Raw genomic sequence first — 112740 nt, 5'->3', positions numbered from 1 at the left:
CGCCGCCGTTGAGGGTCTTGCTGATCGAGCGGCCGGAGTAGATCTCGATGACGTTGCTGCTGTTGCTCGGGTCCTGGTCGGTGACCTTCAGCGCGTCCCAGACCTGGTCGTAGCTGAGCTTGGTCTGGCTCGAGATGATCGTGTGCAGCGCGGACTTCAGCGCCGCGCCGGTCTTGCCCTCGGCGCCGGCGTAGTAGTCACCCGGATCCGGCCCCGGGTCCGTGCCGCCGCCGCCGGTGAAGGCGGTCGCGTTCTTCAGGCCGGGGTGCGAGAAGTACGCCGTCAGCGTGCCGGTGACAGTGATCTGCTTGCCGAGCAGGCTCGGGTTGCTCTGCAGTCCGTACGACGCGCGGAACGCGGTCGGGATCTGCACGTAGAGCATCGCCGACGTACTGGTCTGGGACGCCGAGTCGGCGAGTGCCAGCGCGTAGTCGTTCGGGAAGTTGCTGCGGACAACCGTGGTGGTCGCGGTCGGCTGGCCGACGACGTACCCGGTGACGGATGCGGTCGAACCGTCTTGGCGGCCGATCGCCGTGGCGACCGTGATCGAGGTGGCGGCGTTCGACGGCGTAATGCCGAAGCCGAGCAGTGCGAGAACGGCGGTGACGAGCAGCGCCGGACGGAAGAGTCGGGACACGGCTACTCCCAGGGGCGGTTGGGGACCGGACGCAGGTCAGTCTGCCCCGGTTGCCGGGCCACCTAACAAACTGCAGGTGAAGAGTTGAACCGGTGGGGCGGTGAACGAGTGAGTGCCGTTCACCACCCCACCTGGGTGAATGGGCCCCCATCAGGCCGAAGCGCACAGCCGCAGCCCGCTCTGCCCACACACCAGCGAGGCGCTACTGGCGGGCAGCACCTCACCGTCGAGGTCGGCGTGGTGCGGACGCCGTTTACGGACCGTACTCATTCCAGCACGCGTTGTCCATGCCTCGCGGACGCCATCTCACTCTCCAGACCGGTAGCATCCAGCGGGTGACCTTGCGGCTCTTCAACTCGCTCGGACGCCGCGTGGAGGACTTCACGCCGGCCACGGACGGTGTCGTGCGGCTGTACAGCTGTGGGCCGACGGTCTACAGCTACGCGCACATCGGCAACCTGCGCGCGTACACGTTCGCGGACACCCTGCGCCGGGCTCTGCTCTGGAAAGGCCTGCGGGTCGAGCACGTCATCAACATCACCGACGTCGGCCACGCGGTCGCGGAGGCCGAGCTCGGCGAGGACAAGCTCGAGGTCGCGGCCGCCCGGGAACGCCGTTCGGTCGAGGAGATCGCGGCGATGTACACCGAGGCGTTCTTCACGGACCTGGCCTCGCTGAACATCCTGCCCGCTCACCACTATCCGCGCGCCACGCAGTACGTCGAGCAGATGATCGCGTTCGCCGAGCGCCTGGTCGAGCGCGGCTTCACGTACGAGATCGAGTCCGGGCTGTACTTCGACACGTCGAAGGACCCGACGTACGGGCAGCTCGGACTGATCGACGTGAGCGGTCAGCTCGAGGGCGCCCGCGTCGAGGAGGTCCCCGGGCGGCAGGCCAAGACCGACTTCGCGCTGTGGCGGGCGGAGGCTCCGGGGCAGCTGCGGGCGATGCGCTGGAACTCGCCGTGGGGTTGGGGAGCACCGGGCTGGCACCTGGAGTGCTCGGTGATGAGCATGCTGCTGCTCGGTGAGCACTTCGACATCCACACCGGCGGGGTGGACCACCGGCAGTTGCACCACGTCAACGAGATCGCGCAGAGCGAGGCGTACCTCGGTGACGGGCAGCCGTGGGTCAAGTTCTGGCTGCACAACGAGTTCCTGCAGCTCGGGTCGGCGAAGATCTCGAAGTCTTCGGGGCACATCTTGACCGTCAGCGATCTGGCGAAGCAGGGGTTCCATCCGCTCGCGTACCGGCTCTTCCTGCTCGGCGGTCACTACCGTGCGCAGCTGGAGTTCACCCTGGCCGGACTCGACAGCGCCCAGTCCACGCTGCGCCGGCTGGTCCGCCGTACGTCGGCACTCGGCGAGCTGCCGCTGGTGACCACCGCGGACGAGGCCCGCGCGGCGGCCGGTGACGATGCCGCGGCTGTCGCGGTGATCGACCAGATCGACGACGCGATCAGCGCCGACCTCAACACACCGCGCGTCCTCGCGTTGCTGCAGGACTCGCTGCGTGATCAGACGCTGTCCGAAGCGGGGCAGCGAGCCGTTGTCGCCGCGTGTGCCGCCGTACTCGGGCTGCCGTTCGGTCAGCTCACACCGGCGGACCTCGAGCAGGCATCTGATCTACCAGAGGTGGATGAGGCCGCAGTCGAGCAGCTGGTCGCGGACCGCGAGGCGGCTCGGGTCGCGCGCGATTGGGCCCGCGCCGACGCGCTTCGTGCGGAGCTGACCGAGCTGGGCATTCAGGTCACCGACACCGCCGACGGCCCGACCTGGACCCGCCTCGGCTGATTTCGTCAGGCCGGTACGACGACATTGTCCGACCGCTGCGCGCGCTTGAGGCCGTAGAGCAGCAGGCCGATCGAGATCGCTCCGACGACGGCGTACGTGATGCGGCCGCCGATACCGTCCCAGGTGGAGTGCAGAGCGACGGCCAGCGCGTACATGCCGAGGAAGCCGGCGAACCGTTTGCCCGTCGGCTCGAGAACGAACCGCCACAGACCCCAGCAGGTCAGGCCAGATCGGGCTGGTGGGGTGGGTTTGCGAATGGCACAGCCCAGGCCGCGTGACCGGCCGGGGAGAGCAGGCCGCGGATGAACAGGGTCTGCTCGGCCGCGCCGACGTTCCCGTCGGACTGCAGCAGCGCGACGAACGCGTAGCCCATCGTCTCCAGGACGGCGAACCCGGTGCCGACCGCGACCCCGATGACGATCCCGCGCCCGATCGACGTCCGGTACCGGTGCCCGAAGAACACCACGAGGATCGCCGGTACGACGAGCTTGGCCGCCTCCTCGATCAGCCCCACCCCGACCATCGGCAACGTCCCGAGCCGCCGCATCGCGTCGTACTCGAGCAGGCCCGCGACGACCACCCCGACCACCCCGCCGAACAGCAGGCAACCGCCCAGCGTCGGCCCGTCGATCAGCCAGCGCCCGGACCGCCCGGCGGCGAACGTCACGAAGGTCAGCGGGACGACGAGCGCGCCGAGCAGGATCATCGTCGGGAAGAGATTCGGGTTCCCGGTGTCGGTCAGCACGGCCAGGACGGCGAGGTACAGCGCGCCGCCGATCACGAAGGTTCCGAGCCATCCCCACCTGCGTACCGCCTTCGCGCTCATGCCTCAGATGGTGCCAGGTTCATGGCGTGGTTGCGCCATGTCGCAGGGACGGCAGTGATGGACAGGGCGGATTCCTGTGACGTGATTGCAAACTCGGTCGGAAGAAGAGGTGTGCCTGCCCCAAACCTCTCGAAGGAGAATGCCGCCTATGTCCTCCCCCCGACGTGCCGCCGCGCTCACCACCGCGGCGGTACTTGCTCTCGGCGCGGCGACGGTGATCCCGTCCGCCGCGGCCCCTCCGACCGGATCCACCGTGATCAAGTCGTCCTCGGTCACGCTGATCACCGGTGACGTCGTCGAACTGACCGACGCCGGTGCCGGCAAGAAGGCCGCCACCGTCCGCCCGGCGGCCGGCCGCGAAGGCGTCTCGTTCCACACGATCGAGGCCGACGGCGGACTCCGCGTGCTGCCGAGCGACGCCGTACCGTTCGTCGCGAACGGCGTCCTGGACGTGGACCTGTTCGACGTCGACGAGCTGATCGCCGACGGGTACGGCGAGGCCGCGAGCCTCCCGCTGATCGTGAAGGACACCCCCGGCGCCCGGACCGCGCAGAACCTCGCCGGTACGACGACGACGCGACAGCTCCCGTCGATCGGCGGTCGCGCCCTGACCGCGGCGAATGACCAGCTGCCAGAGCTGTGGAGATCGCTGAATCCGGGTGCCGGCGCCCGCTCGCTGAACAGCGGCGTGACCAAGATCTGGCTGGACGGCAAGGTCCGTCCGGTGCTCGACAAGAGCGTCCCGCAGATCGGCGCGCCGGACGCCTGGAAGGCCGGGCACGAAGGCTCCGGCGTGCAGGTCGCCGTACTGGACACCGGTGTCGACGCGACGCACCCGGACCTGGACGGCAAGGTCAAACAGAGCCAGGACTTCTCCGGCAGCCCGACCGGCACCGAGGACCACTTCGGCCACGGTACGCATGTCGCCGCGACCATCGCCGGGACCGGCGCGGGTGCCGGCGGCACCCGGAAGGGCGTCGCGCCGAAGGCCGACCTGCTGGTCGGCAAGGTGCTCGGCGACGACGGGTACGGCTACGACTCCTGGATCATCGCCGGCATGGAGTGGGCCGCGTCCGAGGGCGCGAAGGTCGTGAACATGAGCCTCGGCGGCGAGGCCACCGACGGCACCGACCCGCTCAGCCAGGCGGTCAACGACATCACCGCGCAGACCGGCACCCTGTTCGTGGTTGCGGCCGGCAACGAGGGCCAGGACGAGACCGTCGGTACGCCGGGCGCCGCGGCGTCCGCGCTGACGGTCGGCGCCGTGGACCGCGAGGACAAGCTCGCCGACTTCTCCAGTCGCGGACCGCGGCTCGGTGACGCGGGCCTGAAGCCGGAGATCACCGCCCCAGGCGTCGGCATCATCGCCGCCCGCGCGACCGGCACCGACATGGGTGACCCGGTGGACGAGCTCTACACCGCCGCCTCCGGTACGTCGATGGCGACGCCGCACGTCGCCGGTGCGGCGGCCCTGCTCGCGCAGCAGCACCCGGACTGGAAGGCCGACCAGCTGAAGAACGCGCTGGTCAGCACCGCGAAGACCCAGGCTCAGCAGACCGTCTATCAGCAGGGTGCCGGCCGGGTCGACCTCACCCGCGCCGTCGCGCAGAAGGTGACCGCCAGCGGCGTCGCGGACTTCGGCGTCCAGACCGCGGAGGCGGGCACCCGGACCATCACCTACCGGAACGACTCCGGCAGCCCGGTCACGCTGAACCTGTCCGTCCAGGTGACGAACCTCGACGACAAGCAGCCGGAGACCGACGGCTTCGGCCTGCCGGCGACCGTGACGGTCCCGGCCAACGGCACCGCCGACGTACCGCTGACACTGGACCCGGCCAAGCTCGGCCGCGGCCAGTACAGCGGCTGGATCGTTGCCACCGGCCCCGACGGCGTCATCACCCACACCGCGGTCGGCGCGCTCCGGTCCGGCCCGAAGCACAAGGTCACGCTGCGTGCGGTCGGGCTGGACGGTCAGCCCACCGGCGTCCCGGTGATCTCGCTGTTCGGCGACAACTCGCGTTCCGACGTACTGGCGTGGATCCCGAACGGTGCGACGTACACCGCCGAGGTCGAGGAGGGCACCTACCTGCTGCACTCGCTGGTCGAGAACAACGATCCGCAGAACGAGCAGGTCAGCCTGTTCACCGACCCGAACATCGTGGTCAGCAAGGACAGCGAGATCGTCATCGACGCGCGGAAGGCGGTCCCGATCAAGATCGAGACGCCGAAGCCGTCGGAGCAGCAGGCGGTGCTGAGCTACTACGTGCACCGGGAGTACGGCAACGGCCGGTCCATCAGCCACGGCGTCATGCACTTCAGCACGGTCCAGCAGGTCAACGTGACACCGACCAAGCCGGTCAAGGACGGCAGCTTCGAGTTCTCGTCCCGCTGGCAGCTGGTTGCCCCGCTGGTGCAGGCGTCGATCCCCGGTGTGTCCGGTCCGCTCGACATCAACCTGCTGCACCGATCCCCGTCGTACGAAGGCAAGAAGCGCTTCCGGCTCGTGACCTCGCTGGAGGACGCGAAGGGCGCCCTGGTGGTGCTCGACTCCGACGACGAGGACGAGCAGATCAAGGCGGCCGCGGCAGCCGGCGCAGCGGCGGTCATCCTGGTCCGGCCGGCCGACTGGGGTGCGTGGACGGTCTGGCGACCGGTCGGTGACCGGGAGCCGATCCCGGCGATGGTGACCACGTTCAAGGACGGCCAGAAGCTCGTGGACCGGGTACGGCGCGGCAAGGCGACGATCGACCTCACGCTCACCACGTCCAGCCCGTACCTGTACGACGTACAGCAGGTCTCGACCGGGTTCATCCCGGCGCAGATCGTCTACAGGGTGACGGCGGCGAACAGCGCGCGCATCACCACGCGGTACGCCGACAACGGCGGGTTCAACTGGGCCAAGGAGCAGCGGTTCGGGTGGCGTCCGTGGCAGGAGTACTCGTGGAACGACTCCCAGCGGTTCGTCGAGACGCCGAAGGTCCGCGAGGAGTGGGTGACGTCGGGCGACTCGCTTTGGCAGCACCGGGTGTCCCACCTGTACACGTGGGACACCATGAACCCGCTGGGCAGCGGTATGACGTCCGTACCGCGCAGCTACCGGAGCGGTTCGTCGGACGAGACCTGGTTCGGTCCGGTCGTACGGCCCGCGGCTGCGCCCGGCATCCAGTCCACGCGGACCGGTGACCGGCTCTCGCTTCGCATCCCGTCCTTCGTGGACGCGGGCGGGCATTACACGATCGGTGAGGCCACGAAGGACTCGGCGACGCTGTCCCGCAACGGTCAGGTCGTGGCCGAGCTTCCGGACGCGTGGGAGGACGTGATCACCTCCAGCGACAACGCGGCGTACAAGCTCGACCTGTCCACCGAGCGCATCGACGAGGAAGGCGAGTGGAACTGGGGGACGCGTACTGAGACCTCCTGGGAGTTCCGCTCGGCGAAGCAGGCGGACGACAAGGCAACGCCGCTCGCCCTGCAGCAGGTCGCCTACACGGTTCCGGTCGACCTGACCGGCCGGGTGAGCGCCCGCACGCACGTGGTCGGCTTCGAGTCACCCCGTGCGTCGTCCCTGCAGGCCTGGTCGTCCTTCGACGAGGGCAAGACCTGGCAGCGCCTCGTAGTCATCGGTGCCCTCGGCCACTTCCTGGCCGTCGTCCCGAACGCCCACGACACGGTCTCCCTCAAGGTCGCAGCCACCGGCCCGAACGGCTCAAAGATCACCCAGACGGTGATCCGCGCGTACGGCGTCAAGTAACTCGCTTACGTCCGAAGAACTGGCGATACGTACCGCCAGTTCTTCGGACGTAACGGGTGTGGTTGATCAGAGCCAGTCGCGTTTCGCGGCTTGGAAGGCTAGGCCGGTGCGGGTGTCTACGCCGGCTAAGGCCATCAGGCGGTCCAGGCGGCGTTGGACGGTGCGGCGGCTGATGCCCAGCTGGTTGGCGATCGACTTGTCCGGTACGCCGCCTACGAGCAGGGAGAGCAGGAGCCGCTCGGAGTCGTCGAGGCCCTCGGGCTCCGCCGGCTCGTCGGATTGCAGGCGTACTGGCGTCGCCAGCTCCCAGTAGCTCTCGAAGAGCGCCAGCAGCGCGTCCAGGAGCTGGCCGCGGCTGATGATCGCGGCCGACGGCTCACCGATGCTCTGCTCGTCGTCACGGACCAGCGGGCAGATGGCCGTCGACCGGTCCACGATCGCGATCCGGACCGGCAGCGTCGGCACCACCCGCGCCTCCTCGCCCCAGCTGACGCCTTCGGCGATCGAGTCCAGCTCTCCGGGTGTCTCGATCAGTGCGCGCTCGTAAATGGCGCGGTACCGGACGCCGCGGGACAAGGCGCCGTACTCCTCGGTGTTCTCGGCGCCCTGCATCGCCAGCGGGTTCGCGCGGCAGAACCAGAGGATCTCCTCGCGGGCCGCGTTCTGCAGGTCGCGCAGGCGCTCTCTGAGCGTGGCGGCGCCGACGATCACCTCGACCAGGTGGTGCGCGTCCCGCCGGCTCACGCTGGCCCGGAACTCTTCGCTGAGCGCGCTCACCGTCTTGCGAGCCGCCTCGAGCGACTCCTGGCGGCGCAGCAGCGTCGTACCGAAGGCGACGTCCGGCGGCAACGGCCGGAACACCGGATCGTCGGCCGGCTGCGCCGTGACGAGGCCCTTGGCCTGCAACCGCTGCAGCACTTCGTCGGCCTCCGGCTGCGGCAACCTGGCGACCTCGGCAAGGTCACCGGACTTGGCGGCCGACAGGCCGACGAGCAGCCGGTAGGCGTGCTCTTCCCGCTCGTCCAGCAACGGACCATCCGGCATCGGCCCCACCTCCCGGGCACCACCTAACCAGGAATTTCGATCGGGAAGCGAGCGCTTTCCCATTGGCACTGTTGAGCCGTGTCTCGTTTGTGTCATCACGGCTGTGCTGAGGGACCGTCACTTTCCGGTCAGAAGCCCGCGGAACTCGCCAGCCGCCCAGTACCACCGCCCTGGAGAAGAGACGCCATGATGAGCTTGACCGACTACGCCGGCATCGCCGGCCTGATCGCCGCGGCCGCCGTCGCGATCTGGATGCTCCGCAACCACCGCACCGTGGCCCCCACGGCCAGACATCGCGGCGCGCCTACCCTGCGGCTACCGCGACCGACCCATCCGGAGCGTTCTTCTTCGCGTAGTAGTAGGTAAGCCCGCCGTAGGCGTACATCGACAACCCGAGCACGGCCATCAGCACGATCACGATCCATTGCCACGGGCCGTCCTGGTAGAGGGCCAGGAACCATGACTTGGTGTCGTGATTGCCGGTGAGCTTGAAGATCGCCGGTACGACGGCCTGCGGGAACAACGGGATCGCCCCGAACCCGAGGCAGAACCCGGCCAACGTACGCCGCCACTTGGGGAGTGCATCGAAACCCGCGGTCTTCTTGGCCTGCTCCGCGGGCGATCGCCCATGCCTGAGCAACGTGAGGAGCTCAGGACCCCGTGCGTCGAGACGCCGGGCCGCCACGCGACCGAAGTACCACCAGGCGAGCACACCGGACAGTACGCCGACCGGCACGCCCCACCAGCCGGTGTAGAGCGCCAGGATCAGTGCCGGGGCACAGGTCGCCGCGACCAGCACGAGCATCACGTAGACGATGCCCATGGTCTCGCCTTCGTTCTCACCCGAGTTGAGCGGGTTCCCGGACCGCTTGTGCGCATCAGTCGTCGGTACGGCGGCGTACACCGAGCAGGCGACCACCAGACCCGCTGCACCACCGAGCAGCGCGGGCAGCGCGCTCAGCACCAGCGGCCAGGCCCTGGTGTCGCCGGACCACCAGGTGAGCAGCAGGGTGATCAGCAGCGTCGACGGACCGAAGACCAGCAGGAACGCACGCTGGCGCGCCCGCACGTCCGCCCGGCTGGAGCCAGGTGTCATCAGGGTGGTCCAGAACGCCGTACCGTCCGCGCCGTACAGGTTGGCGGTCATCGAGCCCGCCATCACCACAGCGGCCGGACCGGCCCACGGCAGCATCGACTTCATCCCGATCGCCAACGGCATCATGCAGAAGAACAACCCGTAGGCTACGGCGAACACAGCGCGGTGGCCGTACAGCAGGTCGCGTGTCCATGACCGGAGCTCCTTGGCTCCCGCAGCACCCGCCCCGGTCCTCGCAGACAGTTGCCGCCTGACCGTCCCACCGGTCCGACTACCCGTGGTGCGCCGTACCAACAAGGCACTCCAGGCCAGGAGCATCACGACAGCGAGCACCACAAGCCCTGCCAACGCAGCAAGAACTTCGAGCCATTCGCCGCGGCCAGCAGCCTCTACCGCGACCAGACCCCATCCCGACGGGGCGATCCGCGCACCGGTCGCGAATGCACCCTGTACGTCGGTGGACACGAACGCGACGATCAACGCCCACCCCTGTGCGGTGAACGCCAGGATGAACGCGTTGACCAGCGCTGCGATCACGGCACCGGCCCGCACCTGCAGCAGTACGCCGTACACCGCTACTGCGAGCCGGGACGCGAGGAGGAAGCAGAGCAGCTGCAGCAACAGTGCGGGCACCGCAACAAGGGCAGCGGCGACACCTCCGCTCACGACGACCAGGCTGAGCAACGCGATCAGGCTGATGACAGGTGCCACACCGGCCAGCGCGGCCACCAGCAGTCCGGCCGAGAGCGTGCGCGGCGGTAGCGGCAGCATCGTGAAGTACTCGGGCTTCAGCGTCTCGTCGCCACCACCCGCGAACAGCGGCCCGACCACCCAGCCCAGCATCCAGACCGCGAGTACGACGGCCAGTACGTCGTGATCGCCCCGCCCCGCGAGCCAGAGCGTGCCGCCCGCGAGCGCCAGCCCGACGAATCCGCCCGTGACGATCCACGACCGCCGGAACTGGTCGTCCAGCCCGTGCCGGAACGCGGCCAGCCGCATCCGGACCAGCGTGCGCGACGTCGCGTACGTCAGTGCGAGAGCCACGTCAGCCCCTCGGCGCCACGGGTCGACGCACCGACCAGCGACACGAACGCGTCCTCCAGACTGCCGCCGGCCTGCACCTCCGCAACGGTGCCCGCGGCAACGACCTTCCCGTCCGCGACCACCGCGACCCGGTCACACAACTGCTCGACCAGCGCCATCACGTGGCTCGACATCACCACCGACCCGCCGCCCGCGATGAACCGGTGCAGGATGGTCCGGATGGTGGCCGCCGACACCGGGTCGACAGCCTCGAACGGCTCGTCCAGGACCAGCAGCCGGGGCGCGTGCAGCAGCGCCACCGCGAGCCCGAGCTTCTTCCGCATACCGGTCGAGTAGCCGATCACCTGTTTGTCGTCCTCGTGGTCGAGCTCCAGCACCTCGAGCAGCTCGGCGGCCCGCCGCGCGACCTCGTCCTCGGGCAGCCCGCGCAACAGACCGAGGTACGTCAGCACCTCGCGCCCGGTCAGCCGCTCCGGCATCCCGAGCCCGTCCGGCAGTACCCCCACCAGCGCCTTGGCCCGCGTCGGGTCCCGCCAGACATCCACCCCGAAGATCCGCGCCGTACCCCCGTCCGGCCGCAACAGCCCGACCGCCATCGACAACGACGTCGTCTTCCCGGCCCCGTTCGGCCCCAGCACCCCGAAGAACGACCTGGCCGGCACCGTCAGGCTGAGATCGTCCACCGCCCGCTGCTCCCCGAACACCTTGGTGAGCCCCACCAACTCCAGCGCTTCCTCCATGCGAGGAACCCTGCCACCGAGCGCCGTGCGACCGCGTCACCCTGACGGTGGACCGCCCCCGTCAGCTGATCGGCTGAGCGGTCCAGGGGCGGCTCAGGTGCGGCTCGGGCAATTTCTGTCCGGCAGGATCATCCGAAAGGACGAAAAGTTCCGGGCAACGCAAAAGTCCCGGTCGATTCGACCGGGACTTCGTTGTGCGCGAGGGGGGAGTTGAACCCCCACGCCCTTTCGGGCACACGGACCTGAACCGTGCGCGTCTGCCTATTCCGCCACCCGCGCGCAGCCGCCTGATACATCTCTTGGCGACGAGAAGGAACAGTAGCACGGGTTCTGCCGGTGCTTCACATTGCGGGTTCGGTCGAACCTCCCGATACGATCGATCGTCGTACCCGGTGTGTCCGCCTGACCGGTGGACATCTGTTGGCGTACCGACCGTGGAGGAGGAGGCGTGCGACCGCTACAGCGCTTCGAGCGACGCCTGGAAGGCATTGTGAGCGGTGTCTTCGCGCGCGCTTTCAAGGGTGACGTCGAGCCGATCGAACTGGCCGCCGCCCTCAAGCGTGAGATCGACAACACCGCGCGGATCCTGTCCCGGGACCGCCGGCTGGTGCCGAACAGCTTCACCATCGAGCTGGGTCCGGACGACTTCGAGCGGCTGAACGCCTACGGCCGGACCCTGAACCACGAGCTCGCCAACGAACTGCGGGACCACGCCGACATCCAGCGGTACACGTTCTCCGGGCCCATCGACATCGAGCTGGTCCAGCAGGATGATCTCCCGACCGGTAAGTTCCGGGTGGTCAGCGCCACGGTCGGGACGCCCCAGCGGCGCCCGTCCTACGAGCCCCAGCCCTACCAGCAGGAGCCCTACGTGCCGCCGAACGAGCCGGTCGTGCAGACCCCGCCGCCGCCACCGCAGCAGTTCCAGCAGCCCCCGCCGCCGCAGCAGCAGGTACCGCGCCGCGGGCACCCGCAGGTGATGCTCGAGGTGAACGGCCGCCGGCGCCCGGTGAACCCGCCCGGCGTGGTGCTCGGCCGCGGCACCGACGCGGACATCCAGATCAACGACCCCGGTGTCTCCCGGCGGCACGCCGAGATCCGGCTGATGCCGGAGGGCCCGGGCGGTATCCGGGTCGTGATGGTCGACCTCGGCTCCACCAACGGCACGCTGGTGAACGGCCGCCGGACCACCGAGGCCGAGCTGGTGGACGGCTCGACGGTCCGGATCGGCAACACCACCATGACGCTGCGTCTCGCGGACGAGCCGATGGCCCAGCCGCCGAGCAGCGGGTGGTGACTGACCTTCCATGTCGGAACTGACCCTGACCCTGATCAAACTGGGGTTCCTGGCCCTGTTGTGGATGTTCGTCCTCGCGGTGCTGTCCGTGATCAGGTCCGACCTGTTCGGCGCGAAGGTGGACAGCCGCGCCGCGGCTGCCACCGTCCCGCAGAACTCCCGTACGCCGAAAGCCGCGAAGCCGGTGAAGAAGCGCAAGGGCCTGCCCGGGTCGGTGACGATCGCGGACGGTCCGCAGGCCGGGGTCGGTGCGTCGCTCGGCGATGAGCCGGTGATCATCGGCCGCGGGTCGGACTGCCAGATCCGGCTCGACGACGACTACTCCTCCACCCGGCACGCCCGGTTGTTCCTGTCCGAGGGCCAGTGGTGGGTCGAGGATCTCGGCTCCACCAACGGCACGTACCTGGACGGCCAGCGGGTCACCCGCCCGGTCCCGGCCGAAATCGGCGGTTCGATCCGGATCGGCCGGACGACGCTGAACATCGCGAAGTAGGCCTGCCTCGATGACCCTGTCGCTCGACTACGCAACCCTCTCCGACGTCGGACGGGTACGCCGCAACAACGAGGACTCGGCGTACGCCGGTCCGCACCTGCTGCTGCTCGCCGACGGAATGGGCGGGGCGGCAGCCGGTGAGGTGGCCAGCGCGGCGGCGGTCCAGGTGATCCGGCGGCTGGACACCGCCGAGATCAGCGGCGAGGACATGATCGAGGCGCTGGCCGGAGCGGTGCACCGAGCCAACGAGCGCCTGTCCGAGCTGGTCGAGGAGGACCCCGAGCGCGAGGGCATGGGGTCGACGGTCACCGCGCTGATGTTCGACGGCAAGCAGCTCGGCCTCGCGCACCTGGGCGACTCCCGCGCGTACCGGCTGCGGGACGGCCAGCTGTACCAGCTGAGCCACGACCACACCTTCGTACAGTCGCTGGTCGACGAGGGCCGGATCTCCCAGGAAGAGGCCTTCACCCACCCGCACCGCAACCTGATCCTGCGCGTCCTCGACGGCCGCCCCGACTCCGACCCGGACCTGGAGATGCTCGACGTCCAGGCCGGCGACCGGCTGATGCTGTGCAGCGACGGCCTGCCCGACTACGTGAGCGACGAGGTGATCGCGGCCTCGATGGCCTCCGGTACGCCGGACTCGGTCGTCGTCGACCTGATCACGCACGCGCTCGAGGCGGGCTCCAACGACAACGTCACCGTCCTCGTCGCAGACGTCGTCGAGACCGAGCCCGCGAGTGGCATCCAGCCGCAGCTCGTCGGAGCCGCCGCCGAGCTGGCCCAGGGCAGCACCGGGCGCGGCGAGCCGACGGTCGCGATCCGCACCAGCGGTGGTGAGGGTCACGGCGGCGGTGGTCACGGCGGTGCGGTCGACCCCGAAGAGCTGCGGTACGCGCCGCGCCCGCCGAAGCGCTTCGCGTGGCTGCGGCGGATCGCCGTACTGGTCGTCGTTCTCGGCCTGATCGGCGGAGGCGGCTGGTTCGCGTACAGCTGGACCCAGAAGCAGTACTACGTCGGCACCGACGGCGACTACGTGGCGATCTTCAAGGGCATCGAGGCGGATCTCCCGGGTCTGTCGTTGTCGAAGGTGTACGAGCGCCAGACGCTGCAGGTCGACAAGCTGCCGACGTACAGCCGGGAGCAGGTCGAGAGCAACATCCAGGCCGACGACCTGGCCGGTGCCCGCTCGATCGTCGCCGAACTGCAGCACACCGCTGCCGAGTGCGCCGCCAAGCCGACCCCGACCCCCAAGCCGTCCACGCCAGTGCCGTCGTCCAAGCCGCCCGCATCCAAGCCACCGGTCACGACCGCGCCCGTTTCGACGCCGCCCCCGTCGACGGCCCCGACCGGTTCGGCGTCGCCGAGTACGCCGGTCGACCCCGACGACTGCGACGGGGTCCGATGAGCATCGCGTCCACGTCCGTCATCCAGATCATCCCGCGGACCCGGCGTGGGGTGGAGTTGCTGCTGCTCGTGATCGCGATCGCGGTCTCGGTCGCCGCCTACGTGAACATCGGCGTCACCGTGCAGAACGCCGTACCGGCCAGCACCGGGTACTACGCGGCCGGGATCGGGCTGCTCGCCCTGATCGCACACCTCGCGCTCCGCTACCGGGCGCCGTACGCCGACCCGGTGCTGCTGCCCTGCGCGGTGCTGCTGAACGGTCTGGGCGTCGCGATGATCCACCGGATCGACCTCGGCCTGGCCATCGTCGCCGAGGCGAGGGGAAAGGTCCCGAAGGGGCCCGCGGCGCCGCAGCAGATCACCTGGACCGCGGTCGGCGTGGTGCTGTTCCTGGTCGTCATCCTCGTGATCAGAGATCACCGCCGGCTGCAGGCGCTCACCTACACCGCCGGCCTGGCCGGTCTGCTGCTGCTCGTGCTGCCGTTGATCCCCGGCCTCGGCGTGAACCTGAACGGTGCCCGGATCTGGATCCGGCTGGCGGGGATGTCCTTCCAGCCGGGTGAGTTCGCGAAGATCTGCCTGGTCGTGTTCTTCGCCGGCTACCTGGTGGTGAAACGCGACGTCCTGACGCTGGCCGGGCACCGCTTCCTCGGACTCGACCTGCCGCGGGCCCGCGACCTCGGCCCGATCGGGATCGCCTGGGTGGTCAGCCTGGGCGTCCTGGTGTTCGAGAGCGACCTCGGGTCGTCGCTGCTGTTCTTCGGCCTGTTCCTGTTCCTGCTGTACGTGTCCACCGAGCGGGCCGGGTGGCTGATCATCGGTGGCCTGCTGTTCGCCGGCGGCGCGTTCTTCGCGTACACGACCTTCGGGCACGTGCACCGCCGCGTCACCGACTGGCTGGATCCGTGGGCGATCGACGGCGGCCAGGTGAAGCTCGGGCTGATGGGCCAGTCCTGGGGCGGCATCCTCGGCCGCGGTCTCGGCCAGGGGCACCCGGAGGCCACGCTCTACGCACAGAGCGACATGATCATCTCGTCGTTCGCCGAGGAGCTCGGGCTGACCGGGCTGATCGCGATCCTGCTGGTCTACACCCTCATCATCGAGCGCGGCCTGCGGACCGCGCTCGGCTGCCGGGACATCTTCGGCAAGCTGATCGCGACCGGCCTGGCGATGTCGTTCGCGCTGCAGGTGTTCGTGATCGTCGGCGGCGTCACCGGCCTGATCCCGCTGACCGGTCTGGCCACCCCGTTCATGGCGCTCGGCGGTACGTCGCTGGTCGCGAACTGGGCGATCATCGCGCTGCTGCTGCGGATCAGCGACCAGGCCCGGCGGCCGCAGACCCCGGCCGCTCCGGTTTCCGACGACACGATCGCGATGGCGGTGCAGAAGGCATGAACTCAGCGATCCGGCGACTGGCCGTGGCGGCGATCGTCCTGATGCTCGCGCTGATGGCGAACTCGACGTACCTGCAGGCCTTCCGGGCGAACGAGATCAACGGCCGCAACGACAACAACCGGGTCCGCGACTCGCAGTTCTCGGTGAACCGCGGCCCGATCCTGATCGGCAGTACGCCGGTCGCGCAGAGCAAGGAGTCCGACGACCGGTTCAAGTACCAGCGGACCTACGCCAACGGCATGGTGTACGCACCCGTGACCGGGTTCTACTCGTACCTGTTCGGCCGCGGCGGTATCGAGCTGACGATGAACGCCGAGCTGAACGGCTCGGACCCGTCGATGGCGTTCCGCCGAATCATCGACGTGATCAGCAACCGGCCGCAGCAGGGCGGCAGCGTGACCCTGACGCTGAACGCCGCGGCGCAGCAGGCGGCGTACAACGGCCTGGCCGGGAAGACCGGTGCGGTCGTCGCGATCGAGCCGAAGACCGGGCGGATCCTGGCGATGGCCAGCCGGCCGTCGTACGACCCGAACCAGCTCGCGTCGCACGACACCGAGAAGGTCGGCGCGGCCTGGAAGAGCCTGAACGCCGACAAGAACAAGCCGCTGTCGAACCGCGCCGTGCAGGAGCTGTACCCGCCCGGGTCGACGTTCAAGCTGGTCACCGCGGCGGCCGCGCTGTCCAGCGGCAAGTACACGCCGGAGACCAAGGTGGCCTCGCCGGCCGAGCTGCCGCTCCCGCAGACCACCGTCCCGCTGGTGAACGAGGACGGCAAGAACTGCGGCGGCAGCAACAACGCGACCCTGACGATCGCGTTGCGCTACTCGTGCAACACCGCGTTCGGCACCGTCGGCATGGCGCTCGGCGCGGACGCGCTGAACGAGCAGGCCGCGAAGTTCGGCTTCGGCGCCAAGCCGCTGACCGAGCTGCCCGCCGTGGCCACCAGCCAGTTCCCCGGCGACCCGAACGAGCCGCAGACCGCGCAGTCCGCGATCGGCCAGTTCGACGTCCGCGCCACCCCGCTGCAGATGGCGATGGTGGCGGCCGGGATCGCGAACAAGGGCGAGGTGATGAAGCCGTACCTGGTCCAGAACGTGAAGACCCCGGACCTGAAGACGGTGTCGGAGACCAAGCCGGAGTCGCTGCACCAGGCGGTCACCCCGCAGGTCGCCGCGCAGCTGACCGCGATGATGGTCGACGTCGTCAACAACGGCACCGGCAGGCCGGGCCGGATCTCCGGCGTCCAGGTGGCCGGCAAGACGGGTACGGCGCAGACCTCGAGGGAACGGCCGCCGTTCGCGTGGTTCACCGCGTTCGCGCCGGCCGACGACCCGAAGGTGGCCGTGGCGGTGCTCATCGAGGACGCGAACATCCCGCGCAACGACATCGCGGGCGGAACCTTGGCGGCGCCGATCGCCAAGAAGGTGATGGAGGCGGTGCTGGGCCAATGAACGGCCGATGAGCACCATACGGAATGATGCGATGACAGAGCGTCTTTCCAACGGGGATCCGCGTGTGGCTGCCGCTACCGTGGGCAAGTTGAGTGTGTTTCCGGACAGGTTGGAAGGCTGAGGTCATGACATCGCAGGCACGTCTCGTCGGCGGCCGGTACGAAGAAGGCGAACCGCTCGGCCGCGGCGGCATGGCCGAGGTGCGCAGAGGCGTGGACAACCGGCTCGGCCGGTCGGTCGCGATCAAACGGCTGCGGGTCGACCTGGCCAGTGACGCGACCTTCCAGGCACGGTTCCGGCGCGAGGCCCAGTCGGCCGCGTCGCTGAACCACCCGACGATCGTCTCCGTGTACGACACCGGCGAGGAGCCGGACCCGAACGGCTCCGGCGTCACCATTCCGTACATCGTGATGGAGCTGGTGACCGGTAAGACGCTGCGGGACCTGATCCGGGAGGGTCGCAAGATCATGCCCGAGCGGGCGCTGGAGATCACCTCCGGCGTCCTCGAGGCGCTCGACTACAGCCACCGGGCCGGCATCGTGCACCGCGATATCAAGCCCGGAAACGTGATGCTGACCCCGCAGGGCCAGGTCAAGGTGATGGACTTCGGCATCGCCCGCGCGGTCGCCGACACGTCCTCCACGATGACCCAGACCGCGGCGGTGATCGGCACCGCGCAGTACCTGTCCCCGGAACAGGCCCGCGGCGAGACCGTGGATGCCCGTTCCGACCTGTACTCGACCGGATGCCTGCTGTACGAACTGCTCACCGGACGCCCGCCGTTCGTCGGCGAATCGCCGGTGTCGGTGGCGTACCAGCACGTCCGGGAGCAGCCGCTGCCGCCGTCCTCGTTCGACCCGGACATCCCGCCGGAGGTCGACGCGGTCGTCCTGAAGGCGCTGGCGAAGAGCCGCGAGGAGCGGTACCAGAGCGCGTCCGAGATGCGCGCCGACATCCACCGGGTGCTGGCCGGCCAGCAGGTGACCGCTCCGATGGCGGCGGTCGCGGAGACCCGGTCGATGGCGCCGACCGCGGTGGCGCCGACGGCCGCGACCCAGCAGTACCACCAGACCTCGGCGAACGACCTGCTGCCACCCGGCGGCGACGACCTGGACGAGGCGCAGGACGCACGGTCCCGCCGCAACCGCGGCCTGGCCTACTTCCTGCTCGGCCTCGCGATCGTCGCGGTCGCGGTCGGCGCGTACGCGCTGTTCTCGAACATGAACGACGACAACAAGGCCGGCGGCGGTACGACGGCCACACCGCCGGCCAAGGTCGCCGTACCGGACGTCAGCGGCAAGTCCGTCGCCGACGCGACGGCGTTGCTGTCCGCGCAGGGCCTGAAGTTCGCGCAGGGACCGTCGGAGGCCAGCGACACGGTCGGCCGCGGTTCCGCCATCCGGCAGACCCCGGCGCCGGGCACCGAGGCCGAGCAGGGCTCGACCGTCACCGTGGTGTTCTCGTCCGGCCGGAGCGCGTTCCCGGTGCCGAACGTGATCGGTATGACGGAGTCGAAGGCGAAGCAGGCGCTCAAGGAGTCCAGCGGCAAGTTCAAGGTCAACGACGACGTCAAGGAAGCGGACAGCGATCAGAAGAAGGGCACCGTGATCGCGATCAGCCCGGACCCGAACGGCTCGTACGCGTCCGGGACCGAGTTCACCCTGACCGTGTCCAACGGCGTCGTGAACGTCGACGTACCGAACGTCGTCACGCAGACCCAGGACGACGCGACGAAGACGCTGAAGGACCTCGGCTTCCGGGTCGGGTACGCCTCGGCCGACAATCCGGACGCGCCGGACCAGACCGTTCTCCAGCAGAGCGTGAAGGGCGGCACCAAGGCGCCGAAGGGCACGCTGATCACGCTGACGATCAACAACCACCAGGAGCAGCCGACCCCGCCGCCGTCCTCGACGACGCCGTCGGAAACCCCGTCGAGCGACCCGACGACACCGCCGATCACGATCCCAGGCGGCTGAGACGACGGAACCCCCGGAGCACTCGCTCCGGGGGTTCTTCCGTTCTACGGATCAGCTGACGACCGGCGCCAGGCCGACCGAGCGGGCGACCGCGTCCGGGTCGCCGCAGATCTCGAGCCAGTTCGCGAGCATCCGGTGGCCGCCCTCGGTCAGCACCGACTCCGGGTGGAACTGCACGCCCTCGACCGGGAAGTCCCGGTGCCGGGCCGCCATGATCACGCCGGCCTCGGTCCGTGCGGTCACCTGGAGCTCGTCGGGCACGGTGTCCTGCGCGATCGCCAGCGAGTGGTACCGGGTCGCGGTGAACGGCGACGGCAGCCCGGACAGGACGCCGGCGCCCTCGTGGAACACCTGGCTGGTCTTCCCGTGCAGCAGCTCGTCCGCACGGCCCACAACCCCGCCGTACGCGACGCCGATCGCCTGCAGGCCGAGGCACACTCCGAAGATCGGGACCTCGCGGCCCTTCTCCTTCACGATGTCGACGCAGGCACCGGCCTCTTCCGGCGTACCAGGGCCGGGGGAGAGCAGAACGCCGTCGTACTCGGCGGCCTCGTCAGGGGTGACCTCGTCGTTGCGCAGGACGGTGGTGTCGGCCTGCAGTTGCTGCAGGTACTGCACCAGGTTGTAGACGAAGGAGTCGTAGTTGTCGACGACAAGGATCCGCGGCATGCGGTCCATTATCGCCCGCTGGCGGTCGGGCTTGTCGAGGGAGTCCGCGGGAAGCCCGGAACCGTCGCGCTCTGCAGGTCCAGGGTGCCCTCGTACGCCGGCATCGCGATCGACGACTCGTTCTTCACGTCGTACCCGAGCTGGAACTTCACCACGTAGTCCTGCAGGTTCTCGATGTACTGCGAGTCGTCGAGCGCCTTCTGCAGCTTCCGCCGGTCCCCGATCGCGGTGATCTTGTACGGCGGGAGGTACGGAACGCCGTGCAGTACGACGGAGTTGCCGACGCACTTGATCCCGGTCGTCGAGATGACGCGGTGGTTCTGGATCGAGATCGCGTCCGCGCCGCCGGCCCAGAGCGCGTTCACCACTGCCTGGATGTCCTGCTGGTGGATCACCAGCCAGTCGGCGTCGACATCCGGGTTGTCCTTGACGACCTGGGACGGCGCGTCCTTCAGCGTCACGGTTAGCCCCGGCCCGGTGACCGGCGTGGTGCCGACCGCGTCGGACAGGTCCTTGAGCTGCTTGGACAGCACCGGGTCGATCGACCCCTGCTGCGCCTGGAGCTTCTCGATGTCCTGGGTGAGCGCCGCGTGCTGCCGGACCAGGCTGGCGCTGCGCCGGCTCTGTTCCTCGACGAGGCCCGCGAGCGTAGTGTTACGGCTGGGCCTGAGGTCGGTGCCCCGGGCGTTGGTGGCGCTGGTCGCGAACAGCAGTCCGGCGCACAGCAACGCCAGCGGCGCACCCGCGCGCCACAGCGAAATCCGCCTCAACCTACGCACCCGTGATCTCCATATTGCTCTCTGCACTACGCTAACCCGGACCGGACCCGAAACATGGTCCTGCTGCGGTCAGCTTATGCGTCCTTACAAGGAGTTCAGTCGTGCCCGAGTCGAGCAGTCGCAACAAGAAGAAGACCGAGAAGGTCAAGGCCGAGAAGACCCCGAAGAAGCCACGTACCAGCAGTCGCGTGTGGGTCGCGCCGCTGATGCTGGCCTGCTGGCTCCTCGGACTCGCCTGGCTGGTCGTCTTCTACGTGGCCGGCCAGGACATCCCGGTGATGAAGGACCTCAACAACTGGAACCTACTGATCGGCATGGGCCTGATCGCAGTCGGCTTCGTCGTCTCCACCCAGTGGGTCTGACCAAGTTATCCACATCCGTATCCCCAGTTGTGCACACCGATTCGGCGAAGTTATCCCCAGCTCGAGGTGCACTTCTCCACTGAAAGCGACGGAAACTCGTTCAAATCTGTGGATAACTCAGGTTTGAGGGGGCCAGTTTCCACACCGTTCATGTCGGGAGTGGGCGGTTGTCCACGACCTTCTTCATGACGATGGTGGATGTGAGGCGCTGGACGCCGGGGAGTCGCGCCAGCCGTTCGTCGCGCAACTTCTGGAAGGCGGCGATGTCCGCGGTGACGACTCTGACGAAGTAGTCCGGCTCTCCGAACAGCCGTTCCGCCTGCACCACCTCGGCGATCTCGGCCAGGCCGGCTTCGAAGCCGGCGACCGACTCCTCTCGGTCCATCGTCACCGAGAGCAGCACCTCGAACCCGTGCCCGACCGCCGCCCCGTCGACCACCGCGCGGTATCCGCGAATCACCCCGGCCCGCTCGAGCTCCCGCAACCGCCGATGACACGGCGCCGCACTCAGCCCGACCCGCTGCGCGAGCTCAGTGACCGTCAGCCGGCCGTCTTCCTGGAGCACAGCAAGAATCTTGCGATCAATGGCATCCACGGCAAAGATCCTATCCGTATCCACCGCCGTTGAGCATGAGGTTGCAAGAATCCGTCCCGGTTTCAGCAGTAATCTTGCGCCATGCTCGACTTCCTGCCCATCACCGCCGCCTGCTTCGGCATCCCGCAGTACCTCCCGCAGATCTTCAAGCTCCGCCGAACGGGCGACACGGCAGGCGTCTCGTGGTCCTGGGCGACACTGACGAGCATCAACAACGCGGCCTGGTTCGCCTACTTCATGGCTTCCGGCTACTGGACCGCGAGCCTCCCGTCGACGGCCGCAGCCGTACTGGCCGGCACTGTCTCGGTCCTGCTGGTACGCCGCGGTGCGCTGAACCGCCGCGCTATTGGGTGGATCGCCGGGTGGGCCGTTCTGCTGATGGTGGCTGCCGTGGTCGGCGGGCGGGTCGGGTTGGGCTCGCTGCTCGCCGCGGCCTCCATCATCCAGGTGACGCCGTCGTTGTGGACGGCGTACCGGACCGATCGGCCCACAGGGATCTCGGTCGGTACCTGGCGGCTGGTGTTCGGGGAGCTGGCCTGCTGGTTCGTGTTCGGTCTGTGGAAGGGCGACGTACGCCTGGTGACGCTCGGGGCCACCGGGGTGCTCGCGAGTCTGCTGATGCTGGCCCGGGCGCGGCAGGCAGGCGTACTTTCGAAATGCCGACTAGCGGCCTGAGAGACGGGGAGGGTCTCACATGTTCGTTCAGGTCATTCAGGGGAAGGTCACCGACGCCGAGCAGGCGCATGCGGCGATGGATCGGTGGATGGAGGAACTGGCGCCCGAGGCGTCCGGCTGGCTGGGGACCACGGCCGGGGTCACGTCGGACGGCAAGTTCATCGCGCTGGCTCGTTTCGACTCCGCCGACGCTGCACGGCGGAACAGCGACAGCCCGGCGCAGGACAAGTGGTGGCACGAGTTCTCGTCGCTGCTCAGCGACGGGGCCACCTTCCACGACACGGAGGACGTGGTGATCGACACGCACGGCGACCCGGACGCCGCCGGTTTCGTCCAGGTGATGCAGGGCGCCGGCAGCGACCCGGAGCGCGCGCGTGAGCTGATGGGTCAGCACCGGGACGAATGGGCCGCGTTCCGGCCCGATGTCCTCGGAAGTGAGGTCGCCATGTACGGCGGCGGCGAGTACACGATGGCGATGTACTTCACCTCCGAGGCCGAGGCCCGCGAAGGCGAGCGGAAAGAGGTGCCGCCGGAACTGCAGGCGGAGATGGACGAGATGAACAGTCTCGCCTCCGGCCCGCCGGCGTTCTACGACCTCGAGCACCCCTGGCTGTACTCACCGAGGTAGTCAGCCACCCGAGGCGGCCGCGACGGAACCCCGTCGCGGCCGTCTCCACTTCTACGTAGAGCTATACGTAGACATCCGCGCACACATGTGCGTATAGTTCTACGTAGGAGGAGACAAGCGATGCCGAACAAGACGATCTACGTGTCCGACGACGACCTGCCGCTGTACAAGCGGGCCCAGGAGCTGGCCGGGAACCTGTCCTCGGCGATCTCGATCGCACTGCGCAAGTACGTCGAGATGGAGGAAGGCCGGTTCGAGGGGTACGACGAGATCACCGTGCGGGTGGGCCGGGGCACCGGCCGCAAGCAACGATTCTCCGGCGTACTGCTCGCGGAAGGCGGCCGGTCGAGCAGTTCCGGGTACGAGGCCTTCAAGGTCTACCGCAGCCGGACCGGGAAGTTCGTCCTGCACGCAGACCGCCGCAGCCAGTTCAAGCAGAACGCCGACGACGAGCGCTATCTGACCGGGTGGCGTTCCTGGGTCGGCAACTGGAGCTCGGACCAGTCCTGGAGCATGGCGCAGGGCGAGGCCACGCTGCACGTCGTGGACACGGTCGAGGAACTCCGCGCCCTGATCCCGGACGACCTCTATCAACTCGTCGAGGAGGCCGCTGATCAGCCCGCGGTCGAGGACCTCGACATCTAACTGAACCACGCACCACCACCGCGCGCGCCGGCAGCCGGCCGCTCGGCCGGTGAGGCACGCCCAAATCCTCCTCCAGCAGACCCGTCAACCACCCCGGGTCAGGTTCACCCTGCCCGAAAACCCCAAGGATCCCTCATGTCAGCAGCGATCGACGTCCGCGGACTGCGCAAGTCCTACGGCGAGAAACTCGTTCTCGACGGCATCGACCTGAACGTTGCCGAAGGCACCATCTTCTCCCTGCTCGGCCCCAACGGCGCCGGCAAGACCACCGCGGTACACATCCTGTCCACGCTGGTCGCCGCCGACGCCGGCGAGATCCGGGTGGCCGGCCACGACCTGCACCAGTCGCCCGAGGCAGTGCGTGCCGCGATCGGCGTCACCGGTCAGTTCTCCGCGGTCGACGGCCTGATGACCGGCCGCGAGAACCTGATCCTGATGGCCGATCTGCACCACCTCGGCAAGCAGGAGGCCCGCCGCCGGGCGGACGAACTGCTCGAGCAGTTCGACCTGGCGGAGGCCGGCAAGAAGCTCGCATCGACGTACTCGGGCGGCATGAAGCGCCGGCTCGACCTGGCCATGACGCTGGTCGGACGGCCCCGGATCATCTTCCTGGACGAACCGACCACCGGCCTCGACCCGCGCAGCCGGCACAGCATGTGGACGCTGATCCGCGAACTGGTCGCCGGAGGCGTCACGGTCCTGCTCACCACGCAGTACCTGGAGGAGGCCGATCAGCTCGCCGACCGGATCGCCGTCCTCGACCACGGGCGCCTGGTCGCCCAGGGTACGGCGGAAGAACTCAAGCGGCTCGCTCCGGGCGGGCACATCCGGCTGCGGTTCACCTCGCCGGAGGAGTTCACGCTCGCGGGCCAGGTGCTGCCGACCGCCGTACCGAACCACGAAGCACTGGTCCTGCAGGTGCCGAACGACGGCAGCGTGCACGCGCTACGCGACCTGCTGGCCCGCATCGACGACGCCTCGCTCGAGGTCGACGAACTGACTGTCCACACTCCCGACCTCGACGACGTGTTCTTCGCCGTCACCGGTCAGCCCAAGTCCGAAGAGGTGTCCGCATGAGTACCACCACCACGACCACCACGACGATCCGCCCGATGGCCGACATCGGCACCATGCTGCGCCGCAACCTGCGGCACGCCCAGCGGTACCCCGGCCTGTCGCTCGGCGCCCTCGGGATGCCGGTGATCATGATCCTGCTGTTCGGTCTGGTCTTCGGCGACACCTTCTCGGCCGGGCTCGGCGGCGGCGCGGGAGGGTTCGACTACATCGACTTCCTGACCCCGGGCATCCTGCTGATGTCGATCGCGTCCGGGACGATGTCGCCCGCGGTCGCGGTCTGTATGGACATGTCGGAGGGCATCGTCTCCAGGTTCCGGACGATGGCGATCTTCCGGCCGGCCGTGCTCACCGGACACGTGCTGGGCAACGTGATCGTGACGATCGTCAGCCTGGCCCTGGTGGTCGGCTTCGCGGTCCTGATCGGGTTCCGCCCGAACGCGTCGGTGGGGGACTGGCTGCTGGCGGCCGTCCTGCTGATCGGACTGACCATCGGCCTGACCTGGTTCGCTATCGCGCTGGGGCTGACCAGTAAGACGCCGGAGGGCGCGAGCAACGTCGTCCTGCCGATCAGCCTGCTGCTGCCGTTCCTGAGCAACACGTTCATCCCGCTGGAGGCGATGCCGAGCGGCATCCGCTGGTTCGCCGAGTACCAGCCGTTCACCCCGATCATCGACAGCCTGCGCCATCTCCTGCTGGGTACGCCGATGGACAGCAGCAGCGGCTGGCTCGCCGGTGGCTGGTGTCTCGCGATCGCGGTGATCGGATATTTCTGGGCCCAGTCCAGCTACAACAAGGGGACCGTGGCCTAGCACAACGCTACTGCCCAGGGTCATCTTTGAGCGCCCATCAACCATCTGGGCGGCTCGAAGATGGTTGGCAGGTTCTCAAAGATGGCCAGGGCTGGGTCGGCGTGGTTGGCGAAGGGACTGCGCGGAGCCGTCAGCGTGGCGCTGGCCTGGAGTGGGGGGTTGGCGCGGGCGGTGGGGGCTTTGAACAGGTTATTTACTGTTCAAAGCCCCCGTAGGGGGTGCACGGTCCCACGTGGTGGTCAATGACCACGGTTCGTCCTGCGGTCTCCCCAAACCGGTTTGGGGAGACTCTCGACGCCGACCGGGGAGTGCTACTGCCCAAATCGGGACAGTTGGACTCCCCACAACGCCTCCACCCTCATTTCCGAGCGGACCATCAACCCACTCAGGACTTCTGGCGGGAACTCCGAGGGCGGGACACTAGGCGGGTGCGCCCAGGACGTTCGCGCGGGTGCGGACGTGGGCGGGGACCAGCAGGTCGCAGTCGGGGTTGTTCTGCGGGGCGCCGGCGACGACTTGGAGGGGGACCACGCCTGTCCAGTAGGGCAGGTCGAGGTCCTCCTCGTCGTCGTTGGCAGGTCCGGAGCGGGTCTTCACCGAGGCCTCGGTGAGGGAGAGCGCCAGGACCGACGTCTTCGCCAGCTCCTTGCGGTTCGGCGGGCGTACGGCGGCCGACCGGCCGGGGACGAGGTGGTCGACGATCCGGTTGAGAGCGTGCAGCTTCTCGTCCGGATCGGTGATCAGCCGTGGTACGCCGAAGATGACCGCGGACCGGTAGTTGACCGAGTGGTGGAACGCGGACCGGGCCAGTACCAGGCCGTCGGTGTGCGTGACGGTCACGCACACGGTCTGCTGCGGGGCCGCGACCACGCTCCTGGCCGCGACCGAGCCGTGCAGGTACAGCTCCCCGTCCGGTCCACGGTCCAGATCCACGCCGTACGCCGTCGGCAGGACGAGCGGATCGCCGTCGACCACGACGCCGAGGTGGCAGAACATGCCGTCGAGCAGTACGTCGTACAGCACCTGCCGCTCGGTGGCGGCACGTTCCTTCGAGCGACGCAACGAGGTCCGGGCGGTCGGCTGCAACGGCGTAGTGGTCATGTAACTAGGTTCACCCGCGAGTGGACTGGCGGCACGGGCCATTCCGGCTCGAATCAGCTAGTCCACTGCGACCAGCGGCGCGGTCTGAGTCACGTGGCGGCGGCGGGTCGGCATGCCCACCATCGGGTTTTCCACACTCCAGGCGGCGCCCTTGCAGATGAACTCCTTGTAGACGGCGGCCACCCGGCCCGTCAGCGCCGCGTTGACCGCGCGGTCGTCCGTGGTGACGTACTGGACCAGCCCGTCCTTGCGCCCCAGCGAGATGCACTGGTTGAAGTAGAACAGCGGCGCGTGCGGGAGCTTGCCGCCGGTCAACCGGGCCGCGATGGAGTCTGCGGCCTGCCACGCCATCGGCTGACCCGAGGCGCAGGACATCCGCAGCGGCTTGTTCTTCGAGCCCATCGCGTACGCCGCGTCGCCGATGGCGTAGACGTCCGGGTGCGAGACGGACCGCATGGTGCCGTCGACAACGATCCGCCCGGTGTCGGTGGCCTCCAGCGCGGTCGCCTGCACGATCGGGTTCACGGCGAACCCGGCCGTCCACACCGTGACCGCGGCCGGGATCGTGCTGCCGTCGGCAGTCGTCAGCTGGTCCGCGTCGACGCGCGTCACCGCGGCGTTCTCGTGCACGGTGATGCCGAGCCGGTCGACCACCTTCCGAAGGTGCCGGCGTCCCTTGGGCGACAGCCAGTCGCCCAGCTCACCGCGGACGGCGAACGCGACGTGGAGATCCGGCCGCGACTCGGCGAGCTCGGTCACGAACTCGACGCCGGTGAGGCCTCCGCCGACAACCGTCACGGTCTGTCCGGCGGTCAACGACGCCAGGCGCTCACGCAGCCGAAGCGCACCAGGGCGACTTGCGATCTCGTAGGCGTGCTCCGCGACACCCGGAACGCCCTGCGGGTTCCAGCGGCTGCCGAGCGCGTACACGAGGGTGTCGTACTCCAGCCCCTCCGAATCCAGCTCAGCCGAGTCGAGCGCGACCGTCTTGCGGTCGACGTCCACCCCGGTGACCTTCGCGAACTTCAGGTCGATCCCGGTCCCGGCGTAGATCTGCTCGAACGGACGCAGTTTCAGGTCCCGCCCGGTGGCCACCTCGTGCATCCGGACCCGCTCGACGAAGTCGGTCTCGGCGTTCACGACCGTGATGCTGACCTCGTCGCGGTGCAGCCGGGCGGCGAGACGGCCGGCGGCGACGGCTCCGGAGTACCCGGCGCCGAGAACTACGATGCGGTGCTTCATATTCGTACTCCTGTCTGATGCGGTGTCCACCCTTGAACCGGGTAGGCCGGCGTTTCATGACAGGTCGGCGATGTGAAGCAGGTCACAGAATGGTTGTCAGCGGCTCCCCGTGATCGGAGGCGGCGAACAGCTCGGTCGCGCGGGCCAGCTTGTCCGGGTTCGCCTGGGTGCGTACGGCGGTCACGCCGTCGGCGCCGACCTCGAGGCACATGACACCGATGACCTCGCCGTTCGCGACCACCACGAGCGCGGGTTCGCTGTTGGCCGGCCAGGCGTAGATGTCCGCCGTACCGCCGACGTACACGCGCTTCGCCTCGGACGGTTTGAACAGGCCGCGCAGGAAGCGGGCGACCGCGAGCGCGCCCTCGACCGCGGTGGTCCGGGCCGGGACCTTGCCGCCGCCGTCGCCGACCGAGACGGCGTCGGCGGTCAGCAGCCGCACGATCGAATCGGTCTGCCCGCTGATCGCCGCGGCGAGGAACTCGTCCACGATCCGCCGCGCCGTGGCCTCGTCGACCTCGGTCCGCGCGCGGCCGTCTGCGAGGTGCTGCTTGGCCCGCCGGAAGATCTGCTGGCTGGAGGATTCGCTGATCTCGAGGATCTCGGCGATCTCCCGGTGCGGGTAGTCGAACGCCTCCCGCAGGACGTAGACCGCCCGCTCGTTCGGCGACAGGCGCTCCATCAGCGTGAGTACGGCGTACGACACCGACTCGCGCTGCTCCGCGGTGTCCGCCGGGCCGAGCATGGGGTCGCCGTCGAGCAGCGGCTCGGGCAGCCACTGGCCGACGTACGTCTCGCGCCGCGCGCGGGCGGAGGCGAGCTGGTTGAGGCAGAGGTTGGTGAGCACCTTCGTCAGCCACGCCTCGGGGACCTCGATCCGGGCGATATCCGTGGCCTGCCAGCGCAGGAACGTCTCCTGGACGGCGTCCTCGGCCTCGCTCGCCGAGCCGAGCAGACGGTACGCGATGGCCTCGAGCCGGCCCCTGGATCCCTCGAACCGGGACACGTCCTCCGCGGTCATCGTCATACTGCGATCCTAATAAGGTGCAGACTTCGCTGCCGCTGACGATCGACCGGGACGCCGGACTGCCGTTGCACCTGCAGCTCGCGGAACAGTTCCGGGCGGCCGTGCTGGACGGTCGGCTCCAGGCCGGTCATCGGCTGCCGTCGACGCGCGACCTCGCGCGGGAGCTCGGCGTCTCGCGGTCCGTGACGCAGGCGGCGTACGACCAACTGCATGCCGAGGGCTGGATCGAAGGGCGGACCGGCGCCGGCACCTTCGTCACCGACGTCGTCCCGTTGCAGCCCGCCGTACGACGACGTACACAGCATCGGCCCGATGCCGACGCGAAGCTCCTGACGCTGCGTCCCGGCATCCCGTACATCTCCCCGACGCCCGACCCGGGCTGGCGGCGGGCATGGCGTGAGGTTTCCACCCAGTCACCGCCGGGCGGGTACGACGACGCGGCCGGGCTTCCCGCGCTGCGGGCGGCCCTCGCGGACCACGTCGCCCGGGTCCGCGGAATCGCCTGCGGCCCGGAGAACGTCCTCGTCACGAACGGCACTGTCCACGGGTTGCGGCTGCTGCTCACGGTCACGCGGCAACCCGGCGACCGGATCGCCATCGAGGACCCCGGCTACCTGAACGCGGTCGTCGCCGCCCGCGATCACCGGCTCGAGATCGTCGACGTCCCGGTCGACGAGGACGGGCTGCGGGTCGACGCGCTGACGGACGCATCCGCTGTTTATGTCACCCCGTCGCACCAGTACCCGCTCGGCGGCCGGCTGCCCGTTGCCCGCCGCAACGAGCTGGTCCGCTGGGCACGCCGCACCGGGAGCCTGCTGATCGAGGACGACTACGACAGCGAATTCCGGTACGACGTCGCGCCGCTGCCCGCGCTCGCCCAGCTGGACCTGGAGCGGGTCGTCCACCTCGGGACACTGTCGAAGACGCTGAGTCCCGCGCTCCGCCTCGGCTGGCTGGTCGCATCCGAGGCGATGGTCGATCGGCTCGCCACGTTCCGGGAGAACTCGGGCGACTGGCCCGGCTGGCCGATGCAGGCCGCGATGCTCGCCATGCTCCGCGACGGTACCTCGACCAGGCCGTCCGCCGCGGACGCCGGCTGTACGCGGACCGGCGTACCCACACCTGCGCGGTGCTGTCGCCGTACGGCCAGGTCGTCGGCCAGGACGCAGGGCTGCACATCACGCTGCTCCTGCCCGACGACGCCGACGACCTACGGATCGCGGCCGCGGCCCGTGAGGCCGGCGTCGTGGTCGCGCCGCTGTCCGAGTACCGCCGGAGCGTGCCGGGACCGCCAGGGCTCGTGATCGGCTACGCGACACCGTCGACGTCCGACCTGCACCGAGCCCTGACGATCCTGACCGAAATCCTCAGTCGCCGTTGAGCGGCTCGTAGGGACTGGTGGCCCACCGGAAGTACGCACGCGGCGGGAACGTGCCACTACGGCGGCCGAGGCCGTTGATCACCGTGGCCGTGCCGTTGGTGTGACCGACGGCGTACTGATACGCGGTCCGGGTGTCGAAGTCGATTCCGACCAGGAACGTGCCGTACTGGCCGCACTTGGTCGCGACGAGCTTCTCGAACCCTTGCCACGTACGGGTCCGGACCGGCCTCACGACCGGCTTCATCGGCGAGCCGACCGGGATACGAATCGTGTAGAGGGCGCCGCCGCGGGTGTTGGCCAGGAAGGTGTCGTACGTCGCGGTCTTGCTGATCAACGCCATCGACTTCACCGCGGCGAACCCCGGCGCCGACCCGGTCGCCTTGAACCGGTGCGGGATGTCGACGTCGAAGCTCCACCGCCGCAGCGTCCCGTCGCCGGCCAGTCCGTACGCCGTGTTGCGTGCGGTCGCACCCTTCGCCGCGAACTGCGACACCTCCAGCGCCTTGTACGTCGACCACCCGGAACCGACGGGCTGGGAGCCGCGCGGCAGGCCCGGATCGATCTCGGCCTCGTTGGTGAGCGAGTAGTACCAGTTGTAGGCCTTGTCGCCCGAGATCGCCCAGCCGGCGACGTCCAGACCGTACCCGTTCGGCACCTGGGTCGAGGTCGACGCCAACCGGACCGGGCCGAGACCGGTCGTCGGGTCGCCCTCAGGGCCGAAGGAACTCAGCGCGACGTCACAGGTTGCCGACTCTCGCTGTGCGGTCGTGCCGGTCGCGTTCGCCGGATCGACACCTGCACTGGCGAGCACCAACACCGCAGCCGGCAGCACTGCCCAGCGCTTCATTGTCAGTCGCCGTTCAGCGGATCGAGGTAGAAGACGACGCCCCAGCGGTAGTAGGGGGCATCCGGCATGGGCTTGTTGACCTTGCCGAGGGCGTTGATCACCGTGGCCGTGCCGTTCGCGTGGCCGACGGCGTACAAGTAGCCGCTCTTGGTGTCCTTGTCGATGCCGAGCAGCAGCGTTCCGTAGTTGCCGCACTTGTCCGCGACCAGCGCCTCGAAACCCTGCCAGGTGCTCGTCCGCACCCGTGTCACGATCGGCTTCAGCGGCGACGTGATCGGGATCCGGATCGTGTAGAGGGCACCGCCGCGGGTGTTCGCGAGGAAGGTGTCGTACGTCGGCGTCTTGCTGATCAGCGCCATCGACTTCACCGACGAGAACCCGGGCGCCGACTGGGCGGCCCTGCCGAACCCGCCGTTCCAGCGGAACAGCGTGCCGTCGCTGCGCAGCCCGTACGCCATGAAGTGCGAGACATGGGTTTTGGGGTCCTCGAAGTGGGCGACCTCGAACGCGGTGAAGTTCGACCAGCCGCCGCCGATCCGCTTGACGATGTCCTCGCCGACATTGCGGTTGTAGAAATAGCGGTACAGCGCATCGCCCTGCACGACGTAGCCGGACCGGTCGAAGCCGGCGACGTTGGGTTCGACCTCCCACACGGAACTCAACCGGACCTTGCCGGGTGGGAAGACAGGCTCGTCGACCGCTACGGGCCCCTTCATCGTCGGCGGCGTGCCGGCGGTCACGCCGGTCGAGGTCTGGGCGCCGGCGGCGTCGACCGCCCCGAGCCCCACGGTGCAGGCCTCGGTCGCGGCCTGCGGTGCGGCGTGAGCTGCCGGTACGAAGGCCGCCGCGGTCAGCGCGACCGTCCCGGCCAAACAGGCAAAGGTGTTGCGTCGTTTCATCATCTCTCCCGGATCTCGGTCTTCCACAGACCTTGATGCAGGAGGGACCGGACAAGTTATGGATTCCCGGGGCGCGGTTGCTCGACGACCGGGCGGTCGCCGTCCCAGGTCAGCCGGGACAGCCACATCGTGCGGCCCTTCGGGTCGGTGCCGACCTGTGCAGGGTCCCACGCGTGGTAGACGAACCAGTCGCCGAGGACCATGTTGTGTCCGGGCCCAGCGGCGTCCGGGCTCGACTTCAGGATCGGGTCGCCGGTCTTCACGCACGGGCCGATCGGCGACTCGCACAGCGCGTGGCCGACGGCGTACGTCGCCTTGTCGAACGCGTTGCCGGAGTAGAACAGATGGAACTTCCCGTTCCGTTCGACCATGTACGGCGCCTCGACCAGGTTGCCCTCCCAGGGCAGATCCTGCTTGATCAGTCGATGCACCGGACCGGTCAGCGTCAGACCGTCAGCGGAGAGTTCGGAGACGTAGATCCAGGTGTCGACGTCGATCGCGTTGCCGTCGTTCTTCCAGTACAGCCAGCGCCGGCCGGTCGAGTCCTGGAACGGTGACGCGTCGATCGAGCCGCCCTCGCCGGCCTGGCTGACCAGCGGCTTCATCGATTTGTCGACATATGGACCAGTGGGGGTGGACGCCACCGCGACGCCGACCGCCTGCCGATCGGCGACGACGTCGCGGGACGTGTAGTACATGACGTACCGGTCGGGTGCGTGCACGGCGACCTCCGGCGCCCACACCCTGCCGGGCGCCGTCCAGCCCGGTAACGACGGCAACGCGTCGCCGACCGCCTCCCACGACACGAGGTCGCGGGAGGTCAGCGTCTGCACATTGCCCAGCGGCCCGTTCGTCGCGAAGGCGTAGTACTCGTTGCCTACCGCAATGATCTGCGGATCGGCGAAGCTGCCGTCGTAGACCTTCATTCACTTGCTTTCGTAGAACTTCAGGTAGTCGAAGGTGGCGACCGGCGGCGGGTTCGCACCGGTGAACTCACCGTGTGCATAGAGACCGATGCGAGCCGCGGACGGCAGCACCCAGGACGCGCCCCAGGTCCAGTTCTTCCCGTCCACCGACGTACCGGCCTGGTAGACATGCTCACCGGCGGCGTTCTGGTGGTACGCGAGCCGCATCCACAGTGTCGGCGCCGACCGCCCGATCGCCGCCGCGCCGTACGACGTCGCGCCGTCCGACGGCCGTGCCACGAGCTCCCGCCCGTACTCCGTCTGGCGGGTCTTCCAGATCGCCACGCTGCCGAGCCGGGCGAAGTCGCTGTCGTTCAGGTACGCGATCATGCCGGCCTGCTGGTAGTTGCGGACGTCGCCTTGCCCGGTGTCGAGGTGCAGCTTGGTCTCGGCGATCCAGCTCTTCCCGGCCGGTGCCGTGTGGAACAGCAGCCCGGCGTTGTTCGACGAGCCGGTCATGTCGGCGTTCTCCAACGGCCACGACAGCTTGCCGTCGGCAACTGTCGCCTTGGCGTCCTGACGAACCCACGACCAGTCCGCACCGAGCGGCCCGTTGAAGTCGTCACCGCTCAAGAGGTCCCCGGTCCGCGGTACGTCGGCCAACCTCGTCACCGGCCGCGCTACCGGGCGCACCGTGAGGTTGTCCACCTCGGCCGATCCGAACCACCCCACCGGCGCCGACCCGAGCTTCAACCCGGGCACAGTCACCTGCGCCTCTGCGTAGACGTCTCCGAGGCCCGCGTCGTTCAGTCGTGCCGTCACGGACGATCCGGACACCTGGACGGACAGCTTGTTCCACTGCGTGCGGTCGAAGTCGGCGGGCAGATTCGCGGACGCCGTACGTCGGCCGACTGTCAGCGTCACGCGATTGTTCGCGACCGTCGCCACCACCTGATTGCCGAGAACCGTGGTGAAGGACGTGCCCAGCCGAACATCCGCTTCTACGCGAAGGGAACCGGCGGGGGCGGCCGCGCGGGTTCGGGCTGCGCCGTTGATGGTGGCTGTGGGGCCGCCGAGAGAATCACCTGGTTGCTTGGTGGCGCCCTGGAGACCAGCGGCCGGGTCCGTGGAGTCGATGCCGAGCGACGATCCGGTGGTCGGTGCGGGGACCGGGCCCTCGGACGGGCCGGCGCCGGCGCGGGTCCGGGGCCAGCCGTTGATCCAGTCGATCTTGTCGATCAGCATCGGCCGCCGGTTGATCCCGAACGGGTTCGTCAGCCACGGCGTCCCGCGATCGATCGCGTGGTAGACGATGTGGTCCTGACCGGCCGCGTCGGTGATGAACGCGTGATGACCGGGACCGATCCACTTGTTGCCGTTCTGCGTGATGACCGTCGTGCCGCCGACCCGGGAGCCGGTCAGCGCGGCACCGTCGGCATCCAGGAACGGACCGCGGGGAGAGCGCGAGCGGCCGGCGAACACCGAGTATCCGGTGGTCGGGCCGGCGCAGCAGTTCATCGACGAGCCCATGAAGTAGTACCAGCCGTCGCGATACACGACGTACGAGCCCTCGTAGCGGTCGCCGATCGTGACCTGGGTCGGCTCACCGACCGCGTGCATACCGTCGGCGCTCAGTTCGGTGACGGAGATGCCGCCGTAGAAGCCGCCGTAGTACAGGTACCGCTTGCCGTCCGCGGCGGTCAGCATCGCCGGGTCGATGGTGCCGAAGTAGCCGCCGTTGCCGTCCGGTTTCGGGGCGACGACCGGGCCGCCGGTAGCGGTCCACGGTCCCGCTGGGGTCGGGGCTGTGGCCACACCGATCGCGGGATCGCCACCGGGGTTGGCCGCGGTGTCGGTGACGGTGAAATACATGACGTATTGACCGTCGAAGTACCGGATGTCCGGCGCCCAGAAGAAGGATCCCGGCGCGGCCCAGGCCGGCTTGGTCTCGTCGTTGAACACCGTGCCGAGGTACTCCCAGGAGCTGAAGTCCTTGGTCCGGGCCATGTGCATCAGGCCGAACGGACCGTTGGCCACCAACGGGTCGGAGGTGGCGTACGCGTACCAGTAGCCGTCACGGCCCTGGATGATCGACGGGTCGGCGAAGGTGTCGGCGAAGCTGGAACTGATGGCATTGGTCGTTGTCACCACAGGTGCGGCGGTCGCGGCCGACGTACCGGCCGCGACGGCGACCACCGTCAGGACTGCGGCAAGGAGTCGTTTCGAAGGCACGGGCGGGTCCCCTCTCGATCAACTGCTGAGCTGGATCAGGTGCCACGATGCGGGCGGCAGCGTGGCACGACAGACACCGTCGACGACCTCGGTGGCGTCGACGGTCCGGGGCTGGACCCGGTCCGGATCGTCCGCCGTGTTCACGGCCGAGCGGTCCTCGTCGTACAGGGCAAGGTGCCGGGCCACGTGCCCGGTCACCGGGATTTCCAGGTCGATCTTGTCGGTCTCGCTCCGGTTCACCACGAAGATCGCGGTCTCCCCGGTGTTCTCGTCGTACGTCGCTGTGCTCCACAGGGCCGGGATGCGGCCGAAGGCGGCGGTGTCGAGCTCGGGGCCTCCGGTGATCGCGGTCCGCAGTACGGTCGGACCGGCGTACCGCGCGGTCAGGGCGAACGGGTAGAAGATCGTCTGCCGCCACGCGTGCCCGCCGGGCTCGGTGCGGATCGGGCCGATCACGTTCACCAGTTGCGCGAGGCAAGCGATCTTCACCCGGTCGGCGTGCCGCAGGAGCGTGATCAGCAGGCTGCCGACCACCACCGCGTCGTCGACCGTGTAGGTGTCCTCGATCAGCGGACCGACCTCACGGATCGGCAGGCCGAGCTCGCCCGGGAAGTTCTGCTGGTACCAGACGTTCCACTCGTCGAAGGACAGCGTCAGTTCCTTGTCGCTGCGCTTGAGCGCCTTCACGTGGTCGGCGGTCGCGATCACCGCGGAGATCATCCGGTCCATCTCCTCGGCGGCCGCCAGGAAACTCGCCTGGTCGCCGTCGCGCGGCTCGTAGTACGCGTGCAGGCTGATGTGGTCGACCAGGTCGTAGGTGCGCTCGAGGACGGTGCGCTCCCAGTCGCCGAACGTCGGCATCCCGGCGTTGCTCGATCCGCAGGCGACCAGTTCGAGGCCGGGATCCACGCGGCGCATCGCGTTCGCGGTCTCCTCGGCGAGCCGCGCGTACTCCTCGGCGGTCTTGTGGCCGATCTGCCAGGGGCCGTCCATCTCGTTGCCCAGGCACCAGATCCGGATGTCGTGCGGCTCCGGGCTGCCGTTCGCGACCCGGCGGTCGCCGAGCGAAGTGCCGGCCGGCAGGTTGCAGTACTCCAGCAGGTCGACGGCCTCGCGGATCCCGCGGGTACCGAGATTGACCGCCCAGATGGGCTGTACGCCGGCCTTGCGCGACCAGGCGACGAACTCGTCGGTGCCGAACTGGTTCGGCTCGATCGCCCGCCAGGCCAGGTCGAGCCGCCGCGGCCGCTCGTCCTTCGGGCCGACGCCGTCCTCCCAGTCGTAGTTCGAGACGAAGTTGCCGCCGGGGTAGCGGATCGCGGTCACGCCCAGCTCCCGCACCAGCGCGAGCACATCCTGCCGGAACCCGTCCGCGTCGGCGGTGGGATGTCCCGGCTCGTAGATCCCGGTGTAGACGCAGCGCCCCATGTGCTCGACGAACGAGCCGAACAGCCGGCGGTCCAGCCCACCGACCACGAACGCCGGATCCACCACCAGTCGCGCCACGATCCCTCCCGGGGACGGTTTACAACGTTTAACGTGGATGTCTACAACGATTGACAATCGGTGTAAAGGGCTGAGCAATGGCACACTCGGGCGACGGGACGGCGACAGGAGGTTCTCCGATGGCGACCAGGCTCAGTGACGTGGCCGCGCGGGCCGGTGTGTCGGTGAAGACCGTCTCGAACGTGATCAACGACTATCCGCACATCACCGCGCGCACCCGGGCCAAGGTCGAGGCCGCGATCGCCGCCCTGGACTACAAGCCGAACGTCAGCGCCCGGTCGCTGCGCAAGGGCCGCTCGGACTTCATCGCCCTGGCCATCCCGGAGATGGGTTCGCCGTACTTCGCCGAGCTCGGAGCGGCGATCAGCCGGGCCGCCAAGCGGCGCGGCATCACCGTGCTGATCGACCAGACCGAGGGCGAGTCCGCCGCCGAGCGGTTCGTCCTGGACGGCATGCGCGGCCAGTTGATCGACGGCATCATCTTCTCCCCGCTCGCCACCGCCCCGGCCAAGCTCACCTCGGCGGACACCGGGAAGCCGCTGGTCCTGCTCGGTGAACGACCGGCCGGCGGTCAGTTCGATCGCGTCGCAGTCGACTCGGTGCAGGCGTCGTACGACGCCACCACGCATTTGATCTCACTGGGCCGGCACCGGATCGCGGCGATCGGCGTCGGCGGGACAGGTACCGGCGCGGTCCGGCGGAAGGGGTACCGGAAGGCGCTCAAGGCGGCCGGTATGGCGCACGATCCTGTGCTCGAGCTCGCCGGGACCGGGTACCACCGGCTCGACGGAGCCGCGTCGATGCGAGAGTTGCTCGCGCTGCCGGAGCCGCCGGACGCGGTGTTCTGCTTCAACGATCTACTCGCCCTGGGCGCGCTCCGGACGCTGGCCGACGCGGGCCTGCGGGTGCCGGACGATGTCGCCGTGGTGGGTTTCGACGACATCGAGGACGGTCGCTACCACTCGCCGTCGCTGACCACGGTCTCACCGGACAAGGAGTGGCTGGCCGACAACGCGGTCGCCCTCCTCCTCGACCGCATCGCCGGAAACGGCGGCTCCACCCACCGCGACCTCACCGTCCCGTACACCCTGGAAATCCGCGAGTCGACCGGCGGCTAGCGCTCCGGGAAGCCGGCTAGTTGCTTCGCGAGACCGTTCTGGGTCTTGCTGACGCGGCCGACCAGGGTGAGTACGGCGTTGCGCACCGGGCGGATGGCGCGCGGTACGTTCGCGAGCCGGGTCAGGCGGTGGGCCAGGCCGATCACCCGAACGGCTTCCTCCCGGCTGTTCTCGGCGTACGCGTCGAGGCCGGTGTCGTCGCCGGCCAGCGCGGTCGACAGCGCGTCCGCCAGCGTGACCGCGTCGCGCAGCCCGAGGTTCATGCCCTGCCCACCGGCCGGGCTGTGCGTGTGGGCGGCGTCGCCGGCGAGCAGCACGCGGCCCGCGCGGTACTTGTCAGCCACCCGCTCGTGGATCCGGAACCGCGAACCCCACACGACCTCGGTGACCTTCGGGTGCGCCTCTCGCGGCCCGCGATCGGCCAGCAACCGCTGCGCGTAGGCAATATCGGGGTGCTCCGGTGCGTCGGGCATCTCCGCGACCAGCCGAAAGCTCCCGTCCGGCAACGGCGCCACCACGAGCAGTCCGGCCGAGGCGAAGTACAGCGCGACCTCGTCGACCGGTAGGCCGCCGTCCACCCGGACGTCGACCAGGCTGCACGAGATCTGCAGCGTGTTCCCCGGCATCCGGAGGCCTGCCAGTTCGCGGATCGTGCTGTTCATGCCGTCGGCGGCCACGACGTACTGCGTCTTGATCACGTCGCCGCTGTCGAGCGTGACCTCGGCGCCGTCAGCGGTCTGGGTCAGGCCGGTCGCGGCGTACGGACGGAGTACCGAGCCGCCGAGCTCCTCGAGGCGTTCGAGCAGCACCTGCTCGGTGACCGGCTGGGGGATCATCGTCACGAACGGGTACTCGGTCGGAAGGTCCGCGAAGCCGACCGGGATCAGCCGCCGGTCGCCGGCGCGGATCGCGAAGTCCTCGAGCTCCAGGCCGAGGTCGACGAGCCGCTTCGTGACGCCGAGTTGCTCCAGCACCTCCAGCGTCCGCGGGTGGATTACACAGGCCCGCGACGTGTTCGCCCCGGCGGCCTGCTGGTCGACAACCACCACGTCGTGCCCCTGCAGCCGCAGCCCGACCGCCACCGCGAGCCCGACCGGACCCGCACCCACCACCACAACCTCTGCCTGCTCCGGAATCATCGTCGCTCCTCTTGTCAACGCCTGTTGACTTTTACGCTAGAGCGGTCGACTCGAAAAGTCAACAAGTGTTGGCATATGCTCTGGGTATGGCGGAGAAGAAGTCCGATCGGACCCGGGCGGCGATCCTCGCGGCGGCGCGGGAGCGGTTCGGCGCGGACGGGTACGAGCGGGCGACGATCCGGGCGATCGCGGCGGACGCGGCGATCGACCCGGCGATGGTGATGCGGTACTACGGCAGCAAGGAGAAGCTGTTCGCGGCGGCAGCGGAGTTCGACGTACGGCTGCCGGATCTGAGCGGCGTACCGCGCGAGCAGGCGGGAGAGGTCCTGGTCCGGCACCTGGTCGAGCGGTGGGAGGAGGACGACACACTCCGCGTACTGCTCCGGACGGCCGTGACCAACGAGAGCGCCGCCGAGCGCATGCGCCAGGTGTTCATCGGGCAGCTCACGCCCGCGTTCGAGCGCGCCGCGGTGGACCAGCCGGCCGTACGGGCGGGGCTGATCGCCACGCAGGCGCTCGGGTTCGCGCTGTGCCGCTACATCCTCGTGTTCGAGCCGATCGCGACCCTGTCCACAGACCGCGCGGTCGCGTGGCTGGGTCCGACCATCACGCGTTACTTGACCGCGCCGGATCCCAGCCACGTGTGAACAGCCGGCAGCGTCTCAGCCAGCGACGGCAGTTGCGGGTGCCACTTGAGCTCCCACTCGAGTGAGAGCGGGTAGTCGGTGCCGTCGAGCACTGTCAGCAGCTCGTCGATCGGGAAGTCGCCGGCGTCGATCGCGACCGGGCGGTAGTCCTGCTGCGAGTCGGCCTGCTTGAACTGGACCAACTCGAGCCACGGCCGCAGCAGGGCGTACGCCTCGGGCAGCGTCTCGCCGTGCGACCAGGTGTGCGACGTGTCCCAGAGCGCCTTCACGTTGTGGCCGGGGACGTCGGTGTCGAGCAGCGCACAGAACGCGGCGACCTGCCGGGCGGTCGAGTGCGAGTCGTGGGTCTCCAGCAGGATCGGGACGTCCTTCGGTGCGGTCGTCACGCGATCGAGCGCGCGGATCTCACCGGCACTCGGGCCGTCCGGCGTACCGTCGGCGGGATCGTCGCCGGGAAAGACACGGACGCCGCGGGCGCCGAGGTCCGCGGCGAGTTCGAGGTGCCCCTCGAGCGGCTGCTCCTCGACCGCACAGAGCTTCACGTAGCTGCTCACCGCGAAGATCTCCAGGCCGGCGTCCTCGATCCGGGTCCGCAGCTCACGGCGCTGCGTGGCCGACAGACCGGTGTTCGTGAACTCGTCCGGCGCGGCCCGCAGCTCCAGACCGGTGAAGTTGTTGCCCTGGGCAAGTTCCAGGACGTCGTCGAGTGCAGCTCCGGGACAACCGAGGGTGGCGAAACCTAAGCGCATAAGACCTATCTGATCAGACCCAGCGGCCACGGCGGGGTTGGGTCCGCGGGCTGGTCGGCTGTTCGGGCTCGGTCGGCTGCTGCTCGTACGAGTACGGCTGCTGCTGGTACTCGGTCTGCTCCGGCTCCGGCGAGTACTGCGACCCGTACGACTCAGTGGCGTAGTTAGGGCTGTAGGTCTCGTAGGACTCGGTGCTGGTGTACTCCGAGCCACCGTTGCTGCTGTACGCGTCGTACTCGTAGTTGCTCGAGCTGTAGGACTCGGAGTTGTACGAGGACGAGTAGTCCGAGGTGTACGACGTCTCCTGGCTCGAGTAGCTGTCACCGGAGGAGTACGTCGGCTCCGGGCCGTACGACGGCACCGGCGGGAGCGGCTTCGACGGGGTCAGGAAGTCGTCCTGCTCCTGGTGGCTCGGGGCCGGCGCCGGCTCGTAGTACCCGGACGAGGCGGACACGTGCGACGACGGCTGCGTGTGCTCGGACTGCCCGTAGACGTTGTGGTCCGAGTACGACGAGTACGTCTCTTCCTGGGAGGTGTGCGTCGAGTGGCTCGGCACCGCCGGCTGGATCGCCGACGGGCTGTCGACCGCGACCCGAGCGGCCCGGCGGCCGGCGCGCGCAACAGGCGCGGGCTCAGGCTCGGGTGCGGTCTGCGCCTCCACAGGGGAGGCCGTCGAGGTGAGGTAGTCGGACTCGTACGAGTACGGCTCGGAGTAGCGCGCCGCCCACGGCTCCTCGGCGGGCTGCGGCTGCGGTTCCGGCTCGGGCTGGTAGGCGTACGGGTCGGGCTGAACCACAGTCATCGGGGCGGCCTCGTCACGCCAACTGCTCGTCGTACCGAGCACGTCCGCGGTGAGCGAGCTCCGGTAGTCCTCCCAGCTCTGCTGCGGCGCCTCGTACGTCGTCTCCTCGGCCGGCTTCTCGTCCCGCCAGGACTCGATCGGGCTGAACTGCTCGGTCGCGGGACCGGCCTCGTCGTCCTGCCAGCTCTGGGCGACCGGGGCGAACGGGCTCCACTTCGGCGGCTCGTCACCCGACGGACCGCCGGCGAACGCGGCCGGGGCGGCGGCGCCGTCACCCGGGAAGCTCTGCGGCGCGAACGGGCTCTGTACGGGCGCCTGCTCGGCAGCCGGAGCGTACGGCGCCGGAGCCTGCGGGGCCGGCGCGTAAGGCGCGGGAGCTTGGGGAGCCGGCGCGTAGGCGGCCGGGGCTTGCGGTGCCGGCGCCGGGGCGAACGGGCTGCCCAGCTGCGGGCCGCCGGCCATCTCCAGTTGCGGCTCGCGGACCAGACCCAGTGCGGGCCCGGTGGCGATCGGCTCGGAGATCGCGGGCTGCTCGTCGGTGTCGTCGTTCGCGTACGACGGCACCTGCGTGACCTCGTACGACGGGACGGCGCTGAGCTTCGGGCCCTGGTCCCACCACGGCACCCACTGGCGCGTGGTCTGCATGTGGTTGATCTTGCGGATCACCATCGTCGCGGCGACCGCGGAGACCACTGTCAGCACGAGGGACGCCGTACCGGCCAGGGCGATACCGCGCAGCGAGCCGACCGTGGCTTCCATCCACATCAGGAACCGGCGAACCACCACGTCGAACGCGAGAGCGCCGATCCAGGCGACCCACCACACGGAGGTGAGGGTCGGCGTCCTGAACCGGCGCAGGTCGTCGCTGTACACGGGGGTCTTCGGGTCGCTGGCGAGCCAGACGTCGTCGACGATCTGTTTCGGGTACCAGAGGTTCGGACCGGGGCAGAACCAGCTCGCCAGCACCCAGCCGTGGCTGCGGCGGTGGTCGGCCTGGCAGAACACCTCGGAGTTGACCCGGGCGCGCCAGAGCCAGATGACGAAGACGACCGCGGCGGCGACCGAGATGATCACGTTCGGGATCGCGGTGACCTTGGCGATCGCGTCGGCGCGGTTCAGATCCGCGTCGTCGACGTTCGGCATCCCGCCGAGATAGCGGTGCACAACGGAGTACGTGTTCCAGTCGGACCAAGTGGACAACAGGTGTGTGATCGTCGACGCCCCGAGCAGTCCGATGGCGATCTTCCCGACCGTCCCGACCTGCTGGAACTCCTCAGCCGCGTGCGGCTGCCACTCTTCCTGTTCCTCGACAGCAGTCATCAATGCCTGCGGGTGGCTCACGTCTCGCGTCCCTCGCGTTGCTGGAACTCCGTCGTCTGTTCGGCGTCTCTGCCTGGCCCTGCCCCCGCGTGACCGAGCCACATTGATACCACGAAGTAGGTATGCCAGGGCAGTCGACCCCAGCACGGAGGGTGTCGACTTAACGTGTTCTTTTCGTACGCCCATCACCAGTGGTAACGAGGGAGACGACGGCGCGTGACGGTTTGGTTTACCGAGCAGGCGGTTGGAAGCCGCTCTGCGATGTCCCGACCGCCCACCACGGCACCCACGGACGCATGCTCTGGAGCTCGTCGATCCGCTGGATCAGGATGACTGCGAGCACGGCCGCGCCGGTGGTGAACAGCGCCGAGACGGAGGACAGTATGACGTTCGTCCGGAGGTCTCCCAGTTGCGACGCGCCGACGAGAACGCCTCTTTGCACGATGTTCCCGGTGACCAGGCCGGCCACCCAGGTCAGCCACCAGGCCCAGACCAGGTGTGTGCCCGGAACGTCCTTGAGGACCGGGGTCAGCGGATCGGTCCGCGGGTCGCTGGCCGCGACGATGTCGTCGACGACCTGCTTCGGGTACCAGAGGTTCACCACCGGAACCAGCCAGCACCCGAACACCCAGCCGCGGGTGAACCGGTGCTCGCCGCGGCAGAACATCTCCGCGTTCCACCGGACCCGCCACAACCAGACGATGAACACCACGGCCGCCCCGAGCAGCGCCAGCGCGGCGACGATCCCGAGCGACCCGGAGATCAGGTCCGCCTCGGCCAGTTTGTCCGGGTCCTCGCCGTACACCTTGCGGGTCCGGTACAGGTTCCAGTCCGACCACGCGGTCGACCACGTGGTGACGGTGACCAGTCCGATCAGCACAGAGGCCGCGATCCCCATCGCCCGCTCGGAACTGAACCATCGGTTCAGCGGCACCTCGCTCGGCATGGATCAGGCATAGCACAACAGGGCGTGACCGAGCGAGAACATCACGTTGCGGCTGCTCCGTGGCGCATTCTTGCCAGAAAGTGTCGGTGCGGGCGGGGAGGATGAACGTATGGACTGGTCCGTGGTCGACTCGCCGATCGGCGACCTCACGCTCGCGGTCGACGAGACCGGGCTCTGCCGGCTGCACTTCGGGGCGACCGACCGGCCGCTCGGCAGTCATCCGCTGCTGACCGAGACCGCCGAGCAACTGAAGGCCTACTTCGCCGGCGAGCTCCAGGACTTCACGCTGCCGCTCTCGGTCCGCAACGGCTCCGATTTCGAGCGCGCGGTCTGGACCCAGCTCACCCGGATCCCGTACGGCGAGATGCAGACGTACGGCGATGTCGCGAAGATCGTCGGTGACGCCGGCGCCGCCCGCGCGGTCGGCACGGCGTGCAACCGGAACCCGATCGCGATCGTCGTGCCCTGCCACCGCGTGGTGGGCGCCGGCGGCAGGATGGTCGGCTTCGGCGGCGGGATCCCGACCAAGCGCCATCTGCTCGAACTCGAGGCCCGGGTGAGGTTCGAGACCTTGTGGACCTGACCGTCCGGGCAGACCTGACGAAGATCTGACACTCGGCAGGGCCGGATCGGGGCGCGGTGACCAGCCTGGGGCACTAACGTTTGAAGCGAGTGATTCAGAGTTGTTAAGGCGTCCTCCCACCTGCCTTGGAAGACACATAAATGAACAAAGCCCGCACCACCGACCACCACCACCCCGACCTCAGTGCGTTGATGAACAAGAGCGCCGAGGAATGGTCTGCCCCCGAGATCCAGGACGCCGCCCGCGCGGCGCTCAAGATGCACGCTCCGGACCGCGAGCCGTTGACCTGGACCAAACGGCTCAAGGTCGTCCCCTGGCTGCACCGCAACGACGCGGTCTGCCTGAGCTGCGGCGGCACCTATCCGTGCATCACGCACCGGTACGCCACCCAGTTGCTGTCCGCAGGCCGCTACACGATCGCGAAGTCCGACGACCCGGAGCCTCAGGTCAACTGACGTCGTTCGCGCAAGGCGACGTCCGGACAGACGAAGGTCCCGAACCCCAGCCGGGGTTCGGGACCTTCGCCGTTGCGGTGGTGTCAGGAGTCGCTGGGCTTGGACTCTCCCGAGCCCGTCGACTTCCTGGTCGTGGTCCTCTTGGTGGCTCCGTTCGAGGCGGCCTTCACCTCGTCCTTGGCCGCTTCCGGCTTGGCCTCCGCCTTCGGCGCCTCGGCCTTCGAACCCTCGGCCCTCGAACCCTCGGCCTTGGAACCGTCGGTCTTGGGTCCGTCGGGCATCGGGTCGTCCGCCTTCGCGGTCTCGGTCTTCGCGGTGTCGGCCTCCGGCTTGGCGTCGGTCTTGCCGTTGGACGACGGGGTGTCGGTCGGGCGCGACGACGTACCCGCCGGGGCGGAGCTGTAGTCGCGACCGCTGGTCGGCGTGGACTGCCAGGCCGGCTCCGGCGGCGTCAGCAGCTTCTTCACCGCTGCCGCGGCCAGCGCGCCGAGGCCCAGGAACAGCACCACGTTGCGGAGCTTGTGGCTCTTCTTCGGCACGTCGAGCTCACCCTTCAGCGCGGCCTTGGTGGCCTTGCCCCGGCGGGCGGTCTCCTCGACGACCGGTTCGGCGGCGGCTGCCAGGGTCGCCAGCGCGGCGGTCACCTTCGGCAGTACGTCGTCGTTCAGTCGCTCGCGGGCCTTCTCGGCCGCGTGCTCGGTGGCCGGACCGACCTTGGCGAGCGCGTCGTCGAGCACCGGACCGGCCTTCTCCACCGCCTGGTGAGCCAGGTGCGCGCCCCGCTCGACAGCCTTCTCGGCGTACGGCGACACCTTCTCCCGTGCGGTGCCCACAGCCGGCCCGAGGTGGTCGCGGACCTGGCCGACGGCCGGTCCGAACCTCTCCGACGCCGACTCGGCGAGTGGCCTGACCCGGTCCTTGGCGACCTCGACCCGGCCCTTGGACTTCCTCAAACCCACGGTTCCCTCCTCGGTGCCGCCCGCCCCGCGGACAGCTCTCCCGCCCATCGGCGACATGGGCTCTTTTCGGTGACGACTCTGGACAAACCCGGCTTCATCTGCATCGTACGTCGTTCCCAGCCGATTACCCGGTGCCCCCACCGCACTCTCCGTACACATCCGCGTCGATGCCGGGGTTCTTGGAGTGACATGACAGGATCGAGCTTGTCAGTGTTGTATTCCGACTAGGAGTGACTCCCGTGGCCGAAGAGCTGTACGCGACCCTGCAGACGAACAAGGGCGACGTCGTCATCAGGTTGTTCCCGAACCACGCGCCGAAAACGGTGGAAAACTTCGTCGGCCTGGCCGAGGGCACCAAGGAGTGGACCGACACCGAGACCGGGCAGCCGGTCAAGCGGCCGTTCTACGACGGCCTCGGCTTCCACCGGGTGATCGACGGGTTCATGATCCAGGGCGGTTGCCCGCTCGGCACCGGCACCGGCACGCCCGGGTACCAGTTCGACGACGAGATCCACCCGGAGCTCCAGTTCGACCGTCCGTACCTGCTCGCGATGGCGAACGCCGGCATCCAGTTCGGCCACGGCACCAACGGTTCGCAGTTCTTCGTGACCGTGGTCCCGACGCCGCACCTGAACCGCAAGCACACGATCTTCGGTGAGGTCGTCGACGACGACTCGAAGAAGGTCGTGGACGCGATCGCCACCGCGGACACCGCGCCCGGCGACCGGCCGCTCGAGCCGATCGTGATCAACAAGGTCGTCGTCGAGCGCAAGAACGCCTGATTTTTCGGGGCGGGGCCGGGTCGCACCCGGTCCCGCTCTTCCAGGGAGGGACCCAACCCGCGTGACCGAGACCGTCTGCTACCGGCACCCGGATCGGCCGGCCGGGGTGCGCTGCCAGCGCTGCGACCGGCCGATCTGCCCGGACTGTATGAACAGCGCCGCCGTCGGCTTCCAATGCCCGAACTGCTTCAACGAGGGCGTCCGCTCGATCCCGAAGACCCGGACCTCACTCGGCGGCATCCAGCGCGCCGGCAGCCAGCAGGTCGTCACCTACACGCTGCTGGCGCTGAACGTGTTCGTTTTCATCGCGGTCCGCGCCGGTAGTCCCCAGCTCCTCAGCGACCTGGTGATGGTCCCGGTGCTGACCGAGAGCGAGCCGTGGCGACTGCTCACGTCGGCGTTCACGCACGTGCAGTTCTTCCACATCTTCTCGAACCTGTTCATGCTCTGGCAGCTCGGTCCGCCACTGGAACAGATGCTCGGCCGGCTCCGCTTCACGGTCCTCTACCTGCTGTCCGCCCTGGGCGGCAGCGTCGCGGTCTGGTTCCTGTCGTCCCCCGGCGGAGCAACTCTCGGCGCCTCCGGTGCCGTCCTCGGCCTGGTCGGCGCCCTCCTGGTGATCAGCCGCGCCCGCGGCTTGGACATCACCTGGATCATCATGTACGTCGCCGTCACCGCCTTCCTCTCCTTCGCCATCCCCAACGTCTCCTGGCAAGGCCACCTCGGCGGCTTCGTAGTCGGCGCCGCAGTCGCCTGGATCTACCTAAAACTCTCCAACAACCGCCGAAACACCGCCCGAACCTGAACCACCCCGCCTGCTGACACCGGCGCGGGTGAACTGGGAACACCCCCCGGGGACTGAGCACAAGGTATTGCCTGTCGTCAGTTCCCAGGGGGTGTTCCCAGTTCACGGCGGGGTAAATCGTTCGTCTTGTGGGGCGTTGGGGATGAGGATGTGGGCGATGACTACTACCTCGCCCCGCGCCGTTCGCTTTGTTGAGATGACCAGTGGCGCGATGAGCGCGTTGCTCGCCGACGATCGGGCTGCGGCGCAGGCCGAGCTTGGGTTTGTGCTCGGCGATGAGTTTCTGACTGACCGGGCCAAGTGGCTGTGGCAGTACCGGCTCGATCAGCTGGCTCGGGATCCCAGTGCCTTCGGGTGGCTCGTCAAGCTTGTGGTAGCCGACGGGATCGTGGTCGGGTACGCCGGTTTCCACGGTCCGCCCGATGAGAACGGCATGGTGGAGATCGGCTACACGGTCGACCCGCCGTTCCGGCGTCAGGGTTTCGCGAAGGCGATCGTCGCCGCGCTCCTGGAGCGTGCGGCGGCCCAACCCGACGTACGGACCGTGCGGGCCACGATCAGCCCCACCAACGAGGCGTCGCTGGCCACCATCGCCGGCTTCGGCTTCGTCGCGAACGGCGAGCAGTGGGACGACGAGGACGGCCTGGAGCTGATCTTCGACCGCCCCAGCCGCTGACCTCGTACGTCGGTCGCTAGCGGCAAGCGGCCTAGGCCACAAAATCTGCTCAGTTGGATAAAAGCTGGTGACAACCGGGGTGGCGGACTCGTCTAATCAAGTGACGTCCCGACGGGGGACCGACTGGTTAGGACAGCGTCATGAGCCCACGCGCAGTGGACAAACGAGCCCGCCCCGGCAACGAACATCAGGTCGTACGGCCTGCCGCACCGGAATCGCCGAGCGCGGTCACCGCGCTGCAGACCACCAACCGCATCTCCCAGCAGAAGCAGCAGCAGGCCAAGGCCTCCTGACACGGCCGGTCACCGCAGGATGAGGCAGCTGTCGCCGAACTCGTGCCACAGGTAGCGGTGCTCGACGGCAGCGTCGTAGGCGCGTTGGACCTGGGCGGGGCCGGCTACGGACTCGAGGAGGAGCAGGTGCGAGGCCTCGGGTGCGTGCCAGCCGGTGATCAGGCCGTCGACGACGTACGGCGGGCGGTCCGGACCGAGGATGAGGTCGGTCCACCCGTGCGCTGGGGCGACTGTGCCGTCAGGAGTCGTGGCTGATTCGATGGCGCGTACGGCCGTGGTGCCGACTGCGATCACCCGGCCGCCGTTGGCCTTGACCCAGTTGACGAGGCGAGCCGTGTGTGCCGGTACGTCGTACCGCTCGGGCTGGGGTGGCTCGTGGCTCTCCAGCGAGGACACGCCGCAGTGCAGCAGGATCGGTGCGATCAGGACGCCCTGTGACGCCAGGTGGCTCACCAGTTCGAAGCTGAACGGTCTGGCAGCGCTCGGCATCTCCGCACTGCCCGGGTCGCGGGCGAAGACGGTCTGGTACGACGCCAACGGCCAGCGCTTGCCGACGTAGTTGTAGGTGATCGGCCGACCGTACTGCTGCAGGTACCCGAGTACGTCAGCCACCGGTGGCTGAGCGATCCACAGGCGATTCGAACTCTGGTACGGCGCCAGCAACGTCAGCGCGCCGCCAGGCAGCTCCACCCGGACGCCCGCCGTACCGTGGAACATCGGTGCGCCGCCGTCGCGTAGCTCGACGACCCAGGTGCCGTCGTCAAGCGGTGTGGAGAAGTGCACGGTGTACGACGCACTGTCGACTGCAGCGGGCAACGTGGTGGACGTGTTCACCAGGAGCAGGTCGCCGGGCCGCAGGTGGTCACCGATGCGGTCGAAGCGGGTGTGGGTGACGGTCGACCCTTCCGCGACCAGCAGCTTCACGTGGTCCCGCGAGACGCCGCGGGCTTCCGGCGGTTCGCCGGCGTTCAGCGCCTCCGGCAGGTCGAATCTGGTGTGTGGGTGCACCATCATGAGGCCACCGCAGGTGCGAACTCGGACGCTCGGTACCTGCCGCTCTCCGGCCGACTGTCCAGCAACTGCAGGAACGCCGGTACGACGGTTGCGGGCTCAGGCCGGTCAGAGATGTCCTCACCGGGGAAGGCGGCCTGGTGCATCGCAGTACGCAGATCACCCGGGTCAACGGCGTACACCGCCAGTGCTGGGTGCTCAGCGGCCAGGATCCGAGTCACGTGGTCCAGCGCGGCCTTGGCGGAACCATAGCCACCCCAGGTCTCGTACGCCTCCACTGCGGCGTCTGAGCTGATGTTGATCAGCACACCGGACGCTGTGGTGAGTGCGGGAAGCAGGGCCTGTGTGAGTGCGATCGGTGCGAGTACGTCGACCTCGTACACGCGACGGAGCTCGTCGAGGTCTGCTGTGGCCAGTGCTTGCAGCGGGCTCTGCCCGAGGTAGCTGGCGTTGTTGATCAGCAGATCGAGCCGGCCGAGCTCGGTGATCGCCTCCACCAGGTCGGCGCGGTGGTCAGGGTCGGTGACGTCGCCGGCCAGCGGTACGACGTCGGTGCGGTCAGCCAGTGCGTCGGCGGCGTCCTTGAGCGCTTCGGCGCCACGTGCATCGATCACGAGCGCCCAGCCGCGATCGGCCAGCCCGTGCGCGAGCGCGAGCCCGAGCCCGGCGGACGCGCCGGTGATGAGAGCGACAGGACGGTCGGACGGTTCAGGAGTCATGCCGCTACCGTCATACCTCAACCAAACTTGAAGTCAAGCGTTGCCAACGGCATCGAAGAGTGCCTGGGTGAACCCGCTGCGTGCCTACGCTGCAGGAGTCGGAACTTCACGGGAGGAACAACATGGCGGACACGCAGGAGAGCGGCGAACACAAGGACGGCGGCTGGAGCCGGTTCGACGCCCAGAACTTCAAGGCGGCGCTGGACGGCGTCTCCAAGGGCGACGGCAAGGCGAGTGCCGAGAGCAAGGGCGAGAAGCCGAAGACCGGCGCGCTGCGGGACATCGGCAGCGCACTGGAGGGCAACGACCGCTAGCGACTGCCGGGGTCAGGACTCGGGGAGCAGGATGCCGGGGTTCATGACGTTGTCCGGGTCGAGGGCTTGTTTGACGGCGCGGAGGCTCTCGACGGCCAGGTGGCCGATCTCGGTGGCGTAGGCGTCGCGGTGGTCGGTGCCGACGCCGTGGTGGTGGGAGATCGTGCCGCCGGCATCGGCGATCGCCTGGTTGGCGGCGCGTTTCGCGGTCCGCCACTGCTCGATCGGATCGTCGGACTGCGCACAGATCACCGTGAAGTAGAGCGATGCGCCGGTCTCGTACACATGGGAGATGTGGCAGAGCACCAGCGGCGGTGTGGCGCCCAACGCGCCGACGAGCGCTTCGGTGACGGCTGTCTTCAGGGCCGGGATGCGCGACCAGAACGCGGCCGTCTCGAGCGTCTCGACGAGCGCGCCCTCGTCGAGCAGGGGATCGCGGAGGTACGGCGCCCGGTAGCGGCCGACCCGCCACGTCTCACCGGGGTCCGCGCCGAGGTTCTTCCCGCCGGCAGCCGTCAGCACGTCCGCGGTCGCCTGGTTGTACGGGCCGTCGAAACCGACGATCGCGAGCACGCCGCCCGATCCGCCGCCGAGCACATCCGGGTCGGCGAGGTTCACCGCGGTCTCGACCTCGTCCGACAACCGGAGCACCGTCGGCAGCGGCCCGTCCTGCGCGAGTCGTCGGACGGCGGCCAGCCCGGCGTCGAAGTTCTCGAACCGCCAGCCTTCGAAGTGCCGCTCGGTCGGTCGCGGGCGGATCCGTACGACGACCGAGGTGATGATCCCGAACGCGCCCTCGGACCCGAGCACGAGCTGGCGCAGATCCGGGCCGGCCGCGGACATCGGGGCGCGTCCGAGCTCGATCGTGCCGCGCGGAGTCGCCAGCGTCAGGCCCACCACCATCTGGTCGAACCGGCCGTACCCCGCCGACGACTGCCCGCTCGACCGCGCCGCCGCGTACCCGCCGATCGATGCGCCCTCGTAGGACTGCGGGAAGTGCCCCAGGGTGTAGCCGCGTTCGGCGAGCAGGGCCTCGGCCGCCGGACCGCGGACGCCGGCCTGCAGCGTGGCCGTTCGCGAGACCTCATCCAGCTCGACCATTTGGTCCAGCCTGCGTAGGTCGAGCGTCACGAACCGGCGCGACGGTGCGAGGCCGCCGACAACCGACGTACCGCCGGAGTACGGCACGACGGCAAGCCCAGCGGCAGCGCAGCCGGTCAGCAACTCCTGCACTTCGTCGTGTGAGGCGGGGTAGACGACGGCATCCGGTAGGTCGGAGGTGTCGCCGGCGCGGAAGCGGAGGAGGTCGGTCGTCGAGTATCCACGGGTGTGTGACCAGCGCGAGTCCAGGTCAGAGGCCACGTGCTCGGTTCCTACGACCTCGCCAAGGAACGACAGTTGGGCCTCGGTGAGCCCAGGTCGGTCGGCCGGCGCGACGGGCTCGGCGGCGGGTCGCCGTACGCCTAGGTGTTGAAGGGCGTCGCGGGCTGCCGACGGCAGATCTACCGGGTGGGCGGGGTCGCCCCAGCGGCCGGGCGTGAGTTGCACCACCGGGAGGTCGGATTCGTTGGTCACTGGCTCCCCTTGGGTGGTCCGGCGAGGTAGCGTCGATGGGAGGTGGAACCCCCTGGCTCCCACCTCCCATCGACAGTTCCGGGATAGTGAAGTCGCTGATACACTCTGACGTGTGATGTCTCAGCGTAGCAGCGAATCGGAACAGGAAACCAGCACGCGTCCCACGCCGGCGAACGCGATCGGCGAGGAGCGGATCCTGGACGCGGCGTACGAGCTGCTGCTCGCGATCGGGATGCGCCGGATGACGATGGCCGACATCGCCCGGCACGCCGAGGTCTCCCGCGCGACCCTCTACCGGCGCTGGCCGAACGTGCAGGCCGTGGTCGCCGCGTTGATGACCCGGGAGTGGACGATCGCGCTGGTGTCCGCGTTCCAGCCGGATGCCGTGGACGGCCGGGCCCGCCTGGTCGAGGGTGTCGTCGAGGTGGTCGCGAAGACCCGCGTGCACCCGTTGATGCGGAAGATCATCGAGCTCGACCCCGAGTTCCTCACGCCGTACCTTCTGGAGCGCCGCGGCAGCAGCACCGTCGCGCACCTCGCGCTGGTCGAGGAAGGCATCCGCCAGGGCCAGGCCGACGGCTCGATCCGCGAAGGCGACCCGGTGTGGCTGGCGCGGCAGATCATCCTGGTCTCGCTCGCGTCGGCGGTGTCGGGCCCGGTGATGGCGGAGAAGGACGAGTACCCGAAGCTCGACGAGGAGCTGCGGGTGATGCTCACCAGGTACCTGACGCCATGATCAGCGTGGGCAACGCGAGTCTGAACGCGGTACGGCGTTCACGTGAGCTCGATTCGCTGAGTGCGGTCGACGTGCTCGTCATCGGCGGCGGGGTCACCGGTGCCGGCGTCGCGCTGGACGCGGCCGCTCGCGGACTGAGCGTTGCCCTGGTGGAGAAGCACGATCTGGCCTTCGGGACCAGCCGGTGGAGCTCCAAGCTCGTGCACGGCGGCCTGCGCTACCTGGCGTCCGGGCACGTCGGGATCGCGTACGAGAGCGCCGTCGAGCGCGGCATCCTGATGAAGACCACCGCGCCGCACCTGGTGCACCCGATCCCGCAGATCGCGCCGTGGTTGCCACAGGCAAAGTTCGTGCAGGCGGCGCTGCTGCGGTCGGCCTTCCTCGGTGGCGACGTACTGCGCACGTTCGCGCGGACCAGCGACGACTACCTGCCGCACTCCCGCCGGGTGAGCTCGGCCGAGATCCTGCGCTACGCGCCGACGCTCAAGCCCGAGGGGATGCGCGGCGGTTTCCTGACCTGGGACGGGCAGCTGTACGACGACGCGCGCCTGGTCGTCGCGATCGCCCGGACCGCGGCGCAGTACGGCGCTCGCATCCTGACCCATGTCGCCGCCACGGACGTCACCGGCCGCGGGGCGGTCCTGGTCGACCAGCTGACCGGGGACCGGCGGTCGGTGGACGCGCGGGTAGTGATCAACGCGGCTGGGATCTGGGCGGATCAGGTTGCCTCCGGCATCAAGCTCCGGCCGAGCCGCGGCACCCACCTGGTGCTGCCGCAGTCCGTGTTCGGCGGCCTCTCCGCCGTACTGACCGTTCCTGTGCCGGGGGAGGTGCGGCGTGTGGTGATGGCGATCCCGGCACCCGACGACCGGGTGTACGTCGGTCTCACCGACGAGGAAGCGCCTGGCCCGGTGAGCGACGTACCGCACGCGACCGAGGCGGAGATCGACTTCCTGCTGAACACGATCAGCGCCGCGGTGCAGCAGCCGGTGACGCGCGCGGACCTGCTCGGTACGTACGCCGGGCTTCGGCCGCTCCTGGACACGGGCCATAAGAACGGCGAGGACAAGACCGCCGATATCTCCCGGCGGCACGCGGTGATCACCAGCCCGGACGGCGTGGTGACGATCGTCGGCGGCAAGCTCACGACGTACCGCCGGATGGCGCAGGACGCCCTCGACAAGGCGCTTGCGCAGTCGACGCTCGAGGTACGGCGGTCCTGCGAGACGCACCGGATCCCGCTCGTGGGTGCGGCCGATCGCGTCCACCTGGCCGCGGTCCGAGCGCCGGCGCGGTTCGTCCAGCGGTACGGCGTGGAGGCACCGCAGGTGATCGCCGGCCCGCCCGAGCTGCAGGATCCGATCGCGCCGGGGCTGCGGACGACGTACGCCGAGGTGCGGTTCGCCGTCCGGCACGAGGGGGCGCTGACCGAGGACGACGTCCTGGATCGGCGGACGCGGATCGGACTGTCGGCGGCGGATCGGGCGCTCGCGCTACCAGCCGTCCGGGAGGCCTTCGCCGCCGTGTGACTCCGGGCTTGGGGTTAACTTGGCTGCGGGGAGGTAGAAGGTGACGCAGCCGTACCAAGGACCAGGGCCGTATCAGGGGCCGGGTCCGTACCAGCCGATGCCGTATCAGCCGATGCCGGTGGTGCCGCAGTACCGGCCGTTGCGGGCGCTCGCGATCGTCAGCATCTCGCTGATGGGGGTGACCGCGCTCGGTGCCGTGATCCAGTGCGTGCTGCTCTGGCAGTCGTACAGCGAGGTCAAGCGGTTCGTGTACGGCCTGCTCTCCGACGAGGAGATCCAGCGCGGCGTCGAGTCGATCGCCGGCTCCGGCCCGCTGCTCAACCTGATCACCTACCTGCTGATCGGGACCGGGATCGCGTACCTGATCTGGCTGTGGCGTGCCCGCGACAACGTCGACTTCCTGTATTCGCCGTTCGCTCCGAACCCGACCGTCCCGACCCACGGCGCGCACCGCCGGGCGCCCGGATGGGTCGTCGGCGCCTGGCTCTGCCCGATCGTGCAGTTCTGGTACCCGCTGCAGATCGTCGAGGACGTCGCCCGTGCCAGCGAGCCGCCCGATCAACCGGGGATCGCCCGCTCCGGCCGGTTCCGTGCCTTGCTGTACACGTGGTGGGTGGCCTGGTGCGGTTTCTGGGTCATCATCGTCGGCGGCGGATCGGCCGCGGTGATCGGGTTCGTGATCTGGATCGTCCGGCTGGTCGAGGTGGCGGACACGGACGCGGAAGGGTACGTCGACATCTACGACCTGCAGGACTACATGGTCCGGGTCGCGCTGGCCGTCGACATCGGGTTCACGGTCGCGACCGTCCTGCTCGTCGTCGCGGCGGTCACGGCGTCACTCCTGATGCTCCAGGTCGGCACCTGGCAGCAGTCGCGGCTCGCTCCGCCGCCGCTGGTCCAGGACTTCGTGCCGCCGCCGCCCCAGACACCGCAGTACGCCCCGCGCCCGCAGCACCCCGGCCCGGGCTTCCCGACCTACGGCCCCTGAAGCAGTACGACGCTCGCATCGTCGTACTGCTTCCGGTTGGTGGTGGTCACGGCGTCGTGTTCCCGCACCAGGTCGATCAGTCGTCGCGGCCCTGCGGTCGTGAGTACGTCGAGCAACTCCTCCCACGAGTGCCCGTAGCGTTCGGCGAAGCGGGACGCACCGTCGGAGAGGATCGCGATCACGTCGATGTCGGCGCGGTCCGTGCTGCCGACGACGGCCTCGTACGCTGCTTTCGGGTCGGTGCTCGCGACCCAGAACCCGCCCGGCTGGTTGCGCGACCTGCGGGTGGCCTCGCGGCTTCGATCCGGGAGCTCAGCGATCCGGTCGTCGCTGTGGACGGTGATCTGCCCGGCGGGCGAGCGCATCACGACCGGCGAGTCGGCCAGCACGAGATGCTCCACACGATCCGGGTGCAGCCGAATCATCGAAACCGTGGACGACGGACTGTCGGGATTGCTGAGGTCGCAGGTGTCCGCATGGCTCGCGCGCACCGCGGCGATCGTCTCCGCGAGCAGATCCGTCATCGGCTCGGCCGACTGCGCGAGGAGCGGCGGTGCGAGCTCGACAGCGAGCCGCTTCACCAGCCAGGCGACATCGTGCAGACAGCCGGAGTCGACGCCCGGCGGCGCGCTGGCGCCGTCCAGTACGACGGCGAAGTCAGGTCCGGTCAGGACAAGGTCCTCGTTGAAGGCGGTGGGCGGCCGCCGATCCGGCGCTACCTCACTGATCGCTCGGGTTTCCACAGGGATAGTCTGCCCAGCTGTCGGCGAGTGACTGCTCGAGGGCGATCTTGGGGGACCAGCCGAGCGCGTTCCCGATCAGCGTGGTGTCGGCCTGCTGCCACGGCGCGCCGAGTGCGGTCTCCTGCTCGGTGTCGTCGACGATCGTCGCCGGCTGACCGCTGAGCTCGAACAACTGCCCGGCGATATCTCGCGCGAGAGTCGCCCGGCCGGTTCCGATGTTCAGCACCGGCGGCAGCTTCCCGTCCGCGAGCGCGACCGCGAGCACCGCCTCGGCCACGTCCCGTACGTCGACGAAATCGCGCCAGACGTCCAGTGACCCGACCTCGATCAGCTGCCGGGACCGCAGATCCCGGATCACCCGCCCGGTCAGCGTGCTGTCCGGCGCCCCCGGCCCGATCACATCGAAGATCCGCAGGACGACGGCGTCCGCACCGGCCCGCTGCGCCCGGAGGACGAGCTCCGATCCGGCGAGCTTCGTGATCCCGTACGGGCCGAGCGGCCGCGGCGCGCTCTCCTCGGACAAGCTGGTGCCGTGCGGAGCCCCGCCGTACTCCGCCGCGGACCCGAGGTGCACGAACCGGGCATGCCCGGCGTGATCGCGGACCGAGGCGAGCAGGGCCTCGACGGCGATCACGTTCGCCCGGACCAGGTCGGCCGGCTCGCCGAACGTGGCGCCGACGGCGTTGACGATCACGGTCGGCTTGTACATCCCGATCTGGGTGTCCAGCGCGTACGGGTGCATCGCGGCCAGGTCGCAGCGCCGGTACGGCTCGCTCCGGGTCCGGCTCAGCCCGCGGTACTCGATACCCCGGTCGGCGAGCAGCGCGCAGATCCTGGCGCCGAGGAAGCCTCCCGCGCCGAACACCATCACCCGCTCAGTTCCGGTCACCCCTCCATCGTGCGGCCGTTAGTTGTCGGTCCGCCGTACGTTCTCCGTCGTCAGCATCACAGTGTCGGTACGGCGTGACACTGTGGGGCCATGGCAGATCGAGTGGGCGGGCGTCCGGCGGCGCAGACCGAGTCGACGATCCGGGACTGGGACGACGCGGACCCGTCCGGGCAGACGTACCGGCGGGTGCTGTTCGTGGACTCCGACCTGACCGAGGTGGAGAACCGTGGCGGGGTGTTCGAGGAGTGCACGTTCCGCGGGGTCCGGTTCAACGCGTCGACGCACACCGACGCCGCGTTCGTGAACTGCACGTTCGTCCGGTGTTCGCTGTTCGACACGACGTTCACCCGGTGCAAGCTGGTCGGCAGCCTGTTCGACGACTGCGCCCACAGCCTGATGAAGGTGACTGGCGGTGACTGGTCTTTCAGCGGCTTGCCCGGAGCGGATCTGAAGGGCGCCGAGTTCACCGGGGTGAAGATGCGGGAGGCGGATCTGACCGGTCTGCGGGCCCAGAAGGCCGTGCTCCGCGACCTCGACCTGTCCGGCGCGTCCTTGCAGAAAGCCGACTTCACCGGCGCTGACCTGCGCGGATCCGATCTGTCGACGCTCGATCCGCTGACCGTCACGCTCAAGGACGCCCGCATCGACGTTACCCAGGCGATGGTCGTGGCCGCCGCTCTCGGGCTCGAGGTCCGTCCCTGAGCTTGTGGATATCCCCAGGTAGTCACGCGGTCATCCACGGTTCCATCCACAGCCTGTGGATAACTATCCGGATAACTGTGTATTCGTACTGTGATATCTCGCCGGGCGTCCGGCCTGGGCCAGGGTTCCACGCCGGTGCCGCCCCGGATGTCGCGGCCGCCGTACGACGAGCATCGCGGCGTGCTCGACCACTGCCGGGCTGACGACCAGGAAGCCCGGCCGGGCGACCAGGCGTCGGGTCAGCGTCTGGAGGCCGGCGGCCAGGCCGACTCCGCAGAACGCGCCGAGCGAGTTCGCGATCAGGTCGTGCAACTGGCACGACCTGCCGAGTTGCGGCAGCAGCGCCTGCACCGCCTCGACCGCGGCCGACATGCCGATCCCGGCCGCGATGCCGTCACCCGGGCGCCCGCTGGCCAGCGTGAGCATGCCTGCGGCCGGTACGAACAGCACGACGTTGAGCAGACCCTGGAGCGACGTCAGCCCGCCGGTCGTGGTCAGATGCGTCCCGCACTCGCCGATCTGGCCGAGGCGGTGCGTCGTCGGGCTGAGCGTCGCCGCGATCACCAGCGCGAACGCGGCCGGCAGGCAGAACGCGGCCAGCCGGGGGACCAGGTCACCCGGACGGCGAAACGAAGAGAGGGCAACCGGCAGGGTCATGCCGGTCAGCACGAGCCAGGTGTCCAGCAGGTGTGGGATTCCGCGATAAGTCTCGAGCACGTGTCCGGACCCTCCCGTGGTCGACCTGACTCGAACTCTTCTGGACTTCGTGTTCCTGAATCGACGATCATCCGCGTGCTCCCACTACCGCCAGCCTTGTCCGGACATCTGCACGCAGCCGTAAACCTGCCGTGACAGTCTGTGACAGTCCGTGCACAAACTGACACGGAAGAAAGGTGCTCAGGGCAACGATCGTGTGCGTGCATCAACCGATCGGTGGAGGCGGACAGGGCCGAGCGGGCGATGTGTGAACCCGGGGCCGGGCGGGAGAGTCGTCGTATGACAACCCCGGTGAACCTCGGACATCCCCGCAGTACGGCCGCGTTGCGGAGTGTGCAACTACTACTGGCCGGCTACCTCGCGATCAGCGTGCTGACGCTGGCCGCCGTCATCGCCCTGCGCCACCAGGCGACCTTGGTCAACGACGCGGTCTGGGTTCGCGGGACGATCGTGGTCGCCAGTGCCCTGCTGACCGTACTGTTCGCGCGCAGCGCGGCGAGAGGTTCCCGGAAGGGCTTCCTCCGGCTGCGGATCGTCTCGGCGGTGATGCTGGTCGCGATTGTGGTGATCATCGCGGTGCCGGGCACGTTCCCGCTGTGGATGAAGGGTGAGCAGGCCATCTGCGGACTCCTGCTGCTCGGCGTCGCGCTGCTGGTCAACGGCAAGCACCTTCGCTCGGTGTTCACTGGTTGACATGGGCGAGCAGGTTTGGCCGCTGCGGGTGACGGTGGTGCCGTATGTGCTGCTTGCGTGCCTCGCGGCCGTCACCATCCCGATCAAGCGCGACCAGCCCGAGTCACTGGCCGTCGACCTGGGGCTGTGCGCGCTGATCGCGCTGTGGACGCTCGGCATGTTCACGCTCCGCCCGGCCCGGCGGACCGACATCCGCGCGATGGCGATCTTCGTCATCGGCTTCGTGATCCTGCTCGCGATCCTGGTGGTGCGGGATCCGTGGTTCGGCTTCCTCACCCCGGCCGGCTACTTCTACACGTTCGTCCTGCTGCCGTGGCCCGGCGAACTGCTCGGCATCGGCGCGGTCGCGGTCATCGCCGGTACCGCGCAGTCGTACGACATGCCGAAGACGAACCTGCTCGGACTGCTCGGCTACACGGCCGTGGTCGGGGTGAACGTGGTCGGGATGTGTCTCGCCGCCTGGCTCGGCCACCGCGGCGAGGAGCTCAGCCGGCAGCGCAAGGAAGCCGTCGACGCCCTCACCGAGACCAACCGCCGGCTCGAGGCCACGCTCGCCGAGAACGCGATCCTGCACGAGCAGTTGCTGACTCAGGCCCGGGACGCCGGCGTGATCGACGAGCGGCAGCGGATGGCCCGCGAGATCCACGACACCCTCGCGCAGGGGCTGACCGGGATCGTCACGCAACTCCAGGCCGCGGAGAACGCCGCCGACTGGCGCCGGCACGTGACGACCGCGGTCGGGCTCGCCCGCGAGAGTCTGACCGAGGCACGCCGCTCGGTGCACGCGCTCCGTCCGCAACCGCTGCAGTCGGCGACGTTGAGCGAGGCGATCGCGGACGTCGTACGGCGGTGGTCGGCGGTGCACGGGATCGACGCAGAGCTGACCACTACCGGCACGCCGCGGGTGCTGACGCCCGAAGCGGAGTCGACTCTGCTTCGGGCAACTCAAGAGGCGTTGGCGAACGTGGCGAAGTACGCGCAGGCGACCCGCGTGGGGGTCACGCTGTCCTACATGGAGAAGCAGGTCGCGCTGGACGTCCGGGACGACGGAGCCGGCTTCGCCCCGGCCCTGATCAGGTCGTCGGAGGCGGGTGGCTTCGGCCTGGTCGCGATGCGGCAGCGGGTCGAGGCGCTCGACGGGACGCTGGAGATCGAGTCCGAACCAGGTCTCGGTACGGCGATCTCGGCGACCCTGCCGATGACGGGAGTGGGCGCATGATTCGGCTGCTGATCGCCGACGACCACCCGATCGTGCGCGACGGCCTGAGCGGGATGTTCGCGGCCGATCCCGGGTTCGAGGTCGTCGGCGAGGCGGGTGACGGCGCCGAGGCGATCCGGCTGGCCGAGGCGCTGCGGCCGGACGTGATCCTGATGGACCTGCAGATGCCCGGCGTGAACGGCCTCGCCGCGATCAGCCAGCTGGCCGAGCGCGGCGTACGGTCGAGGGTGCTCGTGCTGACGACGTACGACACCGACGGGTACGTCGTACCCGCGATCGAGGCCGGCGCTACCGGGTACCTGCTCAAGGACGCGCCGCGCGACGAGCTCCTTCGCGCGGTCCGGGCCGCCGCCGACGGCCAATCGGTGCTCGCGCCGTCGGTCGCCAACACGCTGATGAACCACGTCCGCACCCCGCCGGATGCCGACCTGCTCAGCCCACGGGAACTCGAGGTTCTCCAACTGGTTGCTGCTGGCAACACCAACCGGGTGACGGCCCGCCACCTGTTCATCAGCGAGGCCACGGTCAAGACGCACCTGCTCAACATCTACGCCAAACTCGACGTCTCCGACCGCGCCGCCGCCGTGGCCGAAGGCTTCAAGCGGCACCTGCTCTAGACGCGGTAGTCGCTGTCGCGGCGGTCGGTGATGAACATGTAGCCGGGCGCGTGGGTGATCGCGTACGGCGGCCGGGAGGCCATCAGTGCGGCCTGGGGAGTCACGCCGCAGGCCCAGAACATCGGTACGTCCCCGGCGGCCGCGTCGACCGGATCGCCGAAGTCCGGCCGCGCGAGGTCGATGATCCCCAACCCGCTCGGGTCGCCGATGTGCACCGGCCCGCCGTGCACGGCGGGCATCGCTCGAGTGATCCGTACGGCGTCGTCGACCCGGTCGGCCGGAATCTGCCGCATCGACACCACCAGCGGACCGTGCAACCGCCCGGCGGGCTCGCACTCGCGGTCGGTCACGTACATCGCGACGTTCCGCCCCTGGTCGACGTGCCGCAGCGGGATCCCCTCGGCCGCCAGCGCGGTCTCGAACGTGAAGCTGCACCCGAGCGAGAACGCGACCAGGTCGTCCCGCCACAGCTCGGTCGCATCCGCCACCTCGGCCACCAACTCGCCGTCCTGCCAGATCCGGTACTGCGGCAGGTCGGTCCGGAGGTCAGCGCCCCGGGCGAGCCGTGTCGTCGGGTCGCCCGGATCACTCACATCGAGGACCGGGCAGGCCTGCGGGTTGCGCGTGCAGAAGAGCAACACGTCGTACGCCCAGTCGGCGGGGACCGCGATCAGGTTGGTCTGTGTGTACCCGCCGGCCCAGCCGGTGGTCGGCCCGCTGTAGTCGTCCCGGAACAGTGACCGGGCCTGGGCCGGACTGAGCATTGCGGTCGTCGTCATGAGACCCCCTCTCAGGTGATCTCACGATAGAGATTGTTGAACAATACGACAAGAGGTCAGATGACGATCTCGTGGACCCATTCGGCCGGGGCCTGGGTGTGCAGGCGCCAGTAGTGGTTCGCGATGTCGTCCGGGTCCCATCCGCTGCCGGGGGAGACGCCGCCGCTGACGGTGACACTCGCGGCGTGGACACCCGCTGCGCCGTACTGCTGATCGAGGAGGGTGACGGCCGCCCGGACGCCGGCCTTTCCGAGGGACAGGCTCGCGTAGTCGGGTTTCGGCAGCGGCATACCGCCGGTGATCAGGAACGACCCGCTGCCGCACTCGGCCATCGCGGGCGCGAGATGCGCCGCGGTGGTGATCGCCCCGACGACGTTCACCGCCAACGCGTCGAGATGCTGCTGCGCGCTGAGTTCGCCGATCCGGTCCGGCTGGATCAGAGCGGCGTTGTAGACAACCGCGTCAGGTACACCGAACGCCTCGACGACCCGATCGAGAGCTGCGCGGAGGCCGGCTTCGTCCGTCACATCGGCCGTGACCGGCAGTACGCCGGTGCTCCCGAACTCCTCGGCCGCGGCCTTCACCGTCGCCTCCGAGCGCGCGATCAGGCCGGCGCTCATCCCCTCCCGGACGAACCGCCGCGCCACCGCGAGCCCGATCCCCGGACCTACTCCCACCACCACGACTCCAGACATGGCGGGAATCGTAAACCTTGCCCTCTGGGTCAAGGTCAAACGGGACGGTGCCGGGCGACGGCAGCGGCGGACCGGTCGTCGCCGTCGGCGCGGAGACCGTCGATCACGCCGTCGACATCCGCGGCCGGGCGGTTCTGGCTGAGCTTGAACTTGGCTTCGATCCGCTTGATCGCGATCTCCACGCCGACGATCGCCCGCAGTTGCCCCGCGACGAACTTCGCCGGCGCGTCGTCCACCGACCACGGCTCCGCCCGGCCGCTCTCATGATGGTCCGAGAGGCGCCGTACGACGTTCTCGACCCAGGCGGGATCGTCGTACACGGTCATCGTTCCGTGCACGTGGGCCGTGACGTAGTTCCAGGTCGGGACGACGCGGCCGTGGTCGCGTTTCGAGGCGTACCAGGTCGGGGAGACGTACGCGTCCGGTCCGCGCAGGATCACCAGCGCATCGCCGATCACGGGGAGACGCCAGTGCTCGTTGTTCCGCGCCAGGTGCCCGAGCAGGACGTTCCGCTCGCGGTCGTGGACGAACGGCAGCATCGTCGCCGTCAGCCCGTCGGGTGTCATCGTGACCAGATCCGCCGCGCCGTGCTGGGCGAGCAACTCCAGGACGGCCTCGTCGTCAGGGGCGAAGTGCGCAGGAACGTACATGCTTTCAGTCTCCGCACCGACGCGAGCCCTCGACAGGTCCAATTCGTGCGGCTTTCGTCAGCCCACTTTCAGCGCGGCGGCCTGGTCGTAGTCGTCGTGCCAGTCACCGGTGGGCGGCAGGATGACGCGCTCCACACCGGCTGCCTCGTACGCGGCGAGTTGTTCGAGCGGATCGCCGTCGAGCTGCGGCGCGACCACGGTCGCCTTCAACTGCTTGCCGTCGGCAAGTTCGTTGATCCGCTCCAGGTTCGTCCGCACCTCGGACGGCGTCATCGCGATCGTCGCCCAGCCATCGGCGTACGCGGCCGCTCGCCGATGCGCCCGGACACCGTTCCCGGCCACGAAGATCGGCGGCACCGGCGACCCGGGCGCGATGGTCACGTCGAGGTCCGTCCCGAGCGTCGTGGGTTTGCCGGCAATGAGATCCGGGAGTACGGCGAGCGCCTCGTCCGTCAGCCGCCCGCGGTCCGCGAACTCGACACCGGCCGCCCGCCAGCCGACGTCACCGTGCGCGGGGTTGCCGGTCCCGACACCGAGCACGAGCCGGTTGTTCGACAGCAGTTGCAACGTACTGATCTGCTTCGCCGCCCACGCGACCGGCCGCAACGCCAGCAACAGCACGTTGTACCCGACCGTGATCCGCTCGGTCACCGCGGCCGCGGTCGCCAGTACGACGGAACTGTCCAGCATCGGCGCACTCGCGACCAGATGATCCGTCGACCACACCGAATCCAGCCCGACCTCCTCGGCGTACCGCGCACTCGCCCGTACATCGCCGAGAATCGTCTGCGCCGGATCCGGCGACGACGTCGGCAGAATGACCCCGATCTCAACCGTCATACCCCGCCCAACCTCTACCCCAGCAGACGTATTCCACCGACCCGAACCTCGCAGCCGCACGTCAGTGGCGCGGCAAGACCGTCGAGACGACCGAGGGAAGCTGCAGGTCGTCGATGCCGATACCGAGATCTCGCAGCAGCATGACGAGTTCGGAGTGCTGTTGCTGGGCTCGATCCTGCTCGCCCAGGGCCGCATGGACCGCTGCGAGCCGGACAAGGTCATGGGCGAGCTCGAGTCGCACGCCCTCGCGCCGATGTCGCGACAGGGCTCGTTCGAGCAACGGGGCGGCCTCGGTGGCTCGCCCGCGGGCGAGCAGCACGTCGGCGCGCAGGCGCAGCTCCGCGTCCGTCGGCTCAGGGTCCGGTGCGCTCGGGCCGCACGGCGCCGAACTGTCGTCGAGGATCCGCTCGGCGCGGTCGACGTCATCGGCTCGCAGCGCGATCGCCGCTCGGGTCTGGGCGAGGTCGAGAAGGACGTTGCGGTCCTCCAAACTCTTGGCGAGCTGTTCGGCCTCGTCCAGCGCCCGCTCGGCCGCTGCAACGTCGCCGGTCAGCGCGAGGCAGCCGGCGTAGGTGATGAGCCAGATACTCAGTCGCCGGGACGGCCCACGCACCCGTTCGGCCTGCACGTTCTCAGCGACCAGCTCCGCGCCCCGGGCGGGATGTCCGGTGCGCGCCAGCATCATGCCGAGGTGTCCGTGTGCCAGGGCCAGGATCGTGGTGTCGTGGTGCGCCGTCGCGAGGGACGCGGCTTCTTCGAACCGGGCCGCCGCGTCCTCGAAGCGACCGAGCTCGCGCAGTGCACAGCCGAACTGCACCAGAGCGCTCAGCTCCATCGAACCGGCCTCGAGCTCGCGCGCGACGGCGAGCTGCGACTGCGCCAGATCAACCAGCTCGGAGAACCGTCCGGCCTCGGCGGCGGTGTGGAACAACGACCGCAGGACGCCCCAGCGCAGCACCGGGTCCGAACAGTCGGCAGCCCGCCGCAGCAGACCCGCACGGACGTGCTCCTCGCCTCGGACCACCAGGTAGCCGTCCGAACGCAGTGCGAGCGCGGCCGCCAGATCGACCTCCCCGGCGCGGCTCAGCGCGTGGACGAGGTCACGGATGCTGTCGATCTCGGCGTCGAACCAGGCCGCGGGCCGGTCTGCGGCGACAGTCACCCGACGAGGCGGGAGACCCGCCGGGACTGTCGCACCGTCCGGACCGGTCACCGGGCGCATGCCGTGGCCGAGGCCGTCGTCGGCCTGCGAAGCCAGTCCCAACCAGGCCATGGCGACGGCACGACGGCAGCTCGTGCCGGCGCTCGCGTCCTCCTCGCGGACAGCGCGCTCGCCGGCGAATGTCGCAACCAGTGGGTGCAGGGTGAACCGGAGCTGTCCCGCGGTATCACGACCGACCGGCTCGACGAGATGGACGTCGACGAGCTCGTCGAGCGCCCGCGAACCCAGGGCGACGTCGTCCTCCAGCAGCACGCCGGCGAACCACGCCGGCCAGGTCGTCACCGAGGCGGCGGCGACCCGTCGGAGCAGTCGCTGAGCGGGTTCGGACAGGTGCCCGTCGTACGACAGCGCGATGCTGGCCCGAACGTCGACGTCCCCGATCGCGAGCTCGTCCAGACGGATGTGCTCCTCGCTCAGATGGTCGACCACCTCGGACAGATCGACGACGCCGGACGCGAGTCGGGCCGCGACGACCATCAAGGCGAGGGGCAGGCGCCCGCACAGCTGCACGGCGGACCGGGCGAGCCCAGGCTCCAGCTCGGCGACGTCCCGACCTGCGTGCAGCAGATCGACAGCGACCTCGGTCGACAGGGTCGGCACGTTTCGGCGGAGCACGTCAGCCATGCCGGCGAGCCGGTGACGTGAGGTGACGATCGCGGCCGAACGAGGCGACGGTGGGAGCAGGTCGCGAACCTGCCGTTCGTCGAGGGCGTCGTCCAGCACCACCAGCACGCGACGGTTGGCGATCGCGCTGCGATAGAGCGCCAGCCGCTCCTCACGTCGGCCGTGGGCGGGTGGAGCGGTGGCACCGAGGGCGCGCAGGAATCGGTCGATGATCTCGTCGGGGTCACGCGGGTCGCGCGAGGTGCCGTCCAGCTCGGCGTACAAGGTCCCGTCGGGATACCCGTTCTGGACGCGGTCGGCAAGAGCGACAGCCAGTGAGGTCTTGCCGATACCGCCCGCTCCGACGAGGAGCACCGTGCCCGGACTGGGTTCAGGCGTCCGCAGGACCTCGGTCAGCTGGGCCAGGAGCTCGTCACGTCCGACCAGAGAGATGGGACGGGGCAGCTGGCGGGGCACGTGACGAGGAGACGCCGACGGTGGGTCGACCTCCCTCAGGAGGCTGGAGTGAGTTTCCTGGAGATCCTGCCCTGGCTCGACACCGAACTCGGCGACGAGCCGGCGTCGCAGGTCCTGGTAGGCGCCGAGAGCTTCGGTACGCCGGCCGCTGCGGGCCAGAGCGCGCAACCGAAGGTCGTGCAGACCTTCGTGGAGTGGATCGGCGGCCAGCAGGGCGTGCACCGTCTCGAGCACGCCGGCGTGGTCGTGCGTGGCGAGCTGCGCCTGGGCGAGTGCTTCGCCGGCCGCGACCCGCTCGCGGTGAAGGGACTCGCGGGTCGCCACGGCCCAGTCACCGGACAGGTCGGCGAGCGCGTCCCCGCGCCAGAGTGCCAACGCTGCGTCCAGCTCGATCCGGGCGTCGTCGTACTGCTCGTTATGCAGGTGCTCCCGCCCGCGGAGAACAGACAGCCGGAACTCGTGCAGGTCGAGTCCGTGGTCGGTGAGAGCGAGCTGATAGCCCAGCGGACGGGTCACGATGAGTGCACCGGTCGCGTCCAGCTTGCGGCGCAGTCGGGCGATGATGTTGTGCAGCTGCTGCCGGGCGGACTGCGGAGGTGACGACCACACCGTGTCGATCAGCCGCTCGGACGACGTCACCCGGTCGGCGTTGATGAGCAGCATCGACAGGACGAGCCGCTCCCGGCCACCGAGAGCGACGGGTTCGGCCGCCACCTCGACCGGCCCGAGAACACGAAAGTGCACGCCACATTCTCGGTCACGGTCGGGGGCGTTGAGGTCAGCAGGTACTGGTCAGCTGATGAGGACCAGGTGCCAGTGCGGGTTGTGCGAGCTGACGTAGGTGCAGCGCCAGGACCAGCCCTCGTACGGGCTGGACGGGTTGCTGGTGATGTTGTGGCCGGACTGGTTGCAGGCGGTGCTGGTGCTGAACCAGCCGCCGCTCACCGTGCTGGCCGACGCACTGCCGGCGGTCACGAAGGACATCGCCATGACACCGGTGGCGAGTGCACCGGTCAGCGCAGCAGTCTTGCGGAACGTGGACATCGTGGCTCCTTCCTGAGGTCCGCCACGAGCGACGGACCAGAACGGGATGACGCGCACAGGCTCGCCGAACGCGCTCACCATCGACTAACCGTTCGCTCACAACGGACTACTGTCCGCTCACCAAGCTCGCAGGTGCACTACCTGTCGTTAGGTACGTATCAGGGGATGAAGACGCCGTTGAACCACTGCCCGCGGGCGTCGTCGGAGTAGGCGTCGACGTTGAAGTTGTAGTTGCCGTGCTTGCCTTCCCACAGGTACCCGGGCAGACCCGAGGAGGCGTTGGCGTCGCAGATGATGTCATCGGTGCAGAGCGTCAGCACCGGGACGTTCCCGAAGAAGTTGTCGGCGCCGGACAGCGGCGCGCCGACGACCGGGGCGACCAGCGGGTGCGCCGCGGCGCCGGCCGAGCCGGGACCCGCGGCCCGCTTCGGGTCGGCGATCAGGACCGCGTTGACGTTGTCGAAGGTCTGCCAGTTCTCCGTGACCCAGGTGTGCACCACGGCGGCGCCGAGCGAGAACCCGACCGCCTTGACGTGCTGGCCCGGGCACGCGTTGCGGTGGTCCCGGATCAGCCGGTTCAGCTCGTTGACGCCCTGCCGGGCGTTGATGCCGATGGGCTGGGCCGGGTAGCCGACGCGCTGGCTGATGTTGCCCGACCAGTACGGCGCGTTGGAGTCGTTGTCGCCGGTGCCGCCGACCACGATCGTGTACGTGCCTCCACAGTCGTCCGCCGTCGCCGCCGGTGCTGCCACGACATAGACGCCGCCGGCGGCCGCGACCAGACCGGCCACCAGTGCCGCGAGTTTCTTCATCGAATCCTCCTGAACGATGGTTGCTGAGCGTGATCTACTAAACACGCCGGGTCAAAACCTAACAGCGGTTCATCGCCTCCGAACGGCATCAGCAGATCCGGCCAGTCCCTGGCCGGATGCGTCCACCGAGTGAGGTTTTCTCACCTGACCCGGGCATCGGGCAGGAGCTAAGGTCCCGGGATGAGTCGACGGGTCGCGGCGTACGCGGTGTGTGTCCAGGACGAGCGGGTGCTGCTCGCGCGGTACGTCTCGCCGTACGGCGACGGGAGTTGGTGGACGCTGCCGGGTGGTGGGGTCGAGCCGTGTGAGGATCCGTTCGACACGGTGACGCGGGAGGTGGCCGAGGAGACCGGGTACGAGTCGGTCGTCGAGCAGTTGCTGGGCGTCGACTCGCGCATCATCCCGGCCGCCGTACGTCGTCGTCCCGGCGCCGACGACCATCAGAACATCGGCATCTTCTACGCCGTCCGCATCACCGCCGGCACCACCCGCCCCGAACCGAACGGCGAAACCGCCGAATCCGTCTGGACCCCCACCACCAAAATCCCAACCCTCCGCCGCGCCGCCCTGGTCGACATCGGAGTCGCCCTAGCCCACTCCCGCCCCCTCACCGGCCACGTCCCACCAGTCCAAGCCGGCGGCCTGATCGAGCACTAACGTCCAGCCCGTGAACCCGAAGACGGAACTGTCCCGAGTCCTGCAGGCGAGCCGCACCACGTTGATTTCCAACCTGGCCGACCTGTCGGACTACGACGTACGACGCCCGTTGACCCCTACTGGCACGAGGACGAATCGCGGGAGTACGTCGTTGGCGTGTATCGGCAGGCGTGTGCGCATTCCGATGTGACCGTTGGCTCGCTCGAGTTGAGTAGTCCGGGGTACGTCGCGCACTGGGCTGACGGGGATCGCGAGACCACGTTGGGTGTGCTGCTGATCAGGATGGTTGCCGAGACCTCGCAGCACGCCGGTCATGCCGACATCCTCCGCGAACAACTCGACGGGCGGATCGGCGGGAACACAACGGTCGCGGCGGACGCGGCGTTCTGGGACAACAGGCGAGCTCAGGTCCAGGCGGCCGCGGACCACTTCCGCTGACGGCTCAGCGCAGGTCGCCGTCGCCGCCGAGGACACCGCGGGACGCGCGGTCGGCGAGCTTGGCGATGTTGTGCTCGGCAACGTCCTCGAGCCGGATCTCGAGCCTGGTGCACAGCTCGGACAGGTACCAGAGCACGTCACCCAACTCGGCCGTCAGCGCCTGCCGGTCCGCGTCGGTGACCACACCGTCCCGATCCCGAAAGATCTTCTTCACCTTGCCCGCGACCTCACCCGCCTCGTTCACCAGCCCCAAGGTCGGATACACGATCGGGTGATCGGTCGCGACCAGCCCTCCGGTCCGCGCCGCCGCCACCTGATAACCACTGAAATCGAGTTCGCTCACACCAAGCAGTCTGCAAGACTCGCTCCCCATGTACGACCTCCCGGTCCACAACACCGACGGCTCAGTACTCCTCACCTTCGACCCCGTCCCCGAAGAGAACCTCGGCGCCCTGGATCCCGCCGTACCGCTGACCGCCTCCCTCGTTGTGCTCTGGTGGGACCAGAAGTGCTTGATGGTCTTCAACCGGTTCCGTCAGGCCTGGGAGCTACCCGGCGGCATGATCGACCCGGGCGAGTCGGCGCGCGAGGCCGCCGTACGGGAGTTGTTTGAAGAGAGTGGCCAGCGCGCGGACTCGCTCGACTTCGCCGGGGTGACCAAGATCCGGGTCGCGCCCGACGACCGGCTGGAGTTCCTCGCCGTCTACCGCGGATCCGTCGACACGCCCCAGCCGTTCGCGCCGAACGACGAGATGTCCGAGGCTGTCTGGTGGAGCCCAGGCGAGCCGTTGACCGATCTCCACCCGATCGACGCGGCGCTCGCGACGCTTTGCCCACTGGAACGGTGAGATCAATGGGAGAACTCGTCACCGAGACCTTCGAGTACGACGGCGGACGGCAGGTATCCGTCTACGTGCCGGCGGATCGCCCGGAGGCCATCGTGTTCGCGGGTGACGGCCAGCTGATCACCCAGTGGGGCAGGGATCTCGAGCAGACCGACGTACCGCCGACGATGGTGGTCGGTGCGCACCGTACGGACGACTCCGACGAGATGGTGCGGATCGAGGAGTACTCGCCGTCGTTCAACGCGGAACGGTTCGCGGCGCACGAGAAGTTCTTCGTCGAGGACGTCCGCGAATGGGTACGCTCCCGCTTCGGTGTCGCGCTGCCCGCCGAACGGACCGCGGTGTGCGGAGTATCGGCGAGCGCAGAACTCGCCCTGGCCATGGGCGTTCGGCACCCTGACCTGTACGGCGCGATCTTCGCCGCCTCACCTGGCGGCGGCTACCGGCCGCCGGAGGTCATGCCGAGCCCGGTCCCGCGCGCGTACCTGGTCGCCGGCACGCTCGAGCCGTGGTTCATGGAGAACGCCGCCCGCTGGGCCGACGCCCTCCGCGACGCCGACGCCGACGTGGTCATCACCGAACGCGAGGGAGACCACGGCGACCCCTTCTGGCAGGCCGAGTTCCCCCTGATGGCGTCCTGGGCCTTCAGGAACTAGAGCTATTCACCCGTAGCGCCGTCGATGCGCTCACGGAGAAGATCCGCGTGCCCGTTGTGGCGCGCGGGGTGGGCGAGACGGTTGCTCGCCCACCCGCGGGCGTTCAGGGGGTTTCGGCGGGGCGGTTGTGGCGTTCGCGGCCCGGGAAGCGGTGGATCTCCTGGGGCCAGTTGAGTACGACGGCCAGGCGGCCGGCCCAGTAGCGCGCCGTCTCGTCGTCCGGTACGTCGATGACGCAGAAGCCACCGAGGTGCTCCTTGGTCTCGACGTACGGGCCGTCGCTGAAGATCGGCTCCCCGTCCTTCGCCTCGACGCTGCCGATCGCGGTGGACGCGTCGATCCCACCGTTGCTGAAGAGGAAGACCCCGGCCTCCTCCATCTCCGCGATCACCGCGTGCCCAGCGACGCTCTTCGTCCGCAGATCCTCTTCCGTCTGCTCCGGCACCCACTCGTCGTTGAACGTGATCAGGTATTCAGCCACTGTCGTCTCCTCTCCGCGCGACGACCCGAACGGCCGCCACACCAACTCCACGAACGCCGACGCCCCAATCCGACACCATTCCACAACCAATCTCTGCGGCATGCTTGGAGAGCGGCGGAAGTTTTCCCGGGGCCGTGTCGATCCGCGGGCCGCCCGTTCGACCTGGGGGTGCGAGGGCCGAGAGGCGGCCCCGTCGGACAAGGAGTACGTGATGGCGCAGTACATGCTGATCATGCGGGGCACCGACGAGACGAACGCGGCGATGATGGCCGACATCGACGAGATGATGACCACGACCCGCCAGTTCATCGAGGCGATGGACAAGGCCGGGGTGTACGTCGCGGCGGAAGGGCTGGACGATCCGGCCCAGGGCGTCGTGGTGCACTTCACCGGCGAGGCGCCGATCGTCACGGACGGGCCGTACGGCGAGACCAAGGAACTGTTCGGGGGCTACTTCCTGGTCGATGTCGCCTCGAAACAGGAAGCCGTCGAGTGGGCCAAGCGGGTCCCGGCGGTGCCCGGATCGAAGGTCGAGGTCCGGCGGGTGCCGGGCGAGGACGAGGTCCCGCAGGACAGCGCGAAGTTCGTCAAGGCAGACGCGTACCACGAGAGCGACGGCCAGAACTGATGGACGCGGCCGGCGTCGAAGCCGTCTGGCGAATCGAGTCGGCGCGGATCGTTGCCGCGCTGACCCGGTTCACCGGCGATTTCGGATTGGCCGAGGACGCGGCTCAGGAGGCGGTGGCCGAGGCACTGGTGTCGTGGCCGGTGTCCGAACCGGCCAGCCCCGCCGGCTGGCTGATGGCCACGGCCCGGCGGCGGGCGATCGACGCGATCCGCCGCCGTACCGCCCTGAAGGACCGGTACGCGCTACTGGCCACCGACCAGGTCGTCGACGACGAGATCGACCCGGACAGGATCGACGACGACGTACTGGCGCTGATGTTCATCAGCTGCCACCCGGTACTGTCCCGCGAGGCCCAGGTGGCGCTGACGCTGCGCGTGGTCGGCGGCCTGTCCAGCGAGGAGATCGCCCGAGCGTTCCTGGTCTCCGTACCGACCGTGCAGGCGCGCATCACCCGGGGCAAGAAGACGATCGCGGCAGCCGGCGTACCGTTCGAACTGCCGACGGCCGATGCGCGCCGGGAGCGATTGAGCGGTGTACTCAGCGTCCTCTACGTGATCTTCACCGAGGGGTCGACGGCTACTACGGGCGAGCGGCTCGTGCGGCCGGACGTCGCGTACGAGGCGATCCGCCTGGCCCGCACGCTGGCCGCGCTGGTGCCGGACGAGCCGGAGGTGCACGGCCTACTGGCGCTCTTCGAACTGACGGCCGCACGCTTCCCGGCTAGGACCGGCCCGGACGGTACGCCGATCCTCCTGGAGGACCAGGACCGTCGACGCTGGGACTTGTCGGCGATCCGCCGCGGACTCGCCGCACTCCTCAAGGCATCGCCCCACGGCCTCGGCCCGTACGGCCTCCAAGCCGCGATCGCCGCCGCCCACGCATCAGCCCCGTCGGTCGAGGACACCGACTGGGATCGGATCGTCGTACTCTACGAAGCCCTCGGCCGGATCGCCCCCTCCCCAGTGGTCGAACTCAACCGAGCCGTCGCGGTCGCCATGGCCTCAGGCCCAGCCGAGGCGCTAGCGATCGTCGACGAACTGATCGCCCTGGACCAACTCCCCGGCTCCCACCTGCTCCCAACCGTCCGAGGCGAACTCCTAACCCGCCTAGGCCGCCTCACCGAAGCCCGTACCGAACTAGAACTAGCCGCCCACCTCTGCACCAACCACCCCGAACGCAAAATCCTCCTCCGCAAAGCCGCCGCCCTGGACTAGCGTCACCTAATGCCTGAAAAGCACTCACGCCCCGTCCCCGGCGGCCGAGCCTTCTACCTCACCGAACGCCTCTGGAACCTGTCCAAAGATCTGCCGATCGAACCCGTCCCGATCGATTCAATCCAAGAGTTCGACGAAGACTGCTGGTTCGGAGGCGCCCCCGTCACCTGCCGAATGGTCGCCCGCCACGCCGCCCTCATTCAAGAAGCCGACCTCAACTACCCAGTCATCCTGTCCGCAGACGGCCGCCTGATGGACGGCGGCCACAGAATCTCCAAAGCCTGGATCAACGGACAATCAACAATCAACGCCGTCCGCTTCACCACCGACCCCGAACCCGACTACTACGAGTGGGACACCCCCACCTGAGCCACACGACGGCCATTGCACGTTTGGCGAGATACTGACGCCGTGGATGAGATCTCGCTGTCAGTTCCGCGCTATCGGCGTGAAGTCGGCGTCATCGCACCGGTGGAAGGCGGAACGATCCGCGTCGAACTGATCGACGGTGTTGTTCGGGTGGACGGCGACCCGGCCGGCCTGCGCGATCTCGCGCGCTGGTGCCTGTCACTGGCCGATCCATCAGTACCGGACGGAACCCACATCCACCTCGACCCGGGGTACGATCCGCTGAATTCGGAGTCAGTACCTCTTCTGATCGGACGCGACAACGGCATCGATGCCACACCTACCCCGTCCTCCCGTTAGCTGCCAAGCGCAGGTCGGGCGACTTATCCCGTTGGTCACCGGTCGAACCCGAGGTGGCGGCCGAGCGTGCCAGTTGGGTAGCCGGGCGGCCGATTCGTCGTGGTAATCTCAAATTCGCAGGCGCGGGTTCAGACCCGGTCGTAGGGCGCAGCGGCGCAGCAGCCGAAAGGGCAAGGCCCACCTACTTCAATCCGAAGAGGGAGCGCTATGCCCAAGCTCGAAACCTACAAGAAGCAGGCGAAACTACTCGTTCGCTGGCACCGCGACGGAAACTTCTCGATCGGCGGTCGCATTCGGCAACTCGAGCGCTATCGCACGTTGTCCGACCGCGAAGCACTCGCACTGAAGTTTCCCCTCACCGAAGCCCAAGAGATCATCGCCCTCGAAGCGGGCTTCGCCAACTGGGCCGAACTCAAGGCGAACACGGAAGCGGCCCCGCCCACCAGCGAGCAGCCGGAAACTCAGGACACGGCAGTCGCGAACGCCAGACCGGTGCTGTACGTCGCCGACGTCGACGCCTCAGCCACGTTCTACCGGGACCAGCTCGGCTTCCGGATCGACTTCGTACACGGCAACCCGCCGTTCTACGGATCGGTGTCCCGCGACGGCGCGATACTGCACCTGAAACACATAGACGAGCCGGTGTTCGCGCCCGGCGCCACGGAACGAGAAGGCCTCATCATGGCGTTCATCGATACGCCGAACGTCCGCGACCTCTACGCGGAATACCTGGCCACTGACGCCGAGATCGCCCAAAAACTAACCAAACAAGCCTGGGGCGGCACCGACTTCATCCTCCGCGACCCAGACGGCAACGCAATCGCCTTCGTCGGCTGACACCCGCCGCGACGGAGGCACACACCATGACCCTCTTGTGTCCCTGCCTCCATCGTTGCGACAACTCGCTCTGTCGAGTCTGTGGTGAAAGTTGCTTGAACTCGACCTAGCCACGCCAGCAGGTGTGGCTAGGTCGGCCGTGTCGCCGCAGTTGCGCGGCACCAGGTCGTAGTCGCACGCGCGGAGACCGGCGCCACCGGGGTCGGGTGGGGCGGCGCGTAGTACCGCGTGGTCGAGACGAGGGGACATGAACCCCAAACAGCCCCCGCCTTGCAAAGGCGGGTTGCGCGGCGAATCGCCAAGCGTTCACTCACCGAAGTGACCCCGTTGGTGACCGGTCGAACCCGCTCGCCTGTTCTCGCTGGGGCCGCGGAGGGCACGACCTTCTGATCCGTAGGAGCCTGCAATGCTCGACGCCCGCCGCCGTCCGTCCTGGGCGCGTGCTGCTAGCGGTGCCGAGGAATGCACGTCGTAAGGGGACGTTGGGGTCGGACTGGGGTCATCTTTCTCGTAGCGTGTGGCCATGGATCTTGAGGCACTGGCCAAGGCAGCGGTTGCGGTTCTCGTGCCGGTGGGAACCTTGATTGGTGTCGGAAGTCGGCGAAGTCGTCTTCGACACGAGATCCGCGAGAACCTGACCCTCGTCAAAGAGTTGGAGCAGGACGACGTCATTCGGGAACACTCCCTCGCGACGGCATGGCTCCAAGGCAAAATCACCGTCGACGTGGCGAAACTCGCGGGTCGGTCACTCGGCACCCCAAAGAAGCCCATTCCTTGGGGCTCAATCGTGGTTACCGGTCTCATCGGTGCCGCCTTTGGACTGTGGACCTGGTACCTCGCGCGTGATGGGTTCGTATGGTACGTCACCTTCCCCGGCGTCGCGTCCGCGCTCATGCTGATCTCCATCATGGGCCAGCTCACCGGTCGCGAACTCCCTCCCGGCTCGAGTGACCTCCCTGAGGGCGCAACACCGGTTCGAACTGACACCGCCGCCGAACAGATCGCCAGTTCGATCGCACTCGCCGCCTCAAGTGGGCTAGACGGACGTTTTGCTGAGGGCGGCCAGGTCTGGGTTTGCTATCAGTTCCTGACGAGCATGCGGGAAGGGCGATATGAGGAGGGGCTCACCTTCGCGGATCATGACTGGGCGCTTTGTCGAGTCCAGTCCTGGCTCTGGAACAACAGAGACAGTTTCGGTGCGGATCTGGGAGAACTCGACTCCCTTGCGGCGTCCCTCGCGAACCATCACGAGCCAACTGAAGCCTGGGCGGGCTTCGTTGAAACCGAGACGAACCAGTTCGTCACGACTTGGGAGCCCCTGGACCCAGATAGATACGGCGCAGCGAGTCATCGGCGCCGTATCGCTAGAGACTACGACTTGGTGATTCTGGCGCCGGTCGGTTCAAGCGGCGGCTACTTTGTTACCTCGGCGACAGCGGTACCGAACGCTCTGATCTTTGTAGTCCACCGCGAGAGTGACGCCTGGCTGGTCTCCAACCACGTAGGGATGGCACCACCAACGCCCGGTTGGCCACCTGTTTGGTGGGCTACTCAAGATCCATCCATCGAAGCACTAGACGACTAGGGCCTGCGCGGCCGACCGCCTTGGGAGCTTGGCGATGTAACTCACTGATCATTGCGTCTTCCTGTCTGCCGTTCAGCCCACGCGTAGCGCAATCAGGAGACGCCGGAGCGGCCAAGATGGAGCGCCCCACTGGACGAACGATCTTGGCCCCTCCGGTGGCTCCTGATAGGTCCTGACTGGGCTGAGCGGCAGACGGGAAGACAACCCATCCCGGAGTCGTGATGCCCCCGCCGGAGGCAGTCGTTGCAAGTGCGTCCGCTGCGCCGCCGGGCTGGGGCGAGGTTCGGCCGGCAGGTCGCATGGGCGCGCCCTTGATCTATAAGAGGTCAAGAGGTCAATCCGGCAGACGAAGCGAAGGGCCCGGATCACGGAACGAAAGCCCGGGTAGGAGCAAGTCGGAGACTGCCCGGATGTACGGAGGTAGCTCAGGTCAGAGCTCCGAATGAGCGGGCGACCTGCCGGAGATGGCGTATCTCAGGGCGCACCGGGATCCGAAGGTGGGTAACCGGAGAGCGTTGCATAGGCGTCAGCAAGTGCCGACGCGACACGCTGACCGAGATGCGGGTGTTATGCGGAGCCGCCTGCAATTCTGGCAGGTGGTGATCAGCCGATCGCCGATACACGCAAGGACAAGCCCCGGCTCAAAGACGCGCCTGGTGCTGCGTCGAGAAGGACCGGGGCTCGCCTGCGTTGGTTGCGCAAGGTGAACCATACCGAGTTGCCCATGGCAACCGCCAGGGTAACGCGCCTTCCTCGGCGCGCTTTGCGTCACAGAGGAAGGAACAGAAAGTTGAGCCCCCACAACTTCGTCAATGTGGTCGTGCGCTGTCGCGACCACCACATCAGTTCGACGACGTTCTGCCTGAGAGTGCACCGCGAAGTGCCCGATCCGCTCCGCTGCAACCCTGGCGGTGGCGGTGGCGGAGCTACCCTCGGCGGGCTCGGGCCGTGCCACTGCACGCACAGTCTGAGCATCGCTGACCTGGTGCGCCTGGTCGAGGACGCCATGCGTCGCGGTCTTGGGCAATGGATCCGCCTTGGCGCGGTCGAGATCGTGATCTGACGCGCGTGACACGGACCGAGAGGTCGATCACTCTCGGCCCGTGTCACGCAGGACGACCGGAATCACGCGACTGGCACGGAAGGCCGTCGCCAGCTCGGTTTCCACCGGTTGGCAGGGCGGGCGCGGCTGCAGAGGGTGCCTCGCCCGCCCTGCCGGCTATGGGGTTGACCGCGGCTGCCGGTGGAGGGTGCGCCACTCGAGTTGGCGGTATCGCCGGGTCGACATTCGCGGCGTGATTGGGACGCGGATCAGGTACGCCTCGACGCACCAGGGGAGGATCTGACCGACGTGGCGCGGGTCGTAGCCGTCCGGCAGGACTCCGTTGCGGCGGTCGATCTCCGACACACGCAAGGCCCAGCGGCGAAGCTGCCGGTCTCGTCCGGATCGGCGTCTAGTCATCGAGCCACTCGGCTCCGCTGGCGTCGCGGTGGTAGCCCTTGTGGTGGCCCTTGATGCAGACGCGCCCGGTCATTGGGTTCTCGCCGTCGCAACGTTCGGCTGCTCGCATCGTTGGCCAACCGAGCCCGACAGGCTGCGGCTCCCTGAGGTCTCCACCCCACTCGACGCCGAGGGGATCAATGCTTCCCGCTGTCATACCTGAACCGTAGGAATGCGGTCCGTAGTTCAGCCAGACGGTTGCGGTCAGTTGCGCCGATCGATTTCGGCTTGCAGGTTGATGATGATCGCGCGAGCGTCGCGACCGTAGACCGCCGCGTGTGTCATCTGCTCGAACGTGCGGGCGTACAAGGCGATCTCCTGAGGCTGTGTGACCTCGATCTTGGCAGTGGGAGTTTCGAGGCCGACGAGCTTGTCGTCGAAGATCCAGAATCCTGCGGAGCCGACGGCCTGACGTTCAATCAGAGACGGCACGATGCCTAGGGAGACGTTCGGTAGCGTCATCACCGATAGGAGCCGATCGAGTTGCGCGAGCATCGTCTCTGCGCCGCCGGACCATGTTCTGAGGGAGGCTTCCTCCAGGAGTACGGCGAACGTCTTCGTGCTGTCGTAGACGACGGCCTGGCGTGCCATCTTCGCGGCAACGGCTGCGTCCAGGTCGTCGTGAGTGTCCAGGAACTCGATCCAGACCGCGAGCATCGCACGCGTGTAGTCGGCGGTCTGGAACAAGCCAGGGATCACGTTCAACTCGTAGATGCGGAACCGCTTGGTGCGCTCGTATAGCGGCACAGTCGAGAGCATCATCTGCTTCATGCCGGCGCGGGCTTGCCGCCGCCACTCGACGTACATGGAGCTGACGGCTCGCGCCTGTGCGATCAGGTCGGGAATCTGCTCCGGTACGTTGCACGCGGTGCACCAAGTGCGGATGTCCTGATCGGTTGGTGCCTGTACGCCGTGTTCCAGTTTGCTGACACGCGTGAAATGCCAACCGGTCGCGGCTGCAAGCTCGCGACCGGTCAGCCCTGCATCCATGCGCAGGTCCCGCAGGCGTATGCCCAAGGTCTCCTGCGCCTTTCTGGCTGAACTACTCGGGTTCGTAGTCACTGTGCGGAATCGCCAAGGACCACACGCGCGCGAAGGCATCTCGGCACATCGCCACCGTCGCGGACTCAGTTGTGGTCGTGAATGCGCTGTTCAGCCCTGATCCTGCATAGTGCAGGAACACCACTCGCTCATCGTCGAGTAAGTAGTAGTCGTTGCCCGGGATGCACACCTCGGACACCCGACGCCGGGGTACCCAGCGAAGGTCTTCACCTGCGTCGACCAGCGGTTGCGTGGTGCTGTGGGCCCAACGCTGATAGTCGCTGAGCGGTTCCGACACGATCATTGCTCGACGTACGGAGCGACCCGCTGCCCGATGTGCCCGGAGCGAGTCGCAGTACTCCTGAAGCCACTCGAAGTCGTCGGGCTCACCGGCCGCCCACTTGGCCATGTGCGGCAGCTCGGTCTCTGTGCCGTAGGCGTCGCGGGTCTCAAGATGCACCGACGTTCGCTTGAACGACCTGATCAGCTTCCTGAAGTCGTCCTCGCTAATCTCTTCCACTAACCTGAGCCCTACTTGAAGAACTGGATCATGCGGTCCGGGATCTCGACGACGGTTTCACCGTCCGGGACGTTGAGCGCTGCGAGTGCCTCAGGGTCGTCGACGACCCAGCCCTGCACGACCCAACTTCCGCGGTCGGTCTTGTAAAGGGTCGGGCTGTTGTCCGGGCGCGATTCCGGGTCACCTGCTACGAGGGTCAGTTTCATGATGGGTCCCCTAGTTCCGTCGTTGCGATACCTTGCCCTGCCGAGTGTGGGGTTACCCATTGTTGCCTGTCAGCCATGTTGCGTGAAGTTGCGTCAACTGGTCCTACCCAAGGCGGTCAGCTTTGTCGCTGCCAGTGCGCGTCACCACGTCGTAGTCGCACCGCGCGGCAGCGCGCGCTGACCGGCGCTAGCCGGGGGCGGGTGGGGCGGCGCGTAGCACGGCGACGGAGGAGCCGCGCGTAGCACCGCAGTGGGCTGATTACAGTCCGCCTGGAGCATGGCGGTGAGCGAACCGCCGTACATGCGAAAGCCGGTTGCTCAGGAGCAACCGGCGCGTGGTGGAGACGAGGGGACTTGAACCCCTAACCCCTGCCTTGCAAAGGCAGTGCTCTGCCAGTTGAGCTACGCCCCCGTTGGGGTGGTCAGTGGCCCGGGGTTACCGGGTCGGCAACCTCGGCCCAGAGGTCCTTCTCGGCGCGGGACTGCTGGGTCTTCTTGTACACGAAGTATCCACCGACGCCGGCCAGCAGCACCAGCAGGATCTTTCTCAGCACTGGAGACTCCTCGGGTGTGGCTTCGAAAACAACGTGAGGGTGGGCCTAACTGGACTTGAACCAGTGACCTCTGCCTTATCAGGGCAGCGCTCTAACCGTCTGAGCTATAGGCCCGCGTACTGCGGTGTCGAACCCGGGAGAGATTACCGCACCAAGTGCCCTACTCCCAAACCGGTTACGGCCGGGCCTCGTGGGGCCCGGCCACGACCGATCAGTCCTCCGACGCCAGCGTGACTTCGAGGCCGCCGAGGAGCGTGGCGGCGATGTTGTAGAGGAACGATCCGAGGGTCGCGAGTGCCGTGATGATCAGCACGTCGGCGCACGCCAGCAGGGTGGTGAAGCCCATCACCTTGCCGGTGTTGATGTAGTTCTCGACCCGGAACGGCTCGCCCGCCGGCGTACCGAGGACTTCCTGGACGGTCGAGTTGATGTTGTCGAACACCCCGGCCGCGCCGATCGCGGACCAGACGATGAAGACCGCGACCCAGGTCACGATCCCGAACGCGATCGCCAGCAGGAACGCCGTCTTCATCACCGACCACGGGTCGATCCGGGACATCCGCAGCCGCGCCTTCCGCGTCTGCGGCCGGCCCGACGACTTGGCGTCCTTCTCGGCGAGCCGCTCCTGCTTGGCCTGGTCGCGCTCCGCCTTGTCGGCCTTCACCCCGGCGGCCTTGTCCAGGACGGCCTGCCGCGCGGAGCTCATCCGGTCACCGAACGACTCGGTCTTCGCCTCGGTCCCGCCGTACGACGGGGCGCCGCCGACCGGCGTGACGACCGAGGGAGGGGTCCACTGCTCCGGGCGACCGGGTGTACTCGGGGTGGGCGGCCGCACCGGTGCGGACCCTGGGGCCTGCGGGCGGTACTCGGACGGCCGCTGGCCGTTCGGCGTACCTGTCCTCTGGCCGTTGGCGCCGGGAGCGCCGTTGGAACGACCGTTGGAAGCCGGGTTGGCCGGGGCAGCTGACGGCTTCCCACCCTGCGCGGTGCGCTGGGAGTTGGAGCTGTCGGCCGCACCTTCAGGCCATGTCGGCCTCGCGCGGTTGGTCATCAGTCACCCTCCTGGCCGGCTTCGTCGTCTTCGACGGTAGCCGCGCCGTCCACGTCCGTCGAACGCTCTTCATCATTCTGGACGCTCTCAGAGGTGGATTCGGTTGTCGATCCGTCCACATTCTGGGCACCTTCAGCGACGGTACCCTCCTCGGCGGCTTCCGATTCCTCCCCGACGACGGTCAGATCGGTGTTCCGGGCGATCGCGACGACCGCGTCGGACTCGCCGACGCCGGCGAACCGGACACCCATCGTGTCGCGGCCCTTGACCGGGACGCTGTCGACCCGGCTCCGGACGACCTGACCGCTGGCCTTGATCGCGAGCACCTGGTCCTCGTCGACGACGATGATCGCGCCGACCAGCGAGCCGCGCTCGTCGTTCAGCTTGACCGCCTTGATCCCCAGACCGCCGCGGCCCTGCTGCCGGTACTCGGAGACGCGAGACCGCTTCGCGTACCCGGCGTCGGTGACCGTGAAGACGAACTGCGAGTCCTCGTCCGCGCCGGCCCGGATGACCGACATCGACAGCAGTTCGTCGCCGGAGCGGAACTTCATCCCGGTGACGCCGGAGGTGGCCCGGCCCATCGGCCGCAGCTGCTCGTCGTTCGCGGTGAAGCGGATCGACTGGCCCTTGCGGGACACCAGCAGCAGGTCGTCCTCGGAGGTGGCCAGGTCGGCGCCGATCAGCTCGTCGTCCTCGTCCCGGAAGTTGACCGCGATGATGCCGCTCTGCCGCGCCGAGTCGTAGTCGCGCAGCGCCGTCTTCTTGACCAGGCCCTTCTTGGTCGCGAGCACCAGGTAGTCCGACTGCTCGTAGTCGCGCAGCGTCAGCACCTGCGCGATCTGCTCGTCCGGCTGGAACGAGAGCAGACCGGCCACGTGCGAGCCCTTCGCGTCCCGGGCCGACTCGGGCAGCTGCCACACCTTGGCCCGGTAGACCCGGCCCTTGGTGGTGAAGAACAGCATCCAGTGGTGGTTCGTGGTGGCGAAGAAGTGGCTGATCTCGTCCTCGGCCCGCAGCGCGGCGCCGCGGACGCCCTTACCGCCGCGGTTCTGCGTCCGGTAGAGGTCGGTCTTGGTCCGCTTCGCGTACCCGCCGCGGGAGATGGTGACGACGACGTCCTCGTCCGGCACCAGGTCCTGCACCGACAGGTCGCCGTCGGCCGCGATGATCTCGGTACGCCGCTCGTCGCCGTACCGCTCGACGATCTCGGCGAGCTCGTCCTTGACGATCGTGCGCTGCCGCTCCGGGCTGGCCAGGATGTCCTCGAGGTCGGCGATGATCGCCTCGAGCTCCTGCAACCGCTCGATGATCTTCTGCCGCTCCAGGGCGGCCAGCCGGCGCAGCTGCATGTCCAGGATCGCCTGTGCCTGGATCTCGTCGATCTCGAGCAGCTGGATCAGGCCGGTCCGGGCCTCGTCCACGTCGGGGCTGCGCCGGATCAGCGCGATCACCTCGTCGAGGGCGTCCAGCGCCTTCACGTACCCGCGGTAGATGTGCGCGTTCTTCTCGGCCTCACGCAGGCGGAACCGGGTCCGCCGCTGGATGACCTCGATCTGGTGGTCGATCCAGTGCTTGATGAACAGGTCCACGCTCAAGGTGCGCGGTACGCCGTCGACGAGCGCGAGCATGTTGCAGCCGAAGGTGTCCTGCAGCGGCGTGTGCTTGTAGAGGTTGTTCAGTACGACGCGCGGCTGAGCGTCCCGCTTCAGCACGATGACGAGTCGCTGACCGGTCCGGGACGAGCTGTCGTCGCGGATGTCGGCGATCCCGGTCATCTTGCCGGTGTTCACCAGCTCGGCGATCTTCAGCGCCAGGTTGTCCGGGTTCACCATGTACGGCAGTTCGGTGACGACCAGGCTGGTGCGGCCCTTGGCGTCTTCCTCGATGTCCACCACCGCGCGCATCGTGACCGAGCCCCGGCCGGTGCGGTAGGCGTCGTCGATGCCCTTGTAGCCGACGATCAGCGCGCCGTTCGGGAAGTCGGGGCCCTTGATGGACTGCAGGCAGGCCTCGAGCAGCTCCTCACGGGTCGCGTCCGGGTGCTCCAGCGCCCAGTCGACCGCGGCAGCGACCTCCCGCAGGTTGTGCGGCGGGATGTTCGTCGCCATCCCGACCGCGATCCCGGACGAGCCGTTGACCAGCAGGTTCGGGAAGCGGGCCGGCAGGATCACCGGCTCCTGCGACTTGCCGTCGTAGTTGGGCCGGAAGTCGACGGTCTCCTGGTCGATGTCGCGGACCATCTCCATCGCCAGCGGCGCCATCCGGCACTCGGTGTACCGCATGGCCGCGGCCGGGTCGTTGCCCGGGGAACCGAAGTTGCCCTGGCCCTGGATCAGCGGCGCCCGCATCACCCACGGCTGCGCCAGCCGGACCAGGGTGTCGTAGATCGCCGAGTCGCCGTGCGGGTGGTACTGACCCATGACGTCACCGACGACGCGGGAGCACTTGTTGAAGCCGCGGTCCGGCCGGTAACCGCCGTCGTACATCGCGTAGAGGATGCGGCGGTGCACCGGCTTGAGGCCGTCCCGGACCTCGGGCAGCGCGCGGCCGACGATGACCGCCATCGCGTAGTCGAGGTACGACTGCTGCATCTCGGTCTGCAGGTCGAGAGGCTCGATGCGGTCGTGGCCAGTGGGGGTCTCGGTCATGAAAAGTCCCGTTCAGATCAGTACGTCGGTGTGCGGCGAGCTCAGATGTCGAGGAAGCGGACGTCCTTGGCGTTGCGCTGGATGAAACTGCGCCGCGCCTCGATGTCGTCGCCCATCAGCGTCTGGAACGTCTCGTCGGCGCGGATCGCGTCGTCCAGCGTGATCTGCAGCAGCACCCGGTTCGCCGGGTCCATCGTGGTGTCCCACAGCTCGTTCGCGTTCATCTCGCCCAGACCCTTGTAGCGCTGGATCGGGTTCTCCTTGGGCAGCTTCTTGCCGGCCTCGTAGCCGGCCTCGAGCAGTCCGTCGCGCTCCCGGTCGGTGTACGCGAGCTCGTCGGGCTGGTTGCTCCAGCGGATCTTGTACAGCGGCGGCTGCGCGGCGTACACGTGACCGCGCTCGATCAGCGGGCGCATGAAGCGGAACAGCAGGGTCAGCAGCAGCGTCCGGATGTGCTGGCCGTCGACGTCGGCGTCGGCCATGATCACGATCTTGTGGTACCGCAGCTTCTCCTCGTCGAAGTCCTCGTGGATCCCGGTGCCGAGCGCGGAGATGATCGCCTGGACCTCGTTGTTCTGCAGGACCTTGTCGATCCGGGCCTTCTCGACGTTCAGGATCTTGCCCCGGATCGGCAGGATGGCCTGGAACTTCGGGTCCCGGCCGCCCTTCGCGGAGCCGCCCGCCGAGTCACCCTCGACGATGTAGACCTCGCACTCCTCGGGGTTGGTCGACTGGCAGTCGGCCAGCTTGCCCGGCAGGCCGCCGCCGCCCAGCAGGCCCTTGCGGTTACGGGCCAGGTCGCGGGCCTTGCGGGCCGCGATCCGGGCGCTCGCCGCCGCGGTCGCCTTGCGAATGATCTCGCGGCCCTCGGCCGGGTTCTGCTCGAACCAGGCGCCGAGTTTGTCGTTCACGACCCGCTGGACGAAGCCCTTGACCTCGGTGTTGCCGAGCTTGGTCTTGGTCTGGCCCTCGAACTGCGGCTCGCTGAGCTTGACCGAGATGATCGCGGTCAGGCCCTCCCGGATGTCGTCACCGGTGAGCCGGTCCTCTTTCTTCTTGATCATGCCCTGGTCCTCGCCGAACGAGTTGACCAGTGAGGTGAGCGCGGCCCGGAAGCCCTCTTCGTGGGTGCCGCCCTCGTGCGTGTTGATCGCGTTCGCGAAGGTGTGCACGGACTCCTGGAACGAGCCACTCCACTGCAGGGCGACCTCGAGGCTCATGCTGTTCTCGCCGTTGGCCGCGGCCTCGAACGAGATCACGTCGCGGTGCACAGTCTCGCGAATACCGGTCAGGTACTTCACGTAGTCGACCAGGCCGTTGTCCGCCTTGAACGACTGCTCGACCGGGTGGCCGTCCTCGGTGTGGTCCGGCCGCTCGTCCCGGATCACGATCTCCAGGCCCTTGTTCAGGAAGGCCATCTCGCGGAACCGGGTTGCCAGCGTCTCGTACGAGTACGTCGTGGTCTCGAAGACGTCCGGGTCCGCCCAGAACGTCACGGTCGTCCCGTTGGAGTCCGACGTACCGATCTCGGCGAGGTCCTCGTCCGGGACGCCGTGCGTGAAGGACTGCGTGTACAGCTTGCCCTTCAGCTTCACGTCGACCTTGAGCCGGGTGGACAGCGCGTTCACGACGGACACACCGACGCCGTGCAGACCACCGGACACCTTGTAGCCACCGCCGCCGAACTTGCCGCCGGCGTGCAGGACCGTCAGTACGACGGTGACGGCCGGCTTGCCCTCGGACTCGACGATGTCGACCGGGATGCCGCGGCCGTTGTCCTCGACGCTGACCGCGCCGTCGGGCAGCAGGGTGACGACGATCCGGTCGCCGTACCCGGCCATGGCCTCGTCGACCGCGTTGTCGACCACCTCGGTGACGAGGTGGTGCAGACCGCGCTCACCCGTGGACCCGATGTACATCCCCGGGCGCTTCCGGACCGCGTCCAGCCCCTCCAGGACCTGGATCGCGCTCGCGTCGTACTCACGCTCGACGAGGTTCGACGGGATGGCGTCGAGGAGTTCCTCGCTGGCTGCGGTGGTGCCGATGGGGTCGGCGGACTGGTTGGCGTCGATCTCGATCGGCTCGTCGGTCACCGGTGGTTGTCCTCCTCGGACCTCGCATTCGCGAGGCATCGCGGCACAGTAGAGCCGCCCTCTACGGTCATAACGGCGGCACGTCCACCATTCTACCTGTCGACCGAACCAGAACCTGCCACCAGCCGCCCGAAACTCACCTCAGGGCGTCTTTTCTCCCTCATCTCCATGTCCCCTCTCGCGGGTGGGGGGCCAGAAAGCGCTCACGGGCACTCAGTGGCCTCCGGCAGTTTCGCGACTGACCGTTCCGAGACCCACCGGTCCAGACCGCTCAGGGCCGTTCGAGGGCGCCGGGGACGACGGGGGCCCGGGCGCGCACCCACCGCCCCTTAGGATCGCAGCCGTGGAAAGTCTCGACGAGGTCATCGATGCGATGATCGCCGACCGGGTGATTCACCGGCACCGGCGGATCTGGTTGCTGGTGATCGCCCTCATCGTGGCCGCGGCCCTGGTGATCCTGGCCACCGGCGGGTGGAAAGAGAAGAAGGGCCGCGTCGTCCCGACCATGGACGCCCCGGCGACGGTGACGGCCGGCCGGTTCGAGTTCGGCTTCACCAAGGCGGAGATCATCCGGAAGCCGAAGGGCGAGTACAGCGAGGCCGAGACCGTGCTGAGGGTGTATTTCACCGCGAAGAACATCGACTCCGAGGAACACAAGAGCGAGTCGATCCACAACGACCTGCTCGTCTTCGTACCGGGCGGCGGCGAGGACCTGGTCGACTCCAACGGCGGTGACTGCCAGGGCCTGAACTGGGACCTGGTCTACGGGCTGCCGCCCGTGGAGTGCAGCACCAAGTTCGAGGTCGCTCCGGACTTCGCCGCGGACACGGTCGAGATCGGCGTCCTCGGGGAGCAGTACAAGGGCGACAACGGCGCACTCGGTCTGCAGGAGAAGCCGTACTGGCAGAGCGAGACCCCGGTTGCCGTCGTCCGGCTGAAGCCGACCGTTGTCGTCGACGACGGGAAGGACGGATGAAGCTCTACCGCCCCGCGACCATCCTGGTCGGCCTGCTGTTCGTCCTGCTCGGCGGGATCACCCGGCTGGCCGGTCCCGACCACGTCTACGGCGACGACCAGAACCTGAAGGTCGTGCACGGCACCATCGGCGAGGCGCTCCCGTTCGCGGGCAGCGGATCGACGATGAAGGTCACCCGGATCAAGTTCGCCAAGACGATCATCCAGTCCGACCCGAGTGACGACGACAAGCCGTTCGAGACCAACGGCGTCTTCATCGCCGTCGAATGGGATGCGGTCCGCGGCGTGAAGGACCCCGATTCGTTCGACCCCGTGCTGATCACCGACGGCGGCAGCGTGTACACCGAGGTCAGCGAACCGAGCGAGAGCAGGATGGAGTTTCCCGACGCCGGCTTCGCGAGCACCGGGGCCGTCGTGTTCGAGGCGAACCCGGCCGATCTGAAGGGCCTGACCCTGAGAATGAAGCCGTCCATGATCTTCAACGTGTACAACTCCGAGATCCGCGTCGACCTGGGCATCCCGACCGAGGACATCGCCCAGCAGATGGTCGACGGCGCCGTCGACCAGTACGTCGTCAATGGCGACGTCACCCGGGTGGCGTCGTGAAGCTCGCGAGCCGCGCGGGCCGGCTGCTCGTACAGATCCCCTTGGTGCTGGCCCTGCTGGGCGTCGGAACGTTCTCCATGCTCCGTCCGTACCTGAGCGACGACGAGGACCTGTACAAACAGGGCCGGATCGACGAGGTCGTCAGCCAGGGGCCGGTGACGGTCCAGTCCATCGAGTGGAAGCTGGACTCGATGAAGGCCTACACCGCGCTGCTGAACGAGGACGGCGAGGCGATCAAGCTCGACGCCCCGGCGGGGTCGATCGTCGTGCTGGCCACGCTCACGGTGACGCCGCGGAAGGGTATTCGGCTCAACGAGCAGGGGTTCAGCTGTGACGCGCTCCTGCGGGACAGCAAGGGCAACACCTGGGACGACACCCAGGCCTACGGTTACCCGCTGCCGACCTACTGCGGGGACGACGACCACCCGTTCACGATGGACAAGCCGGGGCAGGTCGCCAAGGTCTACATCGTCCCGAAGAGCGCCGTACCAAACCTGATCGGTCTGACCGTCGAGGACTTCTACATCCACCGGCGGGTGCTCATCACTCCCTGACCGGGGGCCCGGACGAAACCTCAGGCGTTGGCGGGAGCCGGCTGCTTGGCCGGCGCCTTGGCCTCGGCGATCGCCGCCGCTTCGGCGCGCCGCTCGTTGCCGACCGAGATGCACAGGTCGAAGGCGGCCGCCAGGAGCGCGATCCGCAGCGGCTCGAAGAGCATCTCCTGGATCAGGTTGGCGATCTCGTGGTTCATCAAGCCCCAGTGCACCCCGTGGATGCCGAGCATCCGCTGGAACACCACGAACGACCAGTCGCTACCGAGCACCCAGAACGTGTAGACGAGGCAGACCACACCTAGGAACACCGGTCCGACCCGGACCAGCAGGCGGAACGCGTTGATCGCGGGATAGAACTTCTCCCGCAGACCCGCCAGCAGCAGGTCCGGGGCCTTGTAGGTGAGGCCGACCAGCCGGCCCCGCTGCGGTGCCTGCTGCTGCTCGACGTGCGCGCCGAGCCGGCGTTCCAGCCGCGTGCCCCGGAGGACACCACCGCTCGACAGCACCCGGTGGCCGAAGACCACGGTGGTGATCGCCAGCCATGTCAGCGGCTCCGCGACGCCCAGCTTGAACAGCGGCCAGAGCGATTCCCAGAAGAAGCCCCAGAGGAACTCGATACCGGCCGGGATCGGGATGTGGATCTTGTCGAAGAAGCCCTTGAGGCCGTCCCACCAGTCCAGCGACCAGTACCAGAAGGACCGGTCCTTGAACCACGCCTTGCCCTGGCTGATCGCGAACGGCGTGATCACGAAGGTGAGCAGCACGAAGAAGGCCTCGGCCCAGACCTGGGCGAACTTCACCGGGCGGCTCGGCCACCGGTCGTCGATCGCCTGGAACACCCGGCGCAGCACCAGCAGAACACCCAGCGCCGGCAGGTACCCGTGCCAGTTGTGATCGCCGAGCTTGAAGAACGACGAGCCCTGCTGCAGTCCGTTCTGGACCAGGAACGTCGCGCTCAACTGGCTGACCTGCTTGTCGAAGAAGCCCCACGCCGACCAGACCGCGACCAGCGGCAGCAGTGTGACCGCGAGCAACTCCAGCAGGCCACGCTGCGTCGGGTCCGACGTTTCCTCGGCCTCGTTGCTCGCCGCGTCCCGCCACCGGTACAGCGACATCGCACAGGTCCGGATCATGCCGACCGACGCGGTGATCTGGAGCAGTACGCCGACCGCGAACAGGCCGGTGCCCAGACTCGAGTGCAGGTGCTTCGCCAGCCAGATAGCGCCCTGCGCGCAGACCGTGAACCCGACGAACCCGGCAAGCCACCAGGTGGTCATGGGCAGGAGATTCTTCCACCAGAGCCGGAAGGTATCTCCGATCAGGTGGACCATCTCGCGGAATCCGTCAACGACCGTACGCATCGCGCCCGATCCTAGGGGAGGGCCGGGTCCTCCGAGCAACTCAGGCCGTTATCCGTAGGTGTCCCGGGGGCCGCGGCCGCCGCGGATCGTGCGGGGGCCCTTGCGCCAGGTATAGGTGTTCGGGCCGAGGACCTTCACCTGGGTCACGGTTCCGTCGCCGAGTTCGTCGTTCAGCCGGAAGAGCAGTTGCGGGACCAGCAGGTCGAGTTGGACCTTCCACGCGGTCGACGACGTACGGACGGTGAGCACCGTGTCGTCGTACGACTCCGGTTTGCAGTGCTCGGCCATCTCCGGGCCGACGATGGACGGCCAGCGGGCCATCACGCCGTGAACGGCGACGTCGACCTCCCAGCCCTGGTCGCGCATCAGCCGGCCGAGGGTGTTGGTCAGCTGCTGCGGGTCGCGGTCGTCGGGGCGGGCGCTGCTGATCTGGGCGCCGCCGATCCGCGGCCGCCGGCGGCGTTTGACCGGCATGATGCCGCCCTTCGCCGCCTGCTGCTTCAGCCGGGCCGCGAGCGATTTCGCGAGCTCGAGGCCCTGCTTGTCGTGCTCGGCGTCGCTCTCAGGGCCGCTCTCGGAGGAATCCGGGGGTTCAGGCACGCTGAACGACCCCCTCACCCACCTCGAAGCGCGCCCCGTTCAGTTCATCTGGCACGTCCGCGCCGACGGCCGCGGTCACCAGCACCTGCTCGGCCGGCGCGACCAGCTCGGCCAGGCGGTCCCGGCGCTGCGAGTCGAGCTCGGCGAACACGTCGTCGAGGATCAGCACCGGTTCACCTCCGTCCGCGCGCAGCAGGTCGTACGACGCCAGCCGCAGCGCGAGCGCGAACGACCAGGACTCACCGTGACTCGCGTACCCCTTCGCGGGCAAGTCCCCGAGCCCGAGTACGACGTCGTCGCGATGCGGTCCGACCAGTGACACACCACGGTCGAGCTCGTCCTGCCGCTTCTCCCGCACCGCCGCGAGCAGCAGCTCCTCGAGTTGCTCCCGCGACACCACACCGGGTTCGAGCAGTACGGACGACTTGTACTCGAGCCGCGCATCACCCTTGCCCCGGGCAACGGCGTCGTACGCGCTGGACACCAGTGGGCGCAACGCCTCCAGCAACTCCAGGCGGGTCGCGAGCAGCTCGGACCCGGCGCGCGCGAGGTTCGAGTCCCAGACCTCGAGCGTACGCAGCTGGCTCTCGGCGGCACTCGACCGGTTCTGCCGGCGGGCCTGTGAAGCGCTCCGGAGCAACGAGTTCCGTTGCTTGAGCACCCGGTCGTAGTCCTGCCGTACGCCGGCCATCCGCGGTGCCCGCAGCGTCAGCAACTCGTCCAGGAACCGGCGCCGCTCGGCCGGATCGCCCTTCACCAGCGCCAGATCCTCCGGCGCGAACAGCACCGTGCGGAGCAGACCGAGCACTTCGCGTGGCCGCGGCACGGGCGAGCGGTTCACCCGGGCCCGATTTGCCTTCCCAGGATTGATTTCCAGCTCGACGACCACGTCCCGGTCGTACTGGCTGCGGATCTCCGTCCGCACGATCGCGCGGGTGGCCCCGGCCCGCACCAGCGGTGCGTCGTTCGCCACCCGGTGCGAACCGAGGGTCGCGGTGTAGTGGATCGCCTCGACCAGGTTGGTCTTGCCGTGGCCGTTCGGCCCGACGAAGGACGTCACGCCCGGAGTGAGCTGGACCTCCGCCTGCTGGTAGGACCGGAAGTCGAGCAGACCCAGGGCGGTGACGTACACCTCAGTGCTTGATCGGGGGCGTGGCGTAGGACGGGTCCGCGGACTCGGCACCCTTCACCGCGTGACCGCCGAACTGGTTCCGCATCGCGGCGATCGCCTTCATCGCCGGCGAGTCCTCCTGCCGCGACGAGAACCGGGCGAACAGTGCGGCGGCGATCGCCGGCGTCGGTACGGCGAGGTCGATCGCGGCCTCGACGGTCCAGCGGCCCTCGCCGGAGTCGTCGGCGTACCCCTTGATCTTCTCCAGGTGGTTGTCGTCGTCGAGCGCGTTCACCAGCAGGTCGAGCAACCAGGACCGGATCACGGTGCCCTCGCGCCAGGACTGGAACGCCTGCGGCACGTTCTCCACGATGTCCGACGCCTCGAGCAGCTCGTAGCCCTCGGCGTAGGCCTGCATGATCCCGTACTCGATGCCGTTGTGGACCATCTTCGAGAAGTGCCCGGCGCCGACCTTGCCGGCGTGCACGAAACCGAACTCGCCCTCGGGCTTCAGCGCCTCGAAGATCGGCATCACGATACCGACGGTGTCCTGGTCGCCGCCGCACATCAGCGCGTAGCCGTTCTCCAGGCCCCAGACACCGCCGGAGACGCCGCAGTCGACGAAGCGGATGTCCTTCTCGGCGAGCTGGGCGGCACGCCGGGTGTCGTCGGTCCAGCGGCTGTTGCCGCCGTCGATCACGATGTCGCCGGGGGAGAGCAGCTCGGCCAGCTCGGTGACGACCGGGTCGATCGCCTGCACCGGGACCATGATCCAGACCACCTTGGGCTGGTCGGTCGCGGTGAGCTTGCCGACCATGTCGGCGAGGTCCTTGGAGTCGGAGATGTCCTGGTTGTGATCGAACCCGACCACGGTGTGGCCCGCGTTCCGGATCCGCTGGCGCATGTTGCCGCCCATCTTGCCGAGACCGACAAGGCCGAGCTCCATCGTGAATCCCCTTGTTCTGTTGGTGTTCAGCTGTTCAGGCGGACCGGCATCAGCACGTAGCGGAACTCACTGATGGGGTCGCCGTCGAAGTCCGTCACACCGGTCAGTTCGGCCGGCTTCGTGGCCTGCGTGAAGGCCAGGTGCGCGACCGGCGTACCGATCGCACCGAGACCGTCGAGCAGGTACGTCGGGTTGAAGCCTACGGTCACCGGCTCGCCGACGACCCGCGCCTCGAGCGACTCCGACGCCTGCGCCTCGTCACCGCTGCCGGCGTCGAGCGTCACGCTGTCGTCCTCGAACGTCAGCCGGACCGGAGCGTTGCGCTCCGCAACGAGTGCGACGCGCTTGACCGCCTCGACGAGGGTCGCCGTGTCGATCCGGACCCGGGTCGCGATCGCCGCGTCGGTCGGGATGATGCCGCGGACCTTCGGGAACTCGCCGTCCAGCAACCGGGTGGTCGCACGACGACTGCCGCCGGCCACCTCGCCCTCGAAGCCGACGATGCCGTCACCGGTGCCGGGTGCGGCCAGCGAGACGATCACGTCCGAACCGGTCATCGCCTTCGCGGTCTCGGACAGCACCCGCGCCGGAATCAGCGCGGCGGCCGAGGCGTCGGGGGACTGCGGGTTCCACTCCAGCTCGCGGATCGCCAACCGGTAGCGGTCGGTGGCCAGCAGGGAGATCGTGGAGCCCTCGATCTCGACCCGGACACCGGTCAGCACCGGCAACGTGTCCTCGCGGCCGGCCGCCGTCACGACCTGTGAGACGGCCTGGGCGAAGACATCGGCCTTCACCGTGCCGCTGGCCGCCGGAAGCTCCGGAAGGGCCGGATATTCCTCTGTAGGAAGCGTCTGGAGAGTGAAGCGTGAACTGCCACAGGTGAGCTGGGCCTTCGCGCCGTCCACCGCGAGGTCCACGGGCTGGTTCGGAAGGCTCTTGGAGATGTCGGCGACGAGCCGGCCGGAGATCAGGCACTTCCCGGCGTCGGCCACCTGCGCGGGGACCGTGACCCGGACCGAGGTCTCGTAGTCGAAGCCGGACAGGGTGATCTGCCCGTCCTCGGCCTCGACCAGAAGGCCGGCAAGGATCGGGACGCTGGGACGACTGGGCAAACTGCGCGCGGCCCAGGCCACCGACTCGGCCAGTACGTCGCGCTCGACGCGAAACTTCACCGCTGGGTGCCTCCTGTTTCGGCTGTGTGCCAGGCAGATCCTGCCACGGACAAAGGTGCTGTGCGCCCATCGGGCCTGACGTGGCGCTTCGGGCGGGTCGCGTCGGCGTCGTTCCTACGCGGCCGCGAACTGCTCCTCGCGGTCTCACGGGAACAGCCTGACAGGTCCCGCAAGCCGGCGCGAGATCGGGGTTTTCCCCAGATCGGGCCGCTCGATCGTTTTGTGGCCTTCGATCTCTCTACAGATTCCATAGTGTTCTTCGCACCGGTGGATACTGTGGAAAAGCGCCGAGTTCGCAGGTCAGACCCTGTTTTGGGGTGGGGACGCCGTGTGGACGACGCTCGCTTGTGCTGGGGACGGCCGTGGACGGCGAAATCTGTCCCCACAGGCGATCCACACCCCAACCGGACCTTTCCACGGCGATACCCACAGTTTTCCACAGCTGTGTCCCCAGCCTGTGTGGTTATTGCTGCTTGGCTTGGTGCTTGATCCGGTTGGTCAGTTCGGTGACCTGATTGAAGACGCTGCGGCGTTCCGACATCAGTTGCCGGATCTTCCGTTCGGCGTGCATCACGGTCGTGTGGTCACGGCCGCCGAACTGCTGACCGATCTTCGGCAGCGACAGATCCGTCAGCTCGCGGCACAGATACATGGCGATCTGGCGGGCCGTGACGAGCACCCGGCTGCGGCTCGAACCGCACAGGTCGTCGATGGAGAGTCCGAAGTACGACGCGGTCTGGCCCATGATCATGCTGGCGGTCACCTCGGGCTTGCTGCCTTCGGGGATCAGGTCCTTCAGCACGATCTCGGCGAGGCTCAGGTCGACCGGCTGCCGGTTCAGGCTGGCGAACGCGGTGACCCGGATCAGGGCGCCTTCGAGCTCCCGGATGTTCGTCTGCACCTTCGACGCGATGAACTCCAGCACCTCCGGCGGCGCGGTCAGCCGCTCGGTGGCGGCCTTCTTCCGCAGGATCGCGATCCGGGTCTCGAGGTCCGGCGGCTGGATGTCGGTGATCAGGCCCCACTCGAACCGGTTCCGCAGCCGGTCCTCCAGCGCCTCCAGTCGTTTCGGCGCGCGGTCGGAGCTGATCACGATCTGCTTGTTCGCGTTGTGCAGCGTGTTGAAGGTGTGGAAGAACTCTTCCTGGGTCTGGATCTTGCCTTCCAGGAACTGGATGTCGTCGATCAGCAGTACGTCGACGTCGCGGTACCGGCGCTGGAACTGGGACGCCTTGTCGTCGCGGATCGCGTTGATGAAGTCGTTGGTGAACTCTTCGCTGGAGACGTACCGCACGCGCGCACCGGTGTAGAGACTGCGGACGTAGTGCCCGATCGCGTGCAGCAGGTGGGTCTTGCCCAGACCGGAGTCGCCGTAGATCAGCTGTGGGTTGTACGCCTTGCCCGGGGCCTCGGCGACGGCGACCGCGGCCGCGTGCGCGAACCGGTTCGAGCTACCGATGACAAAGGTCTCGAAGGTGTACTTCGGGTTCAGCCGGGCCTCGCCCTGCGCCTCGGTGGCCGGCTGGGTCGAACCGTTCGGCGGCGGGGCGACCGATCCGAGCGGCTGGCCGAACGAAGACTGTTGCGGCTGCTGCTGGTACTGCTGCGGGGCTTGGGCCGGCTGGCTGAACTGGTTGTCCGGGTCGGTCAGGGCGGACTGGATCGTCGGCTGGAACGCGCCGTCGGTGCGAAGCGGTTCGCGTACGGCGGGTGGCTGCTGAACCGGCTGCATGGGCTGCTGCATCGGTTGCTGTTGCGGTGCGTGCTGGGAGTGCTGTTGCGGGTGCTGCACCGGCTGCTGGGTGTACTGCGGTTGCTGGGGCGCCTGCTGCTCGCGGAGCTCCGGGTCGAGCGACGGGTCGACGGTGACCGCGATGCGGATGTCGCGACCGAAGCTCTCGGTGAGGATCCGCTCCAGGTCGGGGCGGAGGCGCGTCTCGAGCTGACCGCGGGTGAAGTCGTCGGGTACGGCGACGATCGCGGTGCTCTCGTGCAGGGTCACCGGACGCGAGTTGGTCAGCCAGGCGCGTTGGTTGGGCGGCAGGCCAGCAAGCACCCGGGCCCAGGCTTCCCCAAGATCCGTCACTGCCGCGGGCTGCTGAGGCGCCTGTTGCTGAGGTGCGTGGTGCTGAGATGCCTGCTGCTCGGGTGCCTGCTGTTGTGGAGCTGCCTGCTGTGCACCCGGCTGTTGGGTGTACTGCGGCTGGGGAGGTTGCGGGGCCGGCTGCTGGAATGCGGGCTGCTGTGGAGCTGAGTCCGGCGGGGTGGCCGGAAGTGACTGGGGAGCGGGCGGCTGCTGAGCGGGCTCCTGGGGGGTCGGCTGAGCGGACGGCTGCTGTGGCTGCTGTGCCTCGGGGAAGAGGCGGTCGGGTGCCGGCTCTGGAGTTGGAGAGTCGGCTGGAGGGTGTTCGGCCGTGGTCTCCTGCGTTGGCCGGTTGTCGGGTGACCACTGGTTGGTGGATGCGTTGTCCACACGTGCCTCCCCCTCGATGGGTACCGCGCCTGGTGCATTGCCGCCAGTACCCCAATCCGCCGTACCCCAGGCATGACCCGCGCCGGGGTACTGGTTGACGGCCGGCGCCGCACCGAAGTACGTCGTACCTGCCGCGGACTGAGCTGGGCCGGACGGAAGATCGGTGGCCGCGCGCTCGAGTTCGGAGCGGTAGCCGTACGGAGCTGCGGGCGGTGCGGGACGGTACCCCGCGGCCGGCGGTTCGGGCATCGGGATCGGAAGCGACGGGCTCAGATAGTCACCCGGGTCCATCCGCGGCGTCGGCGCCTGGGCCGGCGTCGGCGTCTGGGCCGGCGTGGGCAGCGGCGGCTGCAGTGGCGTCACCGGCCCGGTCTCGGCGCGCGGCTCGGCCTCCGGCGTGGGCCGGACCTCGGTGCGGAAGTTCGCCTCGGGTTCGGGACGGATGTCGGCGTCGGGTTCGGGCCTGAGGTCCTGCCGGCCGTCGGCGCTGTACTCCGCCCGGTACTCGGCCGTGAATTCCACCGGTGTGAATTCCGCACTGGCGGAATGGTCCTCGACCACGCGTTGCTCCCCGATTTCGTCGCTGCGGTGGCCGGCGCGATCCGGGGTTCCTCCCGAGCTGCGCGACCGTTCGACCCGACCACCGTGCGGTGTCTGTCCACACGGTTGTCCACAGTTGTGAACGACCGCCGGAGCAGGTTGGTTACCGATCGCGGGGTGTGGGACCTCTGGTGTGAGGGAGTGACGCTAACAAGTCCGAGCAGGCACCTTCAAGCCGTCATCCACAGGCTATGAACAGCAAATTGGGGGCAACCTTCGGCGTGTCGGGTGGACGCCGGAGCGTAGTCGTGGTGCGAAATCGCTCTCTGTCGTCGTTCCGGTCGGACAGTGACGAATCCTGGCCCGATCGGTTGCCCACTACCCTGTCCACAAGCCTGTGGAAAAGTCTGGGGATACCTGGTTTGACCTGTCCACAAGGAGCCACGTACCGTGGATCGGTCGGTGTTGAGCCGGCCGTTTCGTGCTGCGCTCCCTGCGGGACCTGTTCTCTGGTTCTCCGACGGTGTGCAGGACAGGCACCTTGGACAGATCCAATCAGTGGATTTGTCGACATTTGTGTTCTCGAGTAACCGGAGTCATTCCAGTGAGCAAGCGGACGTTCCAGCCGAACAACCGTCGTCGGCACAAGAAGCACGGCTTCCGTCTTCGGATGCGTACCCGTGCGGGTCGCGCGATCATCGCTGCCCGCCGTGGCAAGGGTCGTCAGCGCCTCGCGGCCTGAGCGACCCATCTGACGGTGACCACCTCGTGTTGCCCGCGTCGAACCGGTTGCGCCGGTCCGACGACTTCCGTCGCGCCGTCCGCTCCGGACGGCGCGCGGCGCGACGCGTGGTGGTTCTGCACGTGCTGGCGCAGGCCGGTGAACCCGGCCCGGCGCGCGTCGGATTCGTTGTGAACAAGGCGGTGGGCAACGCGGTTCTGCGGAACCGGGTCCACCGCCGTCTGCGTGCGGTCCTGGCGACGCGGCTCTCCGATCTCCCGGCCGGCAGCCTGACCGTCGTCCGCGCGCTCCCGTCGTCCGCCACGGCGTCGTACGACGAGCTCGCGGCCGACGTCGACGGCGCCCTGAGCCGGGTGCTGCGGCCATGATGCGGATCAATCCCGTGCGCAGCGGGATCATCGGTTTCCTGAAGTTGTACCGGCTGCTGATCAGCCCGCTGTACGGGCAGGTCTGCAGGTTCTACCCGAGTTGTTCGGCGTATGCCTTGGAAGCGGTCGAACGCCACGGTGCGGTGCGCGGTAGCTGGCTGGCGGGGAGACGACTCCTTCGCTGCCACCCGTGGAACCCCGGAGGCTACGACCCCGTTCCTCCCAGAGATGTCGACCAGCGCGGAGAGTCTCTCTCCGCCAACCAGCCCGGACCGTCAGCCGACGCCGGGCCTGTGCAGCGAGGTGTGTGAGTGACTCTTCTGGCCATCCCCGGGCTCGCGGTGTGGGACGGGATCGTAGACCTGTTCAACACGGTGATGACGCCGCTGTACTGGGCCGTATCCGCACTGCTGGTCGGGTGGCACTGGCTGCTCAGCCAGGTGCTCGACCCGAACGGTGGCTGGGCCTGGGCGCTCTCCATCGCCGGCCTGACGATCGTCATCCGGACCCTCCTGATTCCGCTGTTCGTCCGGCAGATCCGCTCCAGCCGGAACATGCAGCTGCTGCAGCCGAAGATGAAGGAGCTGCAGAAGAAGTACGGCCACGACCGGGAGAAGCTCGGTCAGGAAATGATGAAGCTGTACAAGGAGACCGGGACCAACCCGTTCTCCTCGTGCCTGCCGCTGCTGCTGCAGTCGCCGATCTTCCTGGCCCTGTTCCGCGTGCTCGACTACGCGTCGAAGGGCAAGACGCACAGCAGCATCATGGACCCGCACGTCCAGTCGCTGCAGCACGCGAAGATCTTCGGCGCCGAGATCTCGCAGACCTTCCTGAAGGCGAACGGCGACGGCGCCGGCAACGTCAAGGTCGTCGCGATCGTGCTGATCATCCTGATGACGGCGACGATGTTCATCACGCAGCTGCAGCTGATGCGCAAGAACATGCCGAAGGAGGCCCTCACCGGCCAGGCCGCGCAGATGCAGAAGATCATGCTGTACGTCTTCCCGATCTTCTTCCTCATCGGTGGCTTCAACTTCCCGATCGGTGTGCTGATCTACTGGTTCGTCTCCAACGTGTGGACGATGGGTCAGCAGTTCTACGTGATCCGCCGCAACCCCGCTCCGGGCACTCCGGCGTACGACGCCATGCAGGCCCGCAAGCGTGAGCAGAACCTGCGCCACGGCCGCGCGGCCGACGAGGGCGTGCCGGGGACCGAGGGCGCGGACACCGAGACCGAGACGACGGACCGTCGTCCCGCGCAGCGGCAGCAGCCGAAGCGGCAGTCGCGCAGCGACCGGAAGACCGGCGGTCCGGCCGGTGGCGGTGGCGCGGCCGCGTCGAACAACGGCCAGACGACGTCGTCCGCTCCGGAGGACACCCCGCGTCCGCAGGACACGCCCAAGAAGACTCAGGCCGGTGCTGCCAAGAAGCAGCCGGCCGGCAAGAAGGGTACGGGAGCCAAGCGCCAGCCCGCGGCGAAGTCGGCCGCGCAGAAGAAGGCGGCGCAGAAGCGCTCGGGCGGTTCGCGCTGACCCAGCGCACCACCCTGATTCCCCCTCTTGCTGTGAATGCCCCGGGTCCCCGTGAGGCGGATCCCGACATTGTGAAGGAGTGGCCGTGACCGACGGCATGCAGAACACCGACACGGCGGAGCAGTCCGCCGCTACGAACTCCGCCGACGACCGCCTGAAGGCGCTCGAGGCCGAGAGCGATATCGCGGCCGACTACCTCGAGGAGTTGCTCGACATCGCCGATCTCGACGGCGATATCGACATGGACATCGACGGGGACCGTGCCGCGGTCTCCATTGTCGGCGCCGAGCTGAACAACCTGGTCGGCGAGAACGGGAAGGTGCTGGAGGCGCTCCAGGAGCTGACCCGGCTGGCTGTGTACCGGGAGACCGGTGAGCGGTCGCGGCTGATGCTCGACGTGTCGAACTACCGCGCCAACCGGAAGGCCGAGCTCGAAGAGGTCGGCCGGAAGGCGGTCGAGGAAGCGAAGGCGACCGGCACCCCGGTGAAGCTCGACCCGATGACGCCGTTCGAGCGGAAGGTCGTGCACGACGTCGTCGCGGCGGCCGGCCTGACGTCGGAGTCCGAGGGTGAAGAGCCCCGCCGCCGCGTGGTGGTCCAGCCATGACAGCACGCCCGTGACCGAGAACGTTTCACGTGAAACACCGCCGCTCGTGGACAAGCTGTTTCCACGGGCGGCGGTGCCGCTTTCGGCGTACGCCGAGTTGCTGGCGACCGAGGGAACGTTGCGCGGACTGATCGGGCCGCGGGAGGTTCCGCGGCTCTGGGACCGGCACCTGCTGAACTGCGCTGTCGTCGAGCGACTGATCCCGGAGGAGTCATCGGTCGCCGACGTCGGCACCGGTGCGGGACTGCCGGGCATCGTGCTCGCGATCGTCCGCCCGGATCTTCAGGTGGACCTCGTCGAGCCGCTGCTGCGACGCACGACCTTCCTCCAGGATGCGGTCGACGCACTCGGGCTCGAGAACGCGACCGTCGTCCGGGCACGGGCCGAGGACCTGCCGCCGGCGTCGTACGACGTGGTGACCTCTCGGGCGGTCGCTCCGTTGGCCAAACTGGCGAGGTGGTGTCTGCCGTTGTGTGTCGAGGGCGGACTGATGCTGGCGATGAAAGGGGCGTCTGCAGAGGAGGAGCTGGACGCCTCAGAGCGCGAATTGATGAAGCTCGGCGCAGAGCTTTGTCATATTCACCAACTCGGCGGCGATGAACTGGCCAACCCCACGACTGTGGTGAGTATTGTGGCCGGACGTGCTGCAGGGGGATCCCGGCACGCAAGACACGGGAGGTGAGCGGGTTGGTGAGTCGTGCCCTCGGATGGCCCGAGAAGAGCACCGGCGTACCGACGTCGTCACAAGGCATCGGCTGGCCGACCGAACCGGATTCAGCCGTTCGTGTGGTGAGTCAGGAACCCGCTCCCGCTGCCCCGGCACAGACCTCTTCGACCTCGGCTGCAGAGCAACCGCCCCTGTCGCCGCCGATCGACACCTCGGGACTTCAGGCCGCCGCGGCGGCCGGTCTCGACAGTCCGGCGGCCGACGATCCGGCGTCCGTTTCACGTGAAACGCCGGACATGCGGGATGATGGTTCCAGGCCCGATTCGGCGTCACTGGTGGACGTCGAACCGGACCTTTCGGAGTCTCCACCGCCTGTGGATGACGACCGCATGAAACTGCTCCCGCACACGGGAATCCGTCCACAGAAGCCTGTGGACAGAGCTGGGGGCAGACCCGCCCCGACCCCTACAGACATCCTCTTCGGGCCAAGTCCCGCACCTATTGGAATGGGCGCTATGACTGCCGCACAGATCGCCGCGCGGGCCACGTCGGACGAGCTTCAGCGACGACTCCTCGAGACTCCGATCGCCGCCGCCACCGAACGGACCCTGCTGGTGAATGAAGGACGCACGATGGGCCGGGAGTTCCCGCTGCCCGCCCAGACCCGAGTCTTCGTCGTCGCCAACCAGAAGGGCGGTGTCGGCAAGACCACGACGACGGTGAACGTCGCCGCCGGCCTCGCCCTGTACGGCGCGAAGATCCTGGTCATCGACCTCGACCCGCAGGGCAACGCGTCGACCGCCCTGGGCATCGACCACGCCGAGGGTACGCCCGGGGTGTACGAGGCCGTGATCGAAGGCGAGCCGCTCAGCAAGCTGACCCAGCCGTGCGCCGAGCACCCGGGCATCCAGGTGATCCCGGCGACCATCGACCTCGCCGGCGCGGAGATCGAACTCGTCAGTCTGGTGGCGCGGGAGAGCCGGCTGAAGACCGTGCTGGAGGCGTACCTGGCCGAGACCGAGGCCGCGGGGGAGAAGTACGACTACGTCTTCATCGACTGCCCGCCGTCGCTCGGCCTGCTGACCGTGAACGCACTGACCGCCGCCCGCGAGGTGCTGGTCCCGATCCAGAGCGAGTACTACGCGCTCGAGGGCCTCTCGCAGCTGCTCCGGCACATCGACATGGTCAAGTCGCACCTGAACCCCGGGCTCGACGTCTCGACGATCCTGCTCACGATGTACGACGCCCGCACGAAGCTGGCCGGTGAGGTCGCCGCCGAGGTGCGCGGCCATTTCAAGGACGCCGTACTGCGGACCGCCGTACCGCGCTCGGTGCGTATCTCGGAGGCCCCGAGCCACGGGCAGACCGTGCTCGCATACGACCCGGCGTCGGCCGGCGCCCTGTCGTACCTGGAGGCATCCCGCGAGATCGCGATGCGGAACAACGCCTGACGGTGCCGTTTCACGTGAAACGGCCCACGGCCGCCGGTACGGGAGTAGCGGAGTCCGGTGTGCGTTGTGGTAGGCCAGCAGTAGCTCAGCAGGATGTCGACCTCGAGGGAGCGCGATGAACACCCGACTCGGACGCGGACTTGGCGCGCTGATCCCCAGCTCGCCGGCGCCAGGCACCACGACCCTCGGCAGCAAGTCGAGCTCGATTCCGGGGGCGCCCCCGGTCGTGACGCCGGCGGAGCCGGAGGGGCCGGAGCTCGCCGCGGTACCGGGAGCGTCGTTCGCGGAGATCGACGTCGACAAGATCGTGCCGAACCCGAAGCAGCCCCGAACCGTCTTCGACGAGGAGGCGATGGAGGAGCTCGTCCACTCCGTCAAGGAGATCGGCCTCCTGCAGCCGATCGTCGTACGTCGACTCGAGGGCGACACGTACGAACTGGTGATGGGCGAGCGGCGCTGGCGAGCGACGCAGCAGGCCGGCCTCCCGACGATCCCGGCGATCGTGCGGGAGACGTCGGACGATGCGATGCTGCGAGACGCGCTCCTGGAGAACCTGCACCGGAGCCAGCTGAACCCGCTGGAAGAAGCAGCGGCGTACCAGCAGATGCTCGACGACTTCGGGTGCACGCAGGAGGTGCTCGCGACGCGGATCGGACGGTCGCGGCCACAGATCTCCAACACGCTGCGGCTGCTGAAACTGCCGGCATCGGTTCAGCGTCGGGTTGCGGCCGGCGTGCTGTCCGCGGGCCATGCGCGAGCGCTGCTCGGACTACCCAGCGGTGATGCGATCGAGCGGCTCGCACAGCGGATCGTCGCCGAGGGTCTCTCGGTGCGGACGGTCGAGGAGATCGTTGCGCTCGGCGACATGAACGCCGAGGACCCGACCCCGGCGCGCCGCCGGAACAAGCCGGTCGCGCCGCGACTGGTCGACCTCGCCGACCGCCTCTCGGACCGCTTCGAGACGCGCGTCAAGGTCGACCTCGGAAAGACCAAGGGCAAGATCACCGTCGAGTTCGCCTCGGTCGACGACCTCGAGCGCATCGTCAGCCTGATGGACCCCACCAAACCCACCGACTCCTGACTCCACCGGTCCGTCCTGCGGGGCTCTCCGCAGGACGGTTTCGCTGCCCGCGCGCCGAGCTTGCCCGTCGAATTGTCGGCGGCCGCTGGTAGACCTTGGCGTTCACCTGCGCAGCGAACCGGGGAGGACCCAGTGCAGAAGCGACCGCGTGTAGTGGTCAGCGTGGAGGCGAGCGTCGACGGCAAGGTCGCGCTCACCCGCAACGCGCTCCTGATGCATCAGCCGAGTACGGAGCTGTGGGCATCGATGACGCCGGAGTCGTCGGACTCGGTCGCGATCGACGTGACCGAGCTGGTCAAACAGCAGTACGGCTGCAACGCCATCCTGGAGGGCAGCGGCAGTCTGGTGAGCGAGGACGCGATCCCCTCTGAACTGCCGACCTACGACGGCGACCCGGACACTCTCTACGAGCACTTCCTGCCGGCGGAGGTGATCGAGCAGCGGACACCGTTGCACATGTGGTTCACCATCGTCGACAGCCGTGGACGTGTGCGCTGGACCGAGAGACATGAGAACTGGGACGCACTCGTCCTGGTGGCACGGTCGACTCCTGCGGACTATCTGAGCTACCTCCGCCGGGAGCGCATCTGCTATCTCGTGGTCGGCGAGGAGCGCGTCGACCTGAATCGAGCAGTGGCGGCGATGGGCACTGAACTCGGCATCACGTGCGTCCTGTCGAATGCCGGCGGCGGACTGAACGGTGCGTTGTTGCGGGCCGGCCTGATCGACGAACTGCACCTGACGCTGGCGCCTGCTCTGATCGGCGGACTGGGGACGCCGTCGGTCATGGACGGCTCGCCGCTCTCGGTCGGCGAGGCTCCGACGCGTCTGGAGTTGCTCTCGGCGCAGACCGACGCCGGGGGCGCGGTTCGCCTCCACTACGCCGTGCGGCAGAGCTGATCAGAGGCCGAGGCGCCCGGAATCACACGGATGTAAGTTCGCCGAGGGCGCTTAGGATCGCGCTCACAGAGCTAGTTCGTAGTCCGAACTAGCGGGATAGATCGGCAGGGAGATATGTCGACAAATCCATCGCAGCACTGGGTGCAATGTTTCATGTGAAACATTGCCCTCGGTGGGGGCTAGCGACCGAGGAGTTCGTGGCTCGTCTTGCGCTCCGCGTAGAACGACAGGAACGGGATCGTGCCGGCCACGGCCATCAGGACCAGCCGAGGGAAGGACCAGCGGACCCGGCGGAAGAGGTCGAACGTGCCGAGCAGGTACACGACGTAGAGGAAGCCGTGCAGGGGGCCGATCACGTTCATCGCGGCGGGGTTGTCGCCCAGGTACTTCAGCGGCATCGCGACGAAGAGCAGCAGGAGCAGCATCACGCCGACGACGTACGCGATCACGCGGTAGCGAGTCAGCGCGCCGCGGACGGCCGGGGTGAGCGGCTGCGGGCCGGCGGAGGTGGCGGGGTCGGCAGAGGAAGTCACGCTGAAACGGTACCGCTTGGCTCCACAGGCTCCGCGGCGCGGTCACCCGAATCCGGGTCGTCCTCGTGGGGTTCGCGGTGGGCGTCCAGGACCATGCGGCCCCACATCCACAGGGTGAAGGCCGCGAAGATCCACCACTGAACCGCGTAGGCGACGTTGCGCAGGCCGGCGTGGTCGGTCGGGGGCGGAGGCGGTGCGACGATCGCGGGTGCGGGAGACGGTACGGCGCCTGAGTCGACGGCGGACTGTACGACGAACGCGTCGTACACCCGGTAGTTCACCAGGTGCACGATCGTCGGGATCCGAAGCGACGACAGCACCCGGCCCTTCGCGGCGTCGTCCGACGAGTCCTCGGCTTCGGACGCCACAACCGATCCGCTCAAGCGGACCGGGCCGGAGGGCGCTGTGACGGCTGGATCGGAAGGCGACGCGACCCATCCGCGGACGACCATCACGGCGTCGGTGCCGGACAGCTTCAGCGGCGACACGACCCACAGGCCGGCTCGGCCGTCCTGCAGGCGATCGGCGATCAAGACCTGGTCCGCAGCCGGGCCCCACGTCCCGGCGATGGTGACGCGGCGACCGACGGCCTTCGACGGGAGACCCTCGTCGATCGAGAACAGCGACTGGAGTTCGACCGGAGGGGCAGCGGCGCGCTGGGCGGTGGCGTCGGCAGTCTTCGATCGATAGACGCCGAGTTGCCACACGCCCATCACGGTCATGACCGCTGCGATCGCCAGGGCGAGCACGAGCAGTCCGGACCACCGAGGCGTCAGAACCGTCCGCCACAACGGCCGAGCAGACGGTGCAGGGTCGTGGGGGTCGGGCATGGGGGTGCTTGTCAGCGGGCTGCTGCGGTGGCGAGCAGGTCGCGGCAGAGGACGCCGAGCTCGATCCCGGCTGCCTCGGCGGCCAGCGGGACGAGCGATGTCTCGGTCATACCGGGGGCCACGTTCACCTCGAGGAACCAGGGCACACCGGCCGCGTCCACCACGAGGTCCGTCCTGGACAGATCGCGCAACCCCAGCGCCTGGTGGGCCTGCACCGCGGCCGCAGCGCACGCACCGGCGGCCTCAGGCTCGAGCCGCGCAGGGACGACGAACTGCGTCGCGCCCGCCGTGTACCGAGCTTCGTAGTCGTAGAACCCGGAATCCGGCCGGATCTCCACGGCAGGCAGCGCCCGCGGCCCGTCGCCGACGTCGACGACCGTCACGGCCACCTCGGTCCCGTCGATGTACTGCTCGATCAACGCCACCGGACCGTATGCGTAGCAGTTCACCATCGCCGACGGCAGCTCGTCCGCTGACCGCACGATCGACGCGCCGAGCGCCGAACCGCCGCGCGCCGGCTTCACGACCAGCGGCAACCCGATCTGCTGGACCACTGCCTCCATCAGCGCGGCCGCACCCAGCTCGCGGAACGTGTCATGCCCGAGCACGACCGACGCGGGCGTGTGCAGTCCCGCAGCGCCGACGACCGTCGCGGCCACCGGCTTGTCGAACGCCGTACGGCACGCGGCCGCGTCGGCTCCGACGTACGGAACGCCGTACAGGTCGAGGACCTGGCGGAGTGCGCCGTCCTCGCCGGTGACGCCGTGCAGGACGGGGAAAATCGCATCGGGGGGATCCTGGCGCAGCCGATCGACCAGGGAGGCGTCGACGTCGCGCTGTTCGACCTCGACGCCGACGCTGCGCAGGGCGTCCGCCACTCGGCGGCCGGATCGCAGCGAGACGTCCCGCTCGTGCGACAGTCCACCTGCCAGTACCAGCACTCGACCCAGATCACTCATCACAAATATCCCGATCACTCGTGGGCGACTCCGGCACGGTCGCCGGTCCCGAGGCCCACTCGAACGGTACCCCTACCGAATCCTGGACCCCCGCCCGCCCGTAGGTCCCTTGCGCAACCTTTGCGAACCGGACTACGAAAGCTCCGGCCCCGGAGCGTCGTACCCATGGCCGGCGCCCGGCGTCAGCGGGCCGAACGTCTGCCGGAGCTCGAGCTCCTCGTTGATCACCGCGGCCAGCCTGCCGACGCCTTCGATGATCCGCTCCGGCGTCGGATGACAGTACGACAGCCGCATGCACTGGGAGCCGAAACCGTCGGCGAAGAACGCCGTTCCGGGCACGTACGCGACCCGCGCCGTCACCGCCCGGGGCAGCATCGCCTTCGCGTCCAGCCCTTCCGGCAACGTCAGCCAGACGTAGAAGCCACCCCGCGGCCGCGTCCAGGTCGTTGCTGCTGGCATCTTTTCCGTCAACGCCGCGAGCATCGCGTCGCGGCGCTCGCGGTACATCTCCCGGAACTGCTTGACCTGCCCCATCCAGTCGTGCCGGATCAGGTACGACGAGATCGCGAGCTGACTGAACGTCGGCGGGCACAGCGTCGCGGATTCCTGTGCCAGCACGAGTTTCTCCCGAACGGCGTGCGGCGCGACCGCCCAACCGACCCGGAACCCGGGGGCGAACGTCTTCGAGAACGAACCGAGGTAGATGACCCCTTCGCGATCCGCCGCGCGCAACGCCTTCTGCGGCTCACCCTCGAACCCGAGCAGTCCGTACGGGTTGTCCTCGAGGATCAGCAGCTGAGCCTGCTGGCAGATCTCCAGCACCCGCGCCCGGCGCTCGTCGGACAGCGAGACCCCGGCCGGGTTGTGGAAGTTCGGGATCGTGTAGAAGAACTTGATCCGCTTCCCGGCCGCGCGCACCGACGCGATCGCCTGCTCCAGCGCCTCCGGTACGACGCCGTCGTCGTCCATCGCGACGTGCACGACCTCGCACTGGTACGCACGGAAGACGCCGAGCGCGCCGACGTACGACGGCGCCTCGCAGATCACCACGTCGCCGGGATCGCAGAACACCCGCGTGACCAGGTCGACGGCCTGCTGGCTGCCGACCGTGACGACGACGTCGTCCGGATGCGCCTCGATACCCTCCAGCCGCATGATGTCGCAGATCTGGTCGCGGAGCGCCGGGTCGCCCTGGCCGGAGCCGTACTGCATCGCGGTGCCGCCGTTGTCGATCACCAGGTCGCGGACCGCGCCGCCGACCACGTCGAGCGGCAGACCGCCGATGTTCGGCATGCCGCCGGCGAGTGACACCACCTCCGGCCGGCTGGCGACCGAGAACAGGGCCCTGATCTCCGATGCGGTCATGCCCTTGGTCCGGGCTGCGTACGCCTCGACGTAGTTGTCGAGTCGGGTCTGCCGGACATCGGGCACGTCAGCACTCACGGGGGCCACTCCAACGGTGATGAGGGGGAAGTCACCAGGTTACGTCGACAGACCCCAGTCGGGACTGGGGATCGGCGTGACCTCTCACTACCATGCCTTATAGGGGCAGGTTCGACCATGCCGGAATCTGGCTGCTGAGACAGCCGGCCCGAATGGTGCGGCCTGGAGAGGTGGACTGGGAAGGCGGATCAGAATGAGCGTGGGCAGGACAGCCGGCTGGACGCTCGGCGGCTTGGTGCTGGGTGTGCTGGCCGGGTTCGCCGGTGAGCTGTTCCGGCGGCAACCCGCAGGGAAGGTGCAGCAGCGGTACGTCGCTCCCGAGGCGACCCGCACCACGGACGCGCGGACCCCGTCCGCCGTCCCCGAACCGGCGGCCGAACCAGCCGCCCGATGACACTCTGGGCGACACGCACCGTGACGAAGCTAACATTCTGTACGGCCGATCGGATGCGTTGATGGCCCGACGGCTGGAACCGCTGACGCTCGCCAATCTCGGTGAGCTTCCGGTGCCCTGCCGTGACTGCGTGTTCTGGCAGCTCGACCCGGTGGCTGCGCGCAAGGCGGACCGCAACGGTGACACCGGGCTGGAGAAGGAAGCCTGGCTGTCACAGTTGCTGCTCGACTGGGGGACCGCCGGGATCGTGCTGTACGTCGACGACGAGCCGGCCGGGTTCGCGGTGTACGCGCCGGGGTCGTACCTGCCCCGGATCCAGGCGTTCCCGACCGCGCCCGTCAGCCCGGACGCCGTTGTACTGGCGACCGGCCGGATCCTTCCGCGGTACCTGGGCCTCGGGCTCGGGAAGATCCTGGTGCAGGCGGTTGCCAAGGACGTTCTGAAGCGGGGCTTCCGGGCCGTGGAGGCGTTCGGGGACTCGCGGTGGGACGGGCCGGGCTGTGTCTGGCCGACGGACTTCCTGCGTGCGGTCGGCTTCGGGGTGGTGCGCGAGCACCCGCGCAATCCGCGGCTGCGGCTCGACCTCCGGTCGGCGATCACGTGGCGCAGCGAGATGGAGGCCGCCGTCGAGCGTCTGATGGGCGCCATCCGCCCCGAGAAGGCGCCGCCGGCGCCGGTGACGGTCCGCGACGCGCTGCGAGCCGGGCCGGAGTAGCGCATGATCTGGCGACTTCTCGGTGACGTGATGTTCGTGCTGCACGCCGCCTTCCTGCTGTTCTTCGTGATCGGCGGTTTCCTGGCCTGGAAGTGGGCGAAGCTCATCTGGGTCCATCTCGGGATCGTGGTCTGGAACGTCGCCATCGTGATCGTCGACTACGACTGCCCGTTCACGGGCGCGGAGAAGTACTTCCGCCGCAGGGGCGGCGAGACGCCGTACGAAAGCGGCTTCATCAATCACTACCTGGACGGCACCATCTGGCCTGAGGGCGCGACGCCGATCGCGGAGAAGGTCGGCTTCGCGCTCGTGGTGATCGGGTACGTCGGCTTCTTCGTCGTACGGCACCGCCGCCGTACCAAGCTCAGGGGTGAGTCAGTGGGACCCCGGACGTGAGGGGGCGGCGGCCTCCTCATACTGGACACGTGCCCATCGACGAGTACCTGGCTGCCCTGAGCAAGGAGCTCCGGGGACCTCGGCGACGCAAGGCGGACCTGCTGGCCGAGGCCCGCGACCACCTGGCCGACGCCACCGAGGCCTTCGAGGCGGACGGGCTGGACAGGTACGACGCCGAGAAGCACGCGGTGGCCGACTTCGGGACGGTCGAGGAGGTCGCGCCGGGTTATCGCGCGGACCTCGCCGTCAGCCAGAGCCGGCGTACGGCGGTGTTGCTGTTCGCGGCGTTGATCATCCAGCCGATCGTGTGGCGGGAAGGCGCCTGGAGCTGGAACAGCGGTCCGGACGATCCGAATCCGCTGAACGACCTCCTGCAGGTCCTGGTGCGGAACGTCGGCACGATCGCCATCGCCGGTGCCGTCCTCGCGGTCGTTGCCGCCGGCATCGGTCTGCGAAGCCCTTTCGTCCGGACCCACCTGACTCGGGCGACCACGCTCTTCGCGCTGGTGAACGCCGTGACGATCGGCGGGATCGGCGTCCTGATGGCGCTGACCAGCCCGCATCCGAACGGTCTGCTCGACCTCAGTGTCGTCGGGGCGTTCGTCGTGCTGCCGCTGGTGCTGGTCGGCCAGCAGGCCGCTCGCGGCCTACGGCTGGCCCGGGCGTAACACGCCTTCCACCACCGCGCGGAACGTCACCCACTCCTGCTTGCCCGAGGCAAGCATCTTCGCACCGGCACTGGTGAGCTGGTACGTACGGCGTTTCCGCCCGCCGACCGTGCTCCACTCGCTGGCCAGGTAACCGGCCCGCTCGAGTCGCCGGAGCGCCGGATAGAGCGTGCCGGTCGGCAGATCGAGCTCGCCGCCGCTGCGCTCCAGCAGCGCCTCCATGATCGCGTAGCCGTGCAGCGGTTCGTGCTCGACGACCGCCAGGATCATCGGGTCGAGGTGTCCACGCAGCGCATCCGCCTTCATGTAGCCAGTCTACTCATAGGTCTGTTACAGTCGAGAGGCAACATGTAGCCAATCTACTCATCAAGGACGCACCATGACCGTGGACACCGAGATCCGACCAGCCACCCGGCCCGGTCTGCTGCACCGGGTTTCCGGGTGGGCGATGCGGCACGCCGGCCTGGCCCTCCTGCTCTGGGTGCTGGTGCTGGCCGCGGTGATCGCCTCTGCGACGGTGGTCGGCGCCAACTACAAGAACGACAACTCGTTGCCGGGCACCGACTCCCAACGGGTGACGGACATCTTCACGAAGCACCAGCCGAAGGGCGACACGGCCTCGATCCAGCTCGTCTTCCGGGCCGACGGCGGCCTCGACGCGGAGAAGACACGGATCGCGTCGATGCTCGCGGTGGTCCGCGGTCTGCCGCACGTCGCCTCGGTCGCCGACCCGTTCGCCGGTCCAGGGGCCATGTCGACAGATCGACGTACGGCGTACGCGACGGTCGGACTGGACGTCACGGTGGCGGACATGCCGGTGGACGACGTACGGACGATCATTCACCGGGCGCAGGACTTCGCGCACCCGGGCTTGCAGGTCGAGGCCGGCGGGGATCTGGCGCGGAGCGCTGCCGAGAGTTCGGGTGGCGCGTCCGAGGGTGCCGGAATCCTGGCCGCGCTGGTGATCCTGGTCTTCCTCTTCGGATCGTTGCTTGCGGCAACACTTCCGCTGCTGACCGCGCTGTTCGCCGTCGGCAGCACGGTCGCGCTGCTGATGCTCGCGTCGCACCTGTTCACGGTGCCGGAGTACACGACGCCGGTGATGATGCTGGTCGGTCTCGGCGTCGGCATCGACTACGCGTTGCTGATCTTCTCGCGCTACCGCCACGAGCTGCTGAAGGGCGAGGCCGACGCGAAGGTCATCGCCCTGGACACCGCGGGCCGGTCGGTGATGTTCGCCGGCTGCACTGTTGTCATCGCATTGCTCGGCCTGCTGGCGTTGGGACTCGGCTCGTTGCAGGGCGTCGCGCTCGGGGTCACGTTGACCGTGCTGATGACGATGCTCGCCGCGGTGACCTTGCTGCCGTCGTTGCTGACGCTGTTCGGGAAGCGGATCGAGCGGAGTGTGCGCAAACATGCCGCGAAGCAGCGGCGTACTCCCGGCGACGGTTGGCGCAAGCTCGCGGGCGTCGTACAGCGTGGGCCGTGGGTGCCGCTGGTGCTCGGGGTTCTCGCCTTGGTGGCGTTGTCGCTGCCGGCGCTGGGGATGCGGCTCGGGTTCGCGGACGCGGGGACGGATGATCCCGCGAAGACGAGCCGGAAGGCCTACGACCTGTTGGCGGACGGGTTCGGGCCCGGGTTCAACGGTCCGCTGGTCGTGGTGTCAGAGGGAGACCGGACGCAGGAGCTCAGCAAGGCGCTGGCTGCCGATCCCGGGATCGCCGCGGTGACACCGCCGCAGGTGACGCCGGACGGCAAGATCTCCACCGTCCTCGCGTTTCCGAAGTCGGCTCCGCAGGACGCGGCGACGAGCGACCTCGTTCAGCGGTTGCGCGAGGACACATTGCCGAGGCTGCAAGGGACCTACCTGGTCGGCGGGGCGACGGCGGCCGCGGACGACTTCGCGGCCGCGGTGAGCAAGCGGCTGCCGATCTTCGTACTGGTCGTCGTGGGGCTGTCGGCGCTGCTGCTGATGGCGGTGTTCCGGTCGGTGCTGATCCCGTTGAAGGCCGCCGTACTCAACCTGCTCAGCATCGGCGCCTCGCTCGGGGTGATCACGCTGGTGTTCCAGCAAGGCTGGTTCGGCGCGCAGCCCGGGCCGATCGAGGCGTTCGTCCCGGTGATGATCTTCGCGATCGTGTTCGGACTGTCGATGGACTACGAGGTCTTCCTGGTCTCCCGGATCCACGAGGAGTGGCGCCGTACCGGGAACGCGCAGGTCGCGGTCCGCGAAGGGCTGGCAACCACCGGCAGCGTGATCACGGCAGCAGCCGCGATCATGATCGTGGTGTTCGGCGCGTTCCTGCTGAGCCCGGACCGGATGCTGAAGCAGTTCGGCCTCGGCCTCGCGACCGCCGTACTCCTCGACGCCCTCCTGATCCGCTGCGTCATAGTCCCCGCCGTACTCCGCCTCCTCGGCAACCACGCCTGGTGGCTCCCGACCAGCCTCGATCGGATCCTCCCGAAGATCAAGCTCGAGGATCACTCGTAGCGTCGGGGGTGTTCGTGTCGAAGATGGCCAGCCCCAAAGACTTCCACGCATCGAGGAGGCGCTTGTCGCCGGACGCGACGACGAGATCGGCGTCCTCCAACTGTTCGGCGGAAGCGCAGTGGACGGCGTCGTACCCGCGCAGCGCGAGAAGATCCGCGAGTTCGGCCGCTCGCCGGATCAATACCTCATCGATCTCCGCGATCTCGAGTTGCGACCAGAACTGGTCCAGCAGCCGTCGGCACGACGAGTACGCGTGGTCGTCCAGGCGCGCCATGCGATGCGCCTGCGCGAGCGCGGCCGCGGTCTCCATATAGAGCAGTCGGCTCGACACCACGGCGTCGGCGTCATCCCAGAATCGGCGACAAGCTGCACTGCTCGGTTCGCTGACCAGCAGCGGAACGAAAGCCGAGGTGTCGAGATAGCCGATCACCGGCGCTGCTCGTCGATGAGTTCGCCGACCGAGCCATCGGCACGAATCGGGTCGGGCGCGGGCTGCTTCTTGTGACGGGCGGGCTGCACACGCCCTTCGGCGCGAAGCCGCTCCAGTCGCGTCGGTGCTCCGACGGGCACGATGCGGGCGACTGGTTGCCCATGGTCTGTCACTGTCACCGTGCGTCCGGAGCGAACCTCGGCCAGATGGCGGCTGAGGTTGTCGCGCAGTTCCCGAATGCCGACGTCCACGCTGGTCTCCCTCAGGTGGCTACTTCCCTTGACATCATTGTAGCCACTTTCCCCGGGGTCAGACGGTCAGCTGGCCGAAGCGGAGCATGCCGGTGGCGGCGTCTTGTTCCGGGGGGAGGTAGACGCGCTGGATGGCGACGACGATCGCTTCGGCGATGACGTCGCGGAAGGCTGGGTCGGCCAGGCGGGCGGAGTCGTGCGGATTCGTCACGTACCCGATCTCGAGGCGCACCGCGGGCATCTTGGTCCGGCGGAGGAGGTCCCAGGTCTTGGCGTGGGTGTGGCAGTTCAGCAGGTCGGTGCGGGCGACGATCTCGCGCTGCACCAGGCCGGCGAACTGCTCGCCGACGCTCGAACTCGCGCCCTGCAGGTCGTTGCCGTAGAAGTACGTCGCGACGCCCTGCGCGGCCGGGTTCATCGAACCGTCGGTGTGCAGCGAGACGCACAGGTTCGCGTCCGTCTCGTTCGCGAACGCGGCGCGCGCCAGCTCGTCCGGTCCCTGATCGCGGCCACGCGACAAGTACGCCCGTACGCCGGTGGCGCCGAGGCGACCCTCGATCCGGGCGGCCAGGTCGTACGCGATGTCGGACTCGCGCAGGCCGTAGCCCTCCCAGCCGTAGTCGAAGCCGCCGTGACCCGGGTCGATCACCACGGTCTTGCCGGACAGTCGCGGCCCGGCGGCGCGCACGGCTTCGCGCGCACGCAGCGCGTCGGGGCGGCCGCCGGTCGCCATCGGCCGGATCCGCTGCAACGCCTTGAACGTCGACGGGCCACAGGTGCCGTCGGCCGGCAGACCCATGTTGCGCTGGAACTCCGTCACCGCGCGCTGGGTGTCCGCGGCGAAGATCCCGTCGATCCGGGCGACCGCGAACCCGAGCTCCTGCAGCTTCGCCTGCAGGCTCAGGACGTCGTCACCGCTCATCGGGTGCGCCGGGACGTACGTCAGCAGCCGGTCGCCCAGCCGCCAGCGGGCGTCGTCGATCGCCCGGTACGTCTGCGGGCCGACGATCCCGTCGATCATCAGCCCGCGTTGCTGCTGGAATCCCCGGACGGCGTGCGCGGTCGCTTCGTCGTAGACGTCGTGGCCGCCGGTCAGCAGCC

The 112740-nt window shown here is 68.4% G+C and carries 119 protein-coding genes, 3 tRNA genes and 1 pseudogene (2 of these 123 only partly in view); 60 read left to right on the top strand and 63 right to left on the bottom strand.

The window, feature by feature from the left end:
• Nucleotides 1–637, bottom strand: partial view of an endonuclease gene (locus E0H50_RS03690; RefSeq protein WP_238150750.1) — the 5' portion only. The gene continues 482 nt to the left of window position 1, outside the view; only the first 637 of its 1119 coding nucleotides appear in the window; its start codon is at nt 635–637; its stop codon lies beyond the left edge, outside the window.
• A 335-nt stretch (nt 638–972) separates the two neighbouring features.
• Here E0H50_RS03690 and cysS point away from each other — a divergent pair, with 335 nt between their 5' ends.
• Nucleotides 973–2430, top strand: coding sequence for a cysteine--tRNA ligase (gene cysS / locus E0H50_RS03685; protein ID WP_202867991.1), 1458 nt, complete (start codon nt 973–975; stop codon nt 2428–2430).
• Nucleotides 2431–2435: 5 nt separating this feature from the next.
• Here the strand turns inward: cysS and E0H50_RS43360 are convergent, their stop codons facing one another.
• Together E0H50_RS43360 and E0H50_RS03680 are read right to left on the bottom strand one after the other, a co-directional pair.
• A complete protein-coding gene (locus E0H50_RS43360; protein ID WP_202867990.1) occupies nt 2436–2585 on the bottom strand; it encodes a hypothetical protein in 150 nt (49 codons plus the stop codon).
• Between the two features lie 65 nt (nt 2586–2650).
• On the bottom strand, nt 2651–3256 hold the full coding sequence (locus E0H50_RS03680) for a PrsW family glutamic-type intramembrane protease (protein ID WP_202867989.1): 606 nt from the start codon (nt 3254–3256) through the stop codon (nt 2651–2653).
• A 148-nt stretch (nt 3257–3404) separates the two neighbouring features.
• On the opposite strand from E0H50_RS03680, the gene E0H50_RS03675 reads away from it, so the two are divergent.
• Nucleotides 3405–7007: a S8 family serine peptidase gene (locus E0H50_RS03675; protein ID WP_131284650.1), complete on the top strand. Its 3603-nt coding sequence runs from the start codon at nt 3405–3407 to the stop codon at nt 7005–7007.
• A gap of 66 nt (nt 7008–7073) precedes the next feature.
• Here E0H50_RS03675 and E0H50_RS03670 read toward each other — a convergent pair whose 3' ends face one another.
• The 4 genes from E0H50_RS03670 to E0H50_RS03655 form a co-directional block, all read right to left on the bottom strand.
• Complete coding sequence (locus E0H50_RS03670) at nt 7074–8051, bottom strand: helix-turn-helix domain-containing protein (RefSeq protein WP_131284648.1); 978 nt, start codon at nt 8049–8051, stop codon at nt 7074–7076.
• 304 nt (nt 8052–8355) lie between these two features.
• Nucleotides 8356–10191 (bottom strand): hypothetical protein, encoded by a 1836-nt coding sequence (locus E0H50_RS03665; protein WP_131284646.1) that lies wholly within the window; start codon nt 10189–10191, stop codon nt 8356–8358.
• Nucleotides 10176–10931, bottom strand: coding sequence for an ABC transporter ATP-binding protein (locus E0H50_RS03660; protein ID WP_131284644.1), 756 nt, complete (start codon nt 10929–10931; stop codon nt 10176–10178). The genes E0H50_RS03665 and E0H50_RS03660 overlap by 16 nt, the downstream gene beginning before the upstream one ends.
• Nucleotides 10932–11126: 195 nt before the next feature.
• Nucleotides 11127–11210, bottom strand: a tRNA-Leu gene (locus E0H50_RS03655).
• A 169-nt stretch (nt 11211–11379) separates the two neighbouring features.
• Between E0H50_RS03655 and E0H50_RS03650 the strand changes: the two genes are divergently transcribed.
• The 6 genes from E0H50_RS03650 (at nt 11380) to pknB (ending at nt 18950) form a co-directional block, all read left to right on the top strand.
• Nucleotides 11380–12228, top strand: a complete 849-nt coding sequence (locus E0H50_RS03650) for an FhaA domain-containing protein (protein ID WP_131284642.1) — start codon at nt 11380–11382, stop codon at nt 12226–12228.
• Nucleotides 12229–12238: 10 nt separating this feature from the next.
• Nucleotides 12239–12721 carry an FHA domain-containing protein FhaB/FipA gene (locus E0H50_RS03645; protein WP_131284640.1) on the top strand — a complete coding sequence of 161 codons (483 nt, stop codon included), beginning with the start codon at nt 12239–12241 and terminating at the stop codon, nt 12719–12721.
• Nucleotides 12722–12731: 10 nt separating this feature from the next.
• A complete protein-coding gene (locus E0H50_RS03640; protein ID WP_131284638.1) occupies nt 12732–14129 on the top strand; it encodes a protein phosphatase 2C domain-containing protein in 1398 nt (465 codons plus the stop codon).
• A complete protein-coding gene (locus E0H50_RS03635; protein WP_131284636.1) occupies nt 14126–15523 on the top strand; it encodes an FtsW/RodA/SpoVE family cell cycle protein in 1398 nt (465 codons plus the stop codon). Before E0H50_RS03640 ends, E0H50_RS03635 begins: the two co-directional genes overlap by 4 nt.
• Entirely contained in the window at nt 15520–16974 is a 1455-nt protein-coding gene (locus E0H50_RS03630) for a peptidoglycan D,D-transpeptidase FtsI family protein (RefSeq protein ID WP_131284634.1), read from the top strand. The genes E0H50_RS03635 and E0H50_RS03630 overlap by 4 nt, the downstream gene beginning before the upstream one ends.
• 125 nt (nt 16975–17099) lie before the next feature.
• Entirely contained in the window at nt 17100–18950 is a 1851-nt protein-coding gene (gene pknB, locus E0H50_RS03625; protein ID WP_131284632.1) for a Stk1 family PASTA domain-containing Ser/Thr kinase, read from the top strand.
• Nucleotides 18951–19001: 51 nt separating this feature from the next.
• Here the strand turns inward: pknB and E0H50_RS03620 are convergent, their stop codons facing one another.
• Together E0H50_RS03620 and E0H50_RS03615 are read right to left on the bottom strand one after the other, a co-directional pair.
• Complete coding sequence (locus E0H50_RS03620; RefSeq protein ID WP_131284630.1) at nt 19002–19619, bottom strand: aminodeoxychorismate/anthranilate synthase component II; 618 nt, start codon at nt 19617–19619, stop codon at nt 19002–19004.
• A gap of 8 nt (nt 19620–19627) precedes the next feature.
• Entirely contained in the window at nt 19628–20398 is a 771-nt protein-coding gene (locus E0H50_RS03615; RefSeq protein WP_131284628.1) for a DUF881 domain-containing protein, read from the bottom strand.
• Nucleotides 20399–20499: 101 nt separating this feature from the next.
• Between E0H50_RS03615 and E0H50_RS03610 the strand changes: the two genes are divergently transcribed.
• Entirely contained in the window at nt 20500–20760 is a 261-nt protein-coding gene (locus E0H50_RS03610) for a cell division protein CrgA (RefSeq protein ID WP_131284626.1), read from the top strand.
• 148 nt (nt 20761–20908) lie between these two features.
• Here E0H50_RS03610 and E0H50_RS03605 read toward each other — a convergent pair whose 3' ends face one another.
• Nucleotides 20909–21355 (bottom strand): Lrp/AsnC family transcriptional regulator, encoded by a 447-nt coding sequence (locus E0H50_RS03605; RefSeq protein ID WP_131284624.1) that lies wholly within the window; start codon nt 21353–21355, stop codon nt 20909–20911.
• Between the two features lie 81 nt (nt 21356–21436).
• Between E0H50_RS03605 and E0H50_RS03600 the strand changes: the two genes are divergently transcribed.
• The 5 genes from E0H50_RS03600 to E0H50_RS03580 all read left to right on the top strand — a co-directional run bounded on the left by E0H50_RS03600 (nt 21437) and on the right by E0H50_RS03580 (nt 25189).
• A complete protein-coding gene (locus tag E0H50_RS03600) occupies nt 21437–22030 on the top strand; it encodes a PQ-loop domain-containing transporter (RefSeq protein WP_131284622.1) in 594 nt (197 codons plus the stop codon).
• A gap of 19 nt (nt 22031–22049) precedes the next feature.
• Nucleotides 22050–22658: a hypothetical protein gene (locus E0H50_RS03595; protein WP_131284620.1), complete on the top strand. Its 609-nt coding sequence runs from the start codon at nt 22050–22052 to the stop codon at nt 22656–22658.
• Between the two features lie 120 nt (nt 22659–22778).
• Entirely contained in the window at nt 22779–23303 is a 525-nt protein-coding gene (locus E0H50_RS03590; protein WP_131284619.1) for an EXLDI protein, read from the top strand.
• Between the two features lie 135 nt (nt 23304–23438).
• Nucleotides 23439–24380: an ATP-binding cassette domain-containing protein gene (locus tag E0H50_RS03585; RefSeq protein ID WP_131284617.1), complete on the top strand. Its 942-nt coding sequence runs from the start codon at nt 23439–23441 to the stop codon at nt 24378–24380.
• Nucleotides 24377–25189 carry an ABC transporter permease gene (locus E0H50_RS03580; protein WP_131284616.1) on the top strand — a complete coding sequence of 271 codons (813 nt, stop codon included), beginning with the start codon at nt 24377–24379 and terminating at the stop codon, nt 25187–25189. The genes E0H50_RS03585 and E0H50_RS03580 overlap by 4 nt, the downstream gene beginning before the upstream one ends.
• A gap of 420 nt (nt 25190–25609) precedes the next feature.
• Here the strand turns inward: E0H50_RS03580 and E0H50_RS03575 are convergent, their stop codons facing one another.
• From E0H50_RS03575 to sigJ, 3 genes are all read right to left on the bottom strand, one after another.
• Nucleotides 25610–26290 (bottom strand): pyridoxamine 5'-phosphate oxidase family protein, encoded by a 681-nt coding sequence (locus E0H50_RS03575; RefSeq protein ID WP_131284614.1) that lies wholly within the window; start codon nt 26288–26290, stop codon nt 25610–25612.
• A gap of 57 nt (nt 26291–26347) precedes the next feature.
• Complete coding sequence (locus E0H50_RS03570; protein ID WP_131284612.1) at nt 26348–27532, bottom strand: NAD(P)/FAD-dependent oxidoreductase; 1185 nt, start codon at nt 27530–27532, stop codon at nt 26348–26350.
• 82 nt (nt 27533–27614) lie between these two features.
• Nucleotides 27615–28559 (bottom strand): RNA polymerase sigma factor SigJ, encoded by a 945-nt coding sequence (sigJ, locus tag E0H50_RS03565; RefSeq protein WP_131284610.1) that lies wholly within the window; start codon nt 28557–28559, stop codon nt 27615–27617.
• A 17-nt stretch (nt 28560–28576) separates the two neighbouring features.
• Here sigJ and pdxR point away from each other — a divergent pair, with 17 nt between their 5' ends.
• Nucleotides 28577–29863 carry a MocR-like pyridoxine biosynthesis transcription factor PdxR gene (gene pdxR, locus E0H50_RS03560; protein WP_238150749.1) on the top strand — a complete coding sequence of 429 codons (1287 nt, stop codon included), beginning with the start codon at nt 28577–28579 and terminating at the stop codon, nt 29861–29863.
• A gap of 63 nt (nt 29864–29926) precedes the next feature.
• On the opposite strand, the gene E0H50_RS03555 is transcribed toward pdxR, so the two are convergent.
• Genes E0H50_RS03555 through arfA form a run of 5 tightly spaced genes read right to left on the bottom strand, consistent with a single transcriptional unit; the run spans nt 29927 to nt 36329 of the window.
• Complete coding sequence (locus E0H50_RS03555; RefSeq protein ID WP_131284608.1) at nt 29927–30787, bottom strand: hypothetical protein; 861 nt, start codon at nt 30785–30787, stop codon at nt 29927–29929.
• A gap of 2 nt (nt 30788–30789) precedes the next feature.
• A complete protein-coding gene (locus E0H50_RS03550) occupies nt 30790–31686 on the bottom strand; it encodes a hypothetical protein (RefSeq protein ID WP_131284606.1) in 897 nt (298 codons plus the stop codon).
• A 56-nt stretch (nt 31687–31742) separates the two neighbouring features.
• Nucleotides 31743–32612, bottom strand: coding sequence for a glycoside hydrolase family 43 protein (locus tag E0H50_RS03545; RefSeq protein WP_131284604.1), 870 nt, complete (start codon nt 32610–32612; stop codon nt 31743–31745).
• The gene (locus E0H50_RS03540) at nt 32613–34823 is read right to left on the bottom strand and encodes a family 43 glycosylhydrolase (RefSeq protein ID WP_238150748.1); all 2211 of its coding nucleotides are present in this window, start codon (nt 34821–34823) and stop codon (nt 32613–32615) included. It abuts the gene before it with no gap.
• An 18-nt stretch (nt 34824–34841) separates the two neighbouring features.
• Nucleotides 34842–36329 (bottom strand): arabinosylfuranosidase ArfA, encoded by a 1488-nt coding sequence (gene arfA, locus E0H50_RS03535; protein ID WP_131284602.1) that lies wholly within the window; start codon nt 36327–36329, stop codon nt 34842–34844.
• Nucleotides 36330–36448: 119 nt separating this feature from the next.
• On the opposite strand from arfA, the gene E0H50_RS03530 reads away from it, so the two are divergent.
• Complete coding sequence (locus E0H50_RS03530; protein ID WP_131284600.1) at nt 36449–37447, top strand: LacI family DNA-binding transcriptional regulator; 999 nt, start codon at nt 36449–36451, stop codon at nt 37445–37447.
• On the opposite strand, the gene E0H50_RS03525 is transcribed toward E0H50_RS03530, so the two are convergent.
• Nucleotides 37444–38586: an FAD-dependent oxidoreductase gene (locus E0H50_RS03525; protein ID WP_131284598.1), complete on the bottom strand. Its 1143-nt coding sequence runs from the start codon at nt 38584–38586 to the stop codon at nt 37444–37446. The genes E0H50_RS03530 and E0H50_RS03525 overlap by 4 nt on opposite strands.
• Before the next feature lie 86 nt (nt 38587–38672).
• On the opposite strand from E0H50_RS03525, the gene E0H50_RS03520 reads away from it, so the two are divergent.
• Nucleotides 38673–39233, top strand: a complete 561-nt coding sequence (locus E0H50_RS03520; protein ID WP_131284596.1) for a TetR/AcrR family transcriptional regulator — start codon at nt 38673–38675, stop codon at nt 39231–39233.
• On the opposite strand, the gene E0H50_RS03515 is transcribed toward E0H50_RS03520, so the two are convergent.
• The 3 genes from E0H50_RS03515 to E0H50_RS03505 form a co-directional block, all read right to left on the bottom strand.
• Nucleotides 39200–39982 carry a sugar phosphate isomerase/epimerase family protein gene (locus E0H50_RS03515; RefSeq protein ID WP_131284594.1) on the bottom strand — a complete coding sequence of 261 codons (783 nt, stop codon included), beginning with the start codon at nt 39980–39982 and terminating at the stop codon, nt 39200–39202. The two genes, E0H50_RS03520 and E0H50_RS03515, sit on opposite strands and share 34 nt — an antisense overlap.
• A gap of 13 nt (nt 39983–39995) precedes the next feature.
• Complete coding sequence (locus tag E0H50_RS03510) at nt 39996–42104, bottom strand: DUF4328 domain-containing protein (RefSeq protein WP_238150747.1); 2109 nt, start codon at nt 42102–42104, stop codon at nt 39996–39998.
• Between the two features lie 229 nt (nt 42105–42333).
• Nucleotides 42334–43050 (bottom strand): DUF4328 domain-containing protein, encoded by a 717-nt coding sequence (locus E0H50_RS03505; protein ID WP_131284590.1) that lies wholly within the window; start codon nt 43048–43050, stop codon nt 42334–42336.
• 109 nt (nt 43051–43159) lie between these two features.
• Here E0H50_RS03505 and E0H50_RS03500 point away from each other — a divergent pair, with 109 nt between their 5' ends.
• Together E0H50_RS03500 and E0H50_RS03495 are read left to right on the top strand one after the other, a co-directional pair.
• A complete protein-coding gene (locus tag E0H50_RS03500) occupies nt 43160–43633 on the top strand; it encodes a methylated-DNA--[protein]-cysteine S-methyltransferase (RefSeq protein WP_131284588.1) in 474 nt (157 codons plus the stop codon).
• 140 nt (nt 43634–43773) lie between these two features.
• A complete protein-coding gene (locus E0H50_RS03495; RefSeq protein WP_131284586.1) occupies nt 43774–44088 on the top strand; it encodes a hypothetical protein in 315 nt (104 codons plus the stop codon).
• Between the two features lie 83 nt (nt 44089–44171).
• On the opposite strand, the gene E0H50_RS03490 is transcribed toward E0H50_RS03495, so the two are convergent.
• Entirely contained in the window at nt 44172–45047 is an 876-nt protein-coding gene (locus E0H50_RS03490; protein ID WP_131284584.1) for a hypothetical protein, read from the bottom strand.
• A gap of 239 nt (nt 45048–45286) precedes the next feature.
• On the opposite strand from E0H50_RS03490, the gene E0H50_RS03485 reads away from it, so the two are divergent.
• The 4 genes from E0H50_RS03485 (at nt 45287) to E0H50_RS42740 (ending at nt 47603) form a co-directional block, all read left to right on the top strand.
• Nucleotides 45287–45829 (top strand): peptidylprolyl isomerase, encoded by a 543-nt coding sequence (locus E0H50_RS03485; protein ID WP_131284582.1) that lies wholly within the window; start codon nt 45287–45289, stop codon nt 45827–45829.
• Between the two features lie 61 nt (nt 45830–45890).
• Entirely contained in the window at nt 45891–46634 is a 744-nt protein-coding gene (locus E0H50_RS03480; protein WP_131284580.1) for a rhomboid family intramembrane serine protease, read from the top strand.
• A 157-nt stretch (nt 46635–46791) separates the two neighbouring features.
• Complete coding sequence (locus tag E0H50_RS03475; protein WP_202867988.1) at nt 46792–47310, top strand: GNAT family N-acetyltransferase; 519 nt, start codon at nt 46792–46794, stop codon at nt 47308–47310.
• A gap of 140 nt (nt 47311–47450) precedes the next feature.
• The gene (locus E0H50_RS42740) at nt 47451–47603 is read left to right on the top strand and encodes a hypothetical protein (RefSeq protein WP_165546986.1); all 153 of its coding nucleotides are present in this window, start codon (nt 47451–47453) and stop codon (nt 47601–47603) included.
• Between the two features lie 9 nt (nt 47604–47612).
• Here E0H50_RS42740 and E0H50_RS03470 read toward each other — a convergent pair whose 3' ends face one another.
• Together E0H50_RS03470 and E0H50_RS03465 are read right to left on the bottom strand one after the other, a co-directional pair.
• Complete coding sequence (locus E0H50_RS03470; protein WP_131284578.1) at nt 47613–48617, bottom strand: S-adenosylmethionine:tRNA ribosyltransferase-isomerase; 1005 nt, start codon at nt 48615–48617, stop codon at nt 47613–47615.
• The gene (locus tag E0H50_RS03465) at nt 48614–49333 is read right to left on the bottom strand and encodes an SDR family NAD(P)-dependent oxidoreductase (RefSeq protein WP_131284576.1); all 720 of its coding nucleotides are present in this window, start codon (nt 49331–49333) and stop codon (nt 48614–48616) included. The genes E0H50_RS03470 and E0H50_RS03465 overlap by 4 nt, the downstream gene beginning before the upstream one ends.
• A 122-nt stretch (nt 49334–49455) precedes the next feature.
• Here E0H50_RS03465 and E0H50_RS03460 point away from each other — a divergent pair, with 122 nt between their 5' ends.
• Nucleotides 49456–49647 carry a hypothetical protein gene (locus E0H50_RS03460; protein ID WP_131284573.1) on the top strand — a complete coding sequence of 64 codons (192 nt, stop codon included), beginning with the start codon at nt 49456–49458 and terminating at the stop codon, nt 49645–49647.
• A 12-nt stretch (nt 49648–49659) separates the two neighbouring features.
• Here E0H50_RS03460 and E0H50_RS03455 read toward each other — a convergent pair whose 3' ends face one another.
• Nucleotides 49660–51222 carry an FAD-binding oxidoreductase gene (locus tag E0H50_RS03455; RefSeq protein WP_202867987.1) on the bottom strand — a complete coding sequence of 521 codons (1563 nt, stop codon included), beginning with the start codon at nt 51220–51222 and terminating at the stop codon, nt 49660–49662.
• Nucleotides 51223–51337: 115 nt separating this feature from the next.
• Here E0H50_RS03455 and E0H50_RS03450 point away from each other — a divergent pair, with 115 nt between their 5' ends.
• Genes E0H50_RS03450 through E0H50_RS03440 form a run of 3 tightly spaced genes read left to right on the top strand, consistent with a single transcriptional unit; the run spans nt 51338 to nt 54475 of the window.
• Nucleotides 51338–51958: a TetR/AcrR family transcriptional regulator gene (locus E0H50_RS03450; protein ID WP_131284571.1), complete on the top strand. Its 621-nt coding sequence runs from the start codon at nt 51338–51340 to the stop codon at nt 51956–51958.
• A complete protein-coding gene (locus E0H50_RS03445; protein ID WP_131284569.1) occupies nt 51955–53487 on the top strand; it encodes a glycerol-3-phosphate dehydrogenase/oxidase in 1533 nt (510 codons plus the stop codon). The genes E0H50_RS03450 and E0H50_RS03445 overlap by 4 nt, the downstream gene beginning before the upstream one ends.
• 40 nt (nt 53488–53527) lie before the next feature.
• Nucleotides 53528–54475 (top strand): DUF4328 domain-containing protein, encoded by a 948-nt coding sequence (locus tag E0H50_RS03440; RefSeq protein WP_131284568.1) that lies wholly within the window; start codon nt 53528–53530, stop codon nt 54473–54475.
• Here E0H50_RS03440 and E0H50_RS03435 read toward each other — a convergent pair.
• Both E0H50_RS03435 and E0H50_RS03430 read right to left on the bottom strand, forming a co-directional pair.
• Complete coding sequence (locus E0H50_RS03435) at nt 54463–55218, bottom strand: protein phosphatase 2C domain-containing protein (RefSeq protein WP_238150745.1); 756 nt, start codon at nt 55216–55218, stop codon at nt 54463–54465. The genes E0H50_RS03440 and E0H50_RS03435 overlap by 13 nt on opposite strands.
• Nucleotides 55196–56107 (bottom strand): NAD-dependent epimerase/dehydratase family protein, encoded by a 912-nt coding sequence (locus E0H50_RS03430; protein ID WP_238150744.1) that lies wholly within the window; start codon nt 56105–56107, stop codon nt 55196–55198. Before E0H50_RS03430 ends, E0H50_RS03435 begins: the two co-directional genes overlap by 23 nt.
• A gap of 90 nt (nt 56108–56197) precedes the next feature.
• On the opposite strand from E0H50_RS03430, the gene E0H50_RS03425 reads away from it, so the two are divergent.
• Entirely contained in the window at nt 56198–56809 is a 612-nt protein-coding gene (locus E0H50_RS03425) for a pentapeptide repeat-containing protein (RefSeq protein WP_131284566.1), read from the top strand.
• Between the two features lie 63 nt (nt 56810–56872).
• Here the strand turns inward: E0H50_RS03425 and E0H50_RS03420 are convergent, their stop codons facing one another.
• On the bottom strand, nt 56873–57526 hold the full coding sequence (locus tag E0H50_RS03420) for a VanZ family protein (protein WP_131284564.1): 654 nt from the start codon (nt 57524–57526) through the stop codon (nt 56873–56875).
• Nucleotides 57527–57805: 279 nt separating this feature from the next.
• Here E0H50_RS03420 and E0H50_RS03415 point away from each other — a divergent pair, with 279 nt between their 5' ends.
• The 3 genes from E0H50_RS03415 to E0H50_RS03405 are packed head-to-tail and all read left to right on the top strand — an operon-like array spanning nt 57806 to nt 60055.
• Complete coding sequence (locus E0H50_RS03415; RefSeq protein ID WP_202867986.1) at nt 57806–58219, top strand: hypothetical protein; 414 nt, start codon at nt 57806–57808, stop codon at nt 58217–58219.
• A 1-nt stretch (nt 58220) separates the two neighbouring features.
• Nucleotides 58221–59438: a sensor histidine kinase gene (locus E0H50_RS03410; protein WP_131284562.1), complete on the top strand. Its 1218-nt coding sequence runs from the start codon at nt 58221–58223 to the stop codon at nt 59436–59438.
• Nucleotides 59435–60055: a response regulator gene (locus tag E0H50_RS03405; RefSeq protein WP_131284560.1), complete on the top strand. Its 621-nt coding sequence runs from the start codon at nt 59435–59437 to the stop codon at nt 60053–60055. The genes E0H50_RS03410 and E0H50_RS03405 overlap by 4 nt, the downstream gene beginning before the upstream one ends.
• On the opposite strand, the gene E0H50_RS03400 is transcribed toward E0H50_RS03405, so the two are convergent.
• The 7 genes from E0H50_RS03400 to E0H50_RS03370 form a co-directional block, all read right to left on the bottom strand.
• Nucleotides 60052–60834, bottom strand: a complete 783-nt coding sequence (locus E0H50_RS03400) for a putative hydro-lyase (protein ID WP_131284558.1) — start codon at nt 60832–60834, stop codon at nt 60052–60054. The two genes, E0H50_RS03405 and E0H50_RS03400, sit on opposite strands and share 4 nt — an antisense overlap.
• Before the next feature lie 56 nt (nt 60835–60890).
• Entirely contained in the window at nt 60891–61529 is a 639-nt protein-coding gene (locus E0H50_RS03395; RefSeq protein ID WP_131284556.1) for an SDR family NAD(P)-dependent oxidoreductase, read from the bottom strand.
• Between the two features lie 35 nt (nt 61530–61564).
• Complete coding sequence (locus E0H50_RS03390) at nt 61565–62179, bottom strand: FMN-binding negative transcriptional regulator (protein WP_131284554.1); 615 nt, start codon at nt 62177–62179, stop codon at nt 61565–61567.
• A gap of 57 nt (nt 62180–62236) precedes the next feature.
• Nucleotides 62237–63019: an LLM class flavin-dependent oxidoreductase gene (locus tag E0H50_RS03385; protein WP_131284552.1), complete on the bottom strand. Its 783-nt coding sequence runs from the start codon at nt 63017–63019 to the stop codon at nt 62237–62239.
• Nucleotides 63020–63080: 61 nt separating this feature from the next.
• Nucleotides 63081–66065: an AfsR/SARP family transcriptional regulator gene (locus tag E0H50_RS03380; protein WP_131284550.1), complete on the bottom strand. Its 2985-nt coding sequence runs from the start codon at nt 66063–66065 to the stop codon at nt 63081–63083.
• Between the two features lie 48 nt (nt 66066–66113).
• Complete coding sequence (locus tag E0H50_RS03375; RefSeq protein ID WP_131284548.1) at nt 66114–66365, bottom strand: hypothetical protein; 252 nt, start codon at nt 66363–66365, stop codon at nt 66114–66116.
• A 158-nt stretch (nt 66366–66523) separates the two neighbouring features.
• Nucleotides 66524–67177, bottom strand: coding sequence for a cutinase family protein (locus tag E0H50_RS03370; RefSeq protein ID WP_131284546.1), 654 nt, complete (start codon nt 67175–67177; stop codon nt 66524–66526).
• 180 nt (nt 67178–67357) lie between these two features.
• Here E0H50_RS03370 and E0H50_RS03365 point away from each other — a divergent pair, with 180 nt between their 5' ends.
• From E0H50_RS03365 to E0H50_RS03360, 3 genes are read left to right on the top strand one after another with little or no spacing between them, the layout of a single operon-like run.
• Nucleotides 67358–67834 carry an NUDIX hydrolase gene (locus E0H50_RS03365; RefSeq protein ID WP_131284544.1) on the top strand — a complete coding sequence of 159 codons (477 nt, stop codon included), beginning with the start codon at nt 67358–67360 and terminating at the stop codon, nt 67832–67834.
• Between the two features lie 10 nt (nt 67835–67844).
• Nucleotides 67845–68024, top strand: coding sequence for a DinB family protein (locus E0H50_RS43665; RefSeq protein WP_238150743.1), 180 nt, complete (start codon nt 67845–67847; stop codon nt 68022–68024).
• Complete coding sequence (locus E0H50_RS03360; protein WP_238150742.1) at nt 67991–68272, top strand: mycothiol transferase; 282 nt, start codon at nt 67991–67993, stop codon at nt 68270–68272. Before E0H50_RS43665 ends, E0H50_RS03360 begins: the two co-directional genes overlap by 34 nt.
• 4 nt (nt 68273–68276) lie before the next feature.
• Here E0H50_RS03360 and E0H50_RS03355 read toward each other — a convergent pair whose 3' ends face one another.
• On the bottom strand, nt 68277–68615 hold the full coding sequence (locus E0H50_RS03355) for a nucleoside triphosphate pyrophosphohydrolase family protein (RefSeq protein ID WP_202867985.1): 339 nt from the start codon (nt 68613–68615) through the stop codon (nt 68277–68279).
• 28 nt (nt 68616–68643) lie between these two features.
• Here E0H50_RS03355 and E0H50_RS03350 point away from each other — a divergent pair, with 28 nt between their 5' ends.
• Both E0H50_RS03350 and E0H50_RS03345 read left to right on the top strand, forming a co-directional pair.
• On the top strand, nt 68644–69120 hold the full coding sequence (locus E0H50_RS03350; RefSeq protein WP_131284540.1) for an NUDIX hydrolase: 477 nt from the start codon (nt 68644–68646) through the stop codon (nt 69118–69120).
• 5 nt (nt 69121–69125) lie between these two features.
• A complete protein-coding gene (locus E0H50_RS03345) occupies nt 69126–69773 on the top strand; it encodes an alpha/beta hydrolase-fold protein (protein WP_131284538.1) in 648 nt (215 codons plus the stop codon).
• Between the two features lie 2 nt (nt 69774–69775).
• Here the strand turns inward: E0H50_RS03345 and E0H50_RS44425 are convergent, their stop codons facing one another.
• Complete coding sequence (locus E0H50_RS44425; RefSeq protein WP_420323230.1) at nt 69776–69880, bottom strand: mycothiol transferase; 105 nt, start codon at nt 69878–69880, stop codon at nt 69776–69778.
• A complete protein-coding gene (locus tag E0H50_RS03335) occupies nt 69877–70254 on the bottom strand; it encodes a YciI family protein (RefSeq protein ID WP_131284536.1) in 378 nt (125 codons plus the stop codon). The genes E0H50_RS44425 and E0H50_RS03335 overlap by 4 nt, the downstream gene beginning before the upstream one ends.
• A gap of 211 nt (nt 70255–70465) precedes the next feature.
• On the opposite strand from E0H50_RS03335, the gene E0H50_RS03330 reads away from it, so the two are divergent.
• The 7 genes from E0H50_RS03330 to E0H50_RS03300 all read left to right on the top strand — a co-directional run bounded on the left by E0H50_RS03330 (nt 70466) and on the right by E0H50_RS03300 (nt 76289).
• Nucleotides 70466–70882 (top strand): YciI family protein, encoded by a 417-nt coding sequence (locus E0H50_RS03330; RefSeq protein WP_131284534.1) that lies wholly within the window; start codon nt 70466–70468, stop codon nt 70880–70882.
• Nucleotides 70882–72096, top strand: coding sequence for an RNA polymerase sigma factor (locus E0H50_RS03325; RefSeq protein WP_131284532.1), 1215 nt, complete (start codon nt 70882–70884; stop codon nt 72094–72096). Before E0H50_RS03330 ends, E0H50_RS03325 begins: the two co-directional genes overlap by 1 nt.
• 9 nt (nt 72097–72105) lie before the next feature.
• Nucleotides 72106–72465 (top strand): hypothetical protein, encoded by a 360-nt coding sequence (locus E0H50_RS03320; protein ID WP_131284530.1) that lies wholly within the window; start codon nt 72106–72108, stop codon nt 72463–72465.
• Nucleotides 72466–72507: 42 nt separating this feature from the next.
• Nucleotides 72508–72804, top strand: a complete 297-nt coding sequence (locus E0H50_RS03315) for an Imm32 family immunity protein (RefSeq protein WP_131284528.1) — start codon at nt 72508–72510, stop codon at nt 72802–72804.
• Between the two features lie 207 nt (nt 72805–73011).
• The gene (locus tag E0H50_RS03310) at nt 73012–73641 is read left to right on the top strand and encodes a VOC family protein (RefSeq protein ID WP_131284526.1); all 630 of its coding nucleotides are present in this window, start codon (nt 73012–73014) and stop codon (nt 73639–73641) included.
• Nucleotides 73642–74164: 523 nt separating this feature from the next.
• Nucleotides 74165–75226: a hypothetical protein gene (locus E0H50_RS03305; protein WP_131284524.1), complete on the top strand. Its 1062-nt coding sequence runs from the start codon at nt 74165–74167 to the stop codon at nt 75224–75226.
• 790 nt (nt 75227–76016) lie between these two features.
• Nucleotides 76017–76289, top strand: a complete 273-nt coding sequence (locus tag E0H50_RS03300; protein WP_131284522.1) for a hypothetical protein — start codon at nt 76017–76019, stop codon at nt 76287–76289.
• 156 nt (nt 76290–76445) lie between these two features.
• Here E0H50_RS03300 and E0H50_RS03295 read toward each other — a convergent pair whose 3' ends face one another.
• The 10 genes from E0H50_RS03295 to gyrB form a co-directional block, all read right to left on the bottom strand.
• Nucleotides 76446–76688 carry a hypothetical protein gene (locus tag E0H50_RS03295; RefSeq protein ID WP_131284520.1) on the bottom strand — a complete coding sequence of 81 codons (243 nt, stop codon included), beginning with the start codon at nt 76686–76688 and terminating at the stop codon, nt 76446–76448.
• Nucleotides 76689–76931: 243 nt separating this feature from the next.
• Nucleotides 76932–77744, bottom strand: coding sequence for a helix-turn-helix domain-containing protein (locus E0H50_RS03285; protein ID WP_238150741.1), 813 nt, complete (start codon nt 77742–77744; stop codon nt 76932–76934).
• A gap of 25 nt (nt 77745–77769) precedes the next feature.
• On the bottom strand, nt 77770–78228 hold the full coding sequence (locus E0H50_RS03280) for a DUF6879 family protein (protein ID WP_238150740.1): 459 nt from the start codon (nt 78226–78228) through the stop codon (nt 77770–77772).
• Between the two features lie 71 nt (nt 78229–78299).
• Nucleotides 78300–78494, bottom strand: a complete 195-nt coding sequence (locus E0H50_RS03275; RefSeq protein WP_131284512.1) for a hypothetical protein — start codon at nt 78492–78494, stop codon at nt 78300–78302.
• Nucleotides 78495–78830: 336 nt separating this feature from the next.
• Nucleotides 78831–78906 (bottom strand) — tRNA-Ala (locus tag E0H50_RS03270).
• Nucleotides 78907–78916: 10 nt separating this feature from the next.
• Nucleotides 78917–79048, bottom strand: coding sequence for a DLW-39 family protein (locus tag E0H50_RS43660; RefSeq protein ID WP_238150739.1), 132 nt, complete (start codon nt 79046–79048; stop codon nt 78917–78919).
• A gap of 40 nt (nt 79049–79088) precedes the next feature.
• A tRNA-Ile gene (locus tag E0H50_RS03265) sits at nt 79089–79162 on the bottom strand.
• Between the two features lie 97 nt (nt 79163–79259).
• Nucleotides 79260–80099 carry a DUF3566 domain-containing protein gene (locus tag E0H50_RS43655; protein ID WP_131284510.1) on the bottom strand — a complete coding sequence of 280 codons (840 nt, stop codon included), beginning with the start codon at nt 80097–80099 and terminating at the stop codon, nt 79260–79262.
• Nucleotides 80099–82750 (bottom strand): DNA gyrase subunit A, encoded by a 2652-nt coding sequence (gene gyrA, locus E0H50_RS03255; RefSeq protein WP_131284508.1) that lies wholly within the window; start codon nt 82748–82750, stop codon nt 80099–80101. The genes E0H50_RS43655 and gyrA overlap by 1 nt, the downstream gene beginning before the upstream one ends.
• 41 nt (nt 82751–82791) lie before the next feature.
• A complete protein-coding gene (gene gyrB / locus E0H50_RS03250; protein WP_131284506.1) occupies nt 82792–84882 on the bottom strand; it encodes a DNA topoisomerase (ATP-hydrolyzing) subunit B in 2091 nt (696 codons plus the stop codon).
• A gap of 304 nt (nt 84883–85186) precedes the next feature.
• On the opposite strand from gyrB, the gene E0H50_RS03245 reads away from it, so the two are divergent.
• From E0H50_RS03245 to E0H50_RS03235, 3 genes are read left to right on the top strand one after another with little or no spacing between them, the layout of a single operon-like run.
• Nucleotides 85187–85819, top strand: a complete 633-nt coding sequence (locus E0H50_RS03245; protein ID WP_131284504.1) for a hypothetical protein — start codon at nt 85187–85189, stop codon at nt 85817–85819.
• Nucleotides 85816–86424: a hypothetical protein gene (locus E0H50_RS03240; RefSeq protein WP_131284502.1), complete on the top strand. Its 609-nt coding sequence runs from the start codon at nt 85816–85818 to the stop codon at nt 86422–86424. The genes E0H50_RS03245 and E0H50_RS03240 overlap by 4 nt, the downstream gene beginning before the upstream one ends.
• On the top strand, nt 86421–86978 hold the full coding sequence (locus E0H50_RS03235) for a hypothetical protein (protein ID WP_131284500.1): 558 nt from the start codon (nt 86421–86423) through the stop codon (nt 86976–86978). The genes E0H50_RS03240 and E0H50_RS03235 overlap by 4 nt, the downstream gene beginning before the upstream one ends.
• A gap of 20 nt (nt 86979–86998) precedes the next feature.
• On the opposite strand, the gene E0H50_RS03230 is transcribed toward E0H50_RS03235, so the two are convergent.
• The 6 genes from E0H50_RS03230 to dnaA all read right to left on the bottom strand — a co-directional run bounded on the left by E0H50_RS03230 (nt 86999) and on the right by dnaA (nt 94212).
• A complete protein-coding gene (locus tag E0H50_RS03230) occupies nt 86999–88339 on the bottom strand; it encodes a hypothetical protein (protein ID WP_131284498.1) in 1341 nt (446 codons plus the stop codon).
• A gap of 48 nt (nt 88340–88387) precedes the next feature.
• The gene (locus E0H50_RS03225; protein ID WP_131284497.1) at nt 88388–88939 is read right to left on the bottom strand and encodes a DciA family protein; all 552 of its coding nucleotides are present in this window, start codon (nt 88937–88939) and stop codon (nt 88388–88390) included.
• The gene (gene recF, locus E0H50_RS03220) at nt 88932–90071 is read right to left on the bottom strand and encodes a DNA replication/repair protein RecF (RefSeq protein WP_131284495.1); all 1140 of its coding nucleotides are present in this window, start codon (nt 90069–90071) and stop codon (nt 88932–88934) included. The genes E0H50_RS03225 and recF overlap by 8 nt, the downstream gene beginning before the upstream one ends.
• 1 nt (nt 90072) lies before the next feature.
• Entirely contained in the window at nt 90073–90996 is a 924-nt protein-coding gene (gnd, locus tag E0H50_RS03215; RefSeq protein WP_131284493.1) for a phosphogluconate dehydrogenase (NAD(+)-dependent, decarboxylating), read from the bottom strand.
• Between the two features lie 26 nt (nt 90997–91022).
• Nucleotides 91023–92168 (bottom strand): DNA polymerase III subunit beta, encoded by a 1146-nt coding sequence (dnaN, locus tag E0H50_RS03210; protein WP_131284491.1) that lies wholly within the window; start codon nt 92166–92168, stop codon nt 91023–91025.
• A 463-nt stretch (nt 92169–92631) separates the two neighbouring features.
• Entirely contained in the window at nt 92632–94212 is a 1581-nt protein-coding gene (dnaA, locus tag E0H50_RS03205; RefSeq protein ID WP_420323229.1) for a chromosomal replication initiator protein DnaA, read from the bottom strand.
• A 1573-nt stretch (nt 94213–95785) separates the two neighbouring features.
• Here dnaA and rpmH point away from each other — a divergent pair.
• From rpmH to E0H50_RS03160, 9 genes and pseudogenes are all read left to right on the top strand, one after another.
• Complete coding sequence (gene rpmH / locus E0H50_RS03200) at nt 95786–95923, top strand: 50S ribosomal protein L34 (RefSeq protein WP_130386492.1); 138 nt, start codon at nt 95786–95788, stop codon at nt 95921–95923.
• A gap of 26 nt (nt 95924–95949) precedes the next feature.
• Complete coding sequence (gene rnpA, locus E0H50_RS03195; RefSeq protein ID WP_131284489.1) at nt 95950–96291, top strand: ribonuclease P protein component; 342 nt, start codon at nt 95950–95952, stop codon at nt 96289–96291.
• On the top strand, nt 96288–96602 hold the full coding sequence (gene yidD / locus E0H50_RS03190) for a membrane protein insertion efficiency factor YidD (RefSeq protein WP_337590361.1): 315 nt from the start codon (nt 96288–96290) through the stop codon (nt 96600–96602). Before rnpA ends, yidD begins: the two co-directional genes overlap by 4 nt.
• Nucleotides 96603–96611: 9 nt before the next feature.
• Nucleotides 96612–97592: pseudogene (gene yidC, locus E0H50_RS03185) on the top strand (membrane protein insertase YidC); the annotation flags it as partial.
• Between the two features lie 316 nt (nt 97593–97908).
• Nucleotides 97909–98430, top strand: a complete 522-nt coding sequence (locus E0H50_RS03180; RefSeq protein WP_475009204.1) for a Jag family protein — start codon at nt 97909–97911, stop codon at nt 98428–98430.
• Nucleotides 98431–98440: 10 nt separating this feature from the next.
• Entirely contained in the window at nt 98441–99112 is a 672-nt protein-coding gene (gene rsmG / locus E0H50_RS03175) for a 16S rRNA (guanine(527)-N(7))-methyltransferase RsmG (protein ID WP_131284486.1), read from the top strand.
• A 500-nt stretch (nt 99113–99612) separates the two neighbouring features.
• Entirely contained in the window at nt 99613–100548 is a 936-nt protein-coding gene (locus tag E0H50_RS03170; protein WP_165546985.1) for a ParA family protein, read from the top strand.
• A gap of 115 nt (nt 100549–100663) precedes the next feature.
• Nucleotides 100664–101629: a ParB/RepB/Spo0J family partition protein gene (locus E0H50_RS03165; RefSeq protein WP_131284484.1), complete on the top strand. Its 966-nt coding sequence runs from the start codon at nt 100664–100666 to the stop codon at nt 101627–101629.
• A gap of 132 nt (nt 101630–101761) precedes the next feature.
• Complete coding sequence (locus E0H50_RS03160; protein WP_165546984.1) at nt 101762–102529, top strand: RibD family protein; 768 nt, start codon at nt 101762–101764, stop codon at nt 102527–102529.
• 179 nt (nt 102530–102708) lie between these two features.
• Here the strand turns inward: E0H50_RS03160 and E0H50_RS03155 are convergent, their stop codons facing one another.
• From E0H50_RS03155 to E0H50_RS03140, 4 genes are all read right to left on the bottom strand, one after another.
• A complete protein-coding gene (locus E0H50_RS03155; protein ID WP_131284480.1) occupies nt 102709–103062 on the bottom strand; it encodes a DUF3817 domain-containing protein in 354 nt (117 codons plus the stop codon).
• The gene (locus E0H50_RS03150; protein ID WP_238150737.1) at nt 103059–103853 is read right to left on the bottom strand and encodes an SURF1 family protein; all 795 of its coding nucleotides are present in this window, start codon (nt 103851–103853) and stop codon (nt 103059–103061) included. The genes E0H50_RS03155 and E0H50_RS03150 overlap by 4 nt, the downstream gene beginning before the upstream one ends.
• 50 nt (nt 103854–103903) lie before the next feature.
• Complete coding sequence (locus E0H50_RS03145; protein WP_131284476.1) at nt 103904–104851, bottom strand: D-alanine--D-alanine ligase family protein; 948 nt, start codon at nt 104849–104851, stop codon at nt 103904–103906.
• A gap of 132 nt (nt 104852–104983) precedes the next feature.
• Nucleotides 104984–106294: an aminotransferase-like domain-containing protein gene (locus tag E0H50_RS03140; protein WP_131284474.1), complete on the bottom strand. Its 1311-nt coding sequence runs from the start codon at nt 106292–106294 to the stop codon at nt 104984–104986.
• Nucleotides 106295–106487: 193 nt separating this feature from the next.
• Between E0H50_RS03140 and E0H50_RS03135 the strand changes: the two genes are divergently transcribed.
• The 4 genes from E0H50_RS03135 to E0H50_RS03120 all read left to right on the top strand — a co-directional run bounded on the left by E0H50_RS03135 (nt 106488) and on the right by E0H50_RS03120 (nt 108467).
• On the top strand, nt 106488–106688 hold the full coding sequence (locus E0H50_RS03135; protein ID WP_131284472.1) for a hypothetical protein: 201 nt from the start codon (nt 106488–106490) through the stop codon (nt 106686–106688).
• A gap of 61 nt (nt 106689–106749) precedes the next feature.
• A complete protein-coding gene (locus E0H50_RS03130; protein WP_131284470.1) occupies nt 106750–107403 on the top strand; it encodes a GNAT family N-acetyltransferase in 654 nt (217 codons plus the stop codon).
• Nucleotides 107404–107406: 3 nt separating this feature from the next.
• On the top strand, nt 107407–107799 hold the full coding sequence (locus tag E0H50_RS03125; protein WP_131284468.1) for a DUF2784 domain-containing protein: 393 nt from the start codon (nt 107407–107409) through the stop codon (nt 107797–107799).
• Between the two features lie 29 nt (nt 107800–107828).
• The gene (locus tag E0H50_RS03120; RefSeq protein ID WP_131284466.1) at nt 107829–108467 is read left to right on the top strand and encodes a permease prefix domain 1-containing protein; all 639 of its coding nucleotides are present in this window, start codon (nt 107829–107831) and stop codon (nt 108465–108467) included.
• Here the strand turns inward: E0H50_RS03120 and E0H50_RS03115 are convergent.
• Nucleotides 108447–108773: a PadR family transcriptional regulator gene (locus E0H50_RS03115; RefSeq protein WP_131284464.1), complete on the bottom strand. Its 327-nt coding sequence runs from the start codon at nt 108771–108773 to the stop codon at nt 108447–108449. The two genes, E0H50_RS03120 and E0H50_RS03115, sit on opposite strands and share 21 nt — an antisense overlap.
• A gap of 73 nt (nt 108774–108846) precedes the next feature.
• On the opposite strand from E0H50_RS03115, the gene E0H50_RS03110 reads away from it, so the two are divergent.
• Complete coding sequence (locus tag E0H50_RS03110; RefSeq protein WP_131284462.1) at nt 108847–110958, top strand: MMPL family transporter; 2112 nt, start codon at nt 108847–108849, stop codon at nt 110956–110958.
• On the opposite strand, the gene E0H50_RS03105 is transcribed toward E0H50_RS03110, so the two are convergent.
• The 3 genes in view from E0H50_RS03105 to E0H50_RS03095 are tightly spaced (at most 58 nt apart) and all read right to left on the bottom strand, a layout consistent with a single transcriptional unit that may run on beyond the window.
• Nucleotides 110936–111388, bottom strand: coding sequence for a type II toxin-antitoxin system VapC family toxin (locus E0H50_RS03105; protein ID WP_131284460.1), 453 nt, complete (start codon nt 111386–111388; stop codon nt 110936–110938). The two genes, E0H50_RS03110 and E0H50_RS03105, sit on opposite strands and share 23 nt — an antisense overlap.
• Nucleotides 111385–111639, bottom strand: a complete 255-nt coding sequence (locus E0H50_RS03100) for a type II toxin-antitoxin system Phd/YefM family antitoxin (protein WP_131284458.1) — start codon at nt 111637–111639, stop codon at nt 111385–111387. The genes E0H50_RS03105 and E0H50_RS03100 overlap by 4 nt, the downstream gene beginning before the upstream one ends.
• A 58-nt stretch (nt 111640–111697) precedes the next feature.
• Nucleotides 111698–112740, bottom strand: partial view of an N-acetylmuramoyl-L-alanine amidase gene (locus tag E0H50_RS03095; RefSeq protein ID WP_131284456.1) — the 3' portion only. Its footprint extends 82 nt past the window's final position; only the last 1043 of its 1125 coding nucleotides appear in the window; its start codon lies beyond the right edge, outside the window; the stop codon is at nt 111698–111700.

It is taken from the genome of Kribbella sindirgiensis (assembly GCF_004331435.1).
In the GTDB taxonomy this organism is placed as follows: domain Bacteria; phylum Actinomycetota; class Actinomycetes; order Propionibacteriales; family Kribbellaceae; genus Kribbella; species Kribbella sindirgiensis.
Note: the sequence above shows the minus strand (reverse complement) of the source record. Positions and strands in the feature narration are given on the sequence as shown.

Bases quoted from the DNA above. Each gene is read 5' to 3' on its own strand.
- E0H50_RS43360 (WP_202867990.1), bottom strand. From the start codon at position 2,585: ATGTACGCGCTGGCCGTCGCTCTGCACTCCACCTGGGACGGTATCGGC.
- E0H50_RS03680 (WP_202867989.1), bottom strand. From the start codon at position 3,256: ATGAGCGCGAAGGCGGTACGCAGGTGGGGATGGCTCGGAACCTTCGTG.
- E0H50_RS03675 (WP_131284650.1), top strand. From the start codon at position 3,405: ATGTCCTCCCCCCGACGTGCCGCCGCGCTCACCACCGCGGCGGTACTT.
- E0H50_RS03670 (WP_131284648.1), bottom strand. From the start codon at position 8,051: ATGCCGGATGGTCCGTTGCTGGACGAGCGGGAAGAGCACGCCTACCGG.
- E0H50_RS03660 (WP_131284644.1), bottom strand. From the start codon at position 10,931: ATGGAGGAAGCGCTGGAGTTGGTGGGGCTCACCAAGGTGTTCGGGGAG.
- E0H50_RS03645 (WP_131284640.1), top strand. From the start codon at position 12,239: ATGTCGGAACTGACCCTGACCCTGATCAAACTGGGGTTCCTGGCCCTG.
- E0H50_RS03640 (WP_131284638.1), top strand. From the start codon at position 12,732: ATGACCCTGTCGCTCGACTACGCAACCCTCTCCGACGTCGGACGGGTA.
- E0H50_RS03635 (WP_131284636.1), top strand. From the start codon at position 14,126: ATGAGCATCGCGTCCACGTCCGTCATCCAGATCATCCCGCGGACCCGG.
- E0H50_RS03630 (WP_131284634.1), top strand. From the start codon at position 15,520: ATGAACTCAGCGATCCGGCGACTGGCCGTGGCGGCGATCGTCCTGATG.
- pknB (WP_131284632.1), top strand. From the start codon at position 17,100: ATGACATCGCAGGCACGTCTCGTCGGCGGCCGGTACGAAGAAGGCGAA.
- E0H50_RS03620 (WP_131284630.1), bottom strand. From the start codon at position 19,619: ATGCCGCGGATCCTTGTCGTCGACAACTACGACTCCTTCGTCTACAAC.
- E0H50_RS03600 (WP_131284622.1), top strand. From the start codon at position 21,437: ATGCTCGACTTCCTGCCCATCACCGCCGCCTGCTTCGGCATCCCGCAG.
- E0H50_RS03595 (WP_131284620.1), top strand. From the start codon at position 22,050: ATGTTCGTTCAGGTCATTCAGGGGAAGGTCACCGACGCCGAGCAGGCG.
- E0H50_RS03590 (WP_131284619.1), top strand. From the start codon at position 22,779: ATGCCGAACAAGACGATCTACGTGTCCGACGACGACCTGCCGCTGTAC.
- E0H50_RS03585 (WP_131284617.1), top strand. From the start codon at position 23,439: ATGTCAGCAGCGATCGACGTCCGCGGACTGCGCAAGTCCTACGGCGAG.
- E0H50_RS03580 (WP_131284616.1), top strand. From the start codon at position 24,377: ATGAGTACCACCACCACGACCACCACGACGATCCGCCCGATGGCCGAC.
- E0H50_RS03575 (WP_131284614.1), bottom strand. From the start codon at position 26,290: ATGACCACTACGCCGTTGCAGCCGACCGCCCGGACCTCGTTGCGTCGC.
- E0H50_RS03570 (WP_131284612.1), bottom strand. From the start codon at position 27,532: ATGAAGCACCGCATCGTAGTTCTCGGCGCCGGGTACTCCGGAGCCGTC.
- sigJ (WP_131284610.1), bottom strand. From the start codon at position 28,559: ATGACGATGACCGCGGAGGACGTGTCCCGGTTCGAGGGATCCAGGGGC.
- E0H50_RS03555 (WP_131284608.1), bottom strand. From the start codon at position 30,787: ATGAAGCGCTGGGCAGTGCTGCCGGCTGCGGTGTTGGTGCTCGCCAGT.
- E0H50_RS03550 (WP_131284606.1), bottom strand. From the start codon at position 31,686: ATGAAACGACGCAACACCTTTGCCTGTTTGGCCGGGACGGTCGCGCTG.
- E0H50_RS03545 (WP_131284604.1), bottom strand. From the start codon at position 32,612: ATGAAGGTCTACGACGGCAGCTTCGCCGATCCGCAGATCATTGCGGTA.
- E0H50_RS03530 (WP_131284600.1), top strand. From the start codon at position 36,449: ATGGCGACCAGGCTCAGTGACGTGGCCGCGCGGGCCGGTGTGTCGGTG.
- E0H50_RS03525 (WP_131284598.1), bottom strand. From the start codon at position 38,586: ATGATTCCGGAGCAGGCAGAGGTTGTGGTGGTGGGTGCGGGTCCGGTC.
- E0H50_RS03520 (WP_131284596.1), top strand. From the start codon at position 38,673: ATGGCGGAGAAGAAGTCCGATCGGACCCGGGCGGCGATCCTCGCGGCG.
- E0H50_RS03515 (WP_131284594.1), bottom strand. From the start codon at position 39,982: ATGCGCTTAGGTTTCGCCACCCTCGGTTGTCCCGGAGCTGCACTCGAC.
- E0H50_RS03510 (WP_238150747.1), bottom strand. From the start codon at position 42,104: ATGACTGCTGTCGAGGAACAGGAAGAGTGGCAGCCGCACGCGGCTGAG.
- E0H50_RS03505 (WP_131284590.1), bottom strand. From the start codon at position 43,050: ATGCCGAGCGAGGTGCCGCTGAACCGATGGTTCAGTTCCGAGCGGGCG.
- E0H50_RS03500 (WP_131284588.1), top strand. From the start codon at position 43,160: ATGGACTGGTCCGTGGTCGACTCGCCGATCGGCGACCTCACGCTCGCG.
- E0H50_RS03495 (WP_131284586.1), top strand. From the start codon at position 43,774: ATGAACAAAGCCCGCACCACCGACCACCACCACCCCGACCTCAGTGCG.
- E0H50_RS03475 (WP_202867988.1), top strand. From the start codon at position 46,792: ATGACTACTACCTCGCCCCGCGCCGTTCGCTTTGTTGAGATGACCAGT.
- E0H50_RS42740 (WP_165546986.1), top strand. From the start codon at position 47,451: ATGAGCCCACGCGCAGTGGACAAACGAGCCCGCCCCGGCAACGAACAT.
- E0H50_RS03470 (WP_131284578.1), bottom strand. From the start codon at position 48,617: ATGATGGTGCACCCACACACCAGATTCGACCTGCCGGAGGCGCTGAAC.
- E0H50_RS03465 (WP_131284576.1), bottom strand. From the start codon at position 49,333: ATGACTCCTGAACCGTCCGACCGTCCTGTCGCTCTCATCACCGGCGCG.
- E0H50_RS03460 (WP_131284573.1), top strand. From the start codon at position 49,456: ATGGCGGACACGCAGGAGAGCGGCGAACACAAGGACGGCGGCTGGAGC.
- E0H50_RS03450 (WP_131284571.1), top strand. From the start codon at position 51,338: ATGTCTCAGCGTAGCAGCGAATCGGAACAGGAAACCAGCACGCGTCCC.
- E0H50_RS03445 (WP_131284569.1), top strand. From the start codon at position 51,955: ATGATCAGCGTGGGCAACGCGAGTCTGAACGCGGTACGGCGTTCACGT.
- E0H50_RS03425 (WP_131284566.1), top strand. From the start codon at position 56,198: ATGGCAGATCGAGTGGGCGGGCGTCCGGCGGCGCAGACCGAGTCGACG.
- E0H50_RS03415 (WP_202867986.1), top strand. From the start codon at position 57,806: ATGACAACCCCGGTGAACCTCGGACATCCCCGCAGTACGGCCGCGTTG.
- E0H50_RS03410 (WP_131284562.1), top strand. From the start codon at position 58,221: ATGGGCGAGCAGGTTTGGCCGCTGCGGGTGACGGTGGTGCCGTATGTG.
- E0H50_RS03405 (WP_131284560.1), top strand. From the start codon at position 59,435: ATGATTCGGCTGCTGATCGCCGACGACCACCCGATCGTGCGCGACGGC.
- E0H50_RS03400 (WP_131284558.1), bottom strand. From the start codon at position 60,834: ATGACGACGACCGCAATGCTCAGTCCGGCCCAGGCCCGGTCACTGTTC.
- E0H50_RS03395 (WP_131284556.1), bottom strand. From the start codon at position 61,529: ATGTCTGGAGTCGTGGTGGTGGGAGTAGGTCCGGGGATCGGGCTCGCG.
- E0H50_RS03390 (WP_131284554.1), bottom strand. From the start codon at position 62,179: ATGTACGTTCCTGCGCACTTCGCCCCTGACGACGAGGCCGTCCTGGAG.
- E0H50_RS03385 (WP_131284552.1), bottom strand. From the start codon at position 63,019: ATGACGGTTGAGATCGGGGTCATTCTGCCGACGTCGTCGCCGGATCCG.
- E0H50_RS03375 (WP_131284548.1), bottom strand. From the start codon at position 66,365: ATGTCCACGTTCCGCAAGACTGCTGCGCTGACCGGTGCACTCGCCACC.
- E0H50_RS03370 (WP_131284546.1), bottom strand. From the start codon at position 67,177: ATGAAGAAACTCGCGGCACTGGTGGCCGGTCTGGTCGCGGCCGCCGGC.
- E0H50_RS03365 (WP_131284544.1), top strand. From the start codon at position 67,358: ATGAGTCGACGGGTCGCGGCGTACGCGGTGTGTGTCCAGGACGAGCGG.
- E0H50_RS03350 (WP_131284540.1), top strand. From the start codon at position 68,644: ATGTACGACCTCCCGGTCCACAACACCGACGGCTCAGTACTCCTCACC.
- E0H50_RS03345 (WP_131284538.1), top strand. From the start codon at position 69,126: ATGGGAGAACTCGTCACCGAGACCTTCGAGTACGACGGCGGACGGCAG.
- E0H50_RS03330 (WP_131284534.1), top strand. From the start codon at position 70,466: ATGGCGCAGTACATGCTGATCATGCGGGGCACCGACGAGACGAACGCG.
- E0H50_RS03325 (WP_131284532.1), top strand. From the start codon at position 70,882: ATGGACGCGGCCGGCGTCGAAGCCGTCTGGCGAATCGAGTCGGCGCGG.
- E0H50_RS03320 (WP_131284530.1), top strand. From the start codon at position 72,106: ATGCCTGAAAAGCACTCACGCCCCGTCCCCGGCGGCCGAGCCTTCTAC.
- E0H50_RS03310 (WP_131284526.1), top strand. From the start codon at position 73,012: ATGCCCAAGCTCGAAACCTACAAGAAGCAGGCGAAACTACTCGTTCGC.
- E0H50_RS03305 (WP_131284524.1), top strand. From the start codon at position 74,165: ATGGATCTTGAGGCACTGGCCAAGGCAGCGGTTGCGGTTCTCGTGCCG.
- E0H50_RS03295 (WP_131284520.1), bottom strand. From the start codon at position 76,688: ATGACTAGACGCCGATCCGGACGAGACCGGCAGCTTCGCCGCTGGGCC.
- E0H50_RS03275 (WP_131284512.1), bottom strand. From the start codon at position 78,494: ATGAAACTGACCCTCGTAGCAGGTGACCCGGAATCGCGCCCGGACAAC.
- E0H50_RS43655 (WP_131284510.1), bottom strand. From the start codon at position 80,099: ATGACCAACCGCGCGAGGCCGACATGGCCTGAAGGTGCGGCCGACAGC.
- gyrA (WP_131284508.1), bottom strand. From the start codon at position 82,750: ATGACCGAGACCCCCACTGGCCACGACCGCATCGAGCCTCTCGACCTG.
- gyrB (WP_131284506.1), bottom strand. From the start codon at position 84,882: ATGCCTCGCGAATGCGAGGTCCGAGGAGGACAACCACCGGTGACCGAC.
- E0H50_RS03240 (WP_131284502.1), top strand. From the start codon at position 85,816: ATGAAGCTCTACCGCCCCGCGACCATCCTGGTCGGCCTGCTGTTCGTC.
- E0H50_RS03230 (WP_131284498.1), bottom strand. From the start codon at position 88,339: ATGCGTACGGTCGTTGACGGATTCCGCGAGATGGTCCACCTGATCGGA.
- gnd (WP_131284493.1), bottom strand. From the start codon at position 90,996: ATGGAGCTCGGCCTTGTCGGTCTCGGCAAGATGGGCGGCAACATGCGC.
- yidD (WP_337590361.1), top strand. From the start codon at position 96,288: ATGATGCGGATCAATCCCGTGCGCAGCGGGATCATCGGTTTCCTGAAG.
- E0H50_RS03170 (WP_165546985.1), top strand. From the start codon at position 99,613: ATGACTGCCGCACAGATCGCCGCGCGGGCCACGTCGGACGAGCTTCAG.
- E0H50_RS03165 (WP_131284484.1), top strand. From the start codon at position 100,664: ATGAACACCCGACTCGGACGCGGACTTGGCGCGCTGATCCCCAGCTCG.
- E0H50_RS03145 (WP_131284476.1), bottom strand. From the start codon at position 104,851: ATGAGTGATCTGGGTCGAGTGCTGGTACTGGCAGGTGGACTGTCGCAC.
- E0H50_RS03135 (WP_131284472.1), top strand. From the start codon at position 106,488: ATGAGCGTGGGCAGGACAGCCGGCTGGACGCTCGGCGGCTTGGTGCTG.
- E0H50_RS03130 (WP_131284470.1), top strand. From the start codon at position 106,750: ATGGCCCGACGGCTGGAACCGCTGACGCTCGCCAATCTCGGTGAGCTT.
- E0H50_RS03125 (WP_131284468.1), top strand. From the start codon at position 107,407: ATGATCTGGCGACTTCTCGGTGACGTGATGTTCGTGCTGCACGCCGCC.
- E0H50_RS03115 (WP_131284464.1), bottom strand. From the start codon at position 108,773: ATGAAGGCGGATGCGCTGCGTGGACACCTCGACCCGATGATCCTGGCG.
- E0H50_RS03110 (WP_131284462.1), top strand. From the start codon at position 108,847: ATGACCGTGGACACCGAGATCCGACCAGCCACCCGGCCCGGTCTGCTG.